Source organism: Streptomyces sp. UF-297 (assembly GCF_058245575.1).
The window spans coordinates 1-92,870 of record NZ_JBSIBZ010000027.1 but is presented as its reverse complement, the minus strand read 5'-3'; the positions used below and the strand labels follow the sequence as shown (position 1 = coordinate 92,870).

General features: G+C 72.5%; 80 protein-coding genes and 2 pseudogenes. 33 read left to right on the top strand and 49 right to left on the bottom strand.

The features are described 5' to 3' along the window. Positions 1 to 54: 54 nt before the first annotated feature. A complete protein-coding gene (locus tag AC4IJH_RS18080) occupies positions 55 to 1,278 on the top strand; it encodes a cytochrome P450 (protein ID WP_490852765.1) in 1,224 nt (407 codons plus the stop codon). A 102-nt stretch (positions 1,279 to 1,380) separates the two neighbouring features. On the opposite strand, the gene AC4IJH_RS18075 is transcribed toward AC4IJH_RS18080, so the two are convergent. The 3 genes from AC4IJH_RS18075 to AC4IJH_RS18065 form a co-directional block, all read right to left on the bottom strand. Further along, a complete protein-coding gene (locus AC4IJH_RS18075) occupies positions 1,381 to 1,854 on the bottom strand; it encodes a C40 family peptidase (RefSeq protein WP_490852764.1) in 474 nt (157 codons plus the stop codon). Between the two features lie 522 nt (positions 1,855 to 2,376). Then, entirely contained in the window at positions 2,377 to 2,685 is a 309-nt protein-coding gene (locus AC4IJH_RS18070) for a hypothetical protein (RefSeq protein WP_490852763.1), read from the bottom strand. Positions 2,686 to 2,691: 6 nt separating this feature from the next. Beyond that, entirely contained in the window at positions 2,692 to 3,327 is a 636-nt protein-coding gene (locus AC4IJH_RS18065) for an ATP-dependent Clp protease proteolytic subunit (RefSeq protein WP_490852762.1), read from the bottom strand. A gap of 292 nt (positions 3,328 to 3,619) precedes the next feature. Between AC4IJH_RS18065 and AC4IJH_RS18060 the strand changes: the two genes are divergently transcribed. Further along, entirely contained in the window at positions 3,620 to 3,967 is a 348-nt protein-coding gene (locus AC4IJH_RS18060; RefSeq protein WP_490852761.1) for a type II toxin-antitoxin system Phd/YefM family antitoxin, read from the top strand. A gap of 42 nt (positions 3,968 to 4,009) precedes the next feature. Here the strand turns inward: AC4IJH_RS18060 and AC4IJH_RS18055 are convergent, their stop codons facing one another. Next, the gene (locus AC4IJH_RS18055; protein WP_490852760.1) at positions 4,010 to 4,963 is read right to left on the bottom strand and encodes a M28 family metallopeptidase; all 954 of its coding nucleotides are present in this window, start codon (positions 4,961 to 4,963) and stop codon (positions 4,010 to 4,012) included. Positions 4,964 to 5,356: 393 nt separating this feature from the next. Between AC4IJH_RS18055 and AC4IJH_RS18050 the strand changes: the two genes are divergently transcribed. The 9 genes from AC4IJH_RS18050 (at position 5,357) to AC4IJH_RS18010 (ending at position 13,550) form a co-directional block, all read left to right on the top strand. Further along, positions 5,357 to 5,659, top strand: a complete 303-nt coding sequence (locus AC4IJH_RS18050; protein ID WP_490852759.1) for an urease subunit gamma — start codon at positions 5,357 to 5,359, stop codon at positions 5,657 to 5,659. 17 nt (positions 5,660 to 5,676) lie between these two features. Then, positions 5,677 to 5,988 carry an urease subunit beta gene (locus AC4IJH_RS18045; RefSeq protein WP_490852758.1) on the top strand — a complete coding sequence of 104 codons (312 nt, stop codon included), beginning with the start codon at positions 5,677 to 5,679 and terminating at the stop codon, positions 5,986 to 5,988. Further along, entirely contained in the window at positions 5,981 to 7,702 is a 1,722-nt protein-coding gene (locus AC4IJH_RS18040; protein ID WP_490852757.1) for an urease subunit alpha, read from the top strand. Before AC4IJH_RS18045 ends, AC4IJH_RS18040 begins: the two co-directional genes overlap by 8 nt. Positions 7,703 to 7,734: 32 nt before the next feature. After that, positions 7,735 to 8,409 carry an urease accessory protein UreF gene (locus AC4IJH_RS18035; RefSeq protein WP_490852756.1) on the top strand — a complete coding sequence of 225 codons (675 nt, stop codon included), beginning with the start codon at positions 7,735 to 7,737 and terminating at the stop codon, positions 8,407 to 8,409. 61 nt (positions 8,410 to 8,470) lie between these two features. Further along, positions 8,471 to 9,190 (top strand): urease accessory protein UreG, encoded by a 720-nt coding sequence (ureG, locus tag AC4IJH_RS18030; RefSeq protein WP_490852755.1) that lies wholly within the window; start codon positions 8,471 to 8,473, stop codon positions 9,188 to 9,190. Next, complete coding sequence (locus AC4IJH_RS18025) at positions 9,187 to 10,113, top strand: urease accessory protein UreD (protein WP_490852754.1); 927 nt, start codon at positions 9,187 to 9,189, stop codon at positions 10,111 to 10,113. Before ureG ends, AC4IJH_RS18025 begins: the two co-directional genes overlap by 4 nt. Positions 10,114 to 10,192: 79 nt before the next feature. After that, the gene (gene thrS / locus AC4IJH_RS18020) at positions 10,193 to 11,521 is read left to right on the top strand and encodes a threonine--tRNA ligase (protein WP_490852753.1); all 1,329 of its coding nucleotides are present in this window, start codon (positions 10,193 to 10,195) and stop codon (positions 11,519 to 11,521) included. Positions 11,522 to 11,736: 215 nt separating this feature from the next. Then, positions 11,737 to 12,507, top strand: a complete 771-nt coding sequence (locus AC4IJH_RS18015) for a helix-turn-helix domain-containing protein (protein ID WP_490852752.1) — start codon at positions 11,737 to 11,739, stop codon at positions 12,505 to 12,507. Continuing rightward, positions 12,504 to 13,550, top strand: coding sequence for a methyltransferase (locus AC4IJH_RS18010; protein ID WP_490852751.1), 1,047 nt, complete (start codon positions 12,504 to 12,506; stop codon positions 13,548 to 13,550). Before AC4IJH_RS18015 ends, AC4IJH_RS18010 begins: the two co-directional genes overlap by 4 nt. A 25-nt stretch (positions 13,551 to 13,575) precedes the next feature. Here AC4IJH_RS18010 and AC4IJH_RS18005 read toward each other — a convergent pair whose 3' ends face one another. From AC4IJH_RS18005 to AC4IJH_RS17965, 9 genes are all read right to left on the bottom strand, one after another. Further along, entirely contained in the window at positions 13,576 to 14,355 is a 780-nt protein-coding gene (locus tag AC4IJH_RS18005) for an SDR family NAD(P)-dependent oxidoreductase (protein ID WP_490852750.1), read from the bottom strand. A 52-nt stretch (positions 14,356 to 14,407) separates the two neighbouring features. Further along, on the bottom strand, positions 14,408 to 14,773 hold the full coding sequence (locus AC4IJH_RS18000) for a hypothetical protein (RefSeq protein ID WP_490852749.1): 366 nt from the start codon (positions 14,771 to 14,773) through the stop codon (positions 14,408 to 14,410). Positions 14,774 to 15,017: 244 nt separating this feature from the next. Then, on the bottom strand, positions 15,018 to 17,894 hold the full coding sequence (locus tag AC4IJH_RS17995; RefSeq protein ID WP_490852748.1) for a condensation domain-containing protein: 2,877 nt from the start codon (positions 17,892 to 17,894) through the stop codon (positions 15,018 to 15,020). After that, positions 17,891 to 19,816: a non-ribosomal peptide synthetase gene (locus AC4IJH_RS17990; protein WP_490852747.1), complete on the bottom strand. Its 1,926-nt coding sequence runs from the start codon at positions 19,814 to 19,816 to the stop codon at positions 17,891 to 17,893. The genes AC4IJH_RS17995 and AC4IJH_RS17990 overlap by 4 nt, the downstream gene beginning before the upstream one ends. Before the next feature lie 19 nt (positions 19,817 to 19,835). Continuing rightward, the gene (locus AC4IJH_RS17985) at positions 19,836 to 21,701 is read right to left on the bottom strand and encodes an amino acid adenylation domain-containing protein (RefSeq protein WP_490852746.1); all 1,866 of its coding nucleotides are present in this window, start codon (positions 21,699 to 21,701) and stop codon (positions 19,836 to 19,838) included. Positions 21,702 to 21,755: 54 nt separating this feature from the next. After that, positions 21,756 to 22,940 carry an acyl-CoA dehydrogenase family protein gene (locus AC4IJH_RS17980; protein ID WP_490852745.1) on the bottom strand — a complete coding sequence of 395 codons (1,185 nt, stop codon included), beginning with the start codon at positions 22,938 to 22,940 and terminating at the stop codon, positions 21,756 to 21,758. Further along, on the bottom strand, positions 22,937 to 26,062 hold the full coding sequence (locus AC4IJH_RS17975; protein WP_490852744.1) for a non-ribosomal peptide synthetase: 3,126 nt from the start codon (positions 26,060 to 26,062) through the stop codon (positions 22,937 to 22,939). The genes AC4IJH_RS17980 and AC4IJH_RS17975 overlap by 4 nt, the downstream gene beginning before the upstream one ends. 104 nt (positions 26,063 to 26,166) lie before the next feature. After that, on the bottom strand, positions 26,167 to 27,540 hold the full coding sequence (locus AC4IJH_RS17970; RefSeq protein WP_490852743.1) for a non-ribosomal peptide synthetase: 1,374 nt from the start codon (positions 27,538 to 27,540) through the stop codon (positions 26,167 to 26,169). 108 nt (positions 27,541 to 27,648) lie between these two features. Then, on the bottom strand, positions 27,649 to 29,091 hold the full coding sequence (locus tag AC4IJH_RS17965) for an MFS transporter (protein WP_490852742.1): 1,443 nt from the start codon (positions 29,089 to 29,091) through the stop codon (positions 27,649 to 27,651). Positions 29,092 to 29,550: 459 nt separating this feature from the next. Here AC4IJH_RS17965 and AC4IJH_RS17960 point away from each other — a divergent pair, with 459 nt between their 5' ends. Continuing rightward, complete coding sequence (locus AC4IJH_RS17960) at positions 29,551 to 31,155, top strand: alpha/beta hydrolase (RefSeq protein WP_490852741.1); 1,605 nt, start codon at positions 29,551 to 29,553, stop codon at positions 31,153 to 31,155. Positions 31,156 to 31,255: 100 nt separating this feature from the next. On the opposite strand, the gene AC4IJH_RS17955 is transcribed toward AC4IJH_RS17960, so the two are convergent. Then, positions 31,256 to 32,104, bottom strand: a complete 849-nt coding sequence (locus AC4IJH_RS17955) for a TIGR02452 family protein (RefSeq protein WP_490852740.1) — start codon at positions 32,102 to 32,104, stop codon at positions 31,256 to 31,258. 50 nt (positions 32,105 to 32,154) lie between these two features. Between AC4IJH_RS17955 and AC4IJH_RS17950 the strand changes: the two genes are divergently transcribed. Continuing rightward, positions 32,155 to 32,961, top strand: coding sequence for a PLL family lectin (locus AC4IJH_RS17950; protein ID WP_490852739.1), 807 nt, complete (start codon positions 32,155 to 32,157; stop codon positions 32,959 to 32,961). A gap of 39 nt (positions 32,962 to 33,000) precedes the next feature. Here the strand turns inward: AC4IJH_RS17950 and AC4IJH_RS17945 are convergent, their stop codons facing one another. Beyond that, positions 33,001 to 33,717, bottom strand: a complete 717-nt coding sequence (locus AC4IJH_RS17945; protein ID WP_490852738.1) for a lysophospholipid acyltransferase family protein — start codon at positions 33,715 to 33,717, stop codon at positions 33,001 to 33,003. A 296-nt stretch (positions 33,718 to 34,013) separates the two neighbouring features. Here AC4IJH_RS17945 and AC4IJH_RS17940 point away from each other — a divergent pair, with 296 nt between their 5' ends. Next, the gene (locus AC4IJH_RS17940; protein ID WP_490852737.1) at positions 34,014 to 34,820 is read left to right on the top strand and encodes a SpcZ; all 807 of its coding nucleotides are present in this window, start codon (positions 34,014 to 34,016) and stop codon (positions 34,818 to 34,820) included. 77 nt (positions 34,821 to 34,897) lie between these two features. Here AC4IJH_RS17940 and AC4IJH_RS17935 read toward each other — a convergent pair whose 3' ends face one another. From AC4IJH_RS17935 to AC4IJH_RS17915, 5 genes are all read right to left on the bottom strand, one after another. Further along, on the bottom strand, positions 34,898 to 35,770 hold the full coding sequence (locus AC4IJH_RS17935; RefSeq protein WP_490852736.1) for a TauD/TfdA dioxygenase family protein: 873 nt from the start codon (positions 35,768 to 35,770) through the stop codon (positions 34,898 to 34,900). 77 nt (positions 35,771 to 35,847) lie between these two features. Next, positions 35,848 to 36,558, bottom strand: a complete 711-nt coding sequence (locus tag AC4IJH_RS17930; protein WP_490852735.1) for a hypothetical protein — start codon at positions 36,556 to 36,558, stop codon at positions 35,848 to 35,850. Next, positions 36,524 to 37,567 carry a GSCFA domain-containing protein gene (locus tag AC4IJH_RS17925; protein ID WP_490852734.1) on the bottom strand — a complete coding sequence of 348 codons (1,044 nt, stop codon included), beginning with the start codon at positions 37,565 to 37,567 and terminating at the stop codon, positions 36,524 to 36,526. Before AC4IJH_RS17925 ends, AC4IJH_RS17930 begins: the two co-directional genes overlap by 35 nt. A 535-nt stretch (positions 37,568 to 38,102) precedes the next feature. After that, the gene (locus AC4IJH_RS17920; protein ID WP_490852733.1) at positions 38,103 to 38,507 is read right to left on the bottom strand and encodes a hypothetical protein; all 405 of its coding nucleotides are present in this window, start codon (positions 38,505 to 38,507) and stop codon (positions 38,103 to 38,105) included. A 2-nt stretch (positions 38,508 to 38,509) separates the two neighbouring features. Further along, positions 38,510 to 38,845, bottom strand: a complete 336-nt coding sequence (locus AC4IJH_RS17915) for a hypothetical protein (RefSeq protein ID WP_490852732.1) — start codon at positions 38,843 to 38,845, stop codon at positions 38,510 to 38,512. 410 nt (positions 38,846 to 39,255) lie between these two features. Here AC4IJH_RS17915 and AC4IJH_RS17910 point away from each other — a divergent pair, with 410 nt between their 5' ends. Beyond that, positions 39,256 to 39,660 carry an SSI family serine proteinase inhibitor gene (locus AC4IJH_RS17910; protein WP_490852731.1) on the top strand — a complete coding sequence of 135 codons (405 nt, stop codon included), beginning with the start codon at positions 39,256 to 39,258 and terminating at the stop codon, positions 39,658 to 39,660. Positions 39,661 to 39,726: 66 nt separating this feature from the next. On the opposite strand, the gene AC4IJH_RS17905 is transcribed toward AC4IJH_RS17910, so the two are convergent. The 5 genes from AC4IJH_RS17905 to AC4IJH_RS17885 form a co-directional block, all read right to left on the bottom strand. After that, the gene (locus AC4IJH_RS17905) at positions 39,727 to 39,885 is read right to left on the bottom strand and encodes a hypothetical protein (RefSeq protein WP_490852730.1); all 159 of its coding nucleotides are present in this window, start codon (positions 39,883 to 39,885) and stop codon (positions 39,727 to 39,729) included. A gap of 115 nt (positions 39,886 to 40,000) precedes the next feature. Continuing rightward, positions 40,001 to 40,951, bottom strand: coding sequence for a cytochrome c oxidase assembly protein (locus tag AC4IJH_RS17900; RefSeq protein WP_490852729.1), 951 nt, complete (start codon positions 40,949 to 40,951; stop codon positions 40,001 to 40,003). 119 nt (positions 40,952 to 41,070) lie between these two features. Continuing rightward, complete coding sequence (locus tag AC4IJH_RS17895) at positions 41,071 to 42,096, bottom strand: 6-phosphofructokinase (RefSeq protein WP_490852728.1); 1,026 nt, start codon at positions 42,094 to 42,096, stop codon at positions 41,071 to 41,073. Between the two features lie 165 nt (positions 42,097 to 42,261). Further along, on the bottom strand, positions 42,262 to 42,990 hold the full coding sequence (locus AC4IJH_RS17890; RefSeq protein ID WP_490852727.1) for a type 1 glutamine amidotransferase: 729 nt from the start codon (positions 42,988 to 42,990) through the stop codon (positions 42,262 to 42,264). Between the two features lie 45 nt (positions 42,991 to 43,035). After that, positions 43,036 to 44,274, bottom strand: coding sequence for a Mur ligase family protein (locus AC4IJH_RS17885; protein ID WP_490852726.1), 1,239 nt, complete (start codon positions 44,272 to 44,274; stop codon positions 43,036 to 43,038). 333 nt (positions 44,275 to 44,607) lie between these two features. Here AC4IJH_RS17885 and def point away from each other — a divergent pair, with 333 nt between their 5' ends. Next, entirely contained in the window at positions 44,608 to 45,159 is a 552-nt protein-coding gene (gene def, locus AC4IJH_RS17880) for a peptide deformylase (protein ID WP_490852725.1), read from the top strand. A gap of 68 nt (positions 45,160 to 45,227) precedes the next feature. Here the strand turns inward: def and AC4IJH_RS17875 are convergent, their stop codons facing one another. After that, positions 45,228 to 45,884 (bottom strand): TetR/AcrR family transcriptional regulator, encoded by a 657-nt coding sequence (locus tag AC4IJH_RS17875; RefSeq protein ID WP_490852724.1) that lies wholly within the window; start codon positions 45,882 to 45,884, stop codon positions 45,228 to 45,230. Positions 45,885 to 46,046: 162 nt separating this feature from the next. On the opposite strand from AC4IJH_RS17875, the gene AC4IJH_RS17870 reads away from it, so the two are divergent. Then, on the top strand, positions 46,047 to 47,276 hold the full coding sequence (locus AC4IJH_RS17870) for an acyl-CoA dehydrogenase family protein (protein WP_490852723.1): 1,230 nt from the start codon (positions 46,047 to 46,049) through the stop codon (positions 47,274 to 47,276). A 55-nt stretch (positions 47,277 to 47,331) separates the two neighbouring features. On the opposite strand, the gene AC4IJH_RS17865 is transcribed toward AC4IJH_RS17870, so the two are convergent. Genes AC4IJH_RS17865 through AC4IJH_RS17855 form a run of 3 tightly spaced genes read right to left on the bottom strand, consistent with a single transcriptional unit; the run spans position 47,332 to position 50,790 of the window. After that, complete coding sequence (locus tag AC4IJH_RS17865) at positions 47,332 to 47,760, bottom strand: hypothetical protein (protein WP_490852722.1); 429 nt, start codon at positions 47,758 to 47,760, stop codon at positions 47,332 to 47,334. A gap of 26 nt (positions 47,761 to 47,786) precedes the next feature. Beyond that, a complete protein-coding gene (locus AC4IJH_RS17860) occupies positions 47,787 to 48,506 on the bottom strand; it encodes a hypothetical protein (protein WP_490852721.1) in 720 nt (239 codons plus the stop codon). Next, positions 48,493 to 50,790 carry an MFS transporter gene (locus AC4IJH_RS17855; protein WP_490852720.1) on the bottom strand — a complete coding sequence of 766 codons (2,298 nt, stop codon included), beginning with the start codon at positions 50,788 to 50,790 and terminating at the stop codon, positions 48,493 to 48,495. Before AC4IJH_RS17855 ends, AC4IJH_RS17860 begins: the two co-directional genes overlap by 14 nt. 160 nt (positions 50,791 to 50,950) lie before the next feature. On the opposite strand from AC4IJH_RS17855, the gene AC4IJH_RS17850 reads away from it, so the two are divergent. Further along, positions 50,951 to 51,115: a hypothetical protein gene (locus tag AC4IJH_RS17850; RefSeq protein WP_490852719.1), complete on the top strand. Its 165-nt coding sequence runs from the start codon at positions 50,951 to 50,953 to the stop codon at positions 51,113 to 51,115. A gap of 318 nt (positions 51,116 to 51,433) precedes the next feature. Next, positions 51,434 to 53,209, top strand: coding sequence for a glyoxylate carboligase (gene gcl, locus AC4IJH_RS17845; protein WP_490852768.1), 1,776 nt, complete (start codon positions 51,434 to 51,436; stop codon positions 53,207 to 53,209). Between the two features lie 92 nt (positions 53,210 to 53,301). Here the strand turns inward: gcl and AC4IJH_RS17840 are convergent, their stop codons facing one another. The 6 genes from AC4IJH_RS17840 to AC4IJH_RS17815 form a co-directional block, all read right to left on the bottom strand. Continuing rightward, positions 53,302 to 53,574, bottom strand: coding sequence for a hypothetical protein (locus tag AC4IJH_RS17840; RefSeq protein WP_490852718.1), 273 nt, complete (start codon positions 53,572 to 53,574; stop codon positions 53,302 to 53,304). A 238-nt stretch (positions 53,575 to 53,812) separates the two neighbouring features. After that, entirely contained in the window at positions 53,813 to 54,211 is a 399-nt protein-coding gene (locus AC4IJH_RS17835) for an RNA-binding S4 domain-containing protein (protein ID WP_490852717.1), read from the bottom strand. A 177-nt stretch (positions 54,212 to 54,388) separates the two neighbouring features. Then, positions 54,389 to 55,810: a pyridoxal phosphate-dependent decarboxylase family protein gene (locus AC4IJH_RS17830; protein ID WP_490852716.1), complete on the bottom strand. Its 1,422-nt coding sequence runs from the start codon at positions 55,808 to 55,810 to the stop codon at positions 54,389 to 54,391. A gap of 188 nt (positions 55,811 to 55,998) precedes the next feature. Further along, positions 55,999 to 58,386, bottom strand: coding sequence for a 5-histidylcysteine sulfoxide synthase (gene ovoA, locus AC4IJH_RS17825; RefSeq protein ID WP_490852715.1), 2,388 nt, complete (start codon positions 58,384 to 58,386; stop codon positions 55,999 to 56,001). A 559-nt stretch (positions 58,387 to 58,945) separates the two neighbouring features. Further along, a complete protein-coding gene (locus tag AC4IJH_RS17820) occupies positions 58,946 to 59,722 on the bottom strand; it encodes a GNAT family N-acetyltransferase (protein ID WP_490852714.1) in 777 nt (258 codons plus the stop codon). 109 nt (positions 59,723 to 59,831) lie between these two features. Continuing rightward, positions 59,832 to 60,536 carry a FadR/GntR family transcriptional regulator gene (locus AC4IJH_RS17815; RefSeq protein ID WP_490852713.1) on the bottom strand — a complete coding sequence of 235 codons (705 nt, stop codon included), beginning with the start codon at positions 60,534 to 60,536 and terminating at the stop codon, positions 59,832 to 59,834. 134 nt (positions 60,537 to 60,670) lie between these two features. On the opposite strand from AC4IJH_RS17815, the gene AC4IJH_RS17810 reads away from it, so the two are divergent. Next, positions 60,671 to 61,876, top strand: coding sequence for an MFS transporter (locus AC4IJH_RS17810; protein WP_490852767.1), 1,206 nt, complete (start codon positions 60,671 to 60,673; stop codon positions 61,874 to 61,876). 114 nt (positions 61,877 to 61,990) lie between these two features. After that, the gene (locus AC4IJH_RS17805) at positions 61,991 to 65,608 is read left to right on the top strand and encodes a bifunctional glycosyltransferase/CDP-glycerol:glycerophosphate glycerophosphotransferase (protein ID WP_490852712.1); all 3,618 of its coding nucleotides are present in this window, start codon (positions 61,991 to 61,993) and stop codon (positions 65,606 to 65,608) included. Between the two features lie 219 nt (positions 65,609 to 65,827). On the opposite strand, the gene AC4IJH_RS17800 is transcribed toward AC4IJH_RS17805, so the two are convergent. Beyond that, the gene (locus tag AC4IJH_RS17800; protein ID WP_490852766.1) at positions 65,828 to 67,003 is read right to left on the bottom strand and encodes an MFS transporter; all 1,176 of its coding nucleotides are present in this window, start codon (positions 67,001 to 67,003) and stop codon (positions 65,828 to 65,830) included. 216 nt (positions 67,004 to 67,219) lie between these two features. Here AC4IJH_RS17800 and AC4IJH_RS17795 point away from each other — a divergent pair, with 216 nt between their 5' ends. Together AC4IJH_RS17795 and abc-f are read left to right on the top strand one after the other, a co-directional pair. Continuing rightward, positions 67,220 to 67,969 carry an AraC family transcriptional regulator gene (locus tag AC4IJH_RS17795; RefSeq protein ID WP_490852711.1) on the top strand — a complete coding sequence of 250 codons (750 nt, stop codon included), beginning with the start codon at positions 67,220 to 67,222 and terminating at the stop codon, positions 67,967 to 67,969. Between the two features lie 320 nt (positions 67,970 to 68,289). Beyond that, entirely contained in the window at positions 68,290 to 69,933 is a 1,644-nt protein-coding gene (abc-f, locus tag AC4IJH_RS17790) for a ribosomal protection-like ABC-F family protein (RefSeq protein ID WP_490852710.1), read from the top strand. Between the two features lie 208 nt (positions 69,934 to 70,141). Here the strand turns inward: abc-f and AC4IJH_RS17785 are convergent, their stop codons facing one another. From AC4IJH_RS17785 to AC4IJH_RS17775, 3 genes are all read right to left on the bottom strand, one after another. Next, positions 70,142 to 71,578: an AAA family ATPase gene (locus tag AC4IJH_RS17785; protein ID WP_490852709.1), complete on the bottom strand. Its 1,437-nt coding sequence runs from the start codon at positions 71,576 to 71,578 to the stop codon at positions 70,142 to 70,144. 174 nt (positions 71,579 to 71,752) lie between these two features. Continuing rightward, positions 71,753 to 74,239: a protein translocase subunit SecD gene (gene secD / locus AC4IJH_RS17780; protein WP_490852708.1), complete on the bottom strand. Its 2,487-nt coding sequence runs from the start codon at positions 74,237 to 74,239 to the stop codon at positions 71,753 to 71,755. A gap of 122 nt (positions 74,240 to 74,361) precedes the next feature. Beyond that, positions 74,362 to 74,808, bottom strand: coding sequence for a hypothetical protein (locus AC4IJH_RS17775; protein WP_490852707.1), 447 nt, complete (start codon positions 74,806 to 74,808; stop codon positions 74,362 to 74,364). A 120-nt stretch (positions 74,809 to 74,928) separates the two neighbouring features. On the opposite strand from AC4IJH_RS17775, the gene AC4IJH_RS17770 reads away from it, so the two are divergent. The 4 genes from AC4IJH_RS17770 (at position 74,929) to AC4IJH_RS17755 (ending at position 78,087) form a co-directional block, all read left to right on the top strand. Continuing rightward, positions 74,929 to 75,459, top strand: coding sequence for a GNAT family N-acetyltransferase (locus tag AC4IJH_RS17770; RefSeq protein ID WP_490852706.1), 531 nt, complete (start codon positions 74,929 to 74,931; stop codon positions 75,457 to 75,459). Positions 75,460 to 76,122: 663 nt separating this feature from the next. Next, positions 76,123 to 76,602: a toxin gene (locus AC4IJH_RS17765; RefSeq protein WP_490852705.1), complete on the top strand. Its 480-nt coding sequence runs from the start codon at positions 76,123 to 76,125 to the stop codon at positions 76,600 to 76,602. After that, on the top strand, positions 76,587 to 77,726 hold the full coding sequence (locus AC4IJH_RS17760) for an MAB_1171c family putative transporter (RefSeq protein WP_490852704.1): 1,140 nt from the start codon (positions 76,587 to 76,589) through the stop codon (positions 77,724 to 77,726). The genes AC4IJH_RS17765 and AC4IJH_RS17760 overlap by 16 nt, the downstream gene beginning before the upstream one ends. Before the next feature lie 49 nt (positions 77,727 to 77,775). Then, the gene (locus AC4IJH_RS17755; RefSeq protein ID WP_490852703.1) at positions 77,776 to 78,087 is read left to right on the top strand and encodes a thiamine-binding protein; all 312 of its coding nucleotides are present in this window, start codon (positions 77,776 to 77,778) and stop codon (positions 78,085 to 78,087) included. A gap of 174 nt (positions 78,088 to 78,261) precedes the next feature. Here the strand turns inward: AC4IJH_RS17755 and AC4IJH_RS17750 are convergent, their stop codons facing one another. The 4 genes from AC4IJH_RS17750 to AC4IJH_RS17735 form a co-directional block, all read right to left on the bottom strand. Continuing rightward, on the bottom strand, positions 78,262 to 79,719 hold the full coding sequence (locus AC4IJH_RS17750) for an FAD-dependent monooxygenase (protein ID WP_490852702.1): 1,458 nt from the start codon (positions 79,717 to 79,719) through the stop codon (positions 78,262 to 78,264). Beyond that, entirely contained in the window at positions 79,716 to 80,903 is a 1,188-nt protein-coding gene (locus AC4IJH_RS17745) for an MAB_1171c family putative transporter (RefSeq protein ID WP_490852701.1), read from the bottom strand. Before AC4IJH_RS17745 ends, AC4IJH_RS17750 begins: the two co-directional genes overlap by 4 nt. Then, complete coding sequence (locus AC4IJH_RS17740) at positions 80,900 to 81,478, bottom strand: hypothetical protein (RefSeq protein ID WP_490852700.1); 579 nt, start codon at positions 81,476 to 81,478, stop codon at positions 80,900 to 80,902. The genes AC4IJH_RS17745 and AC4IJH_RS17740 overlap by 4 nt, the downstream gene beginning before the upstream one ends. A 194-nt stretch (positions 81,479 to 81,672) precedes the next feature. Beyond that, positions 81,673 to 82,125 (bottom strand): helix-turn-helix domain-containing protein, encoded by a 453-nt coding sequence (locus AC4IJH_RS17735; protein ID WP_490852699.1) that lies wholly within the window; start codon positions 82,123 to 82,125, stop codon positions 81,673 to 81,675. A 1,058-nt stretch (positions 82,126 to 83,183) separates the two neighbouring features. Here AC4IJH_RS17735 and AC4IJH_RS17730 point away from each other — a divergent pair. Next, positions 83,184 to 83,450: a WhiB family transcriptional regulator gene (locus AC4IJH_RS17730; RefSeq protein WP_490852698.1), complete on the top strand. Its 267-nt coding sequence runs from the start codon at positions 83,184 to 83,186 to the stop codon at positions 83,448 to 83,450. 63 nt (positions 83,451 to 83,513) lie between these two features. Here the strand turns inward: AC4IJH_RS17730 and AC4IJH_RS17725 are convergent, their stop codons facing one another. Then, the gene (locus AC4IJH_RS17725; protein ID WP_490852697.1) at positions 83,514 to 84,584 is read right to left on the bottom strand and encodes a methyltransferase; all 1,071 of its coding nucleotides are present in this window, start codon (positions 84,582 to 84,584) and stop codon (positions 83,514 to 83,516) included. Between the two features lie 196 nt (positions 84,585 to 84,780). Next, positions 84,781 to 84,936: pseudogene (locus tag AC4IJH_RS17720) on the bottom strand (winged helix-turn-helix transcriptional regulator); the annotation flags it as partial. A 38-nt stretch (positions 84,937 to 84,974) separates the two neighbouring features. On the opposite strand from AC4IJH_RS17720, the gene AC4IJH_RS17715 reads away from it, so the two are divergent. After that, positions 84,975 to 85,403, top strand: a complete 429-nt coding sequence (locus tag AC4IJH_RS17715) for a DUF6086 family protein (RefSeq protein WP_490852696.1) — start codon at positions 84,975 to 84,977, stop codon at positions 85,401 to 85,403. Positions 85,404 to 85,474: 71 nt separating this feature from the next. Further along, positions 85,475 to 85,930 (top strand): VOC family protein, encoded by a 456-nt coding sequence (locus AC4IJH_RS17710; RefSeq protein WP_490852695.1) that lies wholly within the window; start codon positions 85,475 to 85,477, stop codon positions 85,928 to 85,930. A gap of 78 nt (positions 85,931 to 86,008) precedes the next feature. On the opposite strand, the gene AC4IJH_RS17705 is transcribed toward AC4IJH_RS17710, so the two are convergent. After that, positions 86,009 to 86,896, bottom strand: a complete 888-nt coding sequence (locus AC4IJH_RS17705; protein ID WP_490852694.1) for a DUF2268 domain-containing putative Zn-dependent protease — start codon at positions 86,894 to 86,896, stop codon at positions 86,009 to 86,011. Between the two features lie 195 nt (positions 86,897 to 87,091). Between AC4IJH_RS17705 and AC4IJH_RS17700 the strand changes: the two genes are divergently transcribed. After that, positions 87,092 to 88,000 (top strand): LysR family transcriptional regulator, encoded by a 909-nt coding sequence (locus tag AC4IJH_RS17700; protein ID WP_490852693.1) that lies wholly within the window; start codon positions 87,092 to 87,094, stop codon positions 87,998 to 88,000. A gap of 62 nt (positions 88,001 to 88,062) precedes the next feature. On the opposite strand, the gene AC4IJH_RS17695 is transcribed toward AC4IJH_RS17700, so the two are convergent. After that, entirely contained in the window at positions 88,063 to 88,287 is a 225-nt protein-coding gene (locus AC4IJH_RS17695) for a hypothetical protein (protein WP_490852692.1), read from the bottom strand. 52 nt (positions 88,288 to 88,339) lie between these two features. Beyond that, a pseudogene (locus AC4IJH_RS17690) lies at positions 88,340 to 88,546 on the bottom strand (MFS transporter); the annotation flags it as partial. 99 nt (positions 88,547 to 88,645) lie between these two features. Here AC4IJH_RS17690 and AC4IJH_RS17685 point away from each other — a divergent pair. Then, positions 88,646 to 89,701, top strand: a complete 1,056-nt coding sequence (locus tag AC4IJH_RS17685) for a tartrate dehydrogenase (protein ID WP_490852691.1) — start codon at positions 88,646 to 88,648, stop codon at positions 89,699 to 89,701. Positions 89,702 to 89,855: 154 nt separating this feature from the next. Beyond that, on the top strand, positions 89,856 to 90,185 hold the full coding sequence (locus AC4IJH_RS17680; protein ID WP_490852690.1) for a DUF1330 domain-containing protein: 330 nt from the start codon (positions 89,856 to 89,858) through the stop codon (positions 90,183 to 90,185). 91 nt (positions 90,186 to 90,276) lie between these two features. Here the strand turns inward: AC4IJH_RS17680 and AC4IJH_RS17675 are convergent. Further along, positions 90,277 to 92,870 (bottom strand): SDR family NAD(P)-dependent oxidoreductase (locus AC4IJH_RS17675; RefSeq protein WP_490852689.1); only part of this gene is annotated, 2,594 nt, incomplete at its 5' end.

Here is a 92,870-nt window from a genome sequence, read left to right as displayed (position 1 = left end):
GTGCCCGGCCGCTGTGCGGCGGCCGGGCACCGCCCCCCCACGAAAGGAGCGCGCTTGCCAGCGCACACCGACCCCGGACCGCGGACCTGCCCCGCCACCGCGGCACAGCGCGGGCCGCTGCCCGACTACCTGCCCGCGGACCAGGTGCCGGACATCACCCGGGTCCGGGCGCCCACCGGGGACCCGCTGTGGCTCGTGACCCGCTTCGAACTGGGCCGCCGCGTACTGACCGACCACCGCTTCAGCCGGGCCGCCGCCGTCATGGACAGCGCCCCCGCCGTCCACCCGATGCGCCCCGACCCGAACGCCCTGACCAGCCTGGACGCGCCCGCGCACAGCAGGCTGCGGCGCCTGGTCAGCCGCGCCTTCACCCCGCACGCGCTGGCCGGTGTCGAGGACGGCATCCGCCGCTCGGCCCGGGCGCTGCTGTGGCGGCGCGAGCGCTTCGACCTCGTACGCGACTACGCCATGCCGCTGTCGGCGGCCACCATCTGCCGGGTGCTGGGCGTCCCGCCCAGCGAACAGGGCCAGTTCTCCGCCCTGGCCGACCGCGCCCTGGGCATCACTCCTCGCACGCCCGGATCGCCCGACGAAGGGGCCGTGGCGCAACGGGAGTTACGCACCTACATCGCCTCGCTGGTGGCCCGCGCGGGCCGCAACCCCGGCGCCCATCTGCTCGGCGCCCTGGTCCAGGCGCGCGACGCGGACGGCGCGCTGACCGAGCCGGAGCTGGCGGCCCTGGTCGAGCTGCTGCTCAACGCCGGTTACGAGACCAGCATCGGACAGCTCTCCCTGTGCGTCCTCGCGCTGCTCGAACACCCCGCACAGTGGCGGCAGTTGACCCTCCACCCCGAATCGGTGCCGACCGCGGTCGAGGAACTGCTGCGCTACGCCCCCGTCGTCCCCATCAGCTTCACCCGGGTGGCCACCGAGCCCGTCGTGCTGGGCGGCACACCGGTGGGCGCGGGGGAGGCGGTCCTGGTCTCCCTGCTGCACGCCAACTTCGACCCCCGTATCCACCTCGACCCCGGAACCCTCCTGGTGGACCGCTCGCCCGCCCGGCACCTGACGTTCGGGCACGGTGCGCACGTCTGCCTCGGCGCGCAGCTCGCGCGGATCCAGCTGTGCGCGGCCCTGGAGGAACTGGCGGTGGCGGCGCCCGGCTTGAGCCTGGCCGCGGGCGGGCCCGGAGCGGGGGTGGCGCAGGAGCCGCCGTGGCGGTCGCCCGACGCCATCGTGCGCGGCCCGGCGTCACTGCCGGTACGCATCCGCCGCTGATCCCCGGAAGCGGGCGGTGAAGGGCGCTGCCCCGTCACCGCCCGCCCCCTATTGACCAACCGTCATTCCCCGTCCGTTGAAGGCCGGTTCACCTGCCCGGTATCACCTCACCCGCCCGTACCAGACGCTGCGCGACCAGATCTTCTCCAGCCGCACCACCGTGCCGGACTTCGGCGCATGCCAGATCCGCCCGCTGCCGGCGTAGATGCCCACGTGGTAGACGCTCCGGCCGGAGTGGAAGAAGACCAGATCGCCGCGTTTGCGGGCGGATGCCGAGATGTGCCGGGTGCGGTTGTACTGGGCCGCGGCGGTGCGCGGCAGCCGCTTGCCCGCCTTCTTGTACGAGTAGAGCGTGAGTCCCGAGCAGTCGAAGCGGTACGGGCCCGCCGCCCCCCACTTGTAGGGCGAGCCCTGCTTCGAGGCGGCGACCCGCAGGGCCTTGGCCGAGGTCGATGCCGCCTCGGCCTCGCTGGTGCCGCCCGGAACGAGCATGGTCCCGCCGACGGCGGCCAGGGTCAGGACGGAGACCGCCCCGGTGCGGGCCACTGCGGCGGGGATGCGTTTGTGCGCACTCATGCGCAACCCTTCGTCAGCCGCCTGCGAAGGAGTGCCTGTCGGGTTCGGGCAGGCGAAGATGCCCGGCCGCGGCCACGGTCGAGGTGGCGGCGGCTTCACCCCAAGGGACCGCTGCGGCCGGTCGGCCGACGGTCCCGTCGTACTCGGGTCCTCCGTTCCTGCCGATCAGTGAAGTCGACCGGGCATCCGGAGCGGCGGCAGGATTCGGCGTCCGCCCGGACCGCCCCGCCGCTGCGGCGGGGGCTTGTCGTCGAAGGGATCGTCACGCACCCACCGCCGGTTTTCCGAGCCCAATCGGCGCGATGTGAGGCTGAACACGGCTGACCGGATCGGGTGGACAACTCCCCTTTCCCTTCTGCCCCGCGACCCGTGAGGAGCCCCGCACCAGGCACGGAACGAGGCGTTCCGCACCTCGTGTGCGCGCACCGAGCGCATCCGCCCCGGCAATCGCCGCAGCCGCGGCTACACCATCAGGGGGAGCGGCGCCGGGGCAGTCGGCCGCTCGGTCGCGAGACCTTCCCCTCAACTCGCAGGAGGCGGCGGCACGGTGACCCGCCCGGCCCGGCGTTCCCCGTCCAGCACCCGCAGCGCTCGCGTCAGAGTCTGGGTGTGCAGGCTGCTCTCGCCCCTCGTGTGCATCAGGGACAACGCGTCCCGCAGCTCGGCCGCTTTGGACACCAGGGCCTGGGCGGCCCGCAGGCCGCCGTACGTATCGCTGCCACGGGCCGGGTTGATCCGGCCCAGCAGGTCCAGCACCTCCAGATAGCTGTCGATGAACGCGCCCTCGGCGCGGGTGAGTGCGGGCAGCGGCGGGAGTTCGGGCGGCAGCACCCCCGCTCACCGCGGCCCGAACGCGGCGGACTGCTCCTCGCGGTTGCGGGTGAGCTGGTCGATCAGCCCGTACTCCACCGCTTCGCGCGCGTCGAAGAAGCGGTCCCGCTCGATGTCGGCGGCGATCCGCTCGCGCGGCTGGCCGGTGTGCCGCTGGAGCATCTCCTCCAGCGTCGCGCGGGTGCGCAGCATTTCCTCGGCCTGGATCTGCAGATCGGTGGCCTGCCCCTGGATCGGCTGGCTCAGCGAGGGCTGATGGATCATGATCCGCGCCCCCGGCAGGGCCAGCCGTTTGCCCGGCGTCCCCGCGGCGAGCAGCACCGCCGCCGCGGAGGACGCCTGCCCCAGGCAGATGGTCTCGATGTCGCAGGACACGAACCGCATCGTGTCGTAGATGGCGGTCATCGCGCTGAACGAGCCGCCCGGGGAGTTGATGTAGAGCGAGATGTCCCGGTCCGGCGCGTCGTGTTCGAGGTGGATGAACTGCGCCATCACGTCGTTGGCCGAGGTGTCGTCGATCGGCGTCCCGAGAAAAACGATCCGCTCGCTGAGCAACTTGGAGTACGGGTCCAGGGTCCGGGTCCCCTGTGAGGTGCGCTCGGTGAACTCGGGCAGCACATAGCGGGCAGTGGCTGGGGTCATGACTGCTCCTCTCCTCTGTGAAAAATGTACAGGACGTACATTTTACTGGCAGTGAGCATGACCCAGCGGACGGCGAGAGGCAACAGGTCAGCGGTGTTTTCCTCGCTCGCTGAGAGCGAAAATCCCCCGTGCCCGCACCGCCGCTCCTCCTGCACAAGGTGGCGTCGACCGGAGTGCCGGACGGCTCGATGGCGGGCAACTCCCGCGCGGCGCAGAAGGGGAGGACCGGGAACGGGGGCCTCGGGTTCCCGCGGGCCGGTCGGGCCCGAGGAAGGGCATCTAAGCTGGGGGTATGGCTCATGAGATTCCGGTGACGCAAGCCCGTGCCGAGCTCGCGGATCTGATCAACCGCGTCGTCTACGGCAATGAGCGGGTGGTCCTCACCCGCCACGGGAAGCCGTTGGTGGCGCTGGTCTCCGCCGCTGACCTGGAACGACTGGAGGCGGCGGCGCCGGAGGAGGAGCAGGTGATCAGCACGGTCTCCTCGGTGCGGCAGCTGGGGTCCGGCAGCGGCGAGCGGCAGCGCTTCGGCATCGCGGCACACCACCCCGACCCGCCCGCCGCCCCCCGCTCCACAGGGGCCGCGGCACAGCACGACGGCCCGGCCGCCGGGGATCGGCGACCGGGCCGCAAGGGGTGAGCGTCACGGCCTCAGCCGTGCGCCCGCGTCAGTGCGCGCAGGTCAGGAGCTGAGCTGCCACACGGCGGTGGCGATGGCGTCGCTATTGTTGTCCAGCGCGGTGTCGTCGAGGTTCTTGGACGTGTCGCAGGAGGAGTGGTAGCAGGGGTCGAAGGCCTTGCCCGCCGTGCCGCCCCACTTCTTGGCCTGCTCCTGGGTCTTGATGTAGTCCGCGCCCGAGAACAGCCCGCCGACCGGAATGCCGACGTCCTTGAAGGAGGCGTGGTCGGAGCGGCCGTCGCCCTCGGTCTCGATCTCGGTGTCGATCTTCTTGGCGGCGAAGAAGTCCTTGAAGGTCTTCTCCAGGCGGGGGTCGTCGTCGTAGACGAAGTAGCCGGGGTTCGGCGAGCCGATCATGTCGAAGTTCAGATACGCGTTGATCTTCGAGCGGTCGCCGGTGGCCAGCTTGTCGACGTAGTGCCGGGAGCCGACCATGCCGTACTCCTCGGCGCCCCACCACGCGAAGCGCAGGTGCTTGGCGGGCTTGTACTGCTCGCGGGAGACGGCCAGGGCGACCTCCAGGATGCCCGCGGAGCCCGAGCCGTTGTCGTTGACGCCGGGGCCGTCGTCGACGGAGTCCAGGTGGGCGCCGGCCATCACGGTCTGGTCCTCGCTGCCGCCGGGCCAGTCGGCGACCAGGTTGTAGCCCTTGGTGCCGTTGTAGGTGAACTCCTGGACGGCGGTGGTGAATCCGGCGGCGTCCAGCTTGCCCTTGATGTAGTCGATGGACGCCTTGTAGCCGGGCTTGCCGTGGGCGCGGTTGCCGCCGTTGGCGTCGGCGATGGACTGCAGCTGGTCCAGGTGCGCCTTGACGCCGGCGACGGAGATGTCCGGGGCGGCCTGCGCGGTGGGGGTCTGCGCCTGGGCTCCGGCCGCGGTGCCCAGGAGGGCGGCGGCCAGTGCGGTGCACGCACCGGCGGAGAGGGCGGCGCGGCGTATTCGGGTCGAACGAGTCACGTGGTGGCTCCGTAAGGATCGTGGGGGGGTGGGGCGGAGCGGAATTGATGCGGACATGAGGATCGTGATCGTTCGCCGCCACGTCAAGAGCGCATACCGGACAGGGAGTTGCGGAAAGCGGAGCGCGGCCCGTTTGGGCTCCGGCGGGATGGGGGGAGCGGCCCGGATTCGGGGCGGTATTCACCAAAGGCGCCGACGTCAAGTTAACGCGGTCGAAATTTGTCTGAACTAGCCTCCCGGGCAGGCGGTTTCGATGGCTGTTGTGATGGCGGAGCGCTGGGTGGTGGTTTGCCCCGCCTTTAATGAGTGTGTGATACATCTGCCTATGCGGGTGTCTTCACGCCCGTGACCTGGGCCGATGTGCCCGGGCGGGATGACGGTGAGGTGGAAGGTATGCAACTGACCCCGCATGAGCAGGAACGCCTGATGATTCATGTGGCGGCAGACGTGGCCGAAAAGCGACGGTCCCGTGGGGTGCGGCTCAACCACCCCGAGGCGGTCGCCCTGATCACCTCGCACATCCTCGAAGGCGCACGGGACGGCCGCAGCGTCGCCGAACTGATGTCGACAGGACGCAAGGTGCTGCGGCGCGACGAGGTCATGGAAGGCGTCCCGGAGATGATCCACGACGTCCAGGTCGAGGCCACCTTCCCCGACGGCACCAAGCTCGTCACCGTCCACGAACCCATCAACTGACGGCGGGGGGAACGAAGATGATCCCGGGACAGATCCTGTACGCCGAGGAGCCCGTGCCGCTCAACCAGGGCCTCCCCGTCATCCGTATGACCGTCCTGAACGCCGCCGACCGCCCGGTCCAGGTCGGCTCCCACTACCACTTCGCCGAGGCCAACCCCGGCCTCGACTTCGACCGTGCGGCCGCGCACGGCAAGCGCCTGAACATCCCCGCCGGCTCCGCCGTGCGCTTCGAACCCGGCATCCCCACCGAGGTCGAGCTGGTCCCCATCGGGGGCAAGCGGATCGTCACCGGCCTGCGCGGCGAGACCGGAGGCCCCCTCGATGGCTGAACTGACCCGCGCCGCCCACGCCGACCTCTTCGGCCCCACCACCGGCGACCGCATCCGCCTGGCCGACACCGATCTGCTGATCGAGATCACCGAGGACCGCAGCGGCGGCCCCGGGCGCGCGGGCGACGAAGCCGTCTTCGGCGGCGGCAAGGTGATCCGCGAATCCATGGGGCAGTCCCGCGCCACCCGCGCCGAAGGCACCCCTGACACCGTTATCACCGGTGCCGTCGTGCTGGACCACTGGGGCGTGATCAAGGCGGATGTCGGCATCCGCGACGGCCGCATCGCCGCCCTGGGCAAGGCCGGCAACCCCGACACCATGGACGGCGTCCACCCCGACCTCGTCATCGGCCCGGAAACCGAGATCATCGCGGGCAACGGGAAGATCCTGACCGCCGGGGCCATCGACACCCACGTCCACTTCATCTGCCCCCAGCAGGCCGACGAAGCGCTCGCGTCCGGTGTGACGACGATGATCGGCGGCGGTACGGGCCCGGCCGAGGGCAGCAAGGCCACCACCATCACCCCCGGATCCTGGCACCTGGCCCGGATGTTCGCCTCCATGGACGACCTGCCCGTCAACATCGGACTGCTGGGCAAGGGCAACACCATGTCCGCGCAGTCCATGCGCGACCAGCTGCGCGCGGGCGTACTCGGCTTCAAGATCCACGAGGACTGGGGCGCGACCCCCGCAGTACTGGACGCCTGTCTGCGGATCTGCGAGGAGAGCGGCGCCCAACTCGCCATCCACACCGACACCTTGAACGAGGCCGGCTTCCTCGCCGACACCCTCGCCGCCATCGCGGGACGCTCCATTCACGCGTACCACGTCGAGGGCGCGGGCGGCGGTCACGCCCCCGACATGATCGCCATGGTCTCCGAGCCGAACGTGCTCCCGGCCTCCACCAACCCCACCCGGCCGCACACCGTCAACACCGTCGAGGAACACCTCGACATGCTGATGGTCTGTCACCACCTCAACCCCGCGGTGCCCGAGGACCTGGCCTTCGCCGAGTCCCGCATCCGGCCCTCCACCATCGCCGCCGAGGACATCCTGCACGACCTCGGCGCCATCTCGATCATGTCCTCCGACGCCCAGGCCATGGGGCGGATCGGCGAGGTCGTGCTGCGGACGTGGCAGACCGCGCACGTGATGAAGAAGCGGCGCGGCAGCCTGCCCGGCGACCTCCTCGCCGACAACCACCGCGCCCGCCGCTACGTCGCCAAATACACCATCAACCCCGCCGTCGCCCAGGGCGTCGACCACGAGATCGGCTCCGTGGAGGACGGGAAACTCGCCGACCTGGTGCTGTGGGACCCGGCGTTCTTCGGCGTCAAGCCCCAACTGGTCATCAAGGGCGGGCAGATAGCGTACGCGCAGATGGGCGACGCCAACGCCTCCATCCCCACCCCGCAGCCGATCCTGCCGCGCCCGATGTTCGGCGCCATCGGCCGGGCCCCGGCGGCCAACTCCGTCAACTTCGTCTCCCAGCAGGCCATCGAGGACCAGCTGCCCGAGCGGCTCGGCCTGGCCAAGCCCTTCCAGGCCATCCACAGCACCCGCGGCGTCACCAAGGCCGATATGCGCGGCAACGACGCCCTGCCGCGGGTGCAGGTGGACCCCGACACCTTCACCGTGACCATCGACGGCGACGCGGTCGAGCCCGCGCCCGCCGCCGAACTGCCCATGGCCCAGCGGTACTTCCTGTTCTGAGCGGCCATGAAAGCACCCGACAAGGAAGCACGATGAGCCGCGCGGCCCTCCTCATCCTGGCCGACGGCCGGTTCCCCGCCGGAGGGCACGCCCACTCCGGCGGCGCCGAACCGGCCGTGACGGCAGGGCGCATCAAGGACGCCCCCTCCCTGGAGGACTTCTGCCGCGGCCGACTGCACACCGCCGGACTGGTCGCCGCGGCCCTGGCCGCGGCCGCGGCGGAGGGCTGCGACCCGCTCCTGCTGGACGAGGCCGCCGACGCCCGCACCCCGGTTCCCGCGCTGCGGCTGACCGCGCGCAGACTGGGACGGCAGATGATGCGCGCCGCCCGCGCCACCTGGCCCTCGCCCGAGCTCGACGCCCTGGCCGCGGCCCGGCCGCGCGGCGCCCACCAGCCCGTCGTCCTCGGCCTCGCGGCCCGCTCGGCCGGACTCACCCCGCTGGACGCCGCGCACGCCGTCGCCTACGAGAGCATCGGCGGCCCGGCCACCGCCGCCGTACGCCTGCTGAGCCTGGACCCCTTCGACGCCACCGCCGTCCTCGCCCGCCTGGCCACCGACCTGGACCGGGTCGCGGAACGGGCGGCCGAGGCCGCGGCGCGGGTGCCGCACGAGGGCACCGACGCGCTGCCCGCCGCCTCCGCACCGCTGCTGGACATCACCGCCGAGCAGCACGCGGCCTGGCCGGTACGCCTGTTCGCCTCCTGACCACCCCGACCCCCCGTTCCCGACCACCCATCCACCCGCCCACGCACCACCTGGAGCCCGCATGCACCTCGACCACGGCGACGGCGCCTTCCCGCACCGCCACACCTACAGCGCCGCCGACCCCGTACGCGCCGACGGCACCCGCCGCGCCCTGCGCATCGGCCTGGGCGGACCGGTCGGCACCGGCAAGACCGCCACCGTCGCCGCCCTGTGCCGCGCGCTGCGCGAGGAGCTGTCCATCGCGGTGGTCACCAACGACATCTACACCCGCGAGGACGCCGAATTCCTGCTCCGCGAGGCCGTGCTGCCCGCCGAGCGGATCACCGCCGTGGAGACCGGCGCCTGCCCGCACACCGCCATCCGCGACGACATCTCCGCCAACCTGGAGGCCGTGGAGGACCTGGAGGAGGCCGTCGGACCGCTGGACCTGATCCTGGTCGAGTCCGGCGGCGACAACCTCACCGCCACCTTCTCCAAGGGACTGGTCGACGCGCAGATCTTCGTCATCGACGTCGCGGGCGGCGACGACATCCCGCGCAAGGGCGGCCCCGGCGTCACCAGCGCCGACCTCCTGGTCGTCAACAAGACCGACCTGGCGCCCTACGTGGGCGTCGACCTGGCGGGCATGGCCCGCGACGCCAAGGCCCAGCGCGGCGAACTGCCCGTCGCCTTCACCGCGCTCAAGACCGAGAACGGCGTACGACCCGTGTCGGACTGGGTGCGCGCACGCCTCGCCGAGTGGACCGCGGCATCCGCCCCGGACGCGGTACCCGCCGGATGACCCTCGCGCCGCCGGACGGGCCCGTACGGGAAGCCTCCGTCAGGGCTGCCCCCCTACGGAGTGGGCCGCCCGCCCCCACGGCGAGCGGACTGCGCGCCACCGCCCGGATCACCGCCCGGTCCGGCGCGGCAGGCGGCACCGCGCTGCCCGTCCTGGACGGCGACGGCCCCCTCGCGCTGCGCCGCATCCGCTTCTACGGGCCCCAGGCGCAGGTGTGCGTGGTCGGCGCGATGAGCGCACCGCTGGGCGGCGACCGGCTGCGCATCGAGGCCACTGCCGAAGCGGACGCCGCGCTGCGCGTCACGGCCGCCGCGGCCACCGTGGCGCTGCCCGGACGCACCCGCGAACACGCCACGTACGACGTGCGGTTGACGGTCGCGGACGGCGCCTTCATGGAGTGGCTGCCGGAGCCGCTGATCTCCGCGGCGGGCAGCGACCTGCACATGAGCACCACCGTCGACCTCGCCCCCACCGCCCGTCTGGTGCTGCGCGAGGAGCAGGTGCTCGGCCGCAGCGGCGAGCCGGCCGGAGCGCTGCGCAGCCGCCTGACGGTCCGCAGGGCCGGGCGCACCCTCCTGGATCAGGAGACCGCCTACGGCCCCGGCGTGCCCGGCTGGGACACCGCGGCCGTGCTCGGCGGCAACCGCGCCGTCGGTCAACTCCTGGTCGTGGACCCGCGGTTCGCGAGCGATCCGCCGCCGGTCCAGCTGCTGGGCGGCGAAGCGGCCGGCGGCCAGGGCGTACTGACCCCGCTGGCCGGCCCGGCGGCGCTGGTCACCGCCGTGGCCCCCGACGCACTGCGGTTGCGCCGCCTGCTGGACGAGGCCGTGGACCGTGTGGGACCGACGGGCCCGGCGCCGTGCCCGCCCGCCGAAAACCCCGGTGACGCGGCGCCGGCGGCCCTGCTACCGTCGGCCCCATGATGAAGCGCGCTGGTTCGACAACGACGCCGGAGAGTGTCCCGGCGCGCTGAGAGCTGTCTTGGTCAGAGCCCCGGGGCGAGTGCCCCGGGGCTCTGCCATGGGGACGGCGCCGGAGCCGGCCGGCGCGGGCCACTCGCCTCGACGACCCGAATCGAGCGAGGAGCAAGCCATGTACGACCACCGCAAACTCGGCCGCGAGCTGGGCCTGTTCGACACCGACCCGCTGATGGGCGCGGGGCTGCCGTACTGGCTGCCCGACGGCGCCGTCGTTCGGCACGCCCTGGAGGAGTACATCCGCGGCGCCGAACGCGGCGCGGGCTACCGGCACGTCTACTCGCCGGTGCTGGCCAAGCGGGAGCTGTACGAGATATCCGGGCACTGGTCGCTCTACCGGCAGGAGATGTTCCCCCCGATGCGACTGGGCGCAGAGGCAGGAGAGGAAGTCGTCCTGCGGCCGAGCCTGTGCCCCCACCACGCGCTGATCTACCGCTCCAGGGCGCACAGTTACCGCGAGCTGCCGCTGCGGATGGCCGAACTGGGCGGCATGCACCGCGCCGAGCTGTCCGGCGTACTCGGCGGGCTGACCCGGGTCCGGGCGATCCAGCTCAACGACGCGCACATCTTCTGCGCCGAGGACCAGGTGGTCCAAGAGGCGGGCGCGGCACTGGAGTTCATCCGGCGCTCCTACGAAGCCCTCGGTATCCGTGCGGCCCGCTACCGGCTCTCGCTGCCGGGCGAGGGCGGGAAGTACGTCGCCGACCCCGGCCTGTGGGAGCGCAGCGCCGCCCTGCTGGCCGACGTGCTGGACCAAGCGGGCCTGGCGTACGAGGCCGTCGAGGGCGAGGCGGCGTTCTACGGCCCCAAGATCGATGTGCAGATCGCCGACGGCGCGGGCCGCGAGGCCACCTTGTCCACCGTCCAGGTCGACTTCCACCAGCCCGCCCGGTTCGATCTGCACTACATCGGCCCCGACGGCGCCAAGCACCGCCCGGTGATGGTGCACCGCAGTGTCATCGGCAGCGTGGAGCGGGCCGTCGCGCACCTCATCGAGGTCCACGGCGGCGCCTTCCCCGCCTGGCTCGCGCCCACCCAGCTGGTGGTGCTGCCGATCTCCGACGCCGAACTGCCGGACGCCGAACGCCTCGTGGGGCACTGCGAGGAACGCGGGCTGCGCGCCGAACTCGCCGGGCCCGAGCGCGGCTCGCTGGGCGCCCGCATCCGGGCCGCCCGCCTCGTGCCCTACCAGGCGGTCGTCGGCGCCAGAGAGGCCGCGGCGGACCAGGTCGCCCTGCGGCTGCGCGACGGCCGCCGCCTGGACCCGCTGCCCGTGACCGAGGCGCTGGCCCGCATCGGCGCCCTGGTGGACGCGCACCGCACCGACCTGTGGGACGGCGGCGACCACGAGTAGGGCGCACGCCGCCCGGCCGCAGGGGAATCGTCCGGCCCCTGCGGTCCTGTTCCGCGCCGCCGGGAACATTCGTCCAAGACGGTCGGCGCCGGCCCCGGCGACACTGGGGGCACGCGCCGCGGCCACCGGCTCGCCGGCGCCCGTCAAGAGCCGTCAGCGGTACGAAGACCGGGAGGTCGCATCCAGTGGATCGTGAGGAAGCAGCCGGCTGGGAGGTGAGCGCACCTGCCGACGGCGTACGGGCCGACGGCGTCCAAGTGGCGGCCTTCCGGGACCGCTTGGGCGCCGGACTGGACATGCGGGTGCTGCCTCAGCCGGTCGTGACCGTCGTCATCGGTTTCGAGGACGACATGCTGACGGTCGACGGCGCCACCGGCCGGCAGCGGCTCGGGAGCCTTGTCGCCGCCCTGTTCCCTGGCCCCACCCGCATCCGCGGCCGGCGGGTCGACTGCATCGAGGTGCACCTGTCGCCGACGGTCGCGCCCGCCCTGCTGGGCGTGTCCGTATCCGAACTGAACGGCCACGTCACCGACTTGGAGGAGGTGTGGGGGCGGCAGGCGGCCCGGCTGCGGGAGCAGCTGGCCGCCGCCACGGCGGGCCCGCGACGCTTCGCGCTGCTGGAGGAGTTTCTGGCACGCCGGTACGCGAGGCCACCGTCCGTCGACCCGGAGGTGGCCGCCAGCTGGGAGCGCATCGTCCTGCACCAGGGCCGGACCCGGGTCGCCGACCTCGCCGCGTCCTGCGGGTGGAGCCGCAAGCGGCTGTGGTCCAGGTTCGGCGCCCAGCTCGGCCTCACCCCCAAACGGGCCGCGATGCTGGTCCGCTTCGACCACGCCGCCCGACGGCTGCGCGCCGGCCAGGGCCCCGCCGAAACCGCCATGGCCTGCGGCTATGTCGACCAGTCCCATCTGCACCGCGACGTTCTGGCCTTCGCCGGGTGCACGCCGGGCGCGCTCGCCGGTACGACCGAAGGGAAGCAACAGTGATACGCGACGACAGGACGGGCGCCGTGGAGGGCGGCCATGAACTGCTCGAACGGCTCGTCTTCGGGAGCATGGCCGCGCAGACCGTTCGCGCCGCCGTCCGCTTGAGGGTGGTGGAGCTGATCGGCGACAAGGAGCGCCCGGCAGCCGAGGTGGCCGCCGACGCCGGGGCCGAACCCCAGCCCATGACCCGGTTTCTGCGCGCCCTGACCAGTCTGGGGCTGCTGCGCGAACGCACCGCGGGCTCCTTCTCGGTGACCCCCGCCGGCGCGCTCCTGGACCCCGGGCGGCCCGGCTCGCTCACCTCGCTGGTACGGATGTTCACCGAGCCGGCGATGCTGCGCGCCTGGGAGCACCTGGACGACAGCGTCCGCACCGGCGCCATCGCCTTCGACCCGATCTTCGGCAAGGACTTCTTCAGCCACCTGAGGGAACTCCCCGAGCTGTCCGCGGAGTTCAACGCGGCCATGAGCCAGGCCGCGCAGGAGACGGCCGCCGCGCTGCCGCTCGCCTTCGACTTCGGCCGGTTCACCACGGTCACCGACATCGGCGGCGGTGACGGCACCGTACTGAGCGGCGTACTCGCCGGACACCCGGCCCTTACGGGCGTCCTCTACGACACCGAGGAGGGCCTGGCCCAGGCGCCCGCGACGCTGCAGCGCCACGGGCTGACGGCGCGCTGCTCCCTGGTGGCGGGAGACTTCTTCCGCTCGGTCCCCGAAGGCGCCGACCTGTACCTGATGAAGAGCGTCCTGCACGACTGGAGGGACGAGCAGGCGGTCACGATCCTGACCCACTGCCGCGAGGTGCTGCCGCCCGACGGGCGTGTACTGATCGTGGAACCCGTTCTGCCCGAGACCGTCGACACCGAGTCCGCCGGACTCACCTACCTCACCGACCTCAACATGCTGGTGAACGTGGGCGGCAGGGAACGGACCCGGGCCGACTTCGCGGACCTGTGCCGCCGCGCGGGACTCTCCCTCGCCTCGGTGACCCCGCTGGCGCAGGCCGCTCCGTACTGCCTGATCGAGGCAGCGGCCGAGTGAGGGCGGGCCGGTCCACGGGACGGGCTCAGCGCATCAGCACCCCGCCGTTGATGTCGTACGTGGCGCCCGTGATGAACCCGGCGGCGTCGCCGGACAGGTAGAGCGCCAGCTGGGCGACCTCCTCCGGGGTGGCGATGCGGCCCACGGGGACCCGGCCGGTCATCTCCGCCAGCTTCTCCTCGCCGACCGTACGGACCATGGGCGTGTCGATCATCGCCGGGGCGATGGCGTTGACGGTGATGCCGTCGGCGGCCAGCTCCGTGGCGAACACCCGGGTCAGGGCGATCAGCGAGGCCTTGGAGGCGCCGTAGTGCACGGCGGTGGGGCGGGCGGTCTGGCCGCTGACGGAGACCATGGTGACGATCCGCCCGCCCTTGCCGCGGCGGCGCATGTCCTGGGCGACGGCGCGGGTGAGGAAGAAGGTGCCGGCGACATTGACGCGGAAGACGCCGTCCCACTCCTCGGGGCCGATCTCCCACAGGTTGCTCATCGGGGCCCTGGCGGCGTTGTTGACCAGGATGTCCACCCCGCCCCACCGCTCCTGGACGGACCGGTGGGCGGCCTCGGCCTGCGCGGTGTCGCCGAGATCGGCGGTGACGGGCAGCACCCGCTCGCCGCTCGGGTCCAGCGCACGGGCCGTCTCGGCGTTGCGGGCCGTATCGAAGTCCAGCAGCGCCACCTTCGCGCCGTGGTCGAAGAACGCGCGGGCCAGGGCGGCGCCCAGCCCCTGCGCGGCGCCGGTGATCAGCGCCACCCGGCCGGTCAGGTCGGCCAGGGGCAGGGGAGCACAGGAGGGGGCGGGCACGGGTGAGGTCCTCTCGGTTGCCGTCTGGTCGGTGGTGCCGAAGAGCGCCGGCTCAGCTGTTGCCGAAGAACAGGGCCCGGCCGACCCGGGCCTCGATCCGGAGATAGCGCCACAGCCGGTGCTCCCCGACGGCCTGTTCGCGCACGATGTTGCAGATCCCGCAGACGGCGTCCAGGGCGGGCGCGTCGGCGAGGATGTAGGAGGTCCAGGGCCAGGCGCCGGACGCGCCGACCATCAGCTGGTCGTCGTCCATCGTCCCCAGGACGGTGATGCCGAAGCGCTCGCCCAGCTCGCCGAAGGCCTCCGGGAGCGCCTTGGCGACCAGCTCGCGCTCGTCGGCGCCGGCGTTGAAGAACTCCTGGGTGACGCCGATGCAGAACAGGACGCGCAGCGGGCGGCCGGTGGAATTGTCGATCATGGATCCACGATACGTGAGTGGTGCAAGTATCGAGGGGGAGGGGCGGCGGCCGCCCCTTGGCCTCCAGGGGAGACGAGGCGACGCCGCTCCTGGGGGGTGGAGAGCGGCGTCGCACTTATCAGGACGTGCTGCGGGCCGAGGAGGTGCATCGGGAGCGGCCCTCGGACGGCAAAAATCTGGGAAAGCCGGGGAGTGGCCCCGGGGCCCGGTGCGGGCTGTGCCCCAGCCCGCACCGGACGCCCGCTCAGCTCTCCAGCATCGCGGCGACGACCGAGCGCCAGTCCTCCCCGGGCCGCTCGGCCAGATCGGCGGCGAGGGTCGGTGCCTGGTAGCGGCGGCGGTGCGCCAGCTCCGGTGTGCCGGGCGCCGCGAGGGCCGAACCCCCGCCCGCCGCACGGCGGATCTCGCTCCCGCTCCCCAGCAGCCGGATCAGCTCCGCCGTGAAGTCGGCCCACTCCACATGGCCGCCCACCGCGTTGACCACGGCACCGGTGGGCCGCTCCACGCAGGTCACCAGGGCGCGCGCGAGCGCCGCAGCGTGCACCCACGGGGCACCGTACGGGCCGGAGCCGGCGGACGGCAGCTCGATAGGCGCACCGGCCCGCACGGCCTGGAACAGCGTGCCGGTCGCCCCCCACCGCAACTGGTCGCGCAGCCGGTGGTGCGGCCCCCACACGATGGGCGCGCGCACCGCGCTCGCTCCGCCGCGCCCGTTGTGGCCCGCCGCCGCCAGCACCAGTTGCTCCGCGTCGAGCTTGGCCTGCCCGTAGGAGGTGAGCGGCGCGGCCGACGGGGTGTCCTCGGCGACGTCGGTGACCGGCGGCTGCCCGTAGGCGTCCACGCTGCTGACGAAGACGAAGCTGCCTTGGCGCCAGCCGTCCAACAGGGCGCACAGCGCCGTGAGATCGACCTCGGGCGAGGTGAAGGTGCAGGCGGCGTGGATGACGGAGTCCGCGCCCGCCATCGCGGCCCGCAGGCTCTGCGGGTCGCCGAGATCGCCCTCGGCCACCTCCACGCCGTCCGCGGTGAGCAGATGGGCCGACTCGGGCCGTGCCAGCGCGCGCACCGGGCGGCCCCTGGCGATCAACTCCTGTACGACGAAGGCCCCTACGCCCCCGGTCGCGCCCGTCACCAGCACCGTCCCGGGCCGCGCTGCGGACGTCCTGGCACCGGTCCGCGGCGCGGACTGCCGCTGCCGGGCGCGCTCGTCCAGCAGCGCGCCGAGCCCCCGCGGGGTGCGGTGCTCCATGACGTCCAGGCCGGTCAGCGGCAGGCGCAGCCGGGTGCGCAGCCGCTCGGCGAGCTGCACCGCCATCAGGGAGTGGCCGCCCAGCAGGAAGAAGTCGCCGTCCGGGCCCGGCTTCGCGCCGAGCAGTTCGCCGAAGGCCGCACGCACGGCCCGCGCCCGCGTCCCCAGCGGCTCGGGCGCCGCCTGCCGGGGAGCGCCCGGCAGCCGGGCGGTGTCCACCGACCCGTCCGCCGCGCGCGGCAGCGCGTCCAGCACCGTCACCGCGGCCGGCAGCTGATCGGGGTCGAGGCGGGCGCGCAGCGCATTGCGCACCTGCGGCGGCGCGGGTGCGCTCGCGGGGGAGGGCACCACGTACGCCAGCGGCGGTCGGCCGTCCGGCTCCAGCACGAACGCCTCGGCGACGTCCGGGCGCGCCAGCAGGAGTTCCAGCGCGGGGTGAGGGCGCAACTCACCCGGTGTCGCGGTGAGTTCGGGGCGGTGCAGCGCGCCGGCGTCGTCCGCCGCGACCCGCGTCAGCAGACCGGCGAAGCCGTCCAGCAGGCGCGCCGCGCTCTCCTCGTCGAGCCGGCCGCGGTCGTACTGCAGCAGACAGCGCGGCCCCTGCCCGTTTCGCGCCTCCTCGACGTACAGACCCAGGCCGAACTTGGCCGTGCCCAGGTCGATGTCCACCGCCTCGCACCGCGCGCCGGGCAGATCCAGCGCGAGGGTTCCGGTCAGCACATCGGCGGTGACGGAGACCAGCGGATGGCCGTCCCGGTCCCGGGCCGCGCCGCCCAGGTGCTCGACGATCAGATCGAAGGGCACGTCCCGGTGCTGCTGTGCCTCCAGGAGAGCGTCGCGCACCCGCTCCAGTACGGCGTGGAAGTCCTCGGCGCCGGTCAGATCCGCCCGTACGGCAAGGGTGTTGACGCACAGCCCGACCAGGTCGCGCAGCCCGGCGCGGTCGCGGTGGCTGCTGGCGCAGCCGATCACCAGGTCCTCCTCTCCGGTGGCCTCCAGCAGCGTGGCGAACGCCCCGGCGAGCACCACCGTGAAGAGTGTGGCGGGGGGGCGCCCCCCCCCCCCCCGCAGCCCGTCCAGGACGTCGGGCGCCAGCGGCAGGTCCAGCACCCGGCCCGCACCCCGCGGGCCCGCGCCGGGCGCCGCGGGCCGGGGCAGCGGAGCGGGACGGGCGCCGTGCAGCCGCCCCAGCCAGTACTCCAGCCCGCTCTCCAGCTCCGCCGCCTCCGCGCGCTCCCGGCGGACGTACTCCCCGTACTGCGGCGGGCGCGCGCCGATCCCCACCGGCTCCCCGCCCTCGGCCGCCGCCCGGTACAGGGCGCTCAGCTCTGCCGCCACCACCGCCAACGATCCGCCGTCGATGGCGATGTGATGCAGCGTCAGAAGCACGGTGTGGTCGTCGGGCGCGTGCCGTACGGCCAGCGCGCGCAGCACCGGGCCCGCGGCCAGGTCGAAGGGGCGCGCCGCGGCCTCGTACAGCTGCCGTTGCAGGTCCGCCTCGGCCGCCACCACCGCGACCGGCACCGGCTCGGCCGCCGTGACCTCCTGGTACGGCTCGCCGTCCCGCTGTCCGTAGCGCGTGCGCAGCACCTCATGGCGGCGTACGAGCCCGGTCAGTGCCTCGGCCAGGACGGCGGGGTCGAAGGGGCCGCGCACCCGGGTGGCGAAGGGGACGTTGTAGAGCGCGCCGCCCTGCCCGAGCCGGTCCATGAGCCACATGCGGCGCTGGGCGTGCGAGAGCGGGAGCGGCCCGGCCTCCTGCGCGGGACCGGGCGGGGCCGAACGCGCCGTGTCCTTGCGGGCGTTGGCGCGCCGCGCCCGGGCCAGCCGCAGCAGGTCCTCCTCGCGCGCGGCGTCCGGGGCGGTGGTCATCGGTCTGCCTCCAGGGCTGTGGCGTCGGGTGAGGTGTGCGCAGCGCGGGCCTCCGCGCCGCCGGTGCCGTCCGTAGCGCCGGATTCCTCCGGTGCGGCCAGCAGCGCCCGCTCGACCAGCGACGCCTGCTCGGCCACAGTCGGAGCGGCCATGAACTCCGGCAGCGTCAGCTCCACGCCCAGGTCCTCGCGCAGCTCCTCCACCACGCTCAGCGCGAGCAGGGAGTGCCCGCCCAGGGCGAAGAAGTCGGCGTCCGGCCGGTCCACTTCCAGCTCCAGCGCCCGGCTCCACATCTCGGCCACGGTCCGCTGGATGGGGGAGAGGGCGGCGGGCGCCCCCTCCGCCGCCTCGGTGTGCACCTGGCGCTCGATCAGCGCCTGGCGGTCCACCTTGCCGGTGCCGGTGACCGGCAGCGCCTCGATCAGCGACCAGACGTTGGGCACCAGGTGGGCGGGGAGGTGCTGTTCCAGGTGGGCGCGCAGTTCCTCCGGGGACGGGCCGCCGTGCGCTGATCCGGGGGCGGGGACGACGAAGGCGACCAGCCGGGCGTCGTCCGCGCTGGGCCGTTGCACGACCACCGCGGCGTCCGTCACCCGCGGATGGCGCCGCAGCTCGTGCTCGATCTCGCCCGGTTCGATCCGGAAGCCGCGGACCTTGACCTGGTCGTCGGCGCGCCCGTGGAAGTCCAGCGTGCCGTCGGGGCGCGCCGAGACGAGATCGCCGCTGCGGTAGAGCCGCCCGAGTCCGGGGCGCCGCACGAAGCGCTCCTCGGTCAGGTCGGGCCGCCGGAGATAGCCGCGGGCCAGCCGCGGCCCGCCGATCCACAGCTCGCCGCGCTCCCCGGCGGGCACCGGCTCGCCGCGCTCGTCCAGGACGTGCGCACTGGCCCCGGCGCACGGCAGGCCGATGGGCGGCGGCCCGTCGCAGTCGGCGTCGGTGACGCGGTGCGTGGTGGCGAAGGTGGTGCCCTCGGTGGGACCGTAGGCGTTGATCAGCTCCAGCCGGGGGAACGCCCGCAGTACGGCGCGGGAGTGCTGCGCGGAGAGCGCCTCACCGCCGACGAGCACCGCGCGCAGCACGCCGAACAGGGGCGAGCGCCGGGCGGCGAGGTGGTGGAAGAGCGCGGTGGTCAGCACGGTCAGGGTGGCACCCAGCCGCTGTGCGTCCCGCGCCAGCCCGTCCAGCGAGAGCCGGCCGGCGGTGGACACCGCCACCGCGGCACCGTTGGCCAGCGCGCCCCACACCTCGAAGGCGGAGGCGTCGAAGGTCAGCGGGGAGTGCAGCAGCACGCGGTCGCGCGCCGTGACCGTCACATACCCGGGGCGGACGGCCAGTGCGGCGATGCCGCGCTGGGTCAGCGCCACGCCCTTGGGCCGTCCCGTCGACCCCGAGGTGAACATCACGTAGGCGATGGCGTCCGGGTCGTACGGAGCGCAGGAGCCCGCGTACGGGGCGTCCGCCCCGGCCGTCGCGCCGACGGCCTCCGTACCGGACAGCGGCAGCGCCCGCTCGGCGGGAATCCCCGCGGCCCCCAGCACCTCCTTCTCGCCGACCGTCAGCGCGACCTCGGCATCGGTGAGCATGGTGTGGATGCGCGGCTGCGGATAGTCGGGGTCCAGCGGTACGTAATGGCCGCCGGCCCACCACACGGCGAGCTGGGCGACCACGGTGGTCACCGAGTGCGGCACCAGCAGGCCGACCGCCGTGCCCGGGCGCACCCCGCGCTCCCGCAGCGCATCCGCAAGACGCCGGGCCGAGGCCACCAACTCCCCGTAGGTGAGGGTGGTTTCGCCGTCGGTCACGGCCGGCGCGTGCGGCGCCGTCCGCGCATGGGCCAGCACCTCGCCCAGCACGCCACCGGCGGGAGCGTCCTGCGCCACGGCCTTCTCGCGTATCCCGGTCAGCTCTGTCACATCGGTCACTTCCGTTGTCCCGTCCATCTCACGCCCCCGCCAGAGCGGAGTCCCGCCGGGAGTCGACGAGCGCGGCCAGCGCGCGCAGATCGGGCTGGCGCAGCACCTCCGGCGCCCGAAGACGCACCGCGCACCGCTCTTCGAGGGCCGCCAGCAGCCGGGCGGCGATCAGCGAACTCCCGCCGGATTGGGTGAAGTTGTCCTCAGGGCCGACCTCCGGCCGGCCCAGCAGCTCCCGGCACAGCTCAACCACCAGGCGCTCGGTGGCCGAGCCCGGCTCCCCCTCGGCCGGCGGCGCGGACCCGGCCCGCTGCTCCTCGGCGGCCAGCAGTGCCGCCCGGTCGATCTTCCCGTTGGCATCGAGCGGGAAGGCGTCGACGATCCGTACGATCGCGGGCACCGCCTGCTCGGGCAGCCAGCCGCGCACCCCGTGTACCAACTCGGCCGTCTGCGGCGGCACGTCGCCGGGAGCGGGCTGCACGAACGCGACCAGGCTCAGCACGCCGTCCGCGCAGGTGCGCGCGGCGACCGCGGCGCGCCGCACCCGCGGGTCCTGCTCGAAGGCCGCCTCCACCTCGGCGGGCTCGATCCGCACCCCGCTCACCTTGACCTGGTCGTCCATGCGGCCGAGGAACTCCAGCACCCCGTCCGCCCGCATCAGCACCCGGTCTCCGGTGCGGTAGACCCGGTCCGTGCCGGTCACGCCGGGCGGCGGGGCCACGAAGCGCTCGGCCGTCAACTCCCGGTCCAGATAGCCCAGGGACAGCCCGCTGCCGCCGATGCGCAGCTCACCGGCCTCGCCCCGGGGAACGACCTGCCCCTCGGCGTCGGTGACGCAGACGAGGGCGCCGTCCACCGGCGTGCCGATCGGCGGGGCCGTGGCCGGGTCCTCGCGCCCGGGGGCGAGGGTGTGCGCGGTGGTCTGCACGGTGGCCTCGGCGGGCCCGTAGGCGTTGTGCACCCGTGCGGTCACCTCCGGCGCGGGGCGGCGGCGCAGCCGGTCGCCGCCGACGCAGAGGTGCCGCAGCGCGGGCAGCGCGGGCCAGGGCCGCTCGAAGACCATCTCGGCCAGCGGCGTGGGCAGCACGGCCACCGACACATCCGCGCGCCGCCACCAGCCCGTCAGCGCGTCCGGGTCCCAGCGGACCTCCTCCGGCGGGACGGTCAGCGCCGCGCCGGTGGTCAGGGCCGCCCACAGCTCCTTGATGTGCGGGTCGAAGGAGACACCGACCAGCAGGCTGTGCCGGTCGCCGGGACCGGAGCCGGTGAGCCCGCCGTACCAGTGCAGCAGCGCGGCCAGCGAGGCGCCGCCGACCGCGACCGCCTTGGGGGTGCCGGTCGAGCCGGAGGTCAGCACGGCGTAGAACGTCCCGTCGGGAACGGGCTGTCGGGGCCGCGCGGCACCGAAGGCGGCGACGACGGCCGGGGCCGCGTTGGCGCCCTGCGCCGGGAGGTCCAGCGGGAGGGGGTCCCCGGCGCGGTACTCCTGCGGCAGCAGGCCCGGGTCGCCGATCAGGCACGGCAGGCCGAGCCGCTCGGTGACGGCGGCCAGCCGCCGCTCGCCGGGGCGCGGCCCCAGCGGCAGATAGACGGCGCCGAGCCGGGCGAGCCCGACGGCCACCGCGACCAGCGCGGCGGACCGGTCCAGGCACACCCCGACCAGCTCGCCGGGGGAGACCCGTCCCCGCAAGGACTCGGTGACCCGCTCGGCGAGCGCGTCCAACTCGGCGTAGGACCAGGTCAGTTCGCCGTCCTCGACGGCGGGCGCCGCCGGGGCGGTGCGGACCCAGTGGTCGTAGCGGGACAGGACGCCGGGCAGATCGCCGGGCACGGCGGCGCCGTACTCGACACTGAGGGCGGGACCGCCGGCGGAACTACTGCGTGTGCTGCTCATGGAAGTGCTCAACAATCCTTCGGATTCGCGAGGGACGGCGGGGGCGGCGCGGGCTCAGCCCAGGCCCATGGCACGGGCGACGATCACCTTCTGGATCTCCGAGGTCCCCTCGATGATCGTCATCATCCGGACGTAGCGGTACAGGAACTCCAGGGGGTGCCCGCGCACCCAGCCCGTCGCCCCGTGGACCTGAAGCGCCCGGTCCACCACCCGCACCGCGGTCTCGGAGGAAGTCAGCTTGGCCAGCGCGGCGTTCTCCGGGGCCTCGGTCCCGGCGTCCACCAGCTTGGCGCAGGCCAGCGTGAGCAGCTTGGCCGCCTCGACCTCCGCACGGCTGCTGACCAGGTGCTCCTGCACATGCTGGTACGCGCCGATGCGCTCGCCGAACGCCCGCCGCTCACGGGCGTACTCGATGCCCTGCGCCAGCGCGAACTCGGCGATCCCGTCGCACATGGCGGCGACCACCAGGCGGCCGCGCGAGAGGCTGTCGATGCCGTTGCCCATCGCGGCGCCGATCCCGTCGGGGCCGCCGATCACCGCGTCCGCCGGCACCTTCGCCCCGTCCAGCAGCAGCTCGAACAGCGGCTCGCCCGACATGCCGTCGTAGCGCTGGCCGATGCGCAGCCCGGGGTTGTCCGAGGGCACGACGAAGGCGGTGGCCTCGCCCTGGACGGCGGCGACCACGATCGCGAAGTCGGCCCGGTCGGCGTTGCTGACGAAGGTCTTGCGGCCGTTGAGCACCCACCCGCCGCTGTCGGGGTCGGGCTCGGCGGTGGTGGTCAGCTGGAAGGCGTCCGACCCGGCGTGCGGCTCGGTCAGCGCCAGACAGCGCACCGCCTCCCCGCGCACCAGCGGCTTGAGGTAGCGCTCGATCTGCTCGGGGGTGCCGTGCCGCAGCAGCGGGCTGGGCCCGTCCGACCCGGCCAGGGCGTACGGCGCCAGCGCGCAGCCGCTGCGGCCCGCCGCGTGGTGCAGCAGGACGACCGCGGTGAACGGCATGCCGGAGCCGCCCAGTTCCTCGGGGAAGTCGCCCGCGTAGAAGCCCAGGCCCGCCGAGCGGCGCCGGACGTAGTCGCGCAGGTCGGCCGGCGGCATGTCGGTGGTCTCCGGCAGCTCGGCCGCCAGCGGCACCAGCTCCCTGCGGATGAACGACTCGAAGGCGTCGACGAGTTCGCGGTGCTCGGCCTCCAGGACCGAGGAGGGCGTGCTGCGGGTGTGGGTGGCAAGAGCGGTGCTCATACGGCTGTCTCCCGTACGGCGCGGGCCTGGTCGGCGAGGACGGGGTGCTGGAGCAGCACCCGCATCGGCGGCCTGCTGCCGAGCCGGGGTTCCAGCCAGGCGGCCAGCTGCGCCGCCAGCAGGGAGTGCCCGCCGACCTGGAAGAAGTGCGAGCCGGGGGTGAAGCGGTCGTGGCCCAGCACCTCCCGCCAGCCCTCGGCGACCAGCGCCACATCCGGGTCGCCGCCCGCCTCCGCGGCGTCCTGCGGCGCCTGCTGCCCCTTCAGCGGGAGTGCGGCGGCGCGGCGGGCCAGCGCGGCGCGGTCGGGCTTGCCGCCCGGCAGCGCGGGCATCGTCTCCAGCGTCACCCAGTGGGCCGGTACGAGCGCGGTGGGCAGCCGGCCGGACAGGGCGCTGTGCAGCGCGGCCTGGTCCACGTCGTCTTCCGCCTCCAAGAAGCCGATCAGCCGCGGCCCGCCCTCCTCTGGGGTGTCCAGGACGACGGCGCAGGAGCGGCCGCCCAGCTCGGCGGAGGCGGCGGCCTCCACCTCCTCCAGCTCGATGCGGTAGCCGCGCAGCTTGATCTGGTTGTCGCGGCGGCCCAGGAAGCACACCCGGCCCGAGCTGTCGCGGTATCCCAGGTCACCGGTGAGGTAGACGCGCTCGCCGCCCAGCGCCTCGACACTCACGAAGCGGTCGGCGGTGGTCGCCTTGTCGCCGAGGTATCCCTCGGCCAACCCCGCGCCCGCGATGGCCAGTTCACCGACCGCACCGGCCGGCAGCGGCCGCCGCCCCGCGTCCAGCACGTACATCCGCGTGCCCGGCAGCTCGACGCCCAGCGGCACCTCGGCGCCCTCGGCGAGATCCGCGCGGGCCACCTCGTGCACGGTGGTGGTGATCGCCGCCTCGGTCACCCCGTAGGCGTTCAGGACGGTGACGGCGCCGCCGGCCGCGTCCAGCAGGTCGCGCAGCGCGCCCGCGGGCAGCCGCTCGCCGCCCAGCACGATCAGCCGCGGCGCCCAGCGCCCGTCGGCCAGCGCCTGGCACAGCTCCTCGCGCACGGCCAGCAGATAGCTGGTCGGCAGGTTGGCGACGGTGACCCGGCGCGCCGCCAGGACCGCGATCAGCTCGGCGGCGGTGGGCACTTCGCGCTGCGGCACCACCAGGCAGGCGCCGCTCAGCAGCGAGGGCAGTACCTCCTCCAGGGCCACGTCGAAGGACGGCTGGGCGAACAGCAGCACCCGGTCGGCCGCGCCGAGAGCGAACCGCTCGGCCGTGCTCCGCGCGTGCTGGGCGAGCGCCGCCCGGCCCACCACGACCGGCTTGGGCAGGCCCGTGGAACCGGACGTATGGATGATGTACGCCGCGCCCTCGACGCTCTCCGCGGGCTCGGCGGCGGGGAAGGCGGGGCCGTCCAGCACCGCCGTGGGCAGCCCCTCGGCGGGCAGCGCCAGCGCGCTCTCCCGGGTGGCCAGCACCAGCGCGGGGCGCAGCCTGCGCAGCAGCGTCTCCAGGCGGGACGAGGGGTCGTTGGGGGAGAACGGGCAGTAGACGGCGCCGGTGCGCAGACAGGCGAGCAGCGTCACCACCGTCTCGATACCGCGCGGCAGCACCGCCGCCACCGGCTGGCCCCGCGTGACCCCGGCCGCCGTCAGCCGTCCGGCCAACTCCTCGATCCTGGCGTCCAGTTGACCGAAGGTCAGCTGCTGCGAGCCGCTGACCACGGCGGTACGCGCCGGGTCCTGGCGGCCCACGGCGTCGAGGATCTCCTCCTGCCGCCCGGCGTCCGGCGCGGCCGGAACCGGCTCGGCCCGCTGTGCCGTAGCACCGAGCGAGGCGAGGGCGGCGTCCGGCGCGTCCAGATACGCGCGCAGCACCGCGAGGAAACGCTCCGCCAGCAGCCGCACGGACTCCTCGTCGAACAGGTCCCGGTCGTAGTCCCACACCAGCGTCATCCCGGCGGCGCCCTGGCGCGGCCCGACCACCCGCCGGTCGTCCGGGATCAGCACCAGGTCCAGGTCGAAGCGCGTGGTGCCGGTGTTGAAGCCCTCGTACAGCGACACCTCCAGCTCCGGCACCTCGATCTCGGGCAGCGCCGCGTCATGGGCGCTGAACATCACGCTGAACAGCGGGTTGTCCGCGCCGCTGGTGTGCAGCCCCAGCTGCCGGGTCAGCTCCTGCACCGGCACGTCCTGGTGCGGCAGCGCCCGGATGAGGGTGTCGGTGACGTCGTCGATCGCCTCGCCCGCGCCCGCGGCGGGGTTCAGACGCAGCCGCAGCGGGATGGTGTTGACGAACATGCCGACGGTGTCCTCGAAGCCCTGCGGACGGTTGCCGACCGCCGTGCCGATCACCAGGTCGGCGCGCCCGCTGTGCCGGCGCAGCAGTTCGCCGAAGAGGGTCAGCAGCGTGGAGAACGGGGTGTGGCCCTGGGCGCGGCCGTGCTCGCGCAGCCGCTCGGCGAGGTCGGCGCCGATGGCCTGGCGCAGCTGTCCGCCCGCGTGCCGGCGCTGTGCCCCCGGCCGGGCGAGACCGGGCAGCGGAAGGTCGAAGGCGGCGTCGCGCAGCTCGCCGGTCCAGTGCGCCAGGCTCGGCCCGCGGTCGCGTCCGCCGGCGGCGCGGGCGTGCTCCTCGTAGGAGGGGGCCACGGAGGGCTCGTACGCCTCGCCGAGCACCTGCGCCCGATAGGCGGCGAAGACCTCGCGCAGCAGGATCGCGAAGGAGTGCCCGTCGTGGATGAGGTGGTGCTCCACATGCACGATCCGGTGGTGGCGCGCGCCGAGCCGGGCCAGCGTCCAGCGCAGCAGCGGCGCCTCGAAGGTGTCCAGGGGCGCCTCGGCCTCAAAGCGCAGCAGCTCCTGGAACGCGGCCTCGGGGTCGGCCTCCTGGGACAGGTCCAGGGTGCGGAAGCGGGGCACGGCGCCCTCGCGTACCCGCTGCCCGGGTATCCCGCCGGGCCGGTCCACCAGCTCCAGGCGCAGACCGGGGTGCCGGTCCAGTGCGGCGGCCAGGCCCGCGCGGAGCGCCGCCTCGTCCAGCGGGCCCCAGAGGTCCAGGGTGGCGGTGAAGTTGTAGGCACGGCTGCCGGGCAGGATCTGCTCGTGCAGCCAGACGATCTCCTGCGACGGAGAGAGTCCGAACATGGTGCATCCTTCGGTGAGGGATGAGCGAAGTGGCCCGCTCGCCGCGGCCGGTCGGGCCGGGCGGCAGGGGAGGTGCAGGGCGGTGCCGTCCTCGGGGTGGGAGGTCAGCGCACCGCGGCAGAGGTGGTCGCGAGGGTTCCCGCGGGGGCCTCGGCGCCCATACGGGTGCGCAGCGCGCCCGTCAGCTCGGCGAAGGCCTCCTCGGCGAGGCCGTCGGACAGCGCGGCCCGGTCCCAGGCCATGCGCACCAGCAGCTGCGACCCGTAGGAGACGGACACCGCGAACGGCGCCTGGATCGGGCGGCCTTCGACATGCACCTCGCGCCCGGTGGCGCCGCCCAGTTCGAGCGGCGGGCGCCGGGTGAGGTCCTCGAAGGTCAGCAGTCCGTCCAGCGCGCCGGACCAGGGCGAGCCAGCGGCCCGGGCGGCGCGCACGACCTCGTCGAAAGGGGTGTCGGCGTGGTCGAGGTCGTCCCACCAGGTGTCCGCCGAACCGCCGGGGTGTACCACGGTGTTGAGGAAGCAGCCCAGTACCGGCGGCGCCGCGGCGGGCCGGCCGCCCCAGGGGTAGCCGAGCAGCGGCGGGCGGCCGGGGCCGTAGACGGCACGGGCGGCGCGCGCACAGGCGTCCAGCAGCGCGGGGAAGGCCATGGCCCGCCCCTCGCCGGTGACCGGCAGCAGGGCGCGCGCCGAACCGGTGGGTGCGGCCGGGTCCGAGGCGCCGGTGGCGGGCGGGGCGCCGGTACGTACCGAGGCCAGCCGGCGGGACCAGTACGCCAGGGACTGCGGCCCCGACGCCCGCTCCTCGGCGTCCAGTTGGAGGCCGACGGCCTTGCGGTAGCCGTCCTCCTCCTCGGCCGCCCGGTGCCCCGGCACATCGGCGGGGCCGAGCCGGTCGCGGTAGGCGGCGCCGAGGTCGGCGGTGATGCGGCCCAGGGACTGCTCGTCGCAGACCACGTGGTCCAGCGCGAGGGCCAGCAGCTCGGTGGGCTCCTCGGCCGTCGGGTCGTCGGCCAGGAACAGGCGCAGCGGCGGGCCGTCGGCGGGCCAGTGGGCCAGCGCGCGGCGCAGCGCGCCCGCACCGCTCTCGCCGGGGCGCGTCTCCTGGCGGTGGACGGCCGCCTCCGGTGTCCCCAGGCGCTGTAGGGGAGTTGCCCGCAGGACCTCGGGCCGGGCGCGCAGCGCGGGGTGGGCGGCGGCGAGGTGCCCCGCGGCGGCCCGCAGCCGGTCCAGGTCGACCGTGCCGCGCGGGAAGGCGAAGAACAGCGGGACGACATCGGGCCGGCCGCCGGGGGCGAGACGGCGCGCGAGCAGGAACCGCCGCTGGGCACCGGTGACCGGCAGCAGTGCGGCCGGATCACCGGCCCGCTCGGCGACGCGCCGGTAACGGGCCAGGTACTGGGCGGTGATGGAGGTGAGGGGAGCGGTGGGCTTCGGGTCGGTCGGGAACGTGACGGTGGAGCTGTCGCTGGGGTGCACGATGACCTCTCTCGCGTCTTCGTCGACGCGGCATGTCCTGCTGAAGTCCGCACGAGGGGTGCGGCGGGAAGGTGCAGAAGACAGAAGAAGGAAGGTGCGCAGGGGAGTTCAGGAGGAGTCCCGGGGCGCGCCGGCCGCTTCCTTCGCGGGCCGGGCGTCCGCAGCGGACTCCTTCGCGGACGGGGCGTCCGCAGCGGACCGGCCGTACGCCTCGGGCCGCGGCCCGGCCCCCGGCGGCACCTCCGCGCCGGGTCTGGCGGCCACGCCGTCCGCCGCCGGGTGCCTCGACTCCGCCTCGGGCAGGGGCAGATCGCGCATCCGGCGCAGCGGAGAGCACAGCAGCGGCAGCGGTACGAGCAGGAAGCCGGCCGCGCACACCCACAGCGCGGCGCGCGGCCCGCCGGCCCCGGCGACGGCGCCGCCGGCCAGTGCCCCGAGCGGCATGGTGCCCCACACCATGAAGCGCAGCGTGGCGTTCATCCGGCCCAGCAGCTCATCGGGGCACAGTGCCTGACGGAAGCTGACCTGGGCGACGTTGTAGACCACGGCGCCGAAGAAGACCGCGCCGGAGGCGAGGGCGAACCACACGGCGCCGGCGCCGCGCCCGGCCAGCGGCCACAGCAGCGCGAAGGGGCCGGTGACCACCGTGGAGACCCAGATGATCCGCGCCTGGCCCACCGCCCGCGCGATCGGCCCCGCGCACACCGCGCCGGTCAGGCCGCCGACGGCGGAGGCCGACAGCATCAACCCGACCGTGCCCGCGTTCAGTTCGAGCACCCGTACCAGGAAGACCGTCTGGACGGACACCAGCATCGCGGAGAAGAAGTTGGCGACGCCCGTCGTGATGGCGATCATGCGCAGGATCGGATGGCGCAGGACGAAGGAGAGGCCCTCCATCACCTGTGCCCGCAGCGGCACCCCGGCGGCCTTGACCGGCTCGGGTTCGCCGGTGCGAATACGTACCAGGCACAGGGCCGAGAGCAGATAGCCGATCGCGTCGGCCAGCACCGCGAGCGGCGCGCCGAGCAACTGCACCAGCAGGCCGCCCAGTCCGGGCCCGGCGACCTGGGAGGAGGAACGCGCCGTCTCCAGCGCCCCGTTGCCCGCCATCAGGTGCTCGCGCGGCAGCAGGCGCGGCAGCACGCTCTGGTGCGCCACGTCGAAGAAGACCGTCGCGACTCCGGTGACCAGGGCGACCACGTACAGCTGGAGCATGGTCAGCACCCCGCACACGGCGGCCAGCGGCACACTGGCCATGGCTGCCGCGCGTACCAAGTCGGCGCGGATCAGCAGCGGCAGCCGCCGCATCCGGTCGACCCAGGCGCCCGCGGGCAGTCCGATGAGCAGGAACGCCGCGGTCTCGGCCGCCGTGAGCAGGCCCACCTGGAAGGCGGGCGCCCGCAGTTCGACCACGGCGACCAACGGCAGCGCCACCAGCGTGACTTGCGTGCCCAGCTGGCTCGCCGCGGCTCCGGACAGCAGCCACCGGAAGTCGCGGTTTTGTAAGAGACCGCGACCGGGGGACGGGTCGGTGAGGGGGGAAGGGGTCACATGGCTGACATTTGGTGATGAAGAGGGGGCGGGTCAAAAGCGCAGGCGCTTTTCCGGACAGCTGTCACCGCATTCCGAACGCGTGAAGTTGGTTTTGTCGTAAACCGTCCGATCCACCCGAACCGACAACCCGCAGCATGGACCCCCTCCGCGTCTCCAACTCGTCATGTTCCGGCCACTCATACCCCCTTCGCCCGAATGTCCGATTCCGATACCCTTTGCGTTCGAGAAACGTAAAGAACGCCAAGTTCTGCCCAAGACTGTGCTAAGTCCCTTGCCTTGGCCGCGGCCGCGCGGAGTGCGCACCGCCCTCTCCGTACCTGACGGATCGAATCCTGCGATTGAGTAAAGAATTGACCGGGGGATCTGGTCACGGAGGGCTGTGAGCAGAAAGGATCCGTCTGCACCTTTGTGATCACCGCCGCCGAGTGCGGCGCTCCATGCAGGGGGAACAACCTCGTGAGACGTTCAGCAGCGCTCGGCGCAGCCGGAACCCTGGTCGCCGGCACCCTCATAGCCGGGGCCATAGCCGCCACGCCCGCCGCCGCGGGCGACCGCCACCCGGGCGGCTCGGCGGAGGCGCGCGGTGTGCAGCTCGCCGCGGCCCGCGCCGCGAAGGCCGGCATCGACTGGCAGGACTGCCCGGCCGACTGGGAACTGAAGACCCCCATCCAGTGCGGCTATGTCACCGTCCCGCTCGACTACGCCAAGCCCCACGGCAAGACCATCAAGATCGCCGTGGACCGGGCCAAGAGCACCGGCACCGCCGACGAGCGGCAGGGCTCCCTGCTCTACAACCCCGGTGGCCCCGGCGGCTCGGGCATGCGCTTCCCGACCCGCATCACCAACAAGAGCCCCCTGTGGGCCAAGACCGCCAAGGCCTACGACTTCGTCGGCTTCGACCCGCGCGGCGTGGGCCACTCCGCGCCGATCTCCTGCGCCGACCCGCAGGAGTACGTCAAGGCCCCCAAGGCCGACCCCGTACCGGACAGCGAGGCCGACAAGCGCGCCCAGCGCAAGCTGGCCAAGGAGTACGCGCTGGGCTGCCTGGAGCGCACCGGCGCGGACGTGCTGGCGCAGATGACCACCGCCAACACCGCCCGTGACCTGGACGTGGTCCGCGCCGCGCTCGGCGAGAAGAAGCTCAACTACCTGGGCGTCTCCTACGGCACCTACCTCGGCGCCGTCTACGCCACGCTCTTCCCCGACCACGTGCGCCGGATGCTGGTCGACTCCGTCGTCGACCCCTCCCGCGAGAAGATCTGGTACCAGGCCAACCTGGACCAGGACCTCGCCTTCGAGACGCGCTGGGGCGACTGGAAGAAGTGGGTCGCCAAGTACGACGCGACCTACCACATCGGCAACACCCCGGCCAAGGTCCAGGCGGAGTGGGAGAAGCTGCGCGCCAGTGCCAAGAAGAACCCCATCGGCGGTGTCGTCGGCCCGGCCGAGCTGACCAGCTTCTTCCAGGACGCCCCGTACTACGACTCCGCGTGGACGGAGCTCGCCGAGGTGTGGAGCGCCTACCGCTCCGGCAACGCCAAGCCGCTGATCGAGGGCGCCGGGCCGGACCTGAAGGACATCAAGGGCAACATCTCCAAGGAGAACGGCAACGCCGTCTACACGGCGGTGGAGTGCACCGACACCAAGTGGCCCACCAGCTGGAACAAGTGGAACCGGGACAACACCCGCATCCACCAGAAGGCACCGTTCATGACCTGGTCCAACGCCTGGATGAACCTGCCCTGCGCCACCTGGCCCGTCAAGCAGCAGACCCCCGTCGACGTCAAGACCGGCAAGGGCCTGCCGCCCGTCCTGATCGTGCAGAGCGAGCGCGACGCCGCCACCCCCTACAGCGGCGCCGTCGAGCTGCACCAGCGCCTCAAGGGCTCCCGCATGATCACTGAGAAGAACGCCGGTTCGCACGGCGTCACCGGCCTGGTCAACCCGTGCATCAACGCGCGGGTCGACGCCTACTTCCTCGACGGCAAGACCGACCCCAAGGACGTGACGTGCGCCCCGCACGCCACCCCTGAGCCGGCCAAGGCCAAGCAGCAGCGGTAGCAGCGCAAGCCGGACCCCGCTGAACGCCGCGCCCCAAACCCACCGAGGTCCGGGGCGCGGCCGTTGGCGCGAGCGGGTCCTCGCCACGCGCTGGTGGCGGTCAGCCGAAGAGGCCGGCGAAGGCGGCCCGGGTCGGGGAATGCGACCGGCGGTCCAGTACGGCGAAGACGATCCGGTCGAAGTGACCTGCGAAGCGGCCGCTGTCGAGCAGGAGGGCGGCGAACGCGCCCGCCACGGCGGCCGGTTCGTTACGGAAGACGCCGCAGCCCCAGGCGCCCAGCACCAGTTGGCGGTGGCCGCTGACCGAGGCGACCTCCAGCACCCGCTCGGCGCGCGCCGCGAGCACCCGGGGAATCGCGGCCACCTCCTGCGGCCGCTGCCGGGCGATCACCCCCGCGTTCGGCGCAGCGGACGTCAAGAAGCCCGCCTCGTAAGGCACTTCGAGAAGTTCCCCGCGGTCGTCGCGGAAGACCGGCACGCCGGGGGAGAGGATTACCCGGTCGCTGTAGAAGGGGCTCGGGTCCGCGCGGTGCGCCGCGTAGAAGTCCGGAACCTCGCGCAGACAGGTGTAGAGCGCCGACCCGCGGCACACCGCCTCCTCTTGCGCCTGCGCCCCGTTGAGATAGCCGCCACCGGCGTTGCGCGCCGAGGCGAAGTCGAGCACCGCGACCGGGCCGCCCGCGCCCTCGCGCGCCGGCCGTCCCCCGGCCGTCAGACTGCCTTCCCCCGTGACCTCGAAGGCCGTCTCCACGCCGTCGCCCCCGCCGGGCCCGTCGCTCGCGCACGCGACCGGCCCCGGACCGTACATCCGCGTCCCGGCCCGCGCCCGCGCGACGGGATATCGGCGCGCCTGCCCATGGCGTGCATGTCCGGAAAGATCCCTAGCCCGCGCGGCCGCCGGTGCGCGAGGATGCGCGGGCCTGAGGGTGCCGGGCCCGCAAGGGCTCAACTCCCTTGAGCTGCGCCCTTTTTGCCGCACGCTACGGAGGTCCCCCGATCGTGAACGGAACAATCGCCCGCCGAAGAGTGCTGCGCGGCCTGCTGGGCGGTGTGATCGCGGTGGTGTTCGCCGCCGCGGGCGGGGCCGTGGCGGCGCCGAAGGCCCGGGCGCTGGCCATGTGTGAGCCCGACACGAAGGCGCGGGGGCTGGCCAGCCGGCCGGCCACGGAAAGCCCGGTGTCCGTGCGGCGGGCCGACGGCCGCATCGAGCAGTTCCAGCAGTTCTACGACGACACCGCCGCCTCCTACCTGCCCTTCGTCTGGCACCGGTCGCAGCAGGTGCCCGGCGGTCCGTACGGCGACTGGGCGCGCGTCAGCGCCGTACCCGTCGGCCCCAAGCTCTACCAGGTCGGCGCGGTCGAGAACCGCGCAGGCGGGCTGGAGATGGCCTTCTCCTACCTGGGCGGCTTCTGCCACACCCTGCTGCCCACGCCGGACGGCGACTGGAGCACTCCGGAGGGCTTCGGGCTGTCCCCGGCCCCGTACCACGGCGGAATCGTGTTCTTCACAGAGCGCGACGGCAGGCTGCACGCCTTCGCCTCCAGCCGCAACGACGGCACATCGATGGAGGTGCGCAGCCAGGGCGGCGCCGACGGGACCCAGTGGGGCCCGGTACGCCCGATGGGCAAGGTGCCCGAGCCCGACGTGGGGCTGAGCCAGCCGTCCACGGTCACCCAACTCCCCGACGGGCGCCTGCGGGTGGCTGCCCGTGAGTGGAATCGCGACCGCTACTGGCAGATCACCGAGCGCGAGCGGTCCGGGGCCTGGGGGCCGTGGCGGCTGTGCGGCGACAGCGGCTGCGCCTGACCCCGGACGCGGCGGGCGCAGACCACAGGCCGTGCGCGGTCACCGCGCACGGCGCCCCAGCGAGCGCTGCGGCTGCGCTGCCTTGGCCGCCGCCTTCGCGTCGGTGGCGTACATGTCCACGTACTCCTGGCCCGACAGCTTCAGGATCGCGTACATGATCTCGTCGGTGACCGCCCGCAGCGCCGTGCGGTCCTCCTCCATCCCGGCATAGCGGGAGAAGTCCAGCGGCTTGCCGAAGCGAATGGTGATCCGCATCACGCGGGGCAGCTTGCGGCCCGTCGGCTGCGCCTCGAACGTACCGATCATCGCGCACGGCACCACCGGCACCTGCGCCTTGACGGCCATCGCCGCCACGCCCGTACGGCCCTTGTAGAGCCGCCCGTCGTGCGAGCGCGTGCCCTCCGGGTAGATGCCCAGCACGCGCCCCTTGCGCAGCACCCCGAGCCCGGACCTGAGTGCGGCCTCCGAGGCCCGCCCGCCGGAGCGGTCCACCGGGATCTGCCCCGCGCCCCGGAAGAACGCCGCCGTCAGCCGCCCCTTGAGGCCGGGCCCGGTGAAGTACTCGGCCTTCGCCAGAAAGGTCACCCGGCGCGGCACGATCACCGGCATCACGAAGTGGTCGGAGAACGACAGATGGTTGCCCGCGATGATCGCCCCGCCCTGCGCGGGGATGTGCTCCAGCCCTTCGATCCGCGGCCGGAAGACCAGCCGCAGCAGCGGCCCGAGGAAGACGTACTTGAGCATCTGGTAGAACACGGGGTTCTCCTCACTCTCCCGAACCGGCTCAGTGGCGGCGTTTTCCCAGGTCACAGAGGTATCGGGGGGAGAGCCAGTGTAGGTGCTAGAGCGGGGGGCGCGGAAGCGCCCGGGCAGGGGCACGGGTGGGCGACAGGCCTCGGCGGGTGATCGCGCGCCGGGATACGGTGAGGGTCCGTCTTCGAAGCCCCGTCGTCCGCCCGCAGGCCAGGCGGGACGCCGAAGACGGACTCTCAAGGTCCCTGGCGCGAGCCGGGGACCGGGCCATGGCAACAGGTGGAAAAGGTGAGTGGCAGATGGGCCGTACTCCGGTCGCCGGTGAAGCGTTCGAGCGGTTCCTCGCCCGGCTCGAAGCCGGTACGGCAGGGCCGCAGGACAGCGGCGGCGAGCGCGACGGCGAGAGCGCGCCCGGCCCGGAGATACCGGACTGGCCGGTGCAGCTGATCGCGGCGCTGTACGACGGCCAGGGCGCCGACGACGCGGCGCGGGACTGGGCGCGGCGGGTGCACGGCGGCCTTCAAGCGCTGGAGGGCCGGGCGCCGTTGGCGGTGGTGCACGACTGGCACGTCCGTACCGTCTCCCCGATGCTGGCCGGGGCGAGCGAGCTGCGCGGCGGCACCGGCGCGGAGCAGCGGGCGGCAGGGGCGCTGCACGCCCGGGCGCTGAAAGGGGAAAAGGTCACCGAGGCCGAGTGGAGCGCGGCGCTGGGACCGGCGCTGCGTGAGGCCTACCGGTACGCCTACGCCTACGCGGAGGCCTTCACCACCGCCGCCGTCAACGCCCGCGCGTACGCCAAGGACATCGGCAAGAGCGACGAGCAGGCCGACGAGTTCGCCGACTACTACGCCGAGCTGAACACCAGCGCCAACGCCCGCTCCTACGCCGATGCCAACGCCCTGGCCAACGCCCGCGCCCTGGCGGCCGCCTACGCGACGGCGGATGCCCGCGCCTATGCCGAGACCTACCCGTCCGCCTACGCGCACGCCGTCGCCCTCGCCCATGCGAACCGGGACGAGACCGAGGGTCAGGACGAGCGGCGCAGGTCGGCCTACCGGCGGCTCGCCGAGGGCCTGGCCGACAGCCTGGCTCGGGCAGCCGCCTGAGCCACGCCGGACCGGTCGCGTACGGCAGCGCCGCCCCGAGCCACGAAGGGCTCGGGGCGGCGCTGTGACAAGCGGCGTCAGGCGATGGGCCGGTGGCCCTTGATGGCGACCCGCTGGGCGCGGCGCGAGTGCGGGTAGTAGTCCCAGATCGCGTGGTGCTGCAGACAGCGGTTGTCCCAGAACACCAGCGTGTTGGGGGCCCAGTTGACCCGGCAGTGCAGCAGCGGGGTGTTCGCGACGTGCGCGTAGATCATGTCGAGCACGGCCCGGCTCTCGCGGCGCGAGAGCCCCACGATGTGCGAGGTGTAAGGGTCGTTGACGAAGAGCAACTGGCGGCCGGTCTCGGGGTGCCGGGCCACCACCGGGTGCTCGTGGACGGGAATGTCGTACTCGGGCGGCGGGGTCTTGCCCTCCCAGGGGCGCAGCCCGTCGTGGACCGCGACCTTGCCCTCCAGGAACTCCTTCATCGCCGGCGAGAGCATCTCGTAGGCCAGGTGCATGTTGGCGAACATGGTGTCGCCGCCGCAGCCCACCTCGGGCATGTCGGTGACGTACAGCATCGAGCCGAGGGAGGGTATGAGGTCGGCGGTGCCGTCGGCGTGCCAGCCGTGCCCGGCCACCGAGCGCGACTCCTTGTCGGCCTTGAGCTCCAGGATGTGCGGGTCGGAGCCCTCGGGCGCCAGTGCCACCGGGTGCAGCTCGCCGAAGTAGCCGGCCAGGCGCTTGTGGTCCTCGCCGGTCAGCTGCTGGTCGCGGAAGACCAGCACGTGGTGGGCGAGGAACGCCCGCCGCAGCTCAGCGACCTGATCGTCCGTCAGCTCCTTGGCGGCGTCCACACCGGACACCTCGGCACCGATCACCGGCGTCAGGGGTGTGACCGTGATGGTGTCGTAGGTCTCCTGCGGCCGGGTGGTGATGCGCTCGATGGCTTCCAGCGCGAACTCTTCCATGTGTTTCTCCCGCAATCAGTTGCATCGGTGGTACGCGGCCGGTGGCCGAAGGGCGGCGCCCGCCGCCGTGGGGTGGTTCACAGCCCTCGGGCCAGCAGGTCGGACAGGATCAGCCGGCCGAAGGCGAGGTTGCCGTGGATGGCGTCGGTGGCCTCGCTGAACTGGGGCCGCTGGACGCCGTGTTCGTCGGTGACCCGGGCCCGCAGATCCACGACCTCGACGCCGAGCTCCGTCAGCGCGCGGCGCATGCTGTCCTGCGCCGCGCGGAAGACCACCGCGTCGGCCATGCCCGGCACCCGCTGGGGCGGCATCGCGGAGAGCACCCGCAGGCCCAGGGCGCGGGCGTGCTCGTAGAAGGCCAGCGCGTCGCGGACCGTGGCGCGGACGATGTCGTCGAACATCCGGCTCGCCAGGAAGCCCGGCGCGAACTCCCCGCCGCGTACGCGGTAGATCTGCCAGTTCTCGGTGGTGGCGACGAAGTGGGAGCTGAAGCCGAAGGTGCACACCAGGGGAACGGTGAGCTCGTCCAGGCCCGAAATGCCCATCTCGTCCAGGAAGCCGCGGTAGTAGGTGTCCGCCTCTTCCTTGCGGAAGACCACATCCTTGCCGCGCAGGTCGAAGAACTCCGCGTTGAACTCGCGCCCGGCGCCGATCGGGCCGCCGCAGAAGGGGATGCGCGCGGCCTTCGCGGCCCGGCCGATCGGGCCCGCGTGCGAGTCGCCCAGCAGCAGGAAGCGGGCGGGCACCGTCGCGCTAGAGGGGGTTGTAGTAGTCGAGTACGGCGTCATCGCACCAGAAGTCCTCTCCGGTGGTGGGGCGGTCGGGCCGGGCCGCCCGGGGCTCGGCCGGGCGGCCGTCCAGGGCGTCGAAGAACTGGCGCATGACGAAGTCGACGCCCTGCTCGGAGACGGTGCGCAGGTTGTCCTCGAAGAACGCCGCCTTGAACGGGAAGCTCGTGATGATCTCGTAGGAGGGGAAGTAGTCGATGTGGTCGTGCTCCATGGCCAGCTGCCCGGCCACCGCCCGCAGCACCGACTTGGAGTACGTGGTGGCGGTGAGCGCATGGCCGCCGGTGGCGGTCGCGGTCAGTGGCACCGGCGAGACGGTCAGCAGCACGCGCAGGTCCGGGTTGGCCGCGCGGGCCAGCTCGATGGCGGCGCTCAGGTCGCGGTGGACCTCGGCGAAGGTGAAGTTGTGGAAGGTGTGCCGGTCCTGGTCGAAGGTGCCGCGCACGGTTCCCGGGCAGACCGGGTGGACCATGCCGTCGGCGGCGTCGACCCAGGCCTCGGTCAGGCCCAGGGTGAAGACCAGGCAGCTCGCCTCGGCGACGGCGCCCCGGATCGCGGCGAAGGTCTCCTCGCGCGCGGCCCGCACCTCATCGGCCGAGGCGTGGCCCTCGGGTTCGACGGAGGGGCGCAGCGGGTCGAAGTGGCGGCCGTCCTCGTGCCAGATCTCGTCGGGCGGCGTGCTGTGGCCATGGGCCCAGGACAGCCACTGCCGCAGCATGGCGGCGGTGTAGATGTTGCCCGTACGGAAGGAGAAGGCGCCGTAGTGGCGGGCCTGCCGCTCGGCCTCGGTCAGCCCCGGCGGGGCCGGTTCGGCATCCACCCAGTTCATGCCGCGCTCCAGCAGGGCGCGGCCGATGTGGCGGGCGAAGCAGGAGCCGGCGGTCAGGATGGGGTCGTCCTGGCCGATGGCGAACTTCGGCGTCCACAGGTCGCCTATGTCCGTCATGTCCAGCTCGGCTACCGCGGAGCGCCAGAACGAGCGCGGCGGCAGGGATTGATACGGGTTCATGGTGGTGCCTCGGCTCGCCTGGCGAGCGGTTGCGAATCGGTGCGGGTGCGGGTGTCGGTCGCCGGGGCCGCCGGTCAGTGGCATAAGGGCGGCCTGCCGCAGGAGAGGTGAGGGGAGGTGCGCTGCACCGGCAAAGCTCGCCCCTTCCCTCACCGGGAGGCAGCGAGGCCCTCGGACCCGTGAGTAAGGTGCCCACCGCGGACACCGAGTTGATCGATCGTTCGACAGTAGAATAATTGTTTAAGACCTCAAAGCATGTCAATGGCCATCTATTCCGGCTTCGGTCGCCAAGCGTGAGCGGCCCCACATTCCGCGGCTTCGTGACGGCACCCCGGAAGCCGTCGCACAACCAGCGCGTCCGGTTCGGCGTCCAGTGCGAGGTCGGGGCAGCGCTCCAGCAGGGCCTGCAAGGCGATGGTGGCCTCCAGGCGGGCCGGCGGCACACCCAGGCAGTGGTGGGTGCCGTGACCGAAGCCGCGGCGGCCGCGCGCCCCGCTTGATGTCGAAGCGCTCGGGCCCGGCGTAGCGGCCCGGGTCACGGCTGCCCGGCACGAGGAGGATCAGACGGGCTCGCCCGCGGCGATCGTGGTGCCCGCGCCCCCCGGCTCGCAGGTGAAGCGGTGCACGGTGGACCGTGACGGACCGTCATGCCGGAGCATCCCCTCCACAACCCCGTCGACGAGACCGAAGTCGTCCCGCAGCGCCTGGAGTTGCCCGCATGGCGCGGCAGCGCGTGGGTGCCATCGGCGATGAGCTTGACGGTCGCCTCGCGCCCCGCGCCGAACAGCAGGAAGGCCATGCCCAACGGCAGCCTGGCGTCCAGGAGTTCGTCGGCCATCTCCCGAACGCGCGGACGCAACGCCTCGATGCGGCGCGCGGTGAACTCCCGGGAGACCAACTCGCGCAGCCAGGTGTGCTGCGGCGGGCCGGTCCGCAGCATGCTCAGGCCGATGACGTTGCCGCCGTCGTCCTGCCACGAAGAGGAGTGGCGGACGTCGTTGCGCCCGGATGACCCGTACCGTCGGCGATACGAACCTCGACGGCATCCGGACCCGCGGCGGCCAGGCGGACCCGCGCGGTGACGCCCGGCGCGGCGTACGGCCGCACCCCGGCGAAGGAGAACGGCATCCGCGCCTGTAAGCCGTCGGCCGGAGCGCCGCTCCCCTCGGCCAGAGCCGCCTCGGCGAAGGCCTCACCACCGCGCCGCCAGGCCGTCCGCAGCCCCCGGATGGCCGGGCCGTAGTCGTACCCCTCGGGAGACACCGGGGTGAAGGGCACCGGCAGGTGGTGCAGGCCGCGGCCGGATCGATGTCGAGGGGAAGGTCGGGGCAGCGTCCCAGAAGGGGCCGGACGTGATGGCTCCTTCGGGCCGCGCGAGCGGGGCATCGAGGCAGTGGTGTACGCCGTGACCGAATGCGAGCTGGCCGCGCGTATCGCGTCGGATATCGCATGTGTCGGGCTCGGGGAAATGCGCGCCGTCATGTGAGGCGGCGGTCAGTACGACGGCGACGGATTCCCCGGTGGGAATATGCTTCCGGCGGGTTCGGCGGGCTCCCTGAGGGCCCGCCGCGCCGTGCCGCGCCAGGGCCGTACGGGGGAAATCCGGCCCCGCTCCGGCGTGGCTGATTGCCCCGGGTCCTCCCTGGCGGTGCCCTGTGCGCGCACCCCCGCGCCCACAGGAGGCACCGATGCCCGCTCCGTTCAGCCGCCATCTCGTCAGGGCCGCCGCCGTGGCCGCCGCGGCGACCGCGCTGACCTCCCTCGCCCCCGCCGCGAGCGCCGCGGCACCCACCCAGCGAGGCCTGCTGCTGACCGTCTCCGGCTCCGGCGGCACCTGGATCCGCGGCGTCGTGCTGCGCTGCCCGTCCGGTGCCGGGGCCCACCCCAGCGGCAAGGCCGCCTGCACGGCGCTGGCCTGGGCCGGCGGCGACCCGGACTACCTGCCGGGCGACCCGCACGCCTGCACCAAGGAGTTCGACCCGGTGACCGCCACCGTGTCCGGCACCTGGCGCGGCAAGCCGGTCGACTGGGAGGAGACCTTCGCCAACGGCTGCGTCCTGGACACCGAGACCGGACCGGTCTTCCGCTTCTGACGGCCCGGCCAGGGGCCCGTACGCATACTCCGTACGGGCCCCTGGACCCTCGGTGACCGCGCGGCCTCAGATCTGTCGTGCCGCGGCCACTCCGATCGTCACCAGCGCCAGCACCACCCAGCTGAACCACAGCCAGCCACTGCTTCCCAACGCCACGGTGTAGGCCGTCACCACGACCAGCCCGACCACCGTGCACACCGCCATCGCCTTGGCAGATCCGGGCATCCCCGCAACCTCCTCACGGCAGCCCGGGAGCACATACGGCGCATACGCGACGGGCCGCGGCCTTGGAAGACATCGTCTCCCGGCCGCGGCCCGTGCCGCTAGATGAGCGAGGTGGCTACTGCCCCCGCGCGTGCAGCGAGGCGAGATAGGCGTTGTACTCGGCCAGCTCCTTGTCGCCGTCGCGGTCCGCCGCGCGGTCCTTGCGCTGGTTCTGCCGCTCCTCGGACTTGTGCCACTGGTAGAGCAGCGCGATCAGCACCAGCACCGAGGGGATCTCGCTGAACGCCCAGGCGATGCCGCCCGCCGCGGCCTGGTCGCCGAGCGCGTCGATGCCCAGCGAGGCCGGCGGGTTCTCGAACGTCTTGATCATGGTCTCGCTGCCCATCATCAGGGCGATGCCGAAGAAGGCGTGGAAGGGCATGCCCGCGAACAGCTCCAGCATCCGCATCACATAGCCGGGCCGGTGCGGCCCCGGGTCCACGCCCATGATCGGCCAGAAGAAGACCAGGCCCACCGCCAGGAAGTGCACCATCATCCCGATGTGCCCGGCCCGCGACTCCATCAGGGTGTCGAACAGCGGGGTGAAGTACAGCGCGTACAGGCTCGCGATGAACATCGGGATGGTGAACGCCGGGTGCGTGATCACGCGCATGTAGCGGCTGTGCAGCAGCGCCACCAGCAGCTCGCGCGGCCCCTTGCGGCCCCGCCCCGCGGTCGGCAGCGCGCGCAGCGTCAGCGTCACCGGCGCCCCGAGCAGCAGCAGGATCGGCGAGAGCATGCTGATGACCATGTGCTGGACCATGTGCACGCTGAACTGGACCATGCCGTAGTCGTTCAGCTTGGTGCACATCACCAGCGCCACGGACAGCACGCCCAGCACCCAGGCCACGGTCCGGCCCACCGGCCACTTGTCGCCGCGCCGCCGCAGCCGCAGCACCGCCCATCCGTACAGGGCCAGGCCCAACAGGCACCCGATGAGGAAGAACGGATCCCCGCCGAACTCCAGTCCCCGCCCCAGCGTGAACGGCGGCAGATCCATGTTCATGCCGTGCCCGCCGTGATCCATCCGCTCGCTCCAGATTCGTACCAATGCTCCGCGAACAGACTAGAGCCGCCCCCGCCGCGTGCCACGGCCGGGGGCGGCTCGCACAACAAGTGATCACCCGGGCCGGGGCCCGGAGCACGTCACAGCACGCACTCGGCCTCGGCGTAGCGCTCGGTGGGCACCGTCTTGAGGGTGGCCACGGCCTCGGCCAGCGGCACCAGCGTGATGTCCGTGCCGCGCAGCGCGGTCATCATCCCGAAGTCGCCGCGGTGCGCCGCCTCCACCGCGTGCCACCCGAAGCGGGTCGCCAGCACCCGGTCGTAGGCGGTCGGGGTGCCGCCGCGCTGGACGTGCCCCAGGATCACCGGGCGGGCCTCCTTGCCCAGACGCCGCTCCAGCTCGTCGGAGAGCTGGCGGGCGACCCCGGCGAACCGCTCGTGCCCGTAGACGTCCGTGCCGCCCACCTCGAAGGCCATCTGGCCCTCGCGCGGCTTGGCGCCCTCGGCGACCACCACGATCGCGAACTTCTTGCCCGCCGAGAAGCGCTCGCCGACCTTCGTGGTCAACTCCTCGATGTCGAAGGGGCGTTCCGGCACCACGATCGCGTGCGCGCCGGCCGCCATGCCCGAGTGCAGCGCGATCCAGCCGGTGTGCCGCCCCATGACCTCCACGATCAGCACCCGCTGGTGCGACTCGGCGGTGGTCTTGAGGCGGTCCAGCGCCTCGGTGGCGACCCCTACGGCCGTGTCGAAGCCGAAGGTGACATCGGTGGCCGCGATGTCGTTGTCGATGGTCTTGGGTACGCCGACGATCGGCAGGCCCGCGTCCGACAGCAGCCGGGCGGCCTTGAGGGTGCCCTCGCCGCCGATCGGGATGATCGCGTCCAGGCCCAGCTCCGCCACGTGCCCACGGGCCCGCTCCACGCCGTCGCGCAGATGGGCGGGCTGTACCCGCGAGGACCCCAGGATGGTGCCGCCGCGGGCGAGGATGCCGCCCACCGCGTCCAGGTCCAGCTTGCGGTAGTCGTTCTCCAGCAGGCCGCGCCAGCCGTCCTTAAAACCGATCACCTCGTCGCCGTGGTCGGCCACGGCGCGGTGCACGACGGAGCGGATGACGGCGTTCAGGCCGGGGCAGTCGCCGCCGGAGGTGAGGACACCAATACGCATTGCTCGCAAGAACCTTTGCAACTCAACCGGACGCCCGGACCCCGTCGTCCGGTTGGATGCCGCACAGCCTACAAGCGCGCCCGCCCGGCACACACGGACGCCCGCGGTGCGAGACCGCGGGCGTCCGAATGGTGCATAACGGGACCAAGTGGCCCCAATTTTCCCTTAGGCGGGCTGAGTTGCGGCGGCGATCCGCTCCTGCCGCAGCGCCTCGTACCAGCGGTCGTCCACCGGCGGCAGCGCGTTCACATCCAGCGCCAGCTTGATCAGCAGGTCGGCGATGTGCGGGTTGCGGGCCATCACGGGGCCGTGCATGTACGTACCGAAGACGGTGTCGTTCCACGCGCCCTCGTAGCCGTCGCCGACGCCGTTGCCCTTGCCGAACCGTACCTTCGCGAACGGGCGGGCGGTCGGCCCCAGGTGGGTCACGCCCTGGTGGTTCTCGAAGCCGGTCAGCGGCGGAAGGTTCAACTGCGGGTCGATGTCGGCCAGTACGTCGCCCACGCACCGCTCGCCCTCGCCGCGGGTGCTCACCACGTCCAGCAGCCCCAGGCCCTGCTCGCGCTCGCCCAGGTCGTTGATGAACTCCTTGCCCAGGATCTGGTAGCCGGCGCACACCGAGAAGACGATCGCGCCGTTGGAGACCGCGCGGTTCAGACCGGTGTCCCGGCGCAGCCGCTCGGCCGCCAGGCGCTGCGGGCGGTCCTCGCCGCCGCCGATCAGGTAGATGTCGCCGGAGGTGGGGATCTGCTGGTCGGAGCGGACGTCCACGCGCTGGACGTCCAGTCCGCGCTGGCGCGCCCGGCGCTCGACCACCAGCGCGTTGCCCTGGTCCCCGTACGTGCTCAGCAGGTCCGGGTAGACCCACACCAGACGCAGGCTGTTGTCACTCATGCTCACTCGTCCTTGTCCTGAAAGCCTGGATGCCGCGGGGCCCGGTCAGTTGCCCACGCGCCGGCGCAGGTCCTGGAATGCGGTGTAGTTGGCGATGACCTCGATACGGCCGGGGGGCGCCGACTGCACGGCCTCGTCCACGTTGTCGCACACCCGGAACTCCAGGCCCGCGACCTCCAGGCGCACCGCCAGGTCCAGCTTGCGGTCGCCGATCACGAAGATCGGGTGCCCGGCCAGGCGCGTGTAGTCCACGTCCCACAGCCAGGAGGTGTCGGTGCCGTCGGCGCCGCGGGCGTTGACCGAAAGGATCACCGGGGTGGGCGGCGGGTCGATCAGCGAGAAGGTCTCCAGCCAGCCGGCCGGGTTCTTGGCCAGCAGCAGCCGCAGTTCGCGCTGCAGGAAGGTGACCACGTCATAGCGGCCCGCCACCGCCTGGACCCCGTACATCCGCTCCAGGGCCACCTGCGGGGGTACACCGAAGGCCGCGGCCACCGCGGCCGAGGTGGTGGCATTGGCCTTGTTGGCCCGGCCCGGCAGCTGCAGACGGATCGGCCAGGCGCTGCCGTGCGGGTCCAGGACATGGTCGCCGGAGAGCGCCCAGCTGGGCGTGGGGCGGCGGAAACCGCACTCGCCGCAGAACCAGTCCTCGCCCGGGCGCTGCATCACACCACCGCAGGAGGGGCACGACCAGGCGTCGTCCTTCCACTCCTGGCCGGCCGCGACCCACACCACGTTCGGGGACGACGAGGCCGCCCACACGATCAGCGGGTCGTCGGCGTTGGCGATCACCAGGGCCTTGGTGCCGGCCAGGCCCTCGCGCCACTTCTCGGCCAGCATCCGCGTCTCGGCGGCGCGGTCGAGCTGGTCGCGGGAGAGGTTCAGCAGCGCTATGGCCTTGGGAGTGACATCCCGGGCCACCCCCGCCAGGTACTTCTCGTCGACCTCGATCACGCCGTAGCGCGCGTCCGAGCCGCCGGCCAGCGCGGAGGTGATCCCCGCGGGCATGTTGGCGCCCAGCGCGTTGGAGACCACCGGGCCGCTGGCCCGCAGCGCCTCGGCGATCAGCCGGGTCGTCGTCGTCTTGCCGTTGGTCGCCGACACCAGGACCACGTCCAGGTGCCGGGCCAGTCGGGCCAGCAGGTCGGGGTCGAGCTTGAGCGCTACCTTGCCACCGATCACCGATCCGCTGCCGCGGCCCGCCGCGCGCGACACCGCCGCCGCGGCCTTGCCCGCCGTCACGGCCAGCTTGGCACGCGCCGACAGCGGCTCCGTGTTGCCTGCCATCGTCCTAGTTCCTCCTTGCATCCGGCGCCCTCCCGCCCTTGGGGCCCGCCGGTGGGACGCCCCCAGGGCAGCCGATCACCGGCCGGAGGCTACGGTCGGGGATCAGCCTATCGAGATCCGGAGGCGGCCCCGCACCCCGCCACCCGCTGCGCAACGCCCCGTGCCGTGACATACCGCACGTCCCACGGGGGGAACGGCGGGCGGCGCGGCACCGTACGCGTGCGTGCGCGTACGACGGGCACGTGCCTGCTGACCGTGCCACTGGTTGCGCGCGGTGCCGAGCGAGCCGGTGGCGGCGCGGCCCCGCCCGCGGGCAAACCGTACGCTTGCCGCATGCGACACCGCTCGATCCCCGGCAGCTCTGGCAGCCCACGCCCCATGCGACTGCTGGGCGACCCGGTTCTCGGCGCACCCTGCGCACAGGTCACCGCCTTCGACGACGACCTGGCGCAATTGATCGAGGACATGTTCGCGACGATGTACGCCGCCGGTGGCGTGGGGCTGGCCGCCAACCAGATCGGCGTCCCGTTGCGGGTGTTCGTCTACGACTGTCCCGACGACGAGGACCGCCGCCACCTCGGGCACATCGTCAATCCGCGCCTGGTGGAGGCCGACGGCATCACCGTGCGCGGCCCGGAGGGCTGCCTGTCCCTGCCCGGCCTGGAGGCCGCCACCCCGCGCTACGACCATGCGGTGGTCGAGGGCTTCGACCGCACCGGAGCGCCGCTGACCGTCGCGGGCACCGGCTTCTTCGCCCGCTGCCTCCAGCACGAGTGCGACCACCTGGAGGGCGGCCTGTACACCGACCGTCTCACCGGCCTGCGGCGCCGCCGGACCCTGCGCGCGGCGGCCCGCGCGCCCTGGGCCGAGCGGCAAGGGGCGTAACGGCGCCCGTCGGTGCCCGGGGCCGTACCCCGAAGAGGTACGGCCCAAGGGCCCTCAGCGGCCGAGGCTCAGAAGCCGGGGCCGCCCACCCGGTCGCCGGCGGCGGCCAGCCGGCCCCACAGCAGATCGGCCAGGCACTGCACCAACTGGGCGCGCGGGAAGGGCTGTTCGCGCAGCCACCAGTCGCCGGCGGCGTGCATCATCCCGACGATGCCGTGCCCCCACACCCGCGCGGTCTCCTCGGTCTCCGGCCCCAGATCGACCCGTTCGCCTATCACCTTGGCCAGTTCCTCGCCGAGGCGCCGCAGCAGCGGGGCGGAGTGCCGCCCGACGTCGAAGCCCTTGTCGGCGGTGTCGGTGGCCTGGCCCTCGTCGGCGGGGTGCATCAGGAAGCGGTAGACCTGCGGCCGCGCCTCGATCGCCGCCAGGTAGGTGTCCAAGGTGGCCTCGACCCGCTCGCGGCGCGGCACCGGTGAGTCCAGCGCGGAGCGCAGACCGTCCAGCAGCGCGTCGGTGTGTCGTACGGCCAGCGCTCTGTAGAGCCCGCCCTTGTCGCCGAAGTGCCGGTACAGGATCGGCTTGGTGATGCCGGCCTCCGCCGCGATGGCGTTCATCGACGCCCCGGGGCCGTCCCTCAGCACGACCCGGTCGGCGGCCTCCAGGAGTTCCTTGCGCCGCCGTTCGCTCGCGCCGTGTCCGCGTCCGGTGTCCTGCGTGCTGTCCATGGTCGTGCTCCCCGCCCTCGTGAATCCGTACAGCTTGCGCAACGTAACACCCGCGCTGCGTGGCGAATTGGACACCCTGAGGAGTTGACAGCCGCTACTCGCCGGTAACAGACTCGGGTTACCGAAAGTAACAGGTGGAGTGTCCGCAGCGCTGGAGGGGTCATGGCCGAGTTCACGATGGAGCTGAGCGACGAGCAGAAGGAGGTCCGCGACTGGGTCCACGGGTTCGCGGCGGACGTCATGCGCCCGGCCGCGGCCGAGTGGGACGAGCGCGAGGAGACCCCCTGGCCCGTCATCCAGGAAGCCGCCAAGATCGGCCTGTACTCGCTCGACTTCTACGCCCAGCAGTTCTTCGACCCCACCGGCCTGGGCATCCCCATGACCATGGAGGAGCTCTTCTGGGGCGACGCGGGCATCGGCCTGTCCATCGTCGGCACCGGCCTGGCCGCCGTCGGCGTCATCGCCAACGGCACCGAGGAGCAGGTCGGCACCTGGATACCCCAGATGTACGGCGACGCCGACGACGTCAAGCTCGCCGCCTTCTGCTCCTCCGAACCGGACGCCGGGTCCGACGTCGCCGCGATGCGCACCCGCGCCGTCTACGACCAGGCCAAGGACGAGTGGGTGCTCAACGGCACCAAGACCTGGGCGACCAACGGCGGCATCGCCAATGTGCACGTCGTCGTCGCGGTCGTCGACGCCGAGCTCGGCTCCAAGGGCCACGCCTCCTTCATCGTCCCGCCGAACACCCCCGGCCTGTCCCAGGGTCAGAAGTTCAAGAAGCACGGCATCCGCGCCTCGCACACCGCCGAGGTCGTCCTGGAGGACGTACGCGTCCCCGGCAACTGCCTGCTGGGCGGCAAGGAGAAGCTGGACGAGCGCCTGGCCAGGGCCCGCGAGCGGGCCGCTGCGGGCGGCGGCGAGCGCGTGAAGAACGCCGCGATGGCCACCTTCGAGGCCTCCCGCCCCGCGGTCGGCGCCATGGCGGTGGGCACCGCCCGCGCCGCCTACGAGGAGGCCCTGGAGTACGCCAGGACCCGCTCCCAGTTCGGCCGCCCGATCATCGACAACCAGGGCGTCGCCTTCCAACTGGCGGACATGCGCACCCAGATCGACGCCGCCCGCCTCCTGGTCTGGCGCGCCTCCTGGATGGCCACCACCGGCAAGCCCTTCACCTCCGCGGAGGGCTCCATGTCCAAGCTCTTCGCGAGCGAGATCGCCAAGAAGGTCACCGCGCAGGCCATCCAGATCCTGGGCGGCAACGGCTACACCCGCGAGTACCCGGTCGAGCGCATGCACCGGGATGCAGCTATTTACACGATCTTCGAGGGCACCAGCGAGATCCAGCGCCTGGTCATCGCCCGTACGCTCGCGGGTGTGCCCATCCGCTGACGGCAGGCGGCGGGGGCGCGGCCGCCCGCGCCCCGTCCCGTCGCCGCCGTGCTCGCTACTCCTCCACCCAAGGGCCCAACGGGCGCGGCGGCAGCGGAAGTTCAGGGGGCAGATCGGCCTCCGTCAGCGGCGGCCCGAACTCGAAACCGTGCCGCCCTTCGTGCCCCAGCGGCAGCCCGCAGCACTCGGCCTCCACCAGCCCCTCCAGGAAGGTCACCGGGCACCGGGGGAGCACCAGCGTCTCGCGCAGCGGCCCGTACTCGTCGTCCTCGGGCCAGCGTGTCCACAAGTTGCACGGAGGGTACTCCGCGGTCCCCTTCAGCGCCTGCGTATAGACATGGTGCAGCCCCGCGTGCCCGGCCTCCAGCGAGCACCACAAGGACCGCTCGATCCGGAACCCACCATTCTTGATCTTCTTCAGCTCGGCGATCTCGGCATCCAGGAACAACAGACGTGCGGGGCAGGAGATTTGATAGATGGACATACCCTGATGCTTTCCGGGTGTGACGATCACAAAGCCGCTGCCGGAGCGTGCCCTCCGTCCGCGCGCCGTCCCCGCGCTCCGCGCGCACCCTGCGCGCCCGACCGAGGCCCTGTTGGCCCGTCTGCGAGGCGTTCTCGGCGGGGAGCGCGGTCGTGAAACCGCGGGCAGGTGGGGGCTGGTCGCGAAGTTCCCCGCGTCCCTTGTGGGGGCTCGGAAGCGCATCGGGCTGCGGCGATCCGGTCGATGGTCCGCAGGACGCGGGTGCGGTGCCCGGCCTGCTTCATCCAGGCGGGGAGGCGGTGGGCCGGGGTCGCGCCGCAGTACGTGCTGATGTCGGGGCCGTACTGGTCCGTGCGCAGGTCGGCCGCGACATAGGCGCGCAGATAGGACAGGTGCCGCGGGTTGTACGCCCACGGGACGTGGCCGGCGCAGTCGGCCCGCAGCCACAGGGACAGCCCGAGGCGGGGATCCAACTCCTGTGCGGCGGCTGAGGGTTGACGGGCGAGCGTGCCCGGTGGACCTTCGGCCCGATGGCCGCAGGGGCAGATCAGGCGGCGGGCGCGGAAGGCCGCGGCGGCCCGTACGTCCGTGGGGGAGGGCAGGACCGTGGCGCGGCCCGCGCACCGCGGGCAGCGGACCCAGATCTCGTCGGTGAAGGAGATCCAGGTGGCGCCCGTGTCACGGAAGCGAACGGGTTCCCCGGCCGTGGCGCCCGGTATGCGGCCGGTGCGGTCAGCGGGGGTCATGCGTGCCGTCCTGGTGGGTCAGGAGGACATCGACGTGCGGGGTGGCAGCGGGGGCGGCGGGGGCGGTGACGGGGGTGGCGAGTGGGGCGTATCCGGCGGTGACGAGGGTGTAGTGGTCGGCGGTGAGGTCGTGGAAGGCGTACCGGCCGTCCTCGCCGGTGACCGTGCGGTCCACCACGTCGCCCGCCGCGTCCAGCAGGGAGACCCGGGCGTCGGCCACCGGCCGGCCCGCGCGGTCGCGGACGGTGCCGCGGACCCGGCGCACGGGGCGCAGCTCCACGTTCACCCGGATGAACGACCCTTCAGTGACGCGCACTTGGGAGGTGTGCGGGCGGTGGCCGGGCGCGGCGACGGTCACCGCGTAGGTACCGGGCGCGAGGTCCGGCAGCGCGAAGGCGCCCTTGGCGTCGCTCACCGCCGAGGCCAGTACCTCGCCGTCGGGGCCGATGGCGCTCACCGCGGCGCCGCCCAGCGCCTCGCCGTCGGCGGACCGTACGGACCCGCTGACACCCGGGCCGCGGGAGAGCACGAGATCGCGGTCGAGTGAGCCGTCGGAGGCCTGGACGGTGAGCGCCCGCGGCTGGTGCGCGGCGGCCGATGCGATCAGGACGAAGGTGTCCGCGTCGGGGGCGTGCAGGGTGTAGCCGCCGTCCAACTCGCTCAGCGCACGGCCCAGTTGGCGGCCAGCGGAGTCGATCAGCGTCACCGCCGCGTCGGCGAGTGCGGCGCCGTCGGGGCCGAGTACCCGGCCGCGCAGGACCCGGCCGGGCGCGGGGGAGTCGGAGAGGACTTCCGGGGCGGGCGTGCCGGGCGCGTCCTGCGGCTGCGGTGCGGCCGGGGGCGCGCTCCGCTGCCGTCCGGGAAGGAAGAAGGCGACCGCCAGGCCGAGCACCGCCGCGGCGCACGCGGCGGCGAACGTGGTCCGGAATCCGGCCATGTCGGGCAGGTCGAGCGGGCCGAGAGGGGTGGTGTTGTGCGCGAGGATCACGCCTGCCACGGCGGCGGAGGCAGAGGTGCCGATCGACCGCATCAGGGTGTTCAGCCCGTTGGCCGAGCCGGTCTCCGAGGGCGGTACGGCACCGATGATGAGCGTCGGCATGGCCGAGTACGCGATGCCGACCCCCGCGCCGATGGCGGTGGCGATGACGACGACCTGCCACACGGCGTCCAGCATCACCAGCCCGCCGCCGTACCCGGCACCGATGACCACCAGGCCGGTCATCAGCGAGACCTTCGGGCCGCGGGTGGCGTTGATACGCGCCGACAGGGGCGAGACCAGCATCATCGCCACGCCCATCGGCGCCACGCACAGCCCGGCCACGACCATCGACTGGCCCAGTCCGTAGCCGGTGGCCGTGGGCAGCTGCAGCAGCTGGGGCAGGACCAGCGACATCGCGTAGAAGGAGAAGCCGACCAGGATCGAGGCGAGGTTGGTCAGCAGCACCTGGCGGCGGGCGGTGGTGCGCAGGTCCACCAACGGCCGGTCGGTGCGTACCTCGTAGCAGCCCCAGGCCAGCAGGATCACCGCGGCGGCGCCGAACATCCCCAGCGTCATGGGGTCGGCCCAGCCCCAGTCACCGCCCTTGGTGATGGGCAGCAGCAGCGCCACCAGCCCGGCCGACAGGCCCACGGCGCCCACCACGTCGAACCGGCCCGGCGCGCGGACCGAGGACTCCGGCACCGCTTTGGCGATCAGCGCGATGGCGAGCGCGCCGATTGCGGCAGCGGCGTAGAAGAGCACATGCCAGTCGGTGTGCTGGGCGACCAGGGCGGCGGCCGGCAGGCCGAGCGCGCCGCCGATGCCCAGCGACGAACTCATCAGGGCCATGGCCGACCCCAGCTTCTTGGGCGGCAGTTCGTCCCGCATGATGCTGATGCCCAGCGGGATCGCGCCGATCGCGCCGCCCTGTACGGCCCGGCCCACCACCATGACGGCCACATCGGAGGTCACCGCGCAGATCAGCGACCCGGCCACGAGCAGCGACAGCGCCGCGATCATGATCTTGCGCTTGCCGAACATGTCGCCGAGCCGGCCCATGATGGGGGTGGCGACCGCACCGGCCAGCAGGGTGGCGGTGACCACCCAGGACGCGTTGGAGGTCGTGGTGTGCAGCAGCCGCGGCAGCTCGGTGAGCAGCGGGACGACCAGCGTCTGCATGACGGACACGGCGATGCCGGCGAAGGCCAGCACGGCCACGAAGGCGCCACCGGCCTCGCGGCGCGCGGCTGACGGGGCGGATATCTCCGCCTCCTCCTGGGCGCGGGCGGGGGACAACTGGTTCACGGGGCGGCCGCCTTCACCTGGTGGGAGTGTCAAATGCCCCTTTTCTGATGGGATTTGGGGCGCTGGCGCGAGCAGGTGCATCGTACAGTCGTTTCCCGCCACAGGGATCGGCCTGAAACCGTGCTTGTGATCACTCTTGGCGCCGCAGGATTCTTCCGCCATGCCTGACACGCACTGCTCGAAGTGCTGCCCCGTCGAGCCGCCCGAGCCGCCGGCCGAGGTGTCCTGGCCGGCCGCCGCGCTGTTGTGGCTGGCCGGGCTCGTCGTGGTGGCGGGCGGCGGCTATGTGCTGGTGATCTGGGCCGCCAGCAGCGTCTTCGCGTAAGAAGTGACCGCAAGGCCCCGTTCGGTGCGAACGGGGCCTTGTGTCTGAGGTGCTGAGCGCTGAAGCGACCACCCCTTGCGCGCAATTGAAGCGAAGTACCCCTTCTGTCCCTCTTCTGTGTGCGCGGCGGTCGCCCTGCCCTGCCCTGCCGTGCGTGGTGCTCGCCCCCGCACCCCTTTCCCCTTGACGCGTGCACCCCCGCGTCCTACCTTCCTTCCGTAAAGCAAAACATTATTTCCACAATACGGAAACGAAGCTCTCCGGGTGATGGCCGGAGCGCGCCCCGACACGTCGACGCAGGAGTACGCGATGCCTCGAATGACAGCCGCCCGCGCGGCAGTGGAGATCCTCAAGCGCGAAGGCGTCAGCCACGCGTTCGGTGTGCCGGGCGCGGCGATCAACCCCTTCTACGCGGCGCTCAAGGCATCCGGCGGGGTGCAGCACACCCTCGCCCGCCACGTCGAGGGCGCGTCCCACATGGCCGAGGGCTACACCCGCACCCACCCGGGCAACATCGGCGTCTGCATCGGTACGTCCGGCCCGGCCGGCACGGACATGATCACCGGCCTGTACTCCGCCATCGGCGACTCCATCCCGATCCTGTGCGTCACGGGCCAGGCGCCCACCCATGTGATCCACAAGGAGGACTTCCAGGCCGTCGACATCGCCTCGATCGCCGGACCGGTCACCAAGGCCGCGACCACCGTCCTGGAGGCCGCCCAGGTCCCCGGCGTCTTCCAGCAGGCCTTCCACCTCATGCGCTCGGGCCGGCCCGGCCCGGTCCTGATCGACCTGCCCATCGATGTGCAGCTCACCGAGATCGAGTTCGACCCGGACACCTACCAGCCGCTGCCGGTCTACAAGCCGTCCGCGACCCGCGCCCAGATAGAGAAGGCTCTTGGCCTGCTCCTGGAGTCCGAGCGCCCGCTGATCGTCGCCGGCGGCGGCATCATCAACGCCGACGCCAGTGAACTCCTGGTGGAATTCGCCGAACTGACCGCAACGCCGGTCATCCCGACCCTGATGGGCTGGGGCACCATCCCCGACGACCACGAGCTGAACGCGGGCATGGTCGGCCTGCAGACCTCGCACCGCTACGGCAACGCCACGTTCCTGGAGTCCGACTTCGTCCTGGGCATCGGCAACCGCTGGGCCAACCGCCACACCGGCTACAAGCTGGACGTCTACACCCAGGGCCGTACCTTCGTCCACGTCGACATCGAGCCCACCCAGATCGGCAAGATCTTCGCGCCCGACTACGGCATCGCCTCCGACGCCAAGGACGCGCTCGAACTCTTCGTCGAGGTCGCCCGCGAGCTCAAGGCCGCGGGCAAGCTGCCCGACCGCAGCGACTGGATCCTCCAGGGCCAGGAGCGCAAGGCCTCCCTGCAGCGCCGTACGCACTTCGACGACGTGCCGATGAAGCCGCAGCGGGTCTACGAGGAGATGAACAAGGCCTTCGGGCCCCAGACGCGCTACGTCACCACCATCGGCCTCTCACAGATCGCGGGCGCGCAGATGCTGCACGTCTACAAGCCGCGGCACTGGATCAACTGCGGCCAGGCGGGCCCGCTGGGCTGGACCATCCCCGCCGCGCTCGGCGTCGCCACCGCCGACCCGGGCGCCCAGGTCGTCGCGCTCTCCGGCGACTACGACTTCCAGTTCATGATCGAGGAGCTGGCGGTCGGCGCCCAGCACCGCATCCCCTACGTCCACGTCCTGGTCAACAACTCCTACCTGGGCCTGATCCGGCAGGCGCAGCTCGGCCTGGACATCAACTTCCAGGTCAACCTGGAGTTCGAGAACATCAACTCCCCGGAGCTGGGCGTCTACGGCGTCGACCACGTCAAGGTCGCCGAGGGGCTGGGCTGCAAGGCGATCCGCGTCACCGACCCGAGCGAGCTGGGCGCGGCCTTCGAGCAGGCCAAGAAGCTCGCCGCCGAGCACCGCGTGCCGGTCGTCGTCGAGGCGATCCTGGAGCGGATCACCAATATCTCCATGAGCACCACGGCGGACATCAGCGCCGTGAACGAGTGGGAGGAACTGGCCACCGAACCCGGCCACGCGCCCACGGCCATCGCGCCCCTGAAGTGAGCCGCCCCGCGGTGAGCCGCCGGTGCCCGCACCCCTGCGGGCGCCGGCGCCGGGGTAGGGGCACCCCGCGCCGGGCCCGACTCACCGGCGCGTCATCCCGGCTCCGGTCCCGCGCCACTTTCTCCGGGGCCGCCGTTGTTGCACTCGGGGCACCAATAGCCGTCCCCCTGGTAGTAGATCCACCCCAGTTCGCTGATGTACGGGCTCGCGCTGGTGGCCTCGTGCAGCGTATGGCCCCACAGGTCCTCGTCGATGGACGGTGCCGGTTCGGCGATGACGAGGTCGAACGTGGTGCGATTGCGGCATCCGACCCGGTCGCACCCGAGAAAGAACCGGACAGGACCGGGAGATCTGCCTTCGGTCATCAAACTCATGGCACCACGATCGCGGAAGGCGGCACACCGCCGCGCCCGGATCCACGAAATCTCCCTGCCGCGTACGAGCCCGTCGCCCCTTCCTGCGCAGACCGGCCGGGCGCCGCTCTTTTCGGCTCACCCCACTTCCGGAAAAGCGCCAACTACAGGCGCGAGCGCGCCCGTTCGGCGCAGCCCGGCCGCTGCCCGGCACGGCGGTGCCGCACCACTGACAGGCCCCGCCGCGCGCTCACCCCTCCGGCGCAGCGGGGTCCGCCTGGGCCCGCAGGCGGTCCATCTCCCGCCGGTCGCGCTTGGTGGGCCGGCCGGTGCCGCGGTCGCGCGTCGCCACCGGGGCGATGGCCATCGGGGCGGGCGGCGGCGGGGAGTTGTCGACATAGCACTGGACGGCCACGGGCGCGCCGACGCGCTTGCGTACCAGGCGGGAGGCCACCACGATCCGCTCGCGCCCCGCGTGGCGCAGGCGCACCTCGTCCCCGGAGCGGAGCGTGTACGCGGGCTTGACGCGCTCACCGTTGACCCGCACATGCCCCGCCCGGCAGGCGGCCGCGGCCTGCGAGCGGGTCTTGGTCAGACGCACGGACCAGATCCAGGTGTCGACGCGAGCGGTCTCATCATCGGAAGCCATGCCCCGACTCTAAGCCGCCTCGCCGCAGTCCGGTACGTGGCGACCCGGCCCCAAGGGGGCGCCAGGAACCGCGCGACCAGCCACGACGTGCCCTCGGACGGCGCACGGCACGGCCGGCGGAGCACTCAGGAGCCGCACAGGCCTGGACACACCTCCCTCATGTCCGGACGCGTCCGCTCAGTAGGCGTTCCGGGGCGGGCCGCCGCGGGTGACGGCGTGCGTCGCCTCGCGGATGATTTTCAGCGTGCGGTCGAGGTGGACGCCGTGGGTGCGGTGGTTGAGGACGCACAGCCGCAGCGTGTGACGGCCGTGCAGACGGGTGCTGGTGAGGTAGGCGCGCTGGTGGGCGTGCACGGTCTCCAGGAGGCGGCGGTTGACCTCGTCGCCGCCGCGGGCACGGAAGGTCAGGACGGTCAGTTCGGGAGCGGGCGCCTCCAACTGCGGGATGCCCGTGAGCCGGCGGTGCGCCTCCCGGGCCAGGTCGAGCTTCTCGTCCAGGCAGGCGCGGAAGGCGCCCACACCGTGCAGATGCAGCGGGAGCCACAGCCGCAGCCCGCGGTAGCCGCGGCTCAGCTCGGTGCCCAGGTCGGCGTAGTCGGGCAGCTCCCCGGCCCGGTCCAGGTCCTGGAGGTACTCGGCGTCGGCGCGGTGGGCCGCCCGCAGAGTGCGCGTGTGCCGTACGAGCAGGACGCCGGAACCGTACGGGACGAACAGCGACTTGTGCGGATCCAGCGTGATGGAGTCGGCCCGCTCGATGCCGGCGAACTTGGCCCTGCCGCGGTCGGTGAGCTGGAACCCGCCCCCGTACGCGGCGTCGGCGTGGAACCACACCCCCTGCCGCCGGGCCACCTCGGCGAGCGCGGCCAGCGGGTCCACCGCGCCGGTGTTCGTGGTGCCCGCCGTCCCCACCAGCAGGAACGGCCGCCGCCCCGCCGCACGGTCGGCGGCGATCAGCCGCTCCGCCGCCTCCGGGTCCATCCGGTGGCCGCCGGTGACCGGCACGGTACGCACCTGGTCCGCGGCGAACCCGGCGATCCGGGCGGCCTTGGCCACGCTGAGATGGGTGTGCTCGCTGACGTACACCGTCCCGGAGCACGGCGGGTCACCGAGCAGTTCCTGACGGGCGGCCAGCAGCGCGGACAGCATGCCGGTGGAGGCGCCCGTGGTGATCAGACCGCCCGCGGTGGCGGGCAGGGCGAACTCCGCGCACAGCCAGCGCAGCACGCTCTCCTCCATGGCGACCAGCGCGGGAGCCATGGAGCTGACACCGGTGTAGCGGTTGACGGTCGACGCCAGCAGGTCGGCGACGGCCGCGGCGAACAGGCCCCCGCCGGGGAAGTACGCGAAACAGCCCGGCCCTGCGGTCTCCGCCGCCCGTGAGGCGGCGGAGGCGAACGTGCCGAGCAGCCGGTCGAAGTCGCCGGGACCTTCGCCGGGCGGGGCCAGCAGCCCCGCCCAGCCCTCGTGCGAGGTGTCGAGATCGACGGCGGGCGCCTGGTCCAGCGAGTCGATGAACTCGGCGACGAAGGCGCCTGCCGACGCCATGATCGCCGCTATCTCCTCCGGCCGCGGTTCGAGCCCTGGGCGCGGTCCCGACATGAGGTGGCCTCCTGACCTGGTCCGGTGCACTTCCGAGCCCCGTATGGGGCGCGGGGCCGTGCCGATGTGCGGCTCCGCCGCGTGGGCGCGACCAAGCCCCCACCGGCCCGCAGATCTACGACCGTACGTGCCGGGAGGCACCCAGCGCGGCTTCCCGGGCGCACCGACCCGGCACGCCCGGGACGGCCTCAGCGCTTGCGCCAGAGCGAGACGTCCGCGCTGAACACCTCATAGCGCCGCCGGTGGTAGCGCAGCACCCCCGGTTCGTCCGACTCCGCTGTCGGGTCGAACGCCTGCCCCAGCAGCTGTCGCAGCGCGGTCTCGCTGGTGGGGGACTGGAGGCGGCCGCCGAGCCGGCTGCCGGGCGGGGCGCTGTCCGGCTGCCAGGACCAGGGGCCGGCCACGAGCAGCAGCCCGCCGGTGGCCAGGAAGCGGTCGGAGTCGGTGAACTGCCGCAGCAGCGCCGCCGGATCGGCGACCGGGTCGAGCAGATCGGCCAGAAGCACGGCGTCGAAGCGGCCCAGCGCGGCGGGCAGCCGGGAGCCGTCGGCGACCTGGAACTCCACGGCGCAGCCGAGGGCGGGCAGCGGTGCGCGCGCCTCCAGAGGGGTCACGCTCTCGCCCTGCTCCACCCGCTCGTACGGCACCGGCTCACCGAGCGAGAGCCTGCGCGCGGTCTCCACGTACCGCGGATCGGGGTCGACGCCGATCACGCTGTGCACCCCGGCCTCGGCGAGCGCGAAGCTGCCGGCGCCGACGGCGCAGCCCACCTCCAGCACCCGGCGCAGCCCGGCCCCGGCCCGGTTCGCCTCCCGGGTCAGGAGCCGCGCCAGCCGCGTGGGATAGCCGTGTGCGGGGGCGAGCAGATGGCCGGGGGCGCCGAAGGTCTCCTCGGCGCTCCCGAAGTGCATCAGCAGATGCCGGTCGAGCGCCTCCTGGGTCCGGTGCGAACTCGTGGTGTCCTGCGCGGTGTTGTGCGTGGTGTCCGGGGTGAGCGGCACCGCGTCCCGGGACGGTGCGATCAGGCGTATCCCCGAGTGCTGCAGGAAGTGCGGCCGGAAGTGGAAGCGCGCCCACAGGCTCGCCTCGTCGCCCGTGCTGACGTAGGCGCCACCGAGGATGAGGTGGTGCTTCCCGTCGAAGCAGGGGGTACTGAAGTCCTCGTAATAGGGGTGGACGGCGAACGACTCCAGCGGGTTGAAGGTGTCCTCGGACCACTCCCACAGGTTGCCCGCCGCGTCGCGCACGCCCGCGGGCGAGGCGGGCGCGTGGTCGACGGGGGACTCCGAGCCCCAGGCGAGGTTGAGATTGATGCCCTTCTCGCGCAGCCGCGCGCCGTCGGCGTCCATCACCAGGTCGTCCGGAACGCCGGGGGAGAGGGGGAGTTGGCGGATGACCCGGTGCTCGGCCTCGGTGGGCAGCCGGTAGCCGCGGTCGTCCTGGATGCCGCGCCAGGTGCAGTACGCCTTCGCCTCGTGGTGGTTGACGCACACCGGCCAGTCCCACGGCATGTCGATCTCGTCGAAGAGGGTGCGCAGCCGGTACGCGTGCAGCCCGCTGGGCCCGTCCGGCACCCAGAACCGTGGCCATTTCACGTTGCCGAAGGCCCGCCAGTCCCACCCCTCCACCGACCACAGCTCGGGCCTGCGGTAGCCGCCGTCGGCGACGAAGCGGTAGTACTCGCCGTTGCTCACCAGGCAGCTGCTCGCCTCGAAGCCGCGGACGTCCACCGTGCGCGTCCCGTACTCGTTGTCCCAGCCGAAGGAGGGGAAGTCGGCCGGCTTGCCCAGGCGCACCCGCGTGGCGGAGAAAACGACCAGGGGGTTGTCCGGTACCGCCCCGGGATCGGGCCGCCCGGTCGTGGTGGTGCGCCGCATCGGCGCGGGCGCGGGCCAGGCGGGGTGCGCCGAGACCAGTCTGAGCGGCAGCTCGCGGATGAGGACGGAGCTGGTCTCCAGGTGGATCCTGCTGTGCTCGAAGGCGAGGAAGAGGGCCCAGGCGCGGTCGTCCTGGGTGATGGGGCGGCCGAGTTCCGCGGCGAACGGCGTCGCGGCGATGATGTCGCGCACCAGGCGGCGGACCTTGCCCTGATAGGCGTGCACCTCCTCCACCGACGGCCACAGCATGTCGTTCTTGGACAGGTCGTCCCACGACATCTCGTCGACGCCGGTCTCCAGGACCTGTTCGAGGTAGGCGTCGACGGGGCCGTCCAGCAGCCCGCTGACGCGCAGTTTGTTGACGTAGAGCACCGCCGGGTGGCCGTAGTAGAAGATCATCGGGTGCCGCAGGTTGTGGGCGGGCGGCCGGTAGAAGGCCTCCGCGCCCTGCAGCCCCGCGAACAGCACCTCGTGCAGCGCCCAGGAGTTGTCGAAGTAGTCGAGAACCGTCTCGCGGTCGCACTCGGCCAGGTTGGGCAGCGGGAGCGAGGTGATACGGCCGTTCTCCTCCACTCCGGGACACTCGCCGGGAAAGGGGAGTTTCCCGGTGAACCACCACGCCTCGCGCGGCCCGTTGAGCCGGTCGCTGGCGTGGGTGATGACGTTCCTCTCCCAGGGCTCCACGTCAAAAGTTGTCATGAGCGCTCACCTCTTTCTCCAGGTGGATTCACTCCGTACGAGCAGCACGACGGGCCGTTGCGCGGCCCGTGGCCGTCAGACGAAATGGGCGACGGACATCCGTCGAAGAAGCCGGAAGGAAACCGGCTCACTGTGCATGGCCCCTCGCGTACACCGTTGTCGCGACGGGCGGCCCTGACCCGGACTACCTCCTGGCATACGGGTCCGATTCCCTTTCCGGGGCGGCGGTTGATTCCGCGTTCATCGCGGGGACAAGGCGGAGCCATAAGAGAGCCATTGCCGATCCTTCCGGCCGACACCTATGACGCACTGCCGGGCCGGCGCCTTTCGTAGGGGATCGCGCACGGCCGTCGTACTCCAACAGGGCCTGTGTCCGCTGGCATTGAGGAATCCGGCGGTACACGCATGGCACCACACCCCGTTCGAGGCACGCTGGAGATCTCCTCGAAACGCCGAAGTGCGGCGCGTTCCACCCTGGCGCATTCGCCCGCAATGCTCTCTGCCGCGCGCCGTCCTCGAGGGACCTGACGCATCCGCTGTCGTGCTCGCTACTTCTTCGTCATGAGAGCTTGACGCCGAGCTGACTGCCCAGCTCACGAAAGCCGAGCGCGGCGGCGACCCGGCGGGAGGCGGGCGGGCGCGCCCGCCACTGGGGCAGCAGATCCGCGGCGAGGGCGTGCGCCACCGCGGCGGAGGCCACCTGCCGGGCCAGCCCGCGCCCGCGCCGGTGCGCCGCCGTCAGGACGCACAGATGCGCGGTCGAGGCAGGCCAGAGCCGGTACCCCGCGGCGGCCACCACAGCGGCGCCCTCACGCGCCACGAAGACAGGGGAGTCGATCTCCGCTATGCCGCTCTCGTCCGCTTCCTGCCGGCTCACCGCGGCCAGGAGCGCACGGAGTCCGCCGTGGCCCGGGGCGAGCTGCCCGACGCTCCGCGCACCGTAGGTCCGAACCCCTCCGGTCCGCGCACCGTCCGGCGCGGGCCGGAAGTCCTCCCGGGACAGGTACGCCAGCGTCGCCGGTCCCAGCACCTCGGCCACCGGCAGTACGGCCTCGATCGCGTCGGTACGGGTCAGTGCGCCGACCGGCAGCGCGCGCACCGCCTGCCGCACCCGCCGCGCCGCCTCCTGGTCCGGCGCCGTGACGATCGCGCCCGGGCCCAGCACCACGATGCCCACCCAGGACGGCGGGCACAGCGCCGAGTCCGGCGCGGCGACCACCCGTACGCCACCGGAGGGCCCGAAAGAGACGGGCGCGGCGGCCAGCGCCTCCCACAGGCCGCGGGCCCGGGCGACGAGCGCCCCGGTGCCGTCGCCCCCCTCCGCGTTTCTTTCCATGCGCCGATCCTGCCACCTCAAGATCGCCAAGTGGCAGGGAAAACCATCACGTTGGGCACGAAAGAGGGGTGGTGCGGGCAAGGTGGCCCTTATGGCGCGCCCGGTGAGCTCACGCGCTGCCGGGCGCGGGTGCGGCGGAATCGCGCCAGGCCTGTGTGTCGGCGATGTTGGCGCCCGCCTGGCGGGCGGCCTCGTCCGCGTCGTGGTCGCGCAGCGCGCGCAGCAGACCCTCGTGGCCGGCGGGCGAGGCGCCGGCGAAGCCGGGCAGCTCCCAGGAGGCCGCCATCGAGGTCCGCAGCGGCTCCGCGAGATTGCGGTAGAGCTCGCTGAGCAGCGTGTTGTCCGCGGCCTCGGCGATGCCGGAGTGGAACTCCCAGTCGGCCGTGACCCAGCCGTCCAGGTCGCGCGCCTGCCAGGCGGCGGCGCGGCGGTCCAGGGTGTCCGCCAGTCCGTCCAGCTCGGCATCGGTGGCCCGGGTGGCGGCCAGCCGCGCCGCCAGGACTTCCAACGCCCCGCGCACTTCGAGCAGTTCGTCCGCCGCCCGGTCCCCGTAGAGCCGCTTGACCGCGCCGGACAGCTCGCTGGTGGCCCGTACGTACGTGCCGTCGCCCTGGCGCACTTCCAGCAGTCCGGCGTGGGCGAGGGCGCGCACGGCCTCGCGCAGCGTGCCGCGGGCCACCTGGAGCTGGTCCATCAGCTCGGGCTCGGGAGGGATGCGCGAGCCGACGGGCCAGTCGCCGTCGGCGATCCGCTTCCGCAGCCTGCCGATGACCTCGGCGGACAGCGAGGGGCGGCGCACCGGTTCCAGTTGCATCGCGGTCTCTCCGGCTTTCGTGGGCTGGGCGGGCTCTGCGGTCCGTGCGTTCCGCAGCCCTCACCGTACATCGAATCATCGGATGTCTGTTGCGCAGAAAAGGTCAGACGTCTTACCTTTAATGCGTGAACGCCATGACCCGCACCCCCCTCACCACCAGCGGCCCCGCCCGCCGTGCCCGCGCCGCCTGGCTCGCCGGGGCGGGCGTGGTGCTCATCGCCCTCAACCTCCGCCTCGGCATCAGCAGCGCCGCCGCCCTGCTGGAATCCCTCCGCACCGACCTCGGCTTCGGCTCCCTGGCCGCCGCCGCGCTGCCCGCGCTGCCCACCCTCAGCTTCGCCGCGGCCGGCGCGGGCACCGGCATCCTCACCCGGCGGTACGGCGCCGAGCGCACGGTGCTGCTGGCCCTGGCGGCGCTGACCGCAGGGCTGGCCGTACGGGCCGTCCCCGCCACCTGGGCGCTGCTCGCCGGCACCGTCCTGGGCATGTCGGGCCTGGCGCTGTGCAATGTGCTGCTGCCCACCCTGCTGCGCACCCACTTCCCGGCCCGCGTGGCGCTGCTGACCGGCCTCTACGCGACCGTGATGGCCCTGGGGTCGACGCTGGGCGCCGCCGTGGCCGTGCCGCTCGCCGACGCTGTGGGCTCGCCCTCCCTCGGGCTGGCGCTGTGGGCGCTGCCGGCCCTCGTCGCCACCGCCACCTGGGCCTTCGTGGGGGCTCCGGGGGCGCGGGCCGAAGCGGCGCGGGCGGGCGCGGGGGAGTACGTCTCGCCGCTGGCGATGGCCCGTACGCGGCTGGGCGCGCTGGTGACCGCGTACTTCGCGCTCCAGGCGCTGAACTGCTACGCGATGATCGGCTGGCTGCCCTCGCTCCTGTCCGACCAGGGCATGTCCCAGGGCACGGCGGGCGGCATGCTGGCGGTCATGCAGGCCGTGGGCATTCCCGCGACCTTCGCCGTGCTCGCCTTCGCCCGTGCGCCGCGGCGGCTGCGGACCGCGTTCGTGCTCATCTCCGCGGCGATGATCTGCGGGTTCCTCGGCCTGCTGGTCGCGCCGCTGGCGCTGCCCGTGGTGTGGATGGTGCTGGTGGGGCTGGGGCTGTGCTCCTTCCCTCTGGTGCTCGCGGTGATCGGCAGCAGCGGCAGCACGGCGGCACAGACCACCGCCCTGTCGAGCCTCTCCCAGTCGCTCGGCTATCTCGTCGCCGCCCTCGGCCCCTTCGCGGTCGGCCTGCTGCACGGCGCCTCCCGGGGCTGGACCCTGCCGATGGCGGTCCTGCTCGCGACGGCCGGGGCACAGCTCGCCGTAGGGGTGGCGCTGTCGGGACACGCGCGCCGCTGACCGCTGCTGAGCGGGCGGCCGGGAGCGGTACGGCTCTCATGGCGTGCGAATTCAGATCGGGCATGTACAGGCTTAAGGGGACAATTCCAGTTTTGCCCTGCTGGAGGCCCTCACATGCCACCGCGCCTGAGCATCGTCGTACCGGTGCACAACGTCGAGCTCTACCTCGACGCGTGCCTGGAATCCCTCGCCACCCAGACCTTCGAGGACTTCGAGGTCGTCCTGCTGGACGACGGCTCGGTGGACGCCAGCGCCGCCATCGCCAAGAACTTCACCGAGCGGGACAGTCGCTTCCGGCTGGTCCAGCAGGCGAATCAGGGGCTCGGGCAGGCCCGTAACGCCGGTGCCCGGGAGATCTCCCCCGACAGCGAATATCTGGCCTTCGTCGACAGCGACGACATCCTCCCGCCGGACGCCTACCGCCTCATGGTGCGGACGCTGGACGAGACGGGTTCGGATTTCGCCGCGGGCAATGTGCTGCGCTTCCGCTCGGTCGGCAGCCATCAGTCCTGGGGGCACCGCACCGCGTTCGCCACCACCCGGCTGCGCACGCACATCTCCCGGTTCAAGCCGCTGATCACGGACCGTACCGCCTGGAACAAGGTCTACCGGCGGACCTTCTGGGACCGGCACGGTTTCGCCTACCCCGAGGGCATCCTCTATGAGGACGCCCCGGTCAGCATTCCCGCGCACTACCTCGCCTCCAGCGTGGACGTCCTCGGCGACGTGGTCTACCACTGGCGGGTACGCGAGACCGGCGAGCGCTCCATCACCCAGCGCTCCACCGACCCGCGCTCCCTGACCGACCGCGTCACCTCCATCCGCCTGGTGCGCGCCGCGCTGCGGGCGCGGCCGGGGCCGGAGTTCGCCCGCTATCTGTGCGACTACGACCACAACGTCCTCACCGAGGAGCTTCCGCTCATCTACAAGTACGTGCCGGACGGCGCCGACGACTTCCGCGCGGCGTTCGTCCGTGATGTGGGCGCCCTCGTCCGCGAGATCGGCACCGGGGCCTGGGCCGAACTGACCGTCCCGGAAAAGCTCAAGGCGTATTTCGCCCGGGAGGGCCGGATCCAGGATTTCCTGGCCCTGCTCGAACACCAGCGGAAGAACTGGTACGGAATTCCGGTCAAGGGACTGACCGAGCCGAAGGCCGACTACCCCTTTCTGTCCGGCCGCCCGGAGGTTCCCCCGTCGTTGCTGCGGCTGAGCCACCGCGAGCTGAAAATGCGCAGCCAACTGGAGGAGGTGGCCTGGACGCGCGGAAAGCTGCTGCTCAAAGGGTGGGCATTCGTCGACCAGTTGGGCGCCGAGCACCGTCTGCGGGCCCGCAAGAAGCTGGTGTTCCGGGAGTCCGAGACCAAGCGGAAAGTGGTGCTCCGGGCGCGTACCACCACCGCTCCCGAAGCCACCGTCAGTACCGGCCAGGCCCTGCGCAGCGCCGACCTGGCGGGCTTCACGGCCGTGCTGGACCCGAGCCTGCTCCAGCAGGACGGCGCCTGGCGCGACGGCATCTGGGAGGCCTTTGTCGTCGTCAAGGACCTCACCGTGCCCTACCAGGCGCGGCTGCTCGGCGGCGACCACGGCAGCGCCCAGACCCCGCCCGCCCACTGGGTCGCGCCGGACGTACGCATGCTGCCGTCGGCGACCGGCAGCGGCTTCCGGCTGCGGATCGAGACCGTGCGCGCCCGGGTCCTGGACGTACAGGCGCTGGACGAGGCCACCCTCGCAGTGCACGGCGAACTGGCCCGCGACCCCGGCGAGGGCGCCGCGCTGCGCGCCGAGCACCACACCACCAAGGACGTGCTGACCTTCCCTCTGGAGATCGGGGCCGCGGGGCAGGGGACGGGGCGGACCGTGGCCGGGGGCGTGCCGTTCACGGCGCGCGTCCCGCTCGCCGACCTGGCCTCGGTCCCCGCGGCCACGCCGTCCGCCGGTCAGTGGCGCCCCGAACCATGGCTGCTGTCCGTCCTGAAGGGCGATGGCAAGCGGCTGGCGCTGGCCCACGACGAGCGGGGCGGCTTCAGCGGACTGGCCGTACCCCTGCCCGGCCCCGACGAGCACCGCGCGGTCTACGTCAAGCGCACGCCCAGCGGGTACCTGCAGTTCAGCATGCAGCCCCCGCCGCCGCTGGTGGACTGTGCCACCGCCGACGCCGAGGGCACGCTCACCCTGGGCGGCGTCTTCCCGCTCGCGGCGCAAGGCGGCCTGCCGTCCGGGGAGAGCGCCGAGCCGTCGTACGAACTGGTGCTGCACAACTGGCGCGGAGAGGAGTACAGCTATCCGATCCATGCGGCGGGCGGCCGGTTCGAGGCGGTCTTCCGGCCCGTACCGCCCGAGCCGTACGCCGGGGCCACCACCCTGCCCGCAGGACGCTGGTGGCCGAGCGTACGGCCGGTGAGCGAGGGCGGCCGCACGGCAGGGCTGCTCGGCGTCGACCGCGGGACGCCGGTGCAGATCGGCGAGCGGACCCGCGCCGCCCCGCCGACGCGGTTCACCGTGCGCGGGCGCGGTATGCACCTCGCATCGCGCTACCACGACCGCCTGGCGATCGTCTCCGAGCCGCTGCTCGCGCCGCTGGACCGGTCCCGCTTCGGGCAGCGCACAGGCCGCGACGAGCTGTACCCGGCGGCACGGCGCGCCCGCCTGCGCGATGCGGTCGTGTACGACGTCTTCGGCGGCCTCGGATACGGCGACTCGCCCCGCGCCGTCCACGAGGAACTGGTGCGCCGCGGCGAGCCGTTGGAACACATCTGGCTCGTACGCGACGGCCGCACCGAGGTGCCGCCGACCGCGCGCCCGGTCCAGCACGGCAGCCTGGAAGCCTTCGAACTGCTGGGCCGCGCCCGCTACTTCGTGACCAACAGCGCCGTGCCCGGCTGGTTCGAGCGCCGCGCGGGACAGACGGTCCTGCAGACCTGGCACGGCACCCCGCTCAAGCAGATCGGGCACGACTACCTGCACGACTACTACACCAGCCCGCAGGTCCTGGCCGACCTCGCCCACGACAGCGCCCAGTGGTCGCTGCTGGCCTCACCCAGCAGCTTCGCCACCCCGGTCCTCACGCGCGCGCTCGGATACCGGGGAGAGGTCCTGGAGTCCGGCGCCCCGCGCACCGACGCCCTCCTCGCCCCCGACCCCGCCCGGATCGCCGAGGTCCGCCGCCGGCTCGGCCTGCCCGAGGGCAAGAAGGTGGTGCTGTACGCCCCGACCTGGCGGGAGAACCGGCAGCTGTTCAACGGCGGCTACCAGCTCGACCTGCGGATCGACCTGGACCAGGCGCGGCACGAACTGGCCGCCGACCATGTGCTGCTGGTCCGCGGCCACCACAAGGTGACCGAACAACTGCGGGACGGGGTACGCGACGGCTTCGTACGCGATGTCACCCGCTGGCCCGACGCCACCGATCTGCTGCTCGTCGCCGACGTCCTGATCAGCGACTACGCGGCGCTGATCTGCGACTTCGCACTCACCGACCGTCCGATCCTGCTCTACACCCACGACCTGGAGCACTACCGCGACACCCTGCGCGGCTTCTCCTGCGACTTCGAGGCCAAGGCGCCGGGGCCGCTGCTGCGCGACGCGTGGAGCCTGGTGGTCGCCGTACGCGCCGCCGACCGCCTCGCCGAGGAGTACGCACCGGCGCGGGCGGCCTTTCGCGCGGAGTTCTGCGACCTGGACGACGGCGGGGCGACGGGGCGGGTGGTGCAACGGATGCTGGGAGGGCGGTAGGCGGTAACGCGGTAACGGGGGGCCGGTGCGGTCCTGTTAACGGGCCCGGTCGCAGGGCTCGCTGTGCGGGGTCCGTTCGCGGGCTCCGCTCGCGCCGGGGCAGCGGCGGGCTTACCGTCCCCCTAGGGCCCACCCCCATGGCGGGCAACAGGCCGCGGATCCGCTGTCCTTCGCACGTCGGCGGATCCGCGGCCGCTGTGTGCGGACGGGCCGCACCGGTTACGGCGCGGCCGGGCCCGTACCTGAAACCGGACTTGGACCCGTACCCGGCCCCTGCACCGGCATCGCCGGCTCCGGCAGTCCGCGGGCGAGCAGCCAGGCCAGCGCGGGCAGCGCGATCAACGGGGCCAGCGCGGTCTGCAGCGAGGTGGCGTCCGCCGCGGCCCCGATCAGCGGACTGGCGATGCCTCCGATGCTGACGGTCAGCCCCAGGGTGACCCCGCTGGCGGTGCCGACCCGGCTGGGCAGATAGTCCTGGCCGAGGGTGACCTGGAGCGAGAAGGGCACGTACAGGCCGGCCGAGGTCAGCGCCACGAACAGGTAGAGCGCGGGACCCGGGACGCAGATCACCCCGGCGACGGCCGGCACCGTCACCGCGTACGACCAGCGCACCACGCCGCTGCGCCCCCAGCGAGTGGCCAGCTTGCCGCCCAATACGGTGCCCACCGCCCCGCCGAGGTAGAGCACGAACAGCGCGGCGGCGCCCGCGGCTTCACCCCCCACCCGCTGCTGCGCGTACAGCGAGACGAACGCACTCAGCCCGACGAAGACGATGGAACGGCAGACCACGACCAGCGACAGCTTCAGGAAGGAGGGCAGGTCATCGGTGCCGCGCCCGGCCCTCGCCCGGGACGCGACGGCGCCGGAGCCCTTGATCGCGCGCAGCGCCATGAGGCACAGCACAGTGCCCACCGCGGCCGGGATCACCAGCAGGGGAGTGGCCCGCAGACCGCCGGTGGCGACGACGGCGGTGACCATGAGCGGGGCCGCCGCGAAGCCGATGTTGCCGCCGAGCGAGAACCAGCCCATCCCCGTGTGGCTGCCGCCGCTGGCGGCGCGCGCCACCCGGGCGGATTCGGGGTGGTACGCCGCCACGCCCACCCCGGACAGCGCGATGACCGCGAGGGTGAGGGCGTACGAGCCGCCGACACCGCTCAGCGCGATGCCCAGGCCGCCGACCGCGGTGCTCACCGGCAGCAGCCACGGCATCCTCCACCGGTCGGTCAGCGCGCCGAAGAGCGGCTGCACCACCGAGGAGAGGAGGGACGCGGCGAGGACCAGTCCGGAGGCCGCGGCGTAGGTGTAGGCGCGTTCGGCGACGAAGAACGGGACGAGCGCGGCCACCGCTCCCTGGTAGACGTCCACACAGGCGTGTCCGACGGAGAGGAGCACCAGGGGCCTGCCGCCGGGCCTGCCCGCCTTCCCCGGCGCTGCTGACCGGCCTGATCGCCCTGACCGACCTGCCTGACCTGGCTGTTGGGATGTTTCCGACGTCTCCGGTGTATCCGATGTCTCCGGCTTCTTTGACGTCGCTGACTGTTCCGGCTTCGTTGGCACACCCCGATCGTCGCGAGCGCCAACTGTGTCCCGCTTCCGATAAATTGCCAAGCAATGCCGAACATCCGCCATCAGCCCGTGGCCCCCACCCGCGTCGAAGAGCTGGCCGCAGGGGCGAGTATCGACGCCCACCGGCACGACGACCACCAGATCGTCTACGCGGGCCGCGGTGTGCTCGCCATCACCACGGACGCGGGGACCTGGGTGGCGCCGGCCACCCGCGCCATCTGGGTGCCCGCGGGAACCGTCCACGCCCACCGCGCCCACGGCCGGCTCGACCTGCACCTGGTGGGCCTGCCCGCCACCGAGAACCCCCTGGGCCTGAGCACCCCCACCGTCCTGGCCGTCGATCCCCTCCTGCGCGAACTGATCGTGGCCTTCACCCGTGAGCCGCGCGACGACAGCCCCGAGCGGCACCGCCTGCGCGCCGTCCTGCTCGACCGGCTCCGCGCCTCACCGCAGCAGCCCGTCCACCTGCCCGCCCCCACCGACGCCCGGCTCGCGGCGGTCTGCGCGATCCTCCGCGACGACCCCGCCGACCAGCGCAGCCTCGCCGCCCTGGGCGCCCAAGTCGGCGCGGGCGAACGCACCTTGACCCGCCTCTTCCGCGCGGATCTCGGTATGACCTTTCCCCAGTGGCGCACCCAGCTGCGCCTCTACCGCGCCCTGCAGCTGCTGGCCGACGACACCCCGGTGACCGCCGTGGCCCACCGCTGCGGCTGGTCCTCCACCAGCGCGTTCATCGACGTCTTCCGCCGCGCCTTCGGGCACACGCCGGGTACGTACCGCGACCACCAGTCCTGACGCGCCGCGCGAGGAAGAAGCGCGCGTCGACGTGCGGTAGCCGTCGCTTCTCCGGCCTCCTCTCCGACCCCGGTCTTCCCGGGCCCAGGAAAAAGGGGGTGGAGAGATCACCGGTGAGCCGTTTACCATGGCTGACATGGGTTCGTACTACTTCTTTCTCTGATCCGGGGCGCGGGCACAGCCCGCTGAGGCCGCGCGCTGCCCTGCGCCCGGCTCGTGCCCTGCGCGCGTGACGTTTCCGTCCGCGCTGCCCGGATCCGAGAGAAGCCCGCCCCGCTGTGTGTCTGCACGGCCAGGGGCATGTACACCCAGGGATATTCATGCGCCACCGCGCTCAATTGACCATCAAAGACGTCTCCAAGGCGTACGGCGACCGTTCCGTTTTGGACCAGGTGTCCTTGACCGTGCGCCCCGGCGAGAAAGTCGCCGTGATCGGAGAGAACGGCTCGGGGAAATCCACCCTGCTGCGCCTGATCGCCGGCGCCGAGAAGCCGGACACCGGCGAGATCACCGTCGCCTTTCCCGGCGGTAGGGGATATCTCGCCCAGACCATGGACCTCGATCCCCGGCACACCGTTCAGGACGCCGTGGACGGTGCCCTCGCCGAGCTGCGCGACCTCGAAGCCAGGATGCGCGCGGCAGAAGCGGCGCTGGCGACCGCGACAGCGGAGGAACTCGCCGCCTATGGCGACCTGTTGGCCGCATTCGAGGAGCGCGACGGATACCGGGCCGACACCCGTGTGGCCGCGGCGCTGCACGGCCTCGGGCTGGGCCACATCACCCGCGACCGCGCCATCGGGACACTCTCCGGAGGCGAGCAGTCACGGCTGGCCCTGGCCTGTGTGCTCGCCGCCGCGCCCGAACTGCTCCTGCTGGACGAGCCCACCAACCACCTCGACCACCGGGCCACCGCCTGGCTGGAGGACCACCTGCGCGCACACCGCGGCACGGTGGTCGCCGTCACCCACGACCGGGCCTTCCTGGACCGGATCTCGACCACGATCCTCGAAGTGGACCGGGACCGGCGTGCCGTCAGCCGCTACGGCGACGGCTGGGACGGCTACCGGGCGGCGAAGGCAGCGGCCCGCCGCCGCTGGGAGCAGGAACACCTGGAATGGCTGACCGAGGTCGCCGACACCCGCGACCTGCTCGCCGCTGCCGGAAAGCGGCTGGCCGCCACCGGCAAGGACCCCGGCGAGGGCTTCGGCAAGCACCGGCGCTCCCACGAGGCGAAACTGTCCGGCCGGGTACGGGCCGCCCGGCAGCGGCTGACCCGGCTCCGGGCCGACCCCGTCCCCGCGCCGCCCGCCCCCTTGCGCTTCACCGCCGAGCTGCCCACCGCATCCCGCACGGCCGACACCACCGCGCATCCCGCCGCTCCCACCGGCGAACCCGTCGCCGTACTGACCGACATCGCCGTGCGCGATCGCCTGCACCTGCCCGCCCTCACCATCGAGGCCGGTGAGCGGCTGCTGGTGACGGGGCCCAACGGCGCGGGCAAGACCACCCTCCTGCGGGTGCTGGCCGGCGATCTGCGACCGGACGCGGGCACCGTACGCCGCACGGGCCGCGTCGGCTACCTCCGCCAGGAACTGCCCGCGACACCGCCCCGCCACCCCCTGCTGACCGCCTTCGCCGCAGGCCTGCCGGGGCCGCCGGACGACCACGCCGACGCGCTGCTCTCCCTCGGCCTGTTCCGCGAGGAAGACCTGGCCGTCCCGGTCGCGGCCCTCTCCGCGGGACAGCAGCGGCGACTGGAACTGGCCCGCCTGGTGACCCGCCCGGCCGACCTCCTCGTCCTCGACGAACCCACGAACCATGTTTCCCTCGCCCTGGTCGAAGAACTGGAAGAAGCCCTCACCAAATACGAAGGCGCCCTGGTCGTGGTCTCCCACGACCGCCACTTCCGCGCCACCTTCAACGCCAACCACCTGAACCTGAACGATGGCCACCCGTGCGAGTGATGCGGTGCTTACCCGCGCGAACGGCGGGGAGGGCGGCGAAGACCAGATCGCTCCTTGCTGCTCGGGCGAATCTCCGTATGCGCCGACTCCTCGCCGCCTGCGCCGCGTCGAGCCGGCGGACGCTACGGCTGCGAAGGAGGGGCGGGCGAGCGACTGAACGGCGTCGCAGCCGCGGGGGCCGTGCGCGGCGGGGCGGGACCGTCCGCGATCAGGCCGGGGCGGGCGGGTCATCGTCGTCGGCGGGCTCCTCGTCCTGGCCGGTGCCGCGGACGCCGAGGAGGCGGCGGGTCAGTGTGTCCTGGTCGGAGAGCAGCTCGTCGAGGGCCTCCCGTACGTCCACCGGCTGGGGGAGGTAGGTGATCTCGCGTTCGGCGGCCAGCAGGACGGCGCGCCGTACCAGCTCCTTGGCGAACGACGCCGTGGTCCCCGCGGTGCGGGTGACGACCTCCTCGACCAGGCCCGCCGGGAGGTCCAGGCCGGAGCCGTACAGAGCGATCAGGCGGCGCCGGCCGTCCTCGTCGGGCAGAGGGATCTCCACGGCCATGTCCACCCGGCCCGGGCGCTGGGCCAGGGCCGGCTCCAGGAGGTCGGCGCGGTTGGTGGTGAGCAGGAACGCTACATCGACGTTGTCGCCCAGCCCGTCCATCTCGTTGAGGACCTGGAACAGCAGCGGCTGGCTGCCCTCGATGTAGTCGCGGGCCTCCGCGACCAGGTCGCAGTCCTCCAGGATGACCAGCGCGGGCTGGAGCTTGCGGGCCATCGAGCAGGCGGCCGCGATCTGCCCGATGCTCTCGCCCGACAGCACCACGGCGGTGAACTCCGGTAACTGCGACAGCAGATAGCGGATGGTGTGCGTCTTGCCGGTGCCCGGCGGCCCGTACAGCAGCAGCCCCCTGCGCAGGTGCTGGCCGAGGGCGCTGAGCTGTTCGCGCCGCCGGGCCACCCCGACGACCTGGCGCTCCACGCGGTCCAGCAGCCCGTTCGGCAGGACGATGTCGCCCGAGCGAAGACCGGGCCGCGGGTGGAAGCGGAACGGCCCGATGCCCTCGTCCAGCCCTGACTGCTGCAACGAGAGGATCTTGCCGCGGAAGATGTTGTGCTCGCGGATCAGCGCGTCCAGCCCGGCCAGCATCCGGCGCCCGGCATCTTCGGTGGGCGCGAGCACTTCCAGCTTGACGCCGGAGCCGCGCTCGAAGTCGTTCGGGCCGCGCAGCAGCACCACGAAGCGGTCCGCGCCATCGGTGCCGAGATAGAAGCCCGTGTTGACGCAGGCCATCTCCTCGTCCGGGGAGATGGGGAGGTAGCGGTAGTCGACCGAGCCGAGGACGAAGCGGTCGTAGCGGTGGGCGTTCTCGATGAGTTCGGAGAAGGAGAACAGGCCGCGGTGATCGATCCCGGTGATGCCCACCAGCTCGTGGGTGCGCCCTTGGGTGGTGAACCAGCGATCCAGCGCGAGGTGCACATTGGGGTGGTCGAACTCCGGGTATGTCCCTTTGACGATCGGCAGGGTGGACGGATCGCCGCCCATGTGCGCCTGGATACGCTTCGTCAGATCCCGTGTCTCGTCCGGCTGTTCACGCTGCACGATCTGGTCGAGGAACTGCCGGAACAGCTCGCCGAACTCCGTTACCCCCGCGTCGTCCATACCGCCCCCCAGGCACGCGGCGCTGCGCGTGCGCAGAAATCCGTGTCGCACGATGGTACGCGGCGGGGCGCGCCGAACGCCCTTTGTTTTATGGGGACTTGCCGTACGGGCCCGCCCCAAGGCCCGGCGACACATCCTGTGCGTCGCCGGGCCGAAGAGCGGCCCCGGCCGTCGTCAGACCACGGCCCCCGACCCCTCCCGTACCTTCTTGCGCGGCCGGGGAGCGGACGGTGCCGCGGCCGGGTACCGGCCCTCCAGGACCACGGCGGCCGGTGTCGCCGTGAAGACCGTCGAGCCGATCCCCGCCAGCACGCCCGCCAGCAGCGCCAGGGAGAAGTCGGCGAGGGAGTCGCCGCCCAGCACGGCCAGCGCCGCGAGGACGAAGAGGGCGCCCATGCCCGTATTGACGGTGCGCGGAATGGTCTGCACCACGGCGCGGTCCGCCAGGCGCGCCAGTACGGCGGGCGGGGCGGGCTTGCCATGGGCGCGGCGCAGCTCGCGCAGCCGGTCGAAGAGCACCACCGTGTCGTTGACCGAATAGCCCACCACGGTCAGCAGCGCCGCCAGGAAGACGCTGTCGATGGGCTTGCCCAGCCAGGCGAACAGCCCGACGACCAGCAGTACGTCGTTCACCATCGCCAGCACCGCGGCGGTGGCGAAGGTCCACCGGAACCGCACGCTGAGATACAGCAGTTGGGCCGCCACCGCGATGCCCAGCGCGATCAGCGCCTTGTCGCGCAGCTCACTGCCCAGGCTCGGGCCGATCTGCTCGTCCCGCTCGACACTGACCCGGCCGCCGTGTTCCTTCAGGGACGCGGAGATGCGCTGCTGCTCCTGGTCGGTCAGGCTCCCGGTCCGTACGGTGATGTCGCCGTCGCCGGACTGCTGGACCGCCGCGCGCGGGAACCCGGCCTGGGCGACGGCCGAGCGCGCGGTCTCGGCGTTTACGGGTGTGCTGGTGCTGTACGTGAGAGCCCGCCCGCCGGTGAATTCCACGCCGAACTCCAGGCCGCGCACGCCGATTCCGGTGAGGGCGATCAGCAGCAGACCCGAGCTGATGCCCAGCCAGGTGCGGCGGTGACGCATCAGGCGCGGATCGCGGCGGGCCAGCCAGCGGCGGATCCGGCCGCTGCCCGCCATGCCGGTCAGGCCCGGCCGCCGCCGTACGACGCCCCGCCGTACCGCCCAGGTCGCCAGCACACGGGTGATGACCAGCGCCGAGACCATCGACGCCAGCACACCGATGGAGAGGGTGATGCCGAAGCCCTTCACCGGGCCGGAGGCGAAGAAGAACAGCAGACCGGCGGCCAGCAGCGTGGTGACATTCGAGTCGACGATCGCGCTCCAGGCCTTGGCGAAGCCCACCTCGAGCGGCCGGCGCAGCTCCCGCGGGCCGGTGCCCGCCTCGCCGCCCGGTGAAGTCCCGTCTCCATTAGGCGAGTTGGCGCTCCTCTTCCTCGGGCGGGTCGAGTCGCGCGCGTACTCCTCGCGGGCCCGCTCGAAGACCAGCACATTGGCGTCGACCGCCATGCCGATGGCCAGGACGAAACCCGCGAGGCCCGGCAGGGTCAGGGTGGCGCCGAGGGCGACCAGCACCGCGTACGAGATCAGGCCGTACGCGGCGAGTGCGACGGTGGCCAGCGCGCCCAGCAGCCGGTAGACGACGATGACGAACAGGCCGGTGCAGACCAGCCCGATGACGGCGGCCTCGGTGCTGGCGCGGATCGCGTCGGCGCCCAGCGTCGGGCCTACGGTGCGCTGCTCGATGACCTCCACGGGCACCGGCAGCGCCCCGCCCTTGACGAGGGCGGCCAGATCGCGGGCCTCGGCGTCGTCGAAGCCGCCGGTGATCTGGGTCGTACCGCCGGTGATGCCCGTCTTGCACGCCACGCCCTGCTGCATACCGGGAGCGGAGATCACGCGGTCGTCCAGCACGATGGCGACCCGGCGCGCGGGATCGCCGGGCGCGGCGCACGCGGCCTCGCCGGTGAGCCGCGCCCAGGAGTCGTCCGCGCCGCCGCGGAAGGCGAGTTCGACGCTCCAGCCACGGCCGGACTGCGCATCGAAGACGGCCTGCGCGTCCTTGACGCCCTCGCCGGTCAGGGCGGGAGCGCCCAGCCGCAGAAAGGCGCCGAAGGCGTCGGGATCGGGGAGGGTACGGGGGCCGGTCGCCTTGCCGCCGTCCTGCGCCGGCCGCTCGGTGGCCGTAGCGAGGACCGGATGGAAGGTGAGCTGCGCGGTACGCCCGATGACCTCGACGGCCTGCCGCGGGTCCTGGACACCGGGCAGTTCGACGACGATGCGCCGCTCGCCGGAGCGGGTGAGAGAGGGCTCGGCCACACCGAGCGCGTCGACGCGCTGCCGCAGCACCTCCAGCGCGCGGTCGGTCGAGGAGGAATCGGCGCGCGCGGTGGGGGAGTCCTTGGTCTCCAGGACGATCTGGGTGCCGCCGCGCAGATCGAGGCCCAGTCGGGCGGGAGCGGTGAGGGCGAAGTACAAGGACACGGCGATCACGGCGAGCGCGATCAGCGCCCGCCAGGGCGCCCTGCGGCGCGACCGGGAACGCGGTTTCTTGGGCGTTGGGGCAGGGGGTGACGCGGACGACGGCGTACGCGAGGACTGCGTACGGGAACGCGGTGTGCTCGGCACACGGGAGGGCATGGCTGCTCCACTTCACGGCATACGGAGGCGGGGCGTCGGCCACCGGCACCCGGCAGCGCGTCACGGCGCGCGTCGGCGGCGCCGGGCATGACGGGGTGCGGTGCGGCCGTACGCCTGGGGCGTCAGCTGCTCCGTGTGCCGGGAGGCCCGCGCGTGCTGCGCGAGAGGTACCAGGCCAGCGGCGGCGCCCGCTCCTGGCGCGGCCCGACGGCCCTCCCCTGCCCGAGGGGAGAGGTGTGCGGCGCCCCACTGGCTCCGGGGAGCTGGCCCGGAAGGCCGGGAAGGCGCGGGTGCTGCGCGGCCACGTACGCGTGCTCGGAACCGTTGTGCAGGGTCCGGTCGTACGTCGTCCCGTACGGCGCTCGCGGGCGGGCGCCGTACGGGCGGACCGTGGCGTTCGGCTGGTGTGCGCTGCCCGTCGCGGGCGCGAACGACGCGACGCCGACGGGTTCGACGGGCGCCGCGTGCGCCTGCGCCGTGGCGCCGGTCAGCAGCAGGAGTACGGCCCACAGCCCGGCGAGCAGGGCGGGCACAGGACGCGCGGACGGATGGCGCACGCGGCTGCTCATCCCCTCGTCCCCCGCTCCACTCTCGCTCCCACAGCTCGTCTGCCGGAACGGCCCAGCCTATGTGCGCAGGCTCTCGGCGCCAACACGAGGCGCAGGGTCCGCATCCTTAGGCTGGCCTCCATGGACCTCAGCTATCGGCGTTTCCTTCCCTCGGAGGCCGAGCGCCTGACCGACTGGCTCACGCGGGAGATATGGCCGTTCCACGTCAACCACGTGCTGGACCGCGCGGTCGTGGGGCGGTGGCTGGCCGAGGGGCACTTCGACAGCGAGTCGTCCCGGACGTTCTGGATCACCGAGGGCATCGAGACCATCGGCCTGATCCGCCTGATGGACCTGACCGACGACACCCCCTCCTTCGACCTGCGGGTCCGGGCCGAGCACCGGGGGCGCGGCGTCGGCACCCACTCCCTGACCTGGCTGACGGAACACCTCTTCACCGGTCTGCCCCAGCTCCGCCGCATCGAAGGCGTCACCCGCGACGACAATCACGCGATGCGCCGTACCTTCCTGCGCTGCGGCTACGCCAAGGAAGCCCACTACCGCGACGCCTGGCCCGACGGCCGCCACGTCCACGACTCGGTCGGCTACGCCATCCTGCGCCGCGACTGGCAGTCCGGAACCGTCAGCCCCGTCGACTGGGCGGACGGCTGAACGCCCACCGCCACCAAAGGGCCCACTGCCCAGCGGCAGTCATGGGGCGACAACAGGCCGAAGCCGACGGTGACGTGATGTCAGCGGGTGGCGTGATCTGGTCATGGCGGTTGACGGGCCTGGCAGCATGCGGGGTGGCGATCTACGATCCCGCAGAGGTGGACTCATGTACGAGGGGATGGCGGCGGCGGACGGCGGATCCGGGCGTTTCGGCACTGTTCAGTGGGCTGTTGTGGACAGTGGGCGGAGAGCACGGGACCGCGTGGTCCGGCTGTCGAGCGCGTCGGGCTGTGGACAGGGGACGGGGAGACACAGCCGGTGCGGACAGGGCGGCCGGGCAGACCGGCGCGCGGCGACAACGGCGAGAGAGGTGCGCAAGGTGCGGGCGGCATGGTTCGGACACAAGGCTTTGTCCGGATCGGGTGGTGAGCGGCCGGGTGCCGCGGGCCAGGTGCCGTATCCCGTACCCGATGCGCCCTTTGCCGCCGCCGCACCCGGGCACACGGCCCCGGCCGCCGCGCGGTACCAGCCCTTGGCGGCGTCATGACCCGGCGCCGGTACCAGGTCATGTGTCCCCCTGCCCCTTCGATCCAGGGAGAACCGACTGCGATGCGCTGGAGGCGCCTGCGCCGCCGATGCCAGAGGGTGATCGGTGGCCTCCCGTTGCCCGAACCGTTCACGGCCCCCGAACTGTGTGCCCGGCTCGCCGCGGAACGCGAGCGTCCGCTGCACCTGCGGCCACTGCCCACACCCACGGTCCCCGACATGCCGACCGGCATCTGGCTGGCCACCGATGACGAGGACTACGTCCTGTACGACACCCAGACCAGCCCGCTGCACCAGGAGCACATCATCCTGCACGAGATCGGACACCTGGTGTGCAGCCACCGGTCCGCGGGCGGTGACCAGCAGCTGTTCCGGCAGATCGATCTCGCCGACCCGGACTCCGTCCGCCAGGCGTTGCCGCGCACCCGCTACTCCGATGTGCAGGAGCAGGAGGCGGAGATGATCGCCACCCTGATCCTGGAGAGCGTCGGGCGGGTCCCCTCACCGACCCTGCTGTCCGGGATGCTGGGCGGGCTGGAGTCCGCGATGGGGCTGCGCGGGGCCCGCCACGGGGGAGCGTCATGCTCGCGTGGCTAGAGAATCTCGGCATCATCGCGCTGTGGGCGGTGGCGATCGCCCGCGCGCCGCACGGCATACGCAGCAAGGAACAGCGGCCGCTGTGGTTCGCGATCGTCATGATCGCGCTGGCGATGTCGATGCATCTGGAGCCGGTCACCGCCGTGCTGGCACAGATCGTGCCCAGCGCGCACTATGTCGATCTGGCCACGCACCTGTTCAGCATCGTCGACGCCGCGGCCGTCCTGTGGTTCATCCTCCAGGCGGCGCGACGCCAGCGCCACACCCTGCTGGTCTTCGGCGCCGCCGCCGCGGTGATGGTGACGATGGTGCTGCTGGACCTCGGCGCGGCACCGCACGCCCGTAACCAGATCGCGCCCTCGGCGGACATCCCCAGCGTCCCCGACGCCTACTGGTGGGTCTTCTTCGCCTTCCACCTCACCGCCGACACCACCTGCGGGATCGTGTGCTGGCGCTACGGCAGACGGGACATCCCCAAGCTGCTGCGGTACGGGCTGCGCCTGTTCGGCACCGGAATCCTGCTGGCGTCGTTGCTGTGGGTGCTCAAACTCGCCTATCTGGGGACGCGTTCGACGGTCTTCGCGCCGCTGTTCTCGCCCGTCACCGGCGTCGAAGCGCTCTTCATGGCGGCCGGCGCGGCGCTGCCGGTGCTCACCCAGGTACGCGACCGCCGCCGCTACCGGCGCGCACACCGGGGACTGGACCCGCTGTGGCGCGACCTCACCGCCGCCACCCCCGATGTGATCCTCGCGCCCGGCAACCGCATCCAGGCGGCGGCGGTGCCCCTCCAACTGCGCCTGTACCGACGGGTGATCGAGGTACGGGACGCGATGATCGTGCTGCGCGGGTACGTCTCCGCCGGCACCCTGGACCTGGCCCGGCAGCACGTCGCCGGCCAGTCCGTACCCGAGGATCTGCTGGAGGCGCACATCACCGCCTGCTGGCTCACCGCCGCCGTGCACGCCCGGCACAACGGGCAGACCCCGCAGGCCCAGACGATGAATCTGGCCGGGGACGGCGCGCACGACCTCTCCGAGGAGATCCAGTTTCTGCTGCGGATCGCCGACGCCTATCGCTCGCCCGCCGTCCGCACCTATCGCTCGACACTGGCCGGATCGGCATAGCCGTACGTCCGGCGTCCGGGAAACAAACGCGAGAAACGAGAGGAACACCGTGCTCATCGCATTCGCCCTGACCCCCATGGGTGTGGAGGAGAACGGCGCGGCATACGTCGCCGAGGCGGTAAAGATCATCCGCGACTCCGGGCTGCCGACCCGCTCGGACTCCATGTACACCACCATCGAAGGCGAATGGGACGAGGTGATGGACGTCGTCAAGCGCGCCACGGAAGCCGTCGCGGCCAGGGTGCCCCGCGTCCAGCTCATGCTCAAGGCCGACATATGGCCCGCCGTCCCCGCTCCGCTGGACGGCACGATCGCCCTGCTCGAAGCGGAGATCGCGCAGACGTCCACGGACGAGCGCTAAGCCCCAACGGCCGCCCGGGCGCTGCCTGCCAGGACGTGAACGCCAAGCGGCCCGGTACGGCGCGCACGGGGGGACGCGCCGTACCAGGCCTGCCTGTTCACCGTAACGGATGCCGCGGGCGAGGGGGCACTTTCCGGCCTACGGCAGACGGCGGCGCGGCCCTTTGGGTGCCGCTCACCACAGGTGGTCCACCGGGTGGGGCGGCAGGACCGGGCCCGGTACGGGCCGGGAGGTGCGTTCGGTATGGGTCAGCGGCGGGGTGGGCAGCGGCGGGCGGCCCGGGCCGAGCAGGACACCGAGGGCGACCATCGGGTTGAGGAGGCGGGTACGGGGCGCGGACAGCGTCATGACGTCCAGGAGGGCCCGGGTCACCGACGGGCGGCCGGTGGCGGCGTGCGTCAGACGCTCCATGTAGCCGCGCATCAGACGGGCCGTGGCCGGGGGCCGCGGGCCCGCAGCGCCGGGGTAGCGGACGTCCTGGACGGTGGCGAGCGCCCAGGGGCCCTCCACGGCACGGCCGACGGCGCGCTGCACGCCCTGGGCCAGATTCGGGTCGTCCAGGCCGTACTTGACCACCGCGTCCCGCAGCGCGACCGCGCCATGGGCGGCGACCGTCATCCCCTGCCCGTGGACGGGGTTGTAGGTGGCGACCGCGTCGCCCAGGACGACGAAACCGGTGGGCCAGCTGCCCAGGCGCTCGTAGCGGCGACGGCGGTTGGCGGTGCTGCGGGTGAGCTGGACATCGGTCAACGGCTCGGCGCGGGCGATGAGTTCACCGACCACGGGGTGGCGGACCCGGCGGGCGAACGACTCGAAGCGGGCGGCGTCCCCGGACGGCTGCCCGGCACGGGTGCCGGACAGCGTCACCAGCCACAGCCCGTGCTCGATGGGAACGAGCGTGGCCGTCTGCCCCGGGACCTGCCGCCGGGCGTCGGACTGGACGCTGACGACCGGGAAGTGCTCGGAGCCGGGCGGGGCACGGAAGATGCGCGAGGCGTGCACGAGCCCGGAGTCGACGGTTTCCTCGGCGACGCGGGGCAGCCCCAGGTCGGACAGCCAGCGGGGAGCGTCCGAATCCCGGCCGGTGGCATCCACGACCAGGTCGGCGTCCAGGCGGCGTACGGTCCCGTCGGCGAGATCGCGCACCCGTACCCCGGTGATGTGTTCCGCGGTCCCGGACAGCGCGACGGGCTCGGTGCCCTCCAGGAGCGTGATGCCCGGACGGGCCAGCACCCGCTCGCGGACGCTCCAGTCGAGCAGGTCGCGGGAGCAGGAGATGAGGTACTGCATCTCCGGCCAGCGGCGGATCCAGCCCTGCGCGGACAGGGACACCAGCCCGGTGGGCAGCGGCACGCGGCGGGCGCCGTCGGCCAGCCACCGTTCGATGCTGCCGGGCAGCAGGTCCTCGACGGCGCGGGCGCCGCCCGACCACAGCAGGTGCGCGTGGTGTGCCTGTGGAAGTCCCCTGCGAGAAGAGGGAGTCAGCGGTAAATAGTCCCGTTCGACGACGAAGACCTCGGCGTACTCGGACAGTGCGGCGGCGGCCAGCATCCCGGTCAGTCCTCCGCCGAGGACCACGGCTACGTGGGGGCGGACGGCGCTGCTGATGGTGGCGTGCTGTGAAGGGTTCATGAGCAGGCGTTTCCAGGTCGAGTGGTGGCGGGCAGGGTCCGGGAGATCTGGATGAGGGAGTCGATGTGGAGGGGTTGGGCGAGACTGAAGGCACGCCCCGCCGCTTCGTGTACGGGCGCGGGCCGACGCCCCGCGCTCTTGTTGCGGATGGCGGTGCGCAGCGCGATGGTGGCCTGCGCGGTGGACAGCTCCGGCAGCGCGGCGACGGCCGGGACGGCCGCGGCGGTGCGCCCGGATCCGGCGCGCCGGGTGGCGTTTGCGCCGTCGTAGTGGGGGCGAAGGGCCAGCAGCCCGTCGTGGATCTCCGCGATACGGCGGGTCAGGCGCAGGCTGACGGCCCACCACGGTACGCAGACCGGCGCGACGATGGCGGGCGTCGCCGTGCGCAGCTCGTTCCACAGCGGTCCGAGCAGGCGCCAGGTGCGGTAGTTGTCCAGGGTGGTCCGCAGCGAGGCGATACGGCTGCTGATCAGCGGGAGGGTGAAGCCGCCGGCGACGCACAGCGTGCCGACGGCGGCGGCCGGCGGCGCCACCCGCGTACTGAGGACGTCCCAGTCCGCCCCGGCCCAACGGGCGCTCACCGCGGCGAACTTGACGGTGGCGAACGTGAGGTTGAGGACGTACCCCAGGACGATCAGGCGCAGCCCGCGCCGCAGCCAGCACTGGCTCACCCGGGCCGACCAGCGCCGGCACACGACGACCAGGGCCGCCGAGGCCGCCGCGTGGACCACCAGGTAGAGCACGATCATCTCGCGGATGAAGGGGGTGGTCGCGTAGTAGGTGTCCAGGTCCAGCCGGTGTTCCACCGGGGCGTCGCCGAGCGTGAAGAGCATGGCCAGCAGGGCGATGACCACGGCGAAGGCGAGCGTCCACCGGCGGGCGGTGCGGCGCACCCGCGCGGCGGTGCCGCCGCGCCAGTGCACGACCAGCACCAGACATGCGCCGCTCAGCGCGATGATCAGTGAGTACACGCAGGGCGCGCCGGCGTTGGGGGTGTCGGTGAGCCGGTTGACGAAGCCGATCGCGGACGGGCTGGCGGCGACGAAGGCCGTCCCCGCCAGTCCGAGCACCGCGCAGGCCGTCCGCAGCAGCGGGTCGCGCGGGGTGCGGGCCAGCGCGGGGAGTTTGCAGGCCAGGGCCGCCCAGGAAGCGGCGGCGGGAACCCAGTAGCTTTCGTCGCTCACGGCATCGTCCTCCGTGAGCCGCAGTGGCCGATGCTGGCCTCCAGCCGGTCGACGAGCCCCGTGGACACCGCGGGGGCCGAGCCGGCCGGATCCGCTGCCGTGGCCAGCCAGGGGAGGGTCTTGCTGCACAGCAGCGACCCGAAGTATTCGCAGGCGGCCTCGTCGCTCTGGCCGGCGCTGGTGCGGGCCGCGGCGCGTGCGGCGACGCGCTCCACGGTGACGGCATCGAGGGCGGGGGCCAGCAGCCGGGCGGTGTCCGCCGCGTCGACCCGCGCATCCTGCCCCTGATGGGACTCCACCTGCCCCTGATGGGACTCCAGGTGCCAGAACTCATGGCCCAGGATGACGAGTTGGTGCTCCGGCGCGGTCCGCTTCTCGCACAGCATCAGGTGCTGCTGCCCGGTGGCCACCCACAGGCCGCTGACGGTCTCCGCGGGAAATTCGATGAGCCGGTACCGGACCGGTTTGTCGTGGCGCCTGCTCATCGCGGCGCACAGTGCGTCGAAGAGGTGCGTGGGCGCTGCCGGAACCTTGAGATCCAGGTTACGGATCAGGTCGGCGCACAGCCGACGCATCCGCCTCCTGTCCACAGAACCCCCAGTCTCGTCCGACGCCCTGGCCGCGCTCGAAATATCGCGCGGTTCGGACGTTTTCGCGCATGCCGATGAGGCGCTTGCCGATTTACGTGTTTCCCCCCGGGGCCAATGCGCGGGCCCGTATTGCATACGCGGGCCCGTGCGGGGACTCATGCGAGAACTCGCACGGTGGCTCATGCATTCCCGGGTGGGGGAGATCCTTTCTCGCTCTGGAACAGCTGGTTCACGATGCCCAGTACCGCGACCCGCGCTTCGGGCGAGAGCTGCCCGGCGCGCATCGCTATTTCCTTGACGCCGTGTTCCTCCTTGAGGCGACGCCACAGCTCCTCGTCCGCACCCCCGTGCCCGGGCGAGGCTGCTGCGGCATCGTCGGTGACCGGTTTCCGGCCGGCCCGGATGTCCTCCAGTTCGCGCAGTCGGCGTTCGACCGCGAGAACGGTGGGGTCGTCATCCGGCTTGAGGAAGTAATCCACATGCTCGACCTCGAAGAGTTCGGCCAGCCGCTGCGCCTTTTCCACGGAAGGCACGGACTTTCCGCTGCGCAGCTTGCGGATGTACTGAGCGCTCACGCCGACGTACGCGGCGATCTCCGCATCGGTGTACCGCTGCCGACCCTCGGGGGGCATCACATCGACCAGGCGCTGCAGGCGAGACCCGAACAGCCTGGATGTATCAGACCCCTGAGAGTGCGACGCTGTCGACTCCGGCCGGTGGTTGGTCATGAGTGTGGATCATAGGCGCCCCGATCCCTCTCTGGAACCCGAGTAGCAACAATAGTTTCGCCACCGTCTCTCCACCCATAGTCACTCAGCCACGCACGGGTGCCCGCAACTGCTTTTAATGTTCAGTCGCCCTGATAATCTGCGCCGGTGAATTTGCCGGGATCGTAACTCCGTTCGGCCGGTGCGCAGTTGGCTCCGCAGCACGCTAAATGCCGTGCTGCGCAGGCAGAATGACGATTTCCCGCACCCGCGGGCGAAGTTGTGGAGTTACTGCGTGCGATCGCTCCGTTGCTCTGACCGCAACACCGAAGTACCGGAGGGTGGTTGGTCCGGCAGCACCGCGTCACGGCCTTCCAGGTAGCCGACGGGTGGCGAGGAAGGCTGAAACCCGGTGCTGTGTTGCCGACGGTTCCGACGCCCATACGACTCGGTGGCCGGGGCGGTGGAAGCCGCATCAGCGGCTCTAGGGCCAGGCGTCGCAGGCCGGACGGGACTTTGTCGACAGGCCCTAGGCCGCCCTGGCCAATTCCCTGCGCACCGCTGCGGCCCAGGTCTCCAGCAACTGCTGGTACTCCGCCAGTTCCTCCGGTCGCAGCGACCTGCCGGCGCGCACGGCCATGTAGGCCCGTATCTGTTCGTTCGCTGCGGAAGCGGACAGACGTGCACCAAGGTAGGGATCCGGACTTGGGGACATGCCGCAGATATTAAGGGCAGGCACTGACAGCGCGCCCGCCCGAGCGGCCGTGGTCGTCAAGTCCGTCTCCCGCATGCGGTCGCCTCGCCCGGTGCCGTGGCCCCGGGGTGCGGCAGCGCCACACGCGTTTGCACGGCGACCGGTTGGCAACCCGTTTCCCACAAAGAGCCAGGCGGACACCGGTACGTGCACAGCGTCGGCACGGGTCCGTACAGGGGCCGGGACGGCACGGACCAGGAGCGCACCGACGATCGAAGGGAGGCTGACGATGGAATGGCGGACCAGGGCCGCGTGCCTGGACGAAGACCCCGATCTGTTCTTCCCCGTAGGAACGAAAGGCCCTGCTCTGCGCCAGCAGGCCGCGGCCAAGGCCGTCTGCGCCCGCTGCCCCGTACGCGAGCAGTGCCTGGCGTGGGCGCTGCGCCTGGGGCACTGCCACGGCGTGTGGGGCGGCCTGGACGAGGACGAACGACAGGTGCTGCGCCGTCAGGCGCGCCGCCGGGCCGCGGCGTCCTCCGGGGCCGGAGGACGGTGATCCCGCGACCGGTGGCTGTCCGGCCGCTCACTGTCCGGCCGCTCACTTTCCGGCCGGTCACGGTCAGGCCGGACGCTGTACGGGCGTCGCCTCGATGAGGTGGAAGGGGTTCGGGCGGGGGAGGGGCGTGACGCCGGAGAGCGCGAAGCCCGCATCGCTGCACAGGGCCTCGAAGTCCGCCCGGGTGCGCTCGCGGCCGCCGTAGGTGAGCAGCATGTTGATGTCACCGACGTAGACGTCCTCCTCCGCGTCCGCGGTGACGGTGGGCGGCAGTACGGGCTCGACGATCAGCAGCCGGCCGGAGTCCGGGACGACATGCCGGATGTTGCGCAGGATGCGTGTGCAGCGCTCGTCGCTCCAGTCGTGGAGGACGCTCTTGAGCACGTAGAGATCCCCGCCCGGCGGAGCGGCGGCGAAGAAGTCGCCGGGCTGCGTCCGGCAGCGGCCGGTGAGCCCCTCGCGCGCGAGGCGGGCGGGGGCCTGGGCGAGCCCTTCGGGGGAGTCGAAGAGGATGCCGCGCGGTGCGGGGTGCCGTCGCACGATGGCCGAGAGCAGACTGCCGTCACCACCGCCCATGTCGACGACGGTGCCGAACCGGCCGAAGTCGTAGTGGGCCGGGACGTCCCCCGCCGCCCCCTGGGAGGCCCCGCTCATCGCGGCGTTGTACTCCTCGGACAGTTCCGGGTGCGCCTTGAGGTAGGTGAAGATGTCGGTGCCGTACACCTTGTCGAAGGAGGTCTCGCCGGTCCGTACGCTCTCCTCCACATGCGCCCAGCCGCGCACCAATGCGGGGTTGGTGACCAGGCAGAACATGGAGTGCATCGTCCCTGGGACGTCGGAGCGCAGCAGCGCGCCTTTCGGGGTGGCGGCGAAGGTGGCCGGCTGTGTCTCGGTGAGGAACCGGAGCCCGGCCAGGGCGCGCAGCAGACGGTGCGTGGCCTGGGGGTGCGTGCCGAGTGCGTGGGCGATGTCGGGCGCGGTGCGCTCGGCGTCACCGATCAGGTCGAGAATGCCCAGGCGCGCGGCGGCGCCCACGATCTGCACGGCCAGCTGCCCGTGCGCCAGCCGCGCCAGCTCTGCCCGCGCCTGCCGGTCCTGCGCCGTCCGCTCCTCGCTGGATGCCCTCGATGCCACGGTTCCCCCTTCGGTCGGTAAGCGGAGCGCCCCCCTCGACGAGGCCTAAGTTAGGTAAGCCTAAGTTAACCTGGATGGGGGTGCAACGCCCTTATGGGGAGCGGTGGTTGAGCTGACCCAAGGCGCGCATCGGGAGCGTCGCGGACGGGGGTGTCCTTGGGCGGGGGCGGGGGCGGGAGAGGTTCGGGCGGGCGCTTCAGGGGCGAGCCGCCGGCGCTGTGCGGCGGCTGGCGTCGTAACGGTCCCGATTGAGGGCGATCTCGTGCCGATGGTCCATGGCCCATGTGCCCAACAGCGCGACTGAGGTGAGGAGTGTGGTACCGAGCTGGGTGAGTGCGTATTCCACGCGCGGAGGGACGCTCGGGCCCCTTCTGTCGCGTAAGGATCACAGTGAGCCAGTACTTCGACATGGGTGACGAGACCTTATGGAACCCGTCCAACGGAGCCTCGCGGCTGTTTCGTCGCCAAGTCGCCTTATTTGAGGCGGAACTGGAACTGCCGTCCGGTATCGGGCCGATGGACAGCGACGCGTGTCAGGTCGATCCGATCGTCTTCGGGAGCTTCGCCAACGCCCTGTTGGAACACCATCGCCATACCCATCACGCCGTCATGATGGCCCTGTCCGAAGGGTTTGTCGTCACGGTTCTGGCGCTCGCGGAGCGGGCGGGTATCGAGCTGCGGTGGGACCCGCCCGGACGCTCCGTCGGTGACGGGCTCGGGGACGTCCAGGTCCCGGTGACCTCGGCGACGGAGGGGGAGGAGTGGGTGGCTCTACTGCGGCAGAAGATCCGGGAGTTGGATCGCTTTATGGCGCGGTGAGGGTGGTGGGGCAGCGGTTGGACGGGGGCTGTGGGGCGTCGAGTGTCAGAGGTGTCTGGGACGCTGCGGGTATGGAGATGAAGCTGCAGCTGACCATTGACTGTGCTGACCCGCGGAGGCTGGTGGCCTTCTGGGCCGAGGCGTTGGGGTATGTGCCGGAGCCTCCGCCGGGCGGGCACGCGACCTGGCGGGAGTACTGGCAGGACATGGGGGTGCCGGAGGAGGAGCTGCCCGAGGGCGTGGGGGAGACTCCGGAGTCGATCATCGATCCGGCAGGGCAGGGGCCGCGGGTGTGGTTCCAGCAGGTCCCGGAGCCGAAGGCGGTGAAGAACCGGGTACACCTGGATATGAAGGTGGGCGGTGGGCGGGAGGTGCCCCTGCCGGTTCGTACGCAGCGGATCACGGCCGCGGTGGAGCGGCTCGAAAAGGCCGGGGCCACCGTGCTGCGCGTCATGGACGAGCCGGAGATGGACTACTACGGCGTGGTTCTGCAGGACCCGGAAGGCAATGAGTTCTGTGTCGGATGATGCCCGTGGGCGGAGGCGGACCGTGTTCTCGGCGGGGCCGGGCGCTGCGCGCGGCTGGGCGCAGCGCCCGAGGGGCGGTCACGCGCTGGTGGGTACGCCCGCGTTGCGGAGGATGTCGCGCGCAGGCAGGGCGGTGCTCTGGGCGGCGGACAGGCCGGAGGCCGCCAGGTGGGCGTCGACGATGCGCAGCCCGGCCGCGTATCCGGCGAAGTCCGGCAGGCCCACGGTCGGCTGTCCCATGAGCCGTGCGGTGGCATCGCCCAGCACGTACGCGGTCAGGTTCTGCATACCGGCCACGTCGACATCGGCGGCGATCTTCTCGTAGGCGCTGTCGAGTTCGGCGCCGGTCAGCGCCTTCGACCACGGGCCCATGGCCCGCTCGCCCGCCAGCTCCCGTACGAACGCCTCGGCCAGCCCCTCGGCGACGACATGTTCGCCCACCGTGACGGTCATCGGGTCCCACACCACATTCGCGTAGCGCACGTTGTGGTGGAACTCGTGCGCGGCGGCGTGGCCGATCTTCTCCAGGGTCCGCTCGGTCGGCCACATCACCAGGTAGATCGCCCCGGGGATCCCGCCCAGACCGAAGTACCCGTCGCTGCGGACCATCAGGTGCTCGCTGTCGGGATTGCCGAGCGCCAGGACGACATGCACGGTCTCGGCGTGCGCGATGCCGGGCGCCGCACCGCTGATCCGCTCCCAGGCGGCGGTCAGCGAATCCTCGATCCGGTTCCACACTCCCGCTTCCCGCATCCGGCGCACGGCGGGCAGATACCGAGCATCCTCACGGTCCACCCGGAAACCGCTGTCCTGGCTGTGCATCTGGACCAGGTCGATATCGCCCATGACGGACATCGCACTCTGGAGGGGGCTGAGCATCTCCCGCAGGGCGCCGGACCGCTCCTCCAGCGGTCGCTGCAGGAGGTCGAGCATGGCGGACGCGGTGTCGTGAACAACTATCTTCATGACCCGGGACGTTAGGTCCTCACGCTACGGGAGGTGCAAGCCGCACGGACGCGGCCGACGATCTTTGCCTTGCCCGTGACCCGCGTCCCAGCAGCTACCTGCCGTGGACCGGACGTCCAACAGTGGACGGCGACAATGCTGGGAGCCGAGCCTGTCAGGCGCGGTTCGGCAGAGGTGTGCGGGAAGGACTACGCAGTGGATGTGCGGCAGCTCGAATACTTTCTGGCCGTGGTGGACCACGGTGGATTCAACCGGGCCGCCATGGCGCTGTACTTGTCGCAGCCCTCGCTCTCGCAAGCCATCCGCGCGCTGGAACGGGATCTGGGCAGCGATCTGTTCCACCGGATCGGGCGCCGGGCGGTCCTCACGGACGCCGGCACCGCGCTGATCGAACCCGCCAGGGCGGCCGTACGCAGCCTGGAACTGGCCCGGGCGAGCGTGGAGTCGGTGCACGGCCTGCGCGGCGGCCGGGTGGACATCGCCGCGATGCCCTCGCAGGCGATCGAGCCGCTGACGGGCATGATCCACCGATTCACCGCGTCCCATCCGCAGGTTGCGGTGGTGGTGCAGGCCGCGTTCACACCGCGGGACGTGACCGAGATGGTACGCACCGGAGCCTGCGAACTGGGACTGCTCGCCTCCCCGACACCGCTGCCGGACCACGAGGTGGCCCAGTACCCCATCGCCGAACAGCGCTTCGTCCTGCTCACGCCGCCCGACGGGCCGTTCGCGGAGGGCACGGTCGTGCGCCGGGAGCAGCTGGCCGGGCACCGACTGATCGTGGGACAGCAGGGGACCGGGCTGCGCAAGTACGTGGACGATCTGCGCGCCGAGGGCATCGAACTGACCGCTGCGGTGGAGAGCGAACACCGGGTGGCGATCCTGCCGTTGGTGCTCGCCGGCGTCGGCCTCGCGATCGTCACCGACTCCTGGCGCGCACTCGCCCGGCGGACGGGTGCGCTGGTACTGGACATCGAGCCCGCCACCGGCCTGTACGTCGCGATGGTCAGCCGACGGGCGCCGCTCACCCCGGCCGCGCAGGCCTTTCTGGACAGCGCGACGGAGGCGTCGGATGGTGCCGATGGGTGCGGTGGTGGTGTCTGAGGGAGGGAGACGGGGGAGGGAGATGGAGGAGGGGCAAGGTGCGGCCTCGGGTGAGCGCGCTGTCAGTCGTCGTCCGGTCCATCCGTACGGCCCGTACCGCTTGTGCCGCCCGTACCATTCGTACGCCTCGTACCGCCGCCCGTACCATTCGTACGCCTCGTACCGCCGCCCGTACCATTCGTACGCTCCGTACCGCCCGTCCAGCCCAGCCCCCTGGCGAACTGCACGCCCGCCACCAGCACCGGGAGCACCGCCACGCAGCCGCCGAGCGCCATGACCGTGGACACGGAGCTCCGGTCCAGGACGGCGCCGCCCGCCGGCGCACCGATGGAGAGCGTCGCCTGGGTGGGCCAGGACGACGAGGAACGTCAGCAGGAGCGCGAAGCGGGTGGTGGTGCCGCGGAGCAGGCCGCCGAGTTCGCTGAGCCGGGTGGCACGGGCGGGTGGCAGCGGTGGCACGCGCCCGAACAGCATGATCAGTACTGCGGCCGTCAGCGCTCCCATGACGACGAACGCCGTGCGCCACCCGGCGAGTTCTCCGATGAGCGGCGTGGAGGCCGTGGAAGCGCCAGATAAGCAGCCCCTATAAGACACATGGAATCTTCGACTTGGACGCGGCCCGCGCGCCCTTGCTGCAATCCGGGCATGGCACATCACCGCATAGCCCTGATCCCCGGTGACGGCATCGGCACCGAAGTCATCCCCGCCGCCCGTCGTGTACTGGACGCGGTCGGTACCCGGCACGGCATCTCTTTCGCGTACGACTCCTTCGACTGGTCCTGCGCGCGCTATCTGCGCGAGGGCGCGATGATGCCCGAGGACGGTCTGGAGCAGCTGCGCGGACATGACGCGATCCTGCTCGGAGCGGTCGGCTATCCGGGGGTGCCCGACCATGTCTCCTTGTGGGGGCTGCTGATCCCGATCCGCCGTGGCTTTCGCCAGTACGTCAATCTGCGCCCCATCCGGGTTTTCGAGGGCGTTCCCAGCCCGCTGCGCGACGCCGAGCCGGGGACGGTCGACCTCGTCGTCGTACGCGAGAATGTCGAGGGGGAGTACGGCGAGATCGGCGGGCGTTTCAACCGCGGCTTCCCCGAGGAAATGGCGGTCCAGGAAGCGGTGTTCACGCGCGCCGGGGTCGGGCGGATCCTGGACTACGCCTTCCGGCTCGCCGAGCGGCGCGAAGGCCGGCTCACCTCCGCCACCAAGTCCAACGGCATTGTGCACACCATGCCCTTCTGGGACGAGATGGTGGCCGAACACGCCCTGGGCCACCCGGATGTGACGTGGGATCAGGAGCACATCGACGCACTCGCCGCCAAGTTCGTGCTCGACCCCGCCCGTTTCGACGTCGTGGTCGCCTCCAATCTCTTCGGCGACATCCTCAGCGACCTGGCGGCCGCGGTGGCCGGCAGTATCGGCATCGCCCCGGCCGCCAATCTCAACCCCGAGCGCGCATACCCCTCGATGTTCGAGCCGGTGCACGGTTCCGCCCCGGATATCGCCGGACGCGGCATCGCCAATCCGCTCGGCGCGATCTGGTCGGCGGCCATGATGCTCGACCACCTCGGGCACGCCGAGGCCGCCGCCCAGGTGACCGATGCCATTGCCGCGCTGCTGGCCAAGACGGCCGTGCGTACGCCGGATCTGGGGGGAACGGCGACCACGGAGGAATTCACCGACGCACTGGTGAAGGAGCTGTAAGGCCCCAATCCCCACCGGTGATCGGCCCGCTCCCGCACCACCGATGCCCGGATGCGCGCTTACCTGCGAGGTAATCGCCCCCGCCGCGGCCCATGGCTAGGTTTCGGTCATCGATTCCGCCCGGCAGACACCGGGCAGGCAAGGGAGACCGACCGTGCCCGCATATGGCTTCGCCCATCTTCGCAACCGCCGCCATCATCCGGACATCCTGGAGTACTTGGCGCGCATCCAGGCGACCCTCGATCCCTTCGCGGGCCGTTTCGTCATTCACGGACCACCGGCGCAAGTGGTCGAGGGGGAATGGCCGGGGAGCATGGTGATGATCGAGTTCCCCGGCCTCACCGAGGCCCGTGAGTGGTACGAGTCGCCCGCCTATCAGGACATCCTGCGACTGCGTACGGATCACATCGAGGGGGATGTCGTCCTGATCGAGGGCGTCGGACCCGGCTACGACCCGACCGAACGGGCGGCCGTGCTGCGGTAGCGGACAGCGCGGAGCCCGCCCGCGCACCGAGTGCGCGGGCGGGCTCCGCTGACTGCCGGGGTGGCGAAGGCCGACCGGCTGCGGGGCCGGGTCAGCCGGTGGTGTGCGGCGGGAGGGACGCGGCGTTGACGGCCGCGGCCACGGCCGCTATCCCGGGTTGGCGGACGATGTCGTAGTGGGTGGTGTCCAGGCAGTGCCAGCCCGCCAGGCGGGGGAGGCGGGACTGCCAGAGCGGGTGCTGCTCCTCGGGGGTACCCAGGTGGGGGAGGCCGGCCACCGGGCGGGTCGCCAGCCAGAGGTGGGCGGGGGTCTCGGTCAGGTGGGGCGGGTCGTAGTGGGCCATGCTGGTGAGGTTGGCGCGGCAGCAGTGGGCCAGGCGTTCCGCGTAGGCCTGGGCCTCGGTGCCCACGGAGCTGCCCGCGCCGTTGTGCCCGAGCTCGTGGGCGAAGACGGCTTCGAGCTCCGTTTCGTCGTACGACTGGAAGCGGGGGCCCGCGCCGGGCGGCGGCGGGTCCAGGAGGTAGACCTCATCGGCCGGGCGGCCCGCCTGCTCCGCCTCGGCGGCCATCGCCAGCGTCACCCAGGCCCCGAAGGACCAGCCCGCCAGCCGCCAGCGCCACTCCCCGTGCGGGAAGCGGGCCTGGAGCGCGGCGTGGTAGTGACGGGCGCGCTCGGCCAGGGGCCAGGCGGGGAGGTCGGGGCGCCGCAGGGCCGGGTCGGCGATCAGGCAGACGGTGAGCCGGGGGTCGAGGGCGGAAACGAGCGCACGGTAGGACTGGATGTCGCCGCCGACGGGGTGGACGATGCACAGCAGATCGCGGCCGGTGCCTTCCTGCCAGACCTCCAGCGACACGGGGTCGGCGGAGCCGGGCGGGGCGGCGGGGGCCTGTTCGCCCATCCGCGCCAGCACCTCGTTGAGGCTGGCCCGGTGGCTGAGCCGGGACAATTCGATGTCGACGCCGAAGAGGTCCTGCACCTCGCTGATCAGGTCCAGCATGGTCAGCGAGTCGGCGCCCAGGTCGTACAGGGAGGCGGCCGGGTCGAGTTCGTCCACGCCCAGCCAGGTGCACAGGGCGTCGGTGAGCCGGGTGACGGGGGAGGGGCCGGAGGCAGTGTCCGGTGACACGGGGGCTTCAGGGGCCGCCGGTGCGGTGGCCGGTGCCTCGTAGAAGCCGCGGGCCCGCTCGATGTCGGTGGTGGAGACCAGCAGGTGCGGCAGCTGGAGGCGCAGGGCCCGGGCGAACAGCCGCTGGCCCTCCTCCACCGTCAGACCGACCGCCAGGTGGGCCTGATGGCGGGCGTCCGACTGCAGCGCGTGCTGCGCCATGCCGACCTCGCGCCAGATGTCCCAGTCGATCCCGATCCGCAGCGTGGTCTCGGCCGCGCCGGACCGGTGCCGGGCGAAGCCGTCCAGCAGGCCGTTGGCGGCGGCGTAGTCGAACTGGCCGATGCCGCCGAACAGGGCCGACATGGAGGAGCAGTACGCCGCGAAGGCAGGGCGGTAGTGCTCGATCAGCCGCTCCATCAGCAGGGCGCCGTGCAGCTTGGCCGCCATGGCGCGCCCCATCCCGGCGGCGTCGCGCCGGGTGATCAGGCCGCCCGCCCCCACACCCGCGGCGTGCACGACGCCGTCGAGCCGGTCGGTGAGCCGGCCGAGCCGGTCCAGCAGCGCATCGGGCGCCGTCTCGGCCAGATCGGCCTCGATCAGCTCGATACGCTCCGCCCACGGGGCCAGTCCGGCGGGCAGCTCGGCCCGCCGGGCCAGCAGAATGACCCGGCAGTCGGCCTGAGCCAGCAGCCAGGCCGCGATGCTGGCGCCGATGCCTCCGGTGCCGCCCAGGATCAGGTGCACGCCCGGCCCGGACGGCAGCGCCGAGGGCGTCTGCGCCGCGGGCGCGGTGACCGGCAGCAGCGCCGGCTGCCACCAGTAGCCCTGGCGTAGGGCCAGCCGTCGGGGCCGGTCCGCGGAGGTGTCGGCCAGCAGGGCAGGCAGCAGCGGTGCCCAGTCGGCCGGGTCGGCGCAGGGCAGGTCCAGCCAGCGGCCGTCCACGGCGCACTCCTGCGGCGCCACCTCGCAGGCGCCCGCCAAAAGGCCCAACTCGGGCCGCTGTACGGCGCCTTCGACCGGCTGGGCCTGGTACGAGAGCCACCAGGGCCGCAGCCGCTGGGCCAGCGGCGTACCGGCCGCCGCCTGGAGCAGCGCGGCCGGAGTGTCCAGACAGGCCCAGCGGGCGCGGTCGAGCGCGTCGGCGCCCACCGCCCCGCCGACCGCGAGCGGCAGCGCGTGCAGCCAGTCGATGCGGCCCTGGCCGTCCTGGCCCGCCTCGGACAGCGCGTCGAGCAGCTGCCGCAGCGAGTCCGCGTCGGCGGGGTCGACCTCGTAGGTGTCGGCCGTCAGCCGGGCGAAGGAGTCGCCGGCCGTGACCCGTACGACGCGGTCGTAGGCCGCCTCGAAGGGGCGCACGGCGTCCGGCGCCAGGGCTTCGGCGGTCATGGTCACCAGCACGCCCCGGGCGGGCGACGCGGTGTCCGCGAGGGCGCGGTGGGACCGTACCCAGTGCGGCTGGAGCAGCCACTCGGCCTCGGGCAGCCGTTCCGCGGCGCCCGGTTGGGCCTGGGCGGCCGCGGCCGCGGCCGCGGCCGCCGGCCGCCCGTCTGCGGCTGGCTCGTCACCCGCCGGGGCGG

Coding starts and splice junctions, on each gene's coding strand:
- AC4IJH_RS18075 (WP_490852764.1), bottom strand. CDS start 1,854: ATGAGTGCGCACAAACGCATCCCCGCCGCAGTGGCCCGCACCGGGGCG.
- AC4IJH_RS17910 (WP_490852731.1), top strand. CDS start 39,256: ATGCCCGCTCCGTTCAGCCGCCATCTCGTCAGGGCCGCCGCCGTGGCC.
- AC4IJH_RS17940 (WP_490852737.1), top strand. CDS start 34,014: ATGGGCCGTACTCCGGTCGCCGGTGAAGCGTTCGAGCGGTTCCTCGCC.
- def (WP_490852725.1), top strand. CDS start 44,608: ATGCGACACCGCTCGATCCCCGGCAGCTCTGGCAGCCCACGCCCCATG.
- gcl (WP_490852768.1), top strand. CDS start 51,434: ATGACAGCCGCCCGCGCGGCAGTGGAGATCCTCAAGCGCGAAGGCGTC.
- ureG (WP_490852755.1), top strand. CDS start 8,471: ATGCACCTCGACCACGGCGACGGCGCCTTCCCGCACCGCCACACCTAC.
- AC4IJH_RS18040 (WP_490852757.1), top strand. CDS start 5,981: ATGGCTGAACTGACCCGCGCCGCCCACGCCGACCTCTTCGGCCCCACC.
- AC4IJH_RS17890 (WP_490852727.1), bottom strand. CDS start 42,990: ATGAGTGACAACAGCCTGCGTCTGGTGTGGGTCTACCCGGACCTGCTG.
- AC4IJH_RS17925 (WP_490852734.1), bottom strand. CDS start 37,567: ATGAACCCGTATCAATCCCTGCCGCCGCGCTCGTTCTGGCGCTCCGCG.
- AC4IJH_RS17830 (WP_490852716.1), bottom strand. CDS start 55,810: ATGTCGGGACCGCGCCCAGGGCTCGAACCGCGGCCGGAGGAGATAGCG.
- AC4IJH_RS17860 (WP_490852721.1), bottom strand. CDS start 48,506: ATGACCCCCGCTGACCGCACCGGCCGCATACCGGGCGCCACGGCCGGG.
- AC4IJH_RS17930 (WP_490852735.1), bottom strand. CDS start 36,558: ATGACGCCGTACTCGACTACTACAACCCCCTCTAGCGCGACGGTGCCC.
- AC4IJH_RS17895 (WP_490852728.1), bottom strand. CDS start 42,096: ATGCGTATTGGTGTCCTCACCTCCGGCGGCGACTGCCCCGGCCTGAAC.
- AC4IJH_RS17740 (WP_490852700.1), bottom strand. CDS start 81,478: ATGCGTCGGCTGTGCGCCGACCTGATCCGTAACCTGGATCTCAAGGTT.
- AC4IJH_RS18050 (WP_490852759.1), top strand. CDS start 5,357: ATGCAACTGACCCCGCATGAGCAGGAACGCCTGATGATTCATGTGGCG.
- AC4IJH_RS17810 (WP_490852767.1), top strand. CDS start 60,671: ATGACCCGCACCCCCCTCACCACCAGCGGCCCCGCCCGCCGTGCCCGC.
- AC4IJH_RS17785 (WP_490852709.1), bottom strand. CDS start 71,578: ATGGACGACGCGGGGGTAACGGAGTTCGGCGAGCTGTTCCGGCAGTTC.
- AC4IJH_RS17870 (WP_490852723.1), top strand. CDS start 46,047: ATGGCCGAGTTCACGATGGAGCTGAGCGACGAGCAGAAGGAGGTCCGC.
- AC4IJH_RS18000 (WP_490852749.1), bottom strand. CDS start 14,773: ATGATCGACAATTCCACCGGCCGCCCGCTGCGCGTCCTGTTCTGCATC.
- AC4IJH_RS17975 (WP_490852744.1), bottom strand. CDS start 26,062: ATGTTCGGACTCTCTCCGTCGCAGGAGATCGTCTGGCTGCACGAGCAG.
- AC4IJH_RS17995 (WP_490852748.1), bottom strand. CDS start 17,894: ATGACCACCGCCCCGGACGCCGCGCGCGAGGAGGACCTGCTGCGGCTG.
- AC4IJH_RS17795 (WP_490852711.1), top strand. CDS start 67,220: ATGCCGAACATCCGCCATCAGCCCGTGGCCCCCACCCGCGTCGAAGAG.
- AC4IJH_RS17760 (WP_490852704.1), top strand. CDS start 76,587: ATGCTCGCGTGGCTAGAGAATCTCGGCATCATCGCGCTGTGGGCGGTG.
- AC4IJH_RS17735 (WP_490852699.1), bottom strand. CDS start 82,125: ATGCCCCCCGAGGGTCGGCAGCGGTACACCGATGCGGAGATCGCCGCG.
- AC4IJH_RS17835 (WP_490852717.1), bottom strand. CDS start 54,211: ATGGCTTCCGATGATGAGACCGCTCGCGTCGACACCTGGATCTGGTCC.
- AC4IJH_RS17985 (WP_490852746.1), bottom strand. CDS start 21,701: ATGAGCAGCACACGCAGTAGTTCCGCCGGCGGTCCCGCCCTCAGTGTC.
- AC4IJH_RS17820 (WP_490852714.1), bottom strand. CDS start 59,722: ATGGAAAGAAACGCGGAGGGGGGCGACGGCACCGGGGCGCTCGTCGCC.
- AC4IJH_RS17805 (WP_490852712.1), top strand. CDS start 61,991: ATGCCACCGCGCCTGAGCATCGTCGTACCGGTGCACAACGTCGAGCTC.
- AC4IJH_RS17770 (WP_490852706.1), top strand. CDS start 74,929: ATGGACCTCAGCTATCGGCGTTTCCTTCCCTCGGAGGCCGAGCGCCTG.
- AC4IJH_RS17875 (WP_490852724.1), bottom strand. CDS start 45,884: ATGGACAGCACGCAGGACACCGGACGCGGACACGGCGCGAGCGAACGG.
- AC4IJH_RS17850 (WP_490852719.1), top strand. CDS start 50,951: ATGCCTGACACGCACTGCTCGAAGTGCTGCCCCGTCGAGCCGCCCGAG.
- AC4IJH_RS17710 (WP_490852695.1), top strand. CDS start 85,475: ATGGAGATGAAGCTGCAGCTGACCATTGACTGTGCTGACCCGCGGAGG.
- secD (WP_490852708.1), bottom strand. CDS start 74,239: ATGCCCTCCCGTGTGCCGAGCACACCGCGTTCCCGTACGCAGTCCTCG.
- AC4IJH_RS18045 (WP_490852758.1), top strand. CDS start 5,677: ATGATCCCGGGACAGATCCTGTACGCCGAGGAGCCCGTGCCGCTCAAC.
- AC4IJH_RS17730 (WP_490852698.1), top strand. CDS start 83,184: ATGGAATGGCGGACCAGGGCCGCGTGCCTGGACGAAGACCCCGATCTG.
- AC4IJH_RS17750 (WP_490852702.1), bottom strand. CDS start 79,719: ATGAACCCTTCACAGCACGCCACCATCAGCAGCGCCGTCCGCCCCCAC.
- AC4IJH_RS18035 (WP_490852756.1), top strand. CDS start 7,735: ATGAGCCGCGCGGCCCTCCTCATCCTGGCCGACGGCCGGTTCCCCGCC.
- AC4IJH_RS17900 (WP_490852729.1), bottom strand. CDS start 40,951: ATGGATCACGGCGGGCACGGCATGAACATGGATCTGCCGCCGTTCACG.
- AC4IJH_RS18060 (WP_490852761.1), top strand. CDS start 3,620: ATGGCTCATGAGATTCCGGTGACGCAAGCCCGTGCCGAGCTCGCGGAT.
- AC4IJH_RS17840 (WP_490852718.1), bottom strand. CDS start 53,574: ATGACCGAAGGCAGATCTCCCGGTCCTGTCCGGTTCTTTCTCGGGTGC.
- AC4IJH_RS17935 (WP_490852736.1), bottom strand. CDS start 35,770: ATGGAAGAGTTCGCGCTGGAAGCCATCGAGCGCATCACCACCCGGCCG.
- AC4IJH_RS18065 (WP_490852762.1), bottom strand. CDS start 3,327: ATGACCCCAGCCACTGCCCGCTATGTGCTGCCCGAGTTCACCGAGCGC.
- AC4IJH_RS18025 (WP_490852754.1), top strand. CDS start 9,187: ATGACCCTCGCGCCGCCGGACGGGCCCGTACGGGAAGCCTCCGTCAGG.
- AC4IJH_RS17885 (WP_490852726.1), bottom strand. CDS start 44,274: ATGGCAGGCAACACGGAGCCGCTGTCGGCGCGTGCCAAGCTGGCCGTG.
- AC4IJH_RS17775 (WP_490852707.1), bottom strand. CDS start 74,808: ATGAGCAGCCGCGTGCGCCATCCGTCCGCGCGTCCTGTGCCCGCCCTG.
- AC4IJH_RS17865 (WP_490852722.1), bottom strand. CDS start 47,760: ATGTCCATCTATCAAATCTCCTGCCCCGCACGTCTGTTGTTCCTGGAT.
- AC4IJH_RS17980 (WP_490852745.1), bottom strand. CDS start 22,940: ATGAGCACCGCTCTTGCCACCCACACCCGCAGCACGCCCTCCTCGGTC.
- AC4IJH_RS17920 (WP_490852733.1), bottom strand. CDS start 38,507: ATGCTGCGGACCGGCCCGCCGCAGCACACCTGGCTGCGCGAGTTGGTC.
- AC4IJH_RS17815 (WP_490852713.1), bottom strand. CDS start 60,536: ATGCAACTGGAACCGGTGCGCCGCCCCTCGCTGTCCGCCGAGGTCATC.
- ovoA (WP_490852715.1), bottom strand. CDS start 58,386: ATGACAACTTTTGACGTGGAGCCCTGGGAGAGGAACGTCATCACCCAC.
- AC4IJH_RS17905 (WP_490852730.1), bottom strand. CDS start 39,885: ATGCCCGGATCTGCCAAGGCGATGGCGGTGTGCACGGTGGTCGGGCTG.
- AC4IJH_RS17685 (WP_490852691.1), top strand. CDS start 88,646: ATGGCACATCACCGCATAGCCCTGATCCCCGGTGACGGCATCGGCACC.
- AC4IJH_RS17705 (WP_490852694.1), bottom strand. CDS start 86,896: ATGAAGATAGTTGTTCACGACACCGCGTCCGCCATGCTCGACCTCCTG.
- abc-f (WP_490852710.1), top strand. CDS start 68,290: ATGCGCCACCGCGCTCAATTGACCATCAAAGACGTCTCCAAGGCGTAC.